99 protein-coding genes, 1 tRNA gene and 7 pseudogenes are annotated in these 108,570 nt (G+C 42.9%); 96 read left to right on the forward strand and 11 right to left on the reverse strand.

The window, feature by feature from the left end; all coding sequences use genetic code 11:
• Positions 1-46: 46 nt before the first annotated feature.
• Complete coding sequence (locus ROSEINA2194_RS00045) at positions 47-742, reverse strand: XRE family transcriptional regulator (RefSeq protein WP_007881885.1); 696 nt, start codon at positions 740-742, stop codon at positions 47-49.
• A gap of 211 nt (positions 743-953) precedes the next feature.
• Between ROSEINA2194_RS00045 and dinB the strand changes: the two genes are divergently transcribed.
• The 9 genes from dinB to ROSEINA2194_RS00085 all read left to right on the forward strand — a co-directional run bounded on the left by dinB (position 954) and on the right by ROSEINA2194_RS00085 (position 5,839).
• Positions 954-2,243 carry a DNA polymerase IV gene (dinB, locus tag ROSEINA2194_RS00050; RefSeq protein ID WP_007881888.1) on the forward strand — a complete coding sequence of 430 codons (1,290 nt, stop codon included), beginning with the start codon at positions 954-956 and terminating at the stop codon, positions 2,241-2,243.
• Positions 2,244-2,263: 20 nt separating this feature from the next.
• Complete coding sequence (locus ROSEINA2194_RS00055; RefSeq protein ID WP_005601638.1) at positions 2,264-2,506, forward strand: hypothetical protein; 243 nt, start codon at positions 2,264-2,266, stop codon at positions 2,504-2,506.
• Between the two features lie 352 nt (positions 2,507-2,858).
• Positions 2,859-3,203 (forward strand): helix-turn-helix domain-containing protein, encoded by a 345-nt coding sequence (locus ROSEINA2194_RS00060; protein ID WP_007881898.1) that lies wholly within the window; start codon positions 2,859-2,861, stop codon positions 3,201-3,203.
• A gap of 29 nt (positions 3,204-3,232) precedes the next feature.
• Entirely contained in the window at positions 3,233-3,433 is a 201-nt protein-coding gene (locus tag ROSEINA2194_RS00065) for a DUF7695 domain-containing protein (protein WP_007881900.1), read from the forward strand.
• On the forward strand, positions 3,417-3,581 hold the full coding sequence (locus ROSEINA2194_RS20760; RefSeq protein WP_172727026.1) for a hypothetical protein: 165 nt from the start codon (positions 3,417-3,419) through the stop codon (positions 3,579-3,581). Before ROSEINA2194_RS00065 ends, ROSEINA2194_RS20760 begins: the two co-directional genes overlap by 17 nt.
• A 17-nt stretch (positions 3,582-3,598) precedes the next feature.
• Positions 3,599-4,141, forward strand: a complete 543-nt coding sequence (locus ROSEINA2194_RS00070) for a metallophosphoesterase family protein (protein WP_007881902.1) — start codon at positions 3,599-3,601, stop codon at positions 4,139-4,141.
• Between the two features lie 23 nt (positions 4,142-4,164).
• Entirely contained in the window at positions 4,165-5,013 is an 849-nt protein-coding gene (locus tag ROSEINA2194_RS00075; protein ID WP_007881903.1) for a TIGR02452 family protein, read from the forward strand.
• Between the two features lie 267 nt (positions 5,014-5,280).
• Positions 5,281-5,544 (forward strand): type II toxin-antitoxin system prevent-host-death family antitoxin, encoded by a 264-nt coding sequence (locus ROSEINA2194_RS00080; RefSeq protein ID WP_007881905.1) that lies wholly within the window; start codon positions 5,281-5,283, stop codon positions 5,542-5,544.
• The gene (locus ROSEINA2194_RS00085; RefSeq protein ID WP_007881907.1) at positions 5,537-5,839 is read left to right on the forward strand and encodes a type II toxin-antitoxin system RelE/ParE family toxin; all 303 of its coding nucleotides are present in this window, start codon (positions 5,537-5,539) and stop codon (positions 5,837-5,839) included. Before ROSEINA2194_RS00080 ends, ROSEINA2194_RS00085 begins: the two co-directional genes overlap by 8 nt.
• A gap of 208 nt (positions 5,840-6,047) precedes the next feature.
• Here the strand turns inward: ROSEINA2194_RS00085 and ROSEINA2194_RS00090 are convergent.
• A tRNA-Leu gene (locus tag ROSEINA2194_RS00090) sits at positions 6,048-6,130 on the reverse strand.
• Positions 6,131-6,431: 301 nt separating this feature from the next.
• Between ROSEINA2194_RS00090 and ROSEINA2194_RS00095 the strand changes: the two genes are divergently transcribed.
• Both ROSEINA2194_RS00095 and ROSEINA2194_RS00100 read left to right on the forward strand, forming a co-directional pair.
• A complete protein-coding gene (locus tag ROSEINA2194_RS00095; protein WP_021924024.1) occupies positions 6,432-6,674 on the forward strand; it encodes a helix-turn-helix domain-containing protein in 243 nt (80 codons plus the stop codon).
• 17 nt (positions 6,675-6,691) lie between these two features.
• Positions 6,692-6,982 (forward strand): hypothetical protein, encoded by a 291-nt coding sequence (locus ROSEINA2194_RS00100; protein WP_044926642.1) that lies wholly within the window; start codon positions 6,692-6,694, stop codon positions 6,980-6,982.
• Positions 6,983-7,031: 49 nt separating this feature from the next.
• Here ROSEINA2194_RS00100 and ROSEINA2194_RS00105 read toward each other — a convergent pair whose 3' ends face one another.
• Positions 7,032-8,048 carry a hypothetical protein gene (locus ROSEINA2194_RS00105; RefSeq protein WP_007881913.1) on the reverse strand — a complete coding sequence of 339 codons (1,017 nt, stop codon included), beginning with the start codon at positions 8,046-8,048 and terminating at the stop codon, positions 7,032-7,034.
• 183 nt (positions 8,049-8,231) lie between these two features.
• On the opposite strand from ROSEINA2194_RS00105, the gene ROSEINA2194_RS00110 reads away from it, so the two are divergent.
• From ROSEINA2194_RS00110 to ROSEINA2194_RS00180, 15 genes and pseudogenes are all read left to right on the forward strand, one after another.
• Positions 8,232-8,960, forward strand: coding sequence for a DUF975 family protein (locus ROSEINA2194_RS00110; RefSeq protein WP_044926644.1), 729 nt, complete (start codon positions 8,232-8,234; stop codon positions 8,958-8,960).
• A 177-nt stretch (positions 8,961-9,137) separates the two neighbouring features.
• The gene (locus ROSEINA2194_RS00115) at positions 9,138-10,934 is read left to right on the forward strand and encodes an LTA synthase family protein (RefSeq protein ID WP_007881917.1); all 1,797 of its coding nucleotides are present in this window, start codon (positions 9,138-9,140) and stop codon (positions 10,932-10,934) included.
• 61 nt (positions 10,935-10,995) lie between these two features.
• Positions 10,996-13,521: a YfhO family protein gene (locus ROSEINA2194_RS00120; protein ID WP_044926673.1), complete on the forward strand. Its 2,526-nt coding sequence runs from the start codon at positions 10,996-10,998 to the stop codon at positions 13,519-13,521.
• Positions 13,522-13,586: 65 nt separating this feature from the next.
• Complete coding sequence (locus ROSEINA2194_RS00125; protein ID WP_007881927.1) at positions 13,587-13,967, forward strand: thioesterase family protein; 381 nt, start codon at positions 13,587-13,589, stop codon at positions 13,965-13,967.
• 283 nt (positions 13,968-14,250) lie between these two features.
• A complete protein-coding gene (locus ROSEINA2194_RS00130) occupies positions 14,251-14,718 on the forward strand; it encodes an acyl-CoA thioesterase (RefSeq protein ID WP_007881929.1) in 468 nt (155 codons plus the stop codon).
• Between the two features lie 92 nt (positions 14,719-14,810).
• A complete protein-coding gene (locus tag ROSEINA2194_RS00135) occupies positions 14,811-16,601 on the forward strand; it encodes an aminopeptidase P family protein (RefSeq protein WP_007881931.1) in 1,791 nt (596 codons plus the stop codon).
• Between the two features lie 88 nt (positions 16,602-16,689).
• The gene (gene polA, locus ROSEINA2194_RS00140; RefSeq protein WP_007881932.1) at positions 16,690-19,413 is read left to right on the forward strand and encodes a DNA polymerase I; all 2,724 of its coding nucleotides are present in this window, start codon (positions 16,690-16,692) and stop codon (positions 19,411-19,413) included.
• Positions 19,414-19,464: 51 nt separating this feature from the next.
• Positions 19,465-20,061, forward strand: a complete 597-nt coding sequence (coaE, locus tag ROSEINA2194_RS00145; protein ID WP_007881935.1) for a dephospho-CoA kinase — start codon at positions 19,465-19,467, stop codon at positions 20,059-20,061.
• A 68-nt stretch (positions 20,062-20,129) separates the two neighbouring features.
• Positions 20,130-22,334: a cell division FtsA domain-containing protein gene (locus ROSEINA2194_RS00150; protein ID WP_044926674.1), complete on the forward strand. Its 2,205-nt coding sequence runs from the start codon at positions 20,130-20,132 to the stop codon at positions 22,332-22,334.
• Between the two features lie 4 nt (positions 22,335-22,338).
• Positions 22,339-23,136: an MBL fold metallo-hydrolase gene (locus ROSEINA2194_RS00155; RefSeq protein WP_044926646.1), complete on the forward strand. Its 798-nt coding sequence runs from the start codon at positions 22,339-22,341 to the stop codon at positions 23,134-23,136.
• A gap of 153 nt (positions 23,137-23,289) precedes the next feature.
• Positions 23,290-23,574: an ACT domain-containing protein gene (locus ROSEINA2194_RS00160; RefSeq protein WP_007881941.1), complete on the forward strand. Its 285-nt coding sequence runs from the start codon at positions 23,290-23,292 to the stop codon at positions 23,572-23,574.
• A gap of 15 nt (positions 23,575-23,589) precedes the next feature.
• A complete protein-coding gene (locus tag ROSEINA2194_RS00165) occupies positions 23,590-24,954 on the forward strand; it encodes a PFL family protein (RefSeq protein WP_007881948.1) in 1,365 nt (454 codons plus the stop codon).
• Positions 24,955-25,199: 245 nt separating this feature from the next.
• Positions 25,200-25,913, forward strand: a complete 714-nt coding sequence (locus ROSEINA2194_RS00170; RefSeq protein WP_021924008.1) for an IMP cyclohydrolase — start codon at positions 25,200-25,202, stop codon at positions 25,911-25,913.
• Between the two features lie 50 nt (positions 25,914-25,963).
• Positions 25,964-27,141 (forward strand): annotated as a pseudogene (locus tag ROSEINA2194_RS23370) (phosphoribosylaminoimidazolecarboxamide formyltransferase).
• 72 nt (positions 27,142-27,213) lie between these two features.
• A complete protein-coding gene (locus ROSEINA2194_RS00180; RefSeq protein ID WP_007881955.1) occupies positions 27,214-28,035 on the forward strand; it encodes a purine-nucleoside phosphorylase in 822 nt (273 codons plus the stop codon).
• Between the two features lie 4 nt (positions 28,036-28,039).
• On the opposite strand, the gene ROSEINA2194_RS00185 is transcribed toward ROSEINA2194_RS00180, so the two are convergent.
• Entirely contained in the window at positions 28,040-29,329 is a 1,290-nt protein-coding gene (locus tag ROSEINA2194_RS00185; RefSeq protein WP_007881956.1) for a tRNA(Met) cytidine acetate ligase, read from the reverse strand.
• Positions 29,330-29,663: 334 nt separating this feature from the next.
• Here ROSEINA2194_RS00185 and ROSEINA2194_RS00190 point away from each other — a divergent pair, with 334 nt between their 5' ends.
• From ROSEINA2194_RS00190 to ROSEINA2194_RS00455, 55 genes and pseudogenes are all read left to right on the forward strand, one after another.
• The gene (locus ROSEINA2194_RS00190) at positions 29,664-30,857 is read left to right on the forward strand and encodes an acetate kinase (RefSeq protein WP_007881958.1); all 1,194 of its coding nucleotides are present in this window, start codon (positions 29,664-29,666) and stop codon (positions 30,855-30,857) included.
• Positions 30,858-31,056: 199 nt separating this feature from the next.
• Positions 31,057-31,581, forward strand: coding sequence for a YceD family protein (locus ROSEINA2194_RS00195; RefSeq protein ID WP_007881960.1), 525 nt, complete (start codon positions 31,057-31,059; stop codon positions 31,579-31,581).
• 4 nt (positions 31,582-31,585) lie between these two features.
• Positions 31,586-31,765 (forward strand): 50S ribosomal protein L32, encoded by a 180-nt coding sequence (rpmF, locus tag ROSEINA2194_RS00200; protein WP_006858546.1) that lies wholly within the window; start codon positions 31,586-31,588, stop codon positions 31,763-31,765.
• 157 nt (positions 31,766-31,922) lie between these two features.
• On the forward strand, positions 31,923-32,576 hold the full coding sequence (locus tag ROSEINA2194_RS00205; protein WP_007881972.1) for a YesL family protein: 654 nt from the start codon (positions 31,923-31,925) through the stop codon (positions 32,574-32,576).
• Positions 32,577-32,699: 123 nt separating this feature from the next.
• Positions 32,700-33,728 carry a phosphate acyltransferase PlsX gene (gene plsX, locus ROSEINA2194_RS00210; protein WP_021924002.1) on the forward strand — a complete coding sequence of 343 codons (1,029 nt, stop codon included), beginning with the start codon at positions 32,700-32,702 and terminating at the stop codon, positions 33,726-33,728.
• Positions 33,729-33,730: 2 nt separating this feature from the next.
• Complete coding sequence (acpP, locus tag ROSEINA2194_RS00215) at positions 33,731-33,964, forward strand: acyl carrier protein (RefSeq protein WP_007881977.1); 234 nt, start codon at positions 33,731-33,733, stop codon at positions 33,962-33,964.
• Between the two features lie 151 nt (positions 33,965-34,115).
• On the forward strand, positions 34,116-34,808 hold the full coding sequence (rnc, locus tag ROSEINA2194_RS00220; RefSeq protein ID WP_007881978.1) for a ribonuclease III: 693 nt from the start codon (positions 34,116-34,118) through the stop codon (positions 34,806-34,808).
• Positions 34,809-34,829: 21 nt separating this feature from the next.
• Positions 34,830-38,391, forward strand: a pseudogene (smc, locus tag ROSEINA2194_RS00225) (chromosome segregation protein SMC).
• Between the two features lie 47 nt (positions 38,392-38,438).
• Positions 38,439-39,377, forward strand: coding sequence for a signal recognition particle-docking protein FtsY (gene ftsY, locus ROSEINA2194_RS00230; RefSeq protein ID WP_007881983.1), 939 nt, complete (start codon positions 38,439-38,441; stop codon positions 39,375-39,377).
• A gap of 2 nt (positions 39,378-39,379) precedes the next feature.
• Positions 39,380-40,591, forward strand: a complete 1,212-nt coding sequence (gene ilvA, locus ROSEINA2194_RS00235) for a threonine ammonia-lyase (protein WP_007881984.1) — start codon at positions 39,380-39,382, stop codon at positions 40,589-40,591.
• A gap of 92 nt (positions 40,592-40,683) precedes the next feature.
• Positions 40,684-41,208: an adenine phosphoribosyltransferase gene (locus ROSEINA2194_RS00240; protein ID WP_007881985.1), complete on the forward strand. Its 525-nt coding sequence runs from the start codon at positions 40,684-40,686 to the stop codon at positions 41,206-41,208.
• An 85-nt stretch (positions 41,209-41,293) separates the two neighbouring features.
• Positions 41,294-42,652, forward strand: coding sequence for an NCS2 family permease (locus ROSEINA2194_RS00245; protein ID WP_007881986.1), 1,359 nt, complete (start codon positions 41,294-41,296; stop codon positions 42,650-42,652).
• 15 nt (positions 42,653-42,667) lie between these two features.
• Positions 42,668-42,820, forward strand: coding sequence for a hypothetical protein (locus tag ROSEINA2194_RS20765; RefSeq protein WP_007881987.1), 153 nt, complete (start codon positions 42,668-42,670; stop codon positions 42,818-42,820).
• Positions 42,821-42,953: 133 nt separating this feature from the next.
• A complete protein-coding gene (gene ylxM, locus ROSEINA2194_RS00250) occupies positions 42,954-43,298 on the forward strand; it encodes a YlxM family DNA-binding protein (protein WP_007881988.1) in 345 nt (114 codons plus the stop codon).
• Between the two features lies 1 nt (position 43,299).
• Entirely contained in the window at positions 43,300-44,652 is a 1,353-nt protein-coding gene (gene ffh, locus ROSEINA2194_RS00255) for a signal recognition particle protein (protein WP_007881989.1), read from the forward strand.
• Positions 44,653-44,687: 35 nt separating this feature from the next.
• Positions 44,688-44,933: a 30S ribosomal protein S16 gene (gene rpsP / locus ROSEINA2194_RS00260; protein ID WP_007881991.1), complete on the forward strand. Its 246-nt coding sequence runs from the start codon at positions 44,688-44,690 to the stop codon at positions 44,931-44,933.
• A gap of 18 nt (positions 44,934-44,951) precedes the next feature.
• A complete protein-coding gene (locus ROSEINA2194_RS00265) occupies positions 44,952-45,182 on the forward strand; it encodes a KH domain-containing protein (protein ID WP_007881993.1) in 231 nt (76 codons plus the stop codon).
• An 87-nt stretch (positions 45,183-45,269) separates the two neighbouring features.
• On the forward strand, positions 45,270-45,791 hold the full coding sequence (gene rimM / locus ROSEINA2194_RS00270; protein ID WP_007881995.1) for a ribosome maturation factor RimM: 522 nt from the start codon (positions 45,270-45,272) through the stop codon (positions 45,789-45,791).
• Positions 45,792-45,815: 24 nt separating this feature from the next.
• On the forward strand, positions 45,816-46,541 hold the full coding sequence (trmD, locus tag ROSEINA2194_RS00275; RefSeq protein ID WP_044926650.1) for a tRNA (guanosine(37)-N1)-methyltransferase TrmD: 726 nt from the start codon (positions 45,816-45,818) through the stop codon (positions 46,539-46,541).
• 73 nt (positions 46,542-46,614) lie between these two features.
• A complete protein-coding gene (locus tag ROSEINA2194_RS00280; RefSeq protein ID WP_172727027.1) occupies positions 46,615-46,848 on the forward strand; it encodes a hypothetical protein in 234 nt (77 codons plus the stop codon).
• A 123-nt stretch (positions 46,849-46,971) separates the two neighbouring features.
• The gene (gene rplS / locus ROSEINA2194_RS00285) at positions 46,972-47,325 is read left to right on the forward strand and encodes a 50S ribosomal protein L19 (RefSeq protein ID WP_007881999.1); all 354 of its coding nucleotides are present in this window, start codon (positions 46,972-46,974) and stop codon (positions 47,323-47,325) included.
• 215 nt (positions 47,326-47,540) lie between these two features.
• Positions 47,541-48,218 carry a hypothetical protein gene (locus ROSEINA2194_RS00290; RefSeq protein ID WP_007882002.1) on the forward strand — a complete coding sequence of 226 codons (678 nt, stop codon included), beginning with the start codon at positions 47,541-47,543 and terminating at the stop codon, positions 48,216-48,218.
• Positions 48,219-48,294: 76 nt separating this feature from the next.
• On the forward strand, positions 48,295-49,320 hold the full coding sequence (locus ROSEINA2194_RS00295) for an LCP family protein (RefSeq protein WP_007882004.1): 1,026 nt from the start codon (positions 48,295-48,297) through the stop codon (positions 49,318-49,320).
• Complete coding sequence (srtB, locus tag ROSEINA2194_RS00300; protein ID WP_007882006.1) at positions 49,317-50,165, forward strand: class B sortase; 849 nt, start codon at positions 49,317-49,319, stop codon at positions 50,163-50,165. The genes ROSEINA2194_RS00295 and srtB overlap by 4 nt, the downstream gene beginning before the upstream one ends.
• Before the next feature lie 122 nt (positions 50,166-50,287).
• The gene (gene lepB / locus ROSEINA2194_RS00305) at positions 50,288-50,869 is read left to right on the forward strand and encodes a signal peptidase I (RefSeq protein WP_021923990.1); all 582 of its coding nucleotides are present in this window, start codon (positions 50,288-50,290) and stop codon (positions 50,867-50,869) included.
• Positions 50,870-50,887: 18 nt separating this feature from the next.
• Complete coding sequence (gene ylqF / locus ROSEINA2194_RS00310) at positions 50,888-51,742, forward strand: ribosome biogenesis GTPase YlqF (protein WP_007882010.1); 855 nt, start codon at positions 50,888-50,890, stop codon at positions 51,740-51,742.
• Positions 51,743-51,805: 63 nt separating this feature from the next.
• Positions 51,806-52,567, forward strand: a complete 762-nt coding sequence (rnhB, locus tag ROSEINA2194_RS00315) for a ribonuclease HII (protein WP_007882017.1) — start codon at positions 51,806-51,808, stop codon at positions 52,565-52,567.
• An 86-nt stretch (positions 52,568-52,653) separates the two neighbouring features.
• Positions 52,654-54,549: a flagellar hook-length control protein FliK gene (locus tag ROSEINA2194_RS00320; protein ID WP_007882018.1), complete on the forward strand. Its 1,896-nt coding sequence runs from the start codon at positions 52,654-52,656 to the stop codon at positions 54,547-54,549.
• A gap of 54 nt (positions 54,550-54,603) precedes the next feature.
• Positions 54,604-54,888, forward strand: a pseudogene (locus ROSEINA2194_RS00325) (EscU/YscU/HrcU family type III secretion system export apparatus switch protein); the annotation flags it as partial.
• A gap of 115 nt (positions 54,889-55,003) precedes the next feature.
• The gene (locus tag ROSEINA2194_RS00330; protein WP_118125400.1) at positions 55,004-55,360 is read left to right on the forward strand and encodes a YraN family protein; all 357 of its coding nucleotides are present in this window, start codon (positions 55,004-55,006) and stop codon (positions 55,358-55,360) included.
• A 4-nt stretch (positions 55,361-55,364) separates the two neighbouring features.
• Positions 55,365-56,294 carry a peptidoglycan editing factor PgeF gene (gene pgeF, locus ROSEINA2194_RS00335; protein WP_007882021.1) on the forward strand — a complete coding sequence of 310 codons (930 nt, stop codon included), beginning with the start codon at positions 55,365-55,367 and terminating at the stop codon, positions 56,292-56,294.
• A 253-nt stretch (positions 56,295-56,547) separates the two neighbouring features.
• Positions 56,548-57,582 carry a M42 family metallopeptidase gene (locus tag ROSEINA2194_RS00340; RefSeq protein ID WP_007882030.1) on the forward strand — a complete coding sequence of 345 codons (1,035 nt, stop codon included), beginning with the start codon at positions 56,548-56,550 and terminating at the stop codon, positions 57,580-57,582.
• 159 nt (positions 57,583-57,741) lie between these two features.
• On the forward strand, positions 57,742-58,116 hold the full coding sequence (locus ROSEINA2194_RS00345) for a GntR family transcriptional regulator (RefSeq protein WP_007882032.1): 375 nt from the start codon (positions 57,742-57,744) through the stop codon (positions 58,114-58,116).
• The gene (locus tag ROSEINA2194_RS00350; RefSeq protein WP_007882034.1) at positions 58,113-59,012 is read left to right on the forward strand and encodes an ABC transporter ATP-binding protein; all 900 of its coding nucleotides are present in this window, start codon (positions 58,113-58,115) and stop codon (positions 59,010-59,012) included. The genes ROSEINA2194_RS00345 and ROSEINA2194_RS00350 overlap by 4 nt, the downstream gene beginning before the upstream one ends.
• Positions 58,987-60,966 (forward strand): ABC transporter permease, encoded by a 1,980-nt coding sequence (locus ROSEINA2194_RS00355; RefSeq protein ID WP_007882035.1) that lies wholly within the window; start codon positions 58,987-58,989, stop codon positions 60,964-60,966. The genes ROSEINA2194_RS00350 and ROSEINA2194_RS00355 overlap by 26 nt, the downstream gene beginning before the upstream one ends.
• 173 nt (positions 60,967-61,139) lie before the next feature.
• On the forward strand, positions 61,140-62,468 hold the full coding sequence (der, locus tag ROSEINA2194_RS00360; protein WP_021923229.1) for a ribosome biogenesis GTPase Der: 1,329 nt from the start codon (positions 61,140-61,142) through the stop codon (positions 62,466-62,468).
• Positions 62,465-63,118, forward strand: a complete 654-nt coding sequence (gene plsY, locus ROSEINA2194_RS00365; protein ID WP_007882037.1) for a glycerol-3-phosphate 1-O-acyltransferase PlsY — start codon at positions 62,465-62,467, stop codon at positions 63,116-63,118. Before der ends, plsY begins: the two co-directional genes overlap by 4 nt.
• Positions 63,119-63,142: 24 nt before the next feature.
• Positions 63,143-64,156: an NAD(P)H-dependent glycerol-3-phosphate dehydrogenase gene (locus tag ROSEINA2194_RS00370; protein ID WP_007882038.1), complete on the forward strand. Its 1,014-nt coding sequence runs from the start codon at positions 63,143-63,145 to the stop codon at positions 64,154-64,156.
• Between the two features lie 102 nt (positions 64,157-64,258).
• Positions 64,259-64,696: a dUTP diphosphatase gene (dut, locus tag ROSEINA2194_RS00375; RefSeq protein ID WP_007882039.1), complete on the forward strand. Its 438-nt coding sequence runs from the start codon at positions 64,259-64,261 to the stop codon at positions 64,694-64,696.
• A 45-nt stretch (positions 64,697-64,741) separates the two neighbouring features.
• Complete coding sequence (locus tag ROSEINA2194_RS00380; protein ID WP_007882040.1) at positions 64,742-65,392, forward strand: phosphoribosyltransferase; 651 nt, start codon at positions 64,742-64,744, stop codon at positions 65,390-65,392.
• A gap of 225 nt (positions 65,393-65,617) precedes the next feature.
• Positions 65,618-66,730, forward strand: a complete 1,113-nt coding sequence (locus ROSEINA2194_RS00385; RefSeq protein WP_021923234.1) for an ABC transporter ATP-binding protein — start codon at positions 65,618-65,620, stop codon at positions 66,728-66,730.
• A 171-nt stretch (positions 66,731-66,901) separates the two neighbouring features.
• Positions 66,902-67,984: a PucR family transcriptional regulator gene (locus ROSEINA2194_RS00390; RefSeq protein WP_044926664.1), complete on the forward strand. Its 1,083-nt coding sequence runs from the start codon at positions 66,902-66,904 to the stop codon at positions 67,982-67,984.
• 80 nt (positions 67,985-68,064) lie between these two features.
• Positions 68,065-69,981 carry a DNA gyrase/topoisomerase IV subunit B gene (locus tag ROSEINA2194_RS00395; protein WP_007882044.1) on the forward strand — a complete coding sequence of 639 codons (1,917 nt, stop codon included), beginning with the start codon at positions 68,065-68,067 and terminating at the stop codon, positions 69,979-69,981.
• Positions 69,982-70,077: 96 nt separating this feature from the next.
• Complete coding sequence (locus tag ROSEINA2194_RS00400) at positions 70,078-72,318, forward strand: DNA gyrase/topoisomerase IV subunit A (protein WP_007882049.1); 2,241 nt, start codon at positions 70,078-70,080, stop codon at positions 72,316-72,318.
• Between the two features lie 28 nt (positions 72,319-72,346).
• The gene (locus ROSEINA2194_RS00405) at positions 72,347-73,705 is read left to right on the forward strand and encodes a bifunctional folylpolyglutamate synthase/dihydrofolate synthase (RefSeq protein ID WP_007882052.1); all 1,359 of its coding nucleotides are present in this window, start codon (positions 72,347-72,349) and stop codon (positions 73,703-73,705) included.
• A 76-nt stretch (positions 73,706-73,781) separates the two neighbouring features.
• Positions 73,782-74,336 (forward strand): GTP cyclohydrolase I FolE, encoded by a 555-nt coding sequence (folE, locus tag ROSEINA2194_RS00410; RefSeq protein ID WP_007882056.1) that lies wholly within the window; start codon positions 73,782-73,784, stop codon positions 74,334-74,336.
• Positions 74,337-74,361: 25 nt separating this feature from the next.
• Positions 74,362-75,171, forward strand: a complete 810-nt coding sequence (folP, locus tag ROSEINA2194_RS00415; protein ID WP_007882058.1) for a dihydropteroate synthase — start codon at positions 74,362-74,364, stop codon at positions 75,169-75,171.
• A gap of 56 nt (positions 75,172-75,227) precedes the next feature.
• On the forward strand, positions 75,228-76,079 hold the full coding sequence (gene folK, locus ROSEINA2194_RS00420; RefSeq protein WP_007882059.1) for a 2-amino-4-hydroxy-6-hydroxymethyldihydropteridine diphosphokinase: 852 nt from the start codon (positions 75,228-75,230) through the stop codon (positions 76,077-76,079).
• 1 nt (position 76,080) lies between these two features.
• A complete protein-coding gene (locus ROSEINA2194_RS00425; protein ID WP_007882060.1) occupies positions 76,081-76,740 on the forward strand; it encodes an HAD hydrolase-like protein in 660 nt (219 codons plus the stop codon).
• A gap of 13 nt (positions 76,741-76,753) precedes the next feature.
• Positions 76,754-77,527, forward strand: a complete 774-nt coding sequence (locus ROSEINA2194_RS00430) for a CPBP family intramembrane glutamic endopeptidase (RefSeq protein ID WP_007882061.1) — start codon at positions 76,754-76,756, stop codon at positions 77,525-77,527.
• A gap of 96 nt (positions 77,528-77,623) precedes the next feature.
• The gene (locus ROSEINA2194_RS00435) at positions 77,624-78,343 is read left to right on the forward strand and encodes a LytR/AlgR family response regulator transcription factor (protein WP_007882062.1); all 720 of its coding nucleotides are present in this window, start codon (positions 77,624-77,626) and stop codon (positions 78,341-78,343) included.
• Positions 78,344-78,534: 191 nt separating this feature from the next.
• Positions 78,535-79,203: a hypothetical protein gene (locus tag ROSEINA2194_RS00440; protein ID WP_044926666.1), complete on the forward strand. Its 669-nt coding sequence runs from the start codon at positions 78,535-78,537 to the stop codon at positions 79,201-79,203.
• Positions 79,204-79,251: 48 nt separating this feature from the next.
• Positions 79,252-79,818 (forward strand): hypothetical protein, encoded by a 567-nt coding sequence (locus ROSEINA2194_RS00445; protein WP_007882064.1) that lies wholly within the window; start codon positions 79,252-79,254, stop codon positions 79,816-79,818.
• 537 nt (positions 79,819-80,355) lie between these two features.
• On the forward strand, positions 80,356-84,921 hold the full coding sequence (gltB, locus tag ROSEINA2194_RS00450; protein WP_044926685.1) for a glutamate synthase large subunit: 4,566 nt from the start codon (positions 80,356-80,358) through the stop codon (positions 84,919-84,921).
• 40 nt (positions 84,922-84,961) lie between these two features.
• The gene (locus ROSEINA2194_RS00455) at positions 84,962-86,455 is read left to right on the forward strand and encodes a glutamate synthase subunit beta (protein ID WP_007882070.1); all 1,494 of its coding nucleotides are present in this window, start codon (positions 84,962-84,964) and stop codon (positions 86,453-86,455) included.
• Positions 86,456-86,957: 502 nt separating this feature from the next.
• On the opposite strand, the gene ROSEINA2194_RS00465 is transcribed toward ROSEINA2194_RS00455, so the two are convergent.
• A complete protein-coding gene (locus ROSEINA2194_RS00465) occupies positions 86,958-88,058 on the reverse strand; it encodes an IS701 family transposase (protein ID WP_007882076.1) in 1,101 nt (366 codons plus the stop codon).
• A 349-nt stretch (positions 88,059-88,407) separates the two neighbouring features.
• Between ROSEINA2194_RS00465 and ROSEINA2194_RS00470 the strand changes: the two genes are divergently transcribed.
• The 6 genes and pseudogenes from ROSEINA2194_RS00470 (at position 88,408) to ROSEINA2194_RS00495 (ending at position 96,417) form a co-directional block, all read left to right on the forward strand.
• Complete coding sequence (locus ROSEINA2194_RS00470) at positions 88,408-89,865, forward strand: IS66 family transposase (protein WP_007882080.1); 1,458 nt, start codon at positions 88,408-88,410, stop codon at positions 89,863-89,865.
• 127 nt (positions 89,866-89,992) lie between these two features.
• Positions 89,993-90,412, forward strand: a complete 420-nt coding sequence (locus ROSEINA2194_RS00475; RefSeq protein WP_007882084.1) for an RrF2 family transcriptional regulator — start codon at positions 89,993-89,995, stop codon at positions 90,410-90,412.
• An 85-nt stretch (positions 90,413-90,497) separates the two neighbouring features.
• Positions 90,498-92,411 (forward strand): acyl-CoA dehydrogenase family protein, encoded by a 1,914-nt coding sequence (locus ROSEINA2194_RS19985; protein WP_007882085.1) that lies wholly within the window; start codon positions 90,498-90,500, stop codon positions 92,409-92,411.
• A gap of 99 nt (positions 92,412-92,510) precedes the next feature.
• Positions 92,511-93,740 carry an FprA family A-type flavoprotein gene (locus tag ROSEINA2194_RS00485; protein WP_007882086.1) on the forward strand — a complete coding sequence of 410 codons (1,230 nt, stop codon included), beginning with the start codon at positions 92,511-92,513 and terminating at the stop codon, positions 93,738-93,740.
• A gap of 657 nt (positions 93,741-94,397) precedes the next feature.
• Positions 94,398-95,239 (forward strand): annotated as a pseudogene (locus ROSEINA2194_RS00490) (tyrosine-type recombinase/integrase).
• Positions 95,240-95,241: 2 nt separating this feature from the next.
• Positions 95,242-96,417, forward strand: coding sequence for an IS91 family transposase (locus ROSEINA2194_RS00495; protein ID WP_044926692.1), 1,176 nt, complete (start codon positions 95,242-95,244; stop codon positions 96,415-96,417).
• Between the two features lie 472 nt (positions 96,418-96,889).
• Here the strand turns inward: ROSEINA2194_RS00495 and ROSEINA2194_RS00500 are convergent, their stop codons facing one another.
• Together ROSEINA2194_RS00500 and ROSEINA2194_RS00505 are read right to left on the reverse strand one after the other, a co-directional pair.
• Complete coding sequence (locus tag ROSEINA2194_RS00500; RefSeq protein ID WP_007882092.1) at positions 96,890-97,150, reverse strand: Txe/YoeB family addiction module toxin; 261 nt, start codon at positions 97,148-97,150, stop codon at positions 96,890-96,892.
• Positions 97,150-97,417 (reverse strand): annotated as a pseudogene (locus ROSEINA2194_RS00505) (type II toxin-antitoxin system RelB/DinJ family antitoxin). Before ROSEINA2194_RS00505 ends, ROSEINA2194_RS00500 begins: the two are co-directional and overlap by 1 nt.
• Positions 97,418-97,646: 229 nt before the next feature.
• Between ROSEINA2194_RS00505 and ROSEINA2194_RS00510 the strand changes: the two are divergent.
• The 4 genes from ROSEINA2194_RS00510 (at position 97,647) to ROSEINA2194_RS00525 (ending at position 99,531) form a co-directional block, all read left to right on the forward strand.
• Positions 97,647-97,937, forward strand: coding sequence for a hypothetical protein (locus ROSEINA2194_RS00510; protein WP_007882097.1), 291 nt, complete (start codon positions 97,647-97,649; stop codon positions 97,935-97,937).
• Positions 97,938-98,105: 168 nt separating this feature from the next.
• The gene (locus ROSEINA2194_RS00515; protein WP_044926668.1) at positions 98,106-98,438 is read left to right on the forward strand and encodes a nucleotidyltransferase domain-containing protein; all 333 of its coding nucleotides are present in this window, start codon (positions 98,106-98,108) and stop codon (positions 98,436-98,438) included.
• Positions 98,428-98,712: a HEPN domain-containing protein gene (locus tag ROSEINA2194_RS00520; RefSeq protein WP_049887963.1), complete on the forward strand. Its 285-nt coding sequence runs from the start codon at positions 98,428-98,430 to the stop codon at positions 98,710-98,712. The genes ROSEINA2194_RS00515 and ROSEINA2194_RS00520 overlap by 11 nt, the downstream gene beginning before the upstream one ends.
• A 483-nt stretch (positions 98,713-99,195) precedes the next feature.
• Complete coding sequence (locus ROSEINA2194_RS00525; RefSeq protein ID WP_044926670.1) at positions 99,196-99,531, forward strand: hypothetical protein; 336 nt, start codon at positions 99,196-99,198, stop codon at positions 99,529-99,531.
• 327 nt (positions 99,532-99,858) lie between these two features.
• Here the strand turns inward: ROSEINA2194_RS00525 and ROSEINA2194_RS00530 are convergent, their stop codons facing one another.
• The 4 genes from ROSEINA2194_RS00530 to ROSEINA2194_RS00545 form a co-directional block, all read right to left on the reverse strand.
• On the reverse strand, positions 99,859-100,473 hold the full coding sequence (locus tag ROSEINA2194_RS00530) for a flavin reductase family protein (RefSeq protein WP_007882105.1): 615 nt from the start codon (positions 100,471-100,473) through the stop codon (positions 99,859-99,861).
• A 72-nt stretch (positions 100,474-100,545) separates the two neighbouring features.
• On the reverse strand, positions 100,546-101,061 hold the full coding sequence (locus tag ROSEINA2194_RS00535; protein ID WP_007882107.1) for a DUF4364 family protein: 516 nt from the start codon (positions 101,059-101,061) through the stop codon (positions 100,546-100,548).
• Between the two features lie 287 nt (positions 101,062-101,348).
• On the reverse strand, positions 101,349-102,287 hold the full coding sequence (gene mnmL, locus ROSEINA2194_RS00540; RefSeq protein ID WP_007882113.1) for a tRNA modification radical SAM protein MnmL/YtqA: 939 nt from the start codon (positions 102,285-102,287) through the stop codon (positions 101,349-101,351).
• 2 nt (positions 102,288-102,289) lie between these two features.
• Positions 102,290-103,444, reverse strand: a complete 1,155-nt coding sequence (locus tag ROSEINA2194_RS00545) for an NAD(P)-dependent malic enzyme (RefSeq protein WP_007882116.1) — start codon at positions 103,442-103,444, stop codon at positions 102,290-102,292.
• A gap of 198 nt (positions 103,445-103,642) precedes the next feature.
• Between ROSEINA2194_RS00545 and rho the strand changes: the two genes are divergently transcribed.
• From rho to prfA, 5 genes and pseudogenes are all read left to right on the forward strand, one after another.
• Positions 103,643-105,064: a transcription termination factor Rho gene (gene rho / locus ROSEINA2194_RS00550; RefSeq protein WP_007882122.1), complete on the forward strand. Its 1,422-nt coding sequence runs from the start codon at positions 103,643-103,645 to the stop codon at positions 105,062-105,064.
• Between the two features lie 201 nt (positions 105,065-105,265).
• The gene (gene rpmE, locus ROSEINA2194_RS00555; protein WP_007882123.1) at positions 105,266-105,469 is read left to right on the forward strand and encodes a 50S ribosomal protein L31; all 204 of its coding nucleotides are present in this window, start codon (positions 105,266-105,268) and stop codon (positions 105,467-105,469) included.
• 89 nt (positions 105,470-105,558) lie between these two features.
• Positions 105,559-106,513 (forward strand): annotated as a pseudogene (locus ROSEINA2194_RS00560) (DUF1385 domain-containing protein).
• 17 nt (positions 106,514-106,530) lie between these two features.
• Positions 106,531-107,359, forward strand: a pseudogene (gene prmC, locus ROSEINA2194_RS23375) (peptide chain release factor N(5)-glutamine methyltransferase).
• Positions 107,360-107,464: 105 nt separating this feature from the next.
• Positions 107,465-108,541 carry a peptide chain release factor 1 gene (gene prfA, locus ROSEINA2194_RS00570; RefSeq protein WP_007882128.1) on the forward strand — a complete coding sequence of 359 codons (1,077 nt, stop codon included), beginning with the start codon at positions 107,465-107,467 and terminating at the stop codon, positions 108,539-108,541.
• The last annotated feature ends 29 nt before the right edge of the window (positions 108,542-108,570 follow it).

Genomic DNA, 108,570 nt, shown 5'->3' on the forward strand with positions numbered 1-108,570 from the left:
TTCCGCTATAATAATCCTACAGTTTTAAGTGTCCCAAAAAAAGGACTTATGAAAGAACACGGCCGAATATTTTGAAGGAACTGTTCTCTGTAACCGGGATTGGATCATATTTTTTATTCAGTGATATGAGGTAGGTTCCGAGTCTGTTATTCTGAAATTTCTTCACATATGCGTTTCCATCAAGATAGAAGATACCTATTTCGCCATTATCAAGGCATGCTGTCTGTTCAATCCAGATGAGATCCTTATTATGGTATTTAGGTTCCATACTGTCACCATCTACATATACGCCAAATGTGGCAGCCTCCGGAATGTCAGGAGAGGAGAATATCTCATATTCGTCACCATCAAGAAAAGAGCCGGTACCAGCGGAAACGGTATTGTAAAATACTTTTCTTTCCCTGATCACATGGATAGGAATGATCTCTGCCGGTTTATAGTTGCCGGTACTTTCCAGATCGCTGATATATTCAAGCACCTTGTTCATTCCATTTTCATTCAGGTTCCGGAATGGATTAAGAGGACTCTGACCGATAAAATCCGTATAGATATCATAAATTTCGAGTATTTCACATAAGGCAAGAAACTGTCTGGCATTTGGTGTTGCTGTGCCAAGTTCCCAGGCACTGATTGAATTCTGCTTTACATAGATATCATAGTTTTCCAGTTCTTTTGCAAGCTGGCTCTGGTTCAGCTTGTGTTCTTTTCTGTATTTAGCAATGGTCTTTCCTAAATCTTTCATAGTATTATGCCTTTCTAAGTAATCATATCAGGTATGATCTCCCTATGCGGGATATATCAACTTTAGCACAGGAATCCCTAAAAAGCAATTGAAATATCAATAATATTGATAATATATAATAAAGTACCATTGAATAGCAATATAAAAAGTATTATATTATGCCATGTAGACGGATGGCATATCATCCGGCAGCAGGAAAGAAGGTGATTCAGTGAACCGGACAATACTGCATAGTGATTGTAACTGTTTTTATGCATCAGTAGAGCTTCTGCATCATCCGGAGCTTCGGGGAAAGCCTGTAGCAGTAGGAGGTGATCCTGAGGCGAGACATGGAATTGTGCTGACCGCTGATTATACGGCCAAGAGATATGGTGTAAAAACCGGAATGGCATTATGGCAGGCAAAACAGGTATGCCCGGACATAACATTTCTTCCCCCAAGGATGGACCTGTATCTCAGATTTTCCAGAATGGCACAGGAAGTTTATGCTGACTATACAGATAAGAGGGAACCATACGGAATTGATGAGTCCTGGCTGGACGTGACAGACAGTGCAACTCTCAAGGGAGACGGATTTCACATTGCACAGGAAATAAGCAGCAGGATGAAAAAAGAACTTGGCATTACGGTGAGCGTGGGTGTGTCGTTCAACAAGATATTCGCCAAGCTTGGATCTGATTATAAGAAGCCGGATGCCATTACTACTATGTATGAGGATGAGTTTCAGAGAAAAGCTTGGTGTCTTCCAGTTTCTGATCTGTTATATGTGGGAAATGCAACGAATAAAAAGTTATATAGCATGGGAATCCGGACTATCGGAGATCTGGCAAAATCTGATGAAACCCTGCTGGTCAGAAAACTTGGCAAGATGGGAAGTATTCTGTGGGCTTTTGCTAATGGATATGATGAATCTCCGGTAAAGCTGGAAAACACATCAGCTCCGGTCAAGTCCGTAGGCAACAGTACAACAACGCCCAGGGGTATGGAAACAGATGAAGATGTCAAGATTGTGTTATACATTCTGGCAGAAAGTGTAGCGGCAAGACTCCGGGAGAATGGGTTCCGGTGCCGGACTGTTGAGATCAGTGTCCGTGACAAAGAACTGTTTCATTTTTCAAAACAGGTAAAGTTGCAGAATGCGAGCAATATTACCAAAGAGATTGCAGAGGCTGGATACAGGTTATACAAAGACAACTACAGACTATCGGCGGATGATAAGGAACTGAAAAGCAGCCGGCCAGAGTTTTTTCAAAAGCCACTGCGGAGCATAGGAATACGTGGAACGGATCTTGTGACAGATTATTTCTGGGAGCAGCTGGACATGTTCATGGATCCTCAGGCAAGAGAAAAACAGATGAAAATGGATGAGACGGTTGATATTATCCGCAAAAGATTTGGATTTTACAGTGTCCAGAGAGGGCTTATGTACCGTGACAGAATACTGTCAGCATGTGATACAAAGTCTGATCATACGGTACATCCGCATGGGTACTTTGGATAGACAGGAGGGATTGAACTATTATGGAAAGCAGCAAGGTATATGTAAATGTCATGGCTGAATTTACAAATGACGGAAGGCTTCTACCAAGGAGCTTTATCTGGAAGGATGGTCATGTATATGAGATTCAGAAAGTAACAGATGTAAGAAGAGCGGCAAGCCTGAAAGCAGGCGGAGCCGGAATACGTTATACCTGTATTGTTGACGGAAAAGAGAGCCATCTTTTCTATGAGGACAACAATATGTGGTTTATGGAGGAGAGATAGTTTATTTAATGGTGTTATACCAGTCGAAAAGATCAGCAAGAAGGTCACAGGATGAATGGTGCGGACTTTGGCACATCGGAACTCATTTATTCAGAGAATATAATCATCAATGGTTTTCATTTCCCTTATCCGTTGAATGGTAGTAATAACATACAGAACAGGTACAGAATATAGGAAAATATCCCCATAATCTGTCCTTGGTACAAATAATAAAAAAATACTGATATGTGTTGGGTGTCTGGTATTATCTGGGAAAAATCACGCTAATATGTCCAAAATCTTCCACATATTACTCGGTTCTGATCTATAGAAGAAAATAGTATTCTATTATGGATGAAATGGAAGGAGTAATATGTCGAACGATAACGATAAAGACCAGGAATATCAAAAGAATATGGGTAAACGTCTGAGAAAGATACGAAAAGAGAATGCACTGTCTCAGGATGATGTTGCGGATGCTCTTGGTATATGCACAAAGCAGTATCAGAGCATTAATACACAATGGATGCTGAATAGGATAAATTATGTTTTGGTGATCAAAATGGAATCCGCAATTATCGAATCAGATGTGCGTTTATCGACTGAGAGGGTGACAAAATTTAAAATATCGAAGGAAACGGTGACAAAATTGCAAATATCGAAGAAAACGGTGTCAAAATTTCATGTGGCGGCAGACAGGAAATCCAATTATAATTAACAATAAAGATAGAAAGCGAGGACAACATCATGAAAAAGATTATTAGAAACCGGATCAAGTGTAAAAAATGTGGTGAGATCATTGAAAGTACCAGCAGACATGACTTTAAATTCTGTAAATGCGGTGCGGTCGCTGTCGATGGCGGAAAAGATTACCTTCGAAGAGTCGGAAATAAAGACGATTATGAAGAACTGATCGAGTACGAAGGCAGAGATGATGACGAAGAGTGAGAATCTGAGGTTTGTTATGGATGAAACCGGGAGACCTTATGAACCAGTCGAGCCTGAGTATGAGAGAGCGGTACAGGAGACACCGGAATCGCTGGCATTTGAGGAAGAGTTGATTCAAAGGTTTAGATTACAAGACGGTAAGAAATAAATTGAGGGAGGCGCATCATGAATTTATATATTAGCGATCTGCATTTCGGACATAAAAATGTAATACTATTTGAGCACCGACCGTTTTCAGATGTCGACACGATGGATCACTGCCTGATTCAGCTGTGGAATTCAAGAGTGTCCGCAGATGATGATGTTTATATCGTGGGCGACTTCTGTTACCGGTCAGGACGGACACCGGACTGGTACTTAAGACAACTCAAGGGTCATAAGCATTTGATTATCGGAAACCATGACAAGGCGACACTGGATTGCGAAAACGCTGCAAAGTACCTTGAGAGCGTTGAAAAAATGCAGCATGTCACAGCCGAAGACAAGCAGATCTGCCTGTGTCATTATCCATTGGCAGAATGGTATAAGAGCCGTCATGGATCATGGCTGATTTATGGGCACATCCATGGGGCACGGGATGAGGTGTATGAGTTTATGAAAACGAGAGAGCGTGCCTTAAATGCCGGTGCCTGCATAAACAATTACACTCCGGTATCGTTCAATGAATTGGTGCGGAACAATAAAGCATTTCAGGAAAAGGATTCATAAAATCGTAGAAAGAAGGATTTACAATGGGAAGAACAGAGAATATCAATGTATTTCAGGACACAATGAACCTGTGCAAAAACAATGACAGAATCCGGGAATCTGTTCATAACTCTGCAGAAGGTCAGAAATTGATTTTGGAAGAGGATGCGATTGTAGAGTCAGACAAGAACCGATATAAAGAGAAAGCACGGATCACAGTATCGGCAAAGAGAACTTTTGAAGCAGCATCAAGATATAAGAATACGAAAACAGCAGTACACAATTTTGCATCGGCTTCGAATCCGGGTGGCGGAGTGGAGCGTGGTGCAAATGCTCAGGAAGAGTGCTTATGCAGATGTTCCGGGTTGTTTAAGTGCTTGAATGCTCCGGATGCGTGGAGTGGATTCTACATGGCACACCGGGCAGAACATAATCCAATCCACAATGATGATATCATTTACACGCCAGACGTTTTGGTTTTCAAGAGCGATACCGTAAAGCCGGAGCTGATGGATGAAGCGGACTGGTATACCGTTGATGTTATCACGTGTGCGGCTCCGAACTTAAGAGAGAAACCAAGCAATGCCTTTAATACAGGAGACGGAAAAGATGCGATCAAGATTACAGATAAAGAGCTGCTGGCGATTCATAAAAAACGGCTTCGGAGGATTCTGGATGTGGCTTTGAACAATAAAGTTGAAACGATTGTTCTCGGTGCGTTTGGATGCGGGGCTTTCATGAATAATCCAAATGTAGTCGCACAGGCATCCAAAAATGTTTTGAACGAATATTTGTATGCGTTTAAGAATATTGAGTTCGCAGTATACTGTAGTCCGAAGGATGACATAAATTATAGGATATTTGATGGGGTACTTAAACCATACACAAAATAAGAAAATAATCATTTGTAATAAAAACAGGTTCTTGATGTTTATGACAATAAGTATGGTGATGTCTACCTTGAAGTGCAGCATAATTCGTTTATGCTGGTGGAGAAATCATGAGTGGAGACGAAATAGGGCTATGTGAACATGATTAGTCTATTAAGTTGCTTATGATAAAATGGAAGGAAAAGCAAAATTTGTTAATATAGTGTATATTTTTATTGTATACAAAACATAATTATGCTATAATTGTGCCGAAGAAAGGAGCGAAAAATCATGCCAATTATTATGCCTATTAAAGATTTAAGAAATACAACTGAGATTTCCAATATTGCACACAAGGAGCAGGAGCCTATTTTTATTACCAAAAATGGATATAGTGATTTGGTTGTAATGAGCAGTGAACTTTATGATAAATTTGCAAGCACAAATCGCATTGACCAAGCAATTTTTGAATCTGAGCAGGAAATTGCTAACGGTGCAGAAGCAGCTGATGCAGAAGTAGTTTTTGCAGAATTGGAGAAAAAACATTTTGGATAAATACAAGGTAAAAGTTAACCCCAGAGCAATCAGTGAATTAGATCGGATTTACAAGTATATAGCAGATGATAAATTGTCTCCTCAAAATGCCAGAGGACAAGTTGACCGAATTAAGAAAGCTGTTTTGAACTTAGATACGTTTCCACAATCTCACCAAGAACGAAATGAAGGTAGATATGCCGGAAAAGGCTACCGACAGTTGTTGATTGATAATTATGTTGTCATTTTCCGCATTGATGAGTTACACAAAACTGTTTATGTGGTAACAATACAGTATCAAGGACGAAATTTATAGAATAAGCGCCAAATGACGTACAAGGCATTGAAGAAAAAGCTACAGAAAAATTCATTTTGAATATGCATAAAAAAGGTTATACATTAGATCAGATCGCAGACGTTGCAGAAACAAACGTGGCTGCTATGGAAGCAGTCATTAAGAAGAAAAAGCCGTAAACCTTTGATTTTTCAATGAAAATCGCATGTTTACGGCTCTTTTGTGTTAGTGCAGGAGATGGGACTTGAACCCACACACTGTTGCCAGCGTCAGATTTTGAGTCTGATGCGTCTGCCATTCCGCCACTCCTGCGTCTTATAAACTTCTTGAACAAAATCGCTCAAGCAAGAAATATCTTATCATACTCAAAGACAGATTGCAAGAAATTTTTTTGATTCCTGCAAGAATTATTTTATCCATTATTTTATCCGTATTTTAGAAATGAAAAACGTATTATGAAAAATAATGATTTTCAGGCTTTTTTGTTGACGAAAGTTATCATATATGATAACTTAATAACATGTGAAAAAAGAATTACAGTAAAAAAAGCAATGAACGAATAAGCAGAAAATCATTGCAGCAAAAGAAAGAGCGAATGCAGGAGGGCGTCAGTTTGGCTCAGGGAGAAAAGAAACATCTTGCAGGTCAACAGCTTACCCCCCGGTATGAAGTGGTCCAGCAGTTGAAGGATGCAAGAAAAGCGCAGGATATGACACAGGAAGTGTTGGCGGAGCGTGTGGGAACGAAAAAGTCTAATATTTCCAGATTTGAGAGCGGCAAATATAATCCAAGCCTTGATTTCCTGATCAAGGTGGCAGGAAGTCTTGGAAAACAGGTACAGATCAGGATTAAGTGAAGAAGGAGTTTTATGTTATGGGCAGAAGTGTGACATTAGGAAATGGCAGAGACATTGACAAAGATATCGAATTATGCAGAACAACGAATGAGAAGACCAGTGAGCAGACAATCCATGTTCTGATGGAGAATCATATTCCGTTTACCAAGAGCTGGATCAATATTCCTTTTTTTCTTCGCAGGAAATTTCATGGTGCAAGTCAGATCTGTGTGATCAACACCAATCGTAATCGTTACAGTCAGGCAAGAACCGCCATCGACCAGATGGATATCCACTTCAAAAAGCGTCTTGTCGTAAGCAATTATTAATGAAAAGTCCCTGGTTTCCAGAGTGATTCAGGAAACCGGGGACTTTCCATTAATAATTCAGCTCACGCAGGTTTTCCTCAAACTGTTTTTGGAGCAGCTTTCTGGAGTAGCACGCAGCTACAAAAGAGGAAAGGGCGAGATTGTATACATTGGTGTATTGTACATAATGCCATTTCAGGTTTTCTTTCCAGTTGGTGAGCGTGATCGTCTTGTCCTCATCGAGATGGTAATCGTAGAGGTTGTTGCGAAGCTCATAAGCGGCTGCATAGGAGAGGATATGCTTCATCAGAACAGCAGCGTCAGCCGGAACCGGGAGATCTTTCATATCGATCGCGCCACTGCGGTAAATGGCTGCAAAACGTCCGGCAGGGTGTTTTAACTGGAATAAACCATCTAACGTAAAGTTTTCAAGATCCGTATCAAAAGATTGCAGGGTTGCCAGCACCAGAGTATCGGTCATTTCCTGAAAAGCAGGGTTGGCAGAACAGTTCTTTGTTTCAAAATATTCATCCATAAAATCGTAGAGAATAAAATCTTCGCACGTAAAATGCAGATCTTCCATATAGGCGGCCGCAAATTTTGGAAGCAATGCGATCAGTGTACTATAGTGGATAGAACAGATGGCAAGGGCAGCATAAAACTGTACTTCTGTCTGCAATAAAAGTTCCAGATCCACATCCACATTTGAAAAATCCACGGAAGAAATCTCAGGGCATGCCTCTTTGAAAATGCGGTTTAAGATCGCAAGACCAAAACCGGATTTGTCGTCAATGATGGCGATGGCGTAGCATAAAAGAACCGGATCAAAAGAATTCTCGGAAAAAGAAGGAGAAAAATAAAAATCCTGATCCAGAAAACGGTAAATATCAGAGAGATTGTCCATAGAGAGCGGACACTCTAACGTATCCCTTAATTCTGTTATAACAGCTGGATTTTCCTTTGCCGCAAAAGTGAGGAAACGATACACAACATAAGTCTGAAAACGATCCATGTTTTCTTCGGGACCGTTTTCTAAATATTCTATCAAAAATTCAGTAGGAAAAAACTGATCAAAAAATTCATCCATAACAATACCTTACCTTTCTCTGTTTCCGTTCGCATGCCCATGAGGTATAAGCAGCGAAGCATGTTTAAGTGATGAAAACACAATATAATATTTTTATAAATAAAGCAATAGGGCTTTTATTTTTGGAGAAAAAGACTTATTATGGATAATGAACTGATTTTTAGGAGAAAAAGGAGAGAGATTATGTTGAGAGCAGCAGATTACCGTGAGCGTGCAAGAGCATCTTTGAGTGGAAACTGGGGAATGGCAGTTCTTGTTTGTTTTGTAGGAGCATTGCTTGGAGGAATCCAGTCCGTTATACCTGTTACCGCAAATTATCAATATGGGGAGGGAATGAGCGTACAGATTTTTGGGATAAATATGAGCCTGAATCAGCTTCCGGCAGAAATGCTCGGAATCCTGGCTGTCATGATGAGCATTTTAAGCATTTATGCACTGGCACAGTTTGTGATCGGTGGTGTAGTGGAACTTGGTATGTGTGCTTATTTTTCCAAACGTGCATTGGGCGAGAATGCGGACATTAAGGATGAGTTTGCTTATTTCCAGTATTTCGGAAAGGCACTCGGGCTTCGTATTGTAACTTCTATTTTTATTTTCTTATGGACGATGTTATTTATCATACCGGGATTCATCGCTACCTATCGTTATGCGATGGCACCATACATCATGGCAGAACATCCGGAAATGGGGATCATGGAGGCGATTGAGGCATCCAAACAGATGATGGATGGAAATAAATGGTCGCTGTTTTGTCTGGATTTCAGTTTTATCGGCTGGATGATTTTAAGTGCATGTACATTTGGAATCGGAGATCTATTCTTAAATCCATATACCCATATGGCAACGGCTCATTTTTATCTGAATTTAAGCAGAGGTTCTTCCGGAAACTTCAATTCGGATGGAATGATGTAAAAGGGAAAAATCTGTCACTGAATTCTTATAAAAATGTGAAAAATCTGCGAATGGATTTCAATTGAAAAAGAGATGTGCTAAAATGTACCGTGTTGTGGTCACGGAAAAACATTTTGGCACATTTTTTTTGCAGAATTTCGTGGCAGAAGATGAATTAGAAAAGTTGGAAGTAATAAAATGAAACAGATGAAATATAAAAAACAGATACAGCTCATTGCAGCAATCGTTACACTGATCGTATTCCCGGTGATCACGTTTTATCTCATGGAAGCCTACACACACAATCCATTCGAAGAGGTAAGACCGTGGGCGCAGTTTTTCAATATTTTGCTCTTTGAGCTTTTGGCGTGGATCTTTGTCAGTGTGACCGGAAAGATACAAAGCGGGCTTCGGATCGAGCTGGTAACCGCGATGATTTATGGAATCGCAAATGCTTATGTGGTCCGTTTCCGGACCAATCCGATCGTGCCGTGGGATATTTTTTCCTGGAAGACGGCGGCAAGTGTGGCATCTAATTATGATTTTAAACCGGATATTCGAATGATCGTGGTGACGCTTGCGTTTCTTGGAATGATCGTTTTACTGCAGTTTGTAAAAACCGGAATACCGAAGTTTCAATTATGGAAGCGTCTGATCCCGGCGGGCGTATGCTGTATCGTGCTGGTCTTGTTTGTCAATCTGCTGCAGGATGAAGATTTTCAGACCGGACACAGATTGTATCCATTTTTATTTACCCCGGCATTTATGACGCAGGTAAATGGAATGGCAGTGACTTTTGCAATGGATCTCGCATATATGACTGTAGAAAAACCGGCAGGTTATGACGCTGCAAAAGAGCAGGCAGTGCTGGAAAGCTATACAGAGCAGGAAGATGACGCAGACAGCAGTGATAAGAAAGAGGAACTGCCAAATATCATCGTCGTGATGAATGAGTCTTTTTCTGACCTGAAAGTGTTGGGAGATTTTACAACAAATGAAGATTATATGCCGTATCTGCACAGTTTACAGAACGGGGCGGAAAATACGGTGACAGGTTATCTGAATGTGTCTGTGTGCGGAGGAAATACCGCAAATACAGAGTTTGAGTTCCTGACGGGAAACAGTATGGCGTTTCTGCCACAGGGAAGTATTCCGTATCAGCAGTACATCACGAAAGAACTTCCGGCGCTCCCGGCGTATCTGGCATCTTTGGGCTATGAGACGGTGGCAACCCATCCTTATTATGCGGATGGCTGGGACAGGGATAAGGTATATCCATTGCTTGGCTTTTCAGAGAGTATTTTTAAAGATCAGTACTGGGGAGCAGGTTATGTGCGCAAGTACGTCAGTGATAATAGCTGTGTGGATAAGATCATTGAATTATATGAGAAAAAAGAAGAGGGAACACCTTTATTCGTTTTCAATGTGACGATGCAAAATCACGGTGGATACTCGGATACTTATGATAATTTTACCCCGGATATCACAGTGGAGGGTGTGGAAAGTACACCTTTGAGCCAGTATTTATCGCTTGTCAGACTTTCGGATCAGGCACTGGAAAAACTGATTTCCTATTTTGAGGAGGCAGACGAAAAGACAATTGTAGTATTCTTTGGGGATCATCAGCCAAATGACACGGTGGCAGCGCCGATTTTGAATCTGAATGGTATGACGACAAAGACACTGACAGAGGATCAGTTGAAACTGCGGTATGAAGTGCCATATGTGATCTGGGCGAATTATGACATTGATGCAGAGAGCGGAAAAGATACAAGTGCAAATTATCTTGCGGCGGACGTATTACACTATGCAGGAATTTCTGAGAATGCATATGGTTCTTATCTGTTGGAATTACAACGGAATTATCCAGTTATCTCTGCAATGCGTGTGCTCACGAAAGATGGTCTGGATACAAATTCATCCAGCTTAAAACAGGAATTGAAAGATTACCAGAGTCTGCAGTATTATCAGCTATTTGACTGGAAAAAAGAGTGAGTGTGCAGACAGATCGCTCATCAGGAAAGAAATGAAGGAAAGAAAACAGGAGTTTGTAAGAATGAATCAGACACAAATCAATGAGACAAAATCGAAAAAGTGGTGTAAACGGCTGCCACTGCTTGCCGCCTTTCTGATACCACTTCTGATCTCGGTGATCATTTGTATCGATCATGAAGTGTATCCATTTGGGGAGCGTTGTCTGTTACAGGTGGATATGTATCATCAATATTGTCCTTTTTTTACAGAGTTTGTGGATAAATTAAGAAGCGGCGAAAGCCTCATGTACTCGTGGACGATCGGGCTTGGTGCGGATTTTGTGTCACTGTTTGCCTATTATCTGGCAAGCCCTTTGAACTGGTTTATTTTGCTGTGCCCGAAGGGATACGTGATTGAATTCATGTCAATCCTTATGATTCTTCGTATCTCGCTCTGTGGACTGACATTTGCATATTATCTGAAAAAGCACTTTCACACAAATCACCCGGCAATCGCGGTATTTGGAACGGCGTATGCACTGTCTGCGTTTATGGCAGCTTATGCCTGGAATGTGATGTGGACAGATTGTCTGGTGCTTGCGCCGCTCATTATCCTCGGTGTGGAACAGCTTGTAAAAGAGAAAAAGGCTGCATTGTATTATGTGACACTGGCCACAGCCATTTTGTCCAATTATTACATTTCGATTATGATCTGCATTTTTCTTGTGCTCTATTTTCTGATCCTTTTATTGGAGCAGAGGGAAGGAAAAATCGGGGCATGTGTACGGTTTGCATGGTATTCCCTTCTGGCGGGTGGAACAGGTGCAGTGTTGCTGATCCCGGAAGCGATTATTTTAGGGGAGAGCGGCTCGCAGGGGATTTCTTTTCCAAGTGCGGTGGAATGGTATTTTAATCTGATCGCAGAACTGGGAAGGCAATGTATTTTTGTAGAAACGTATACAGGACGTGACCACTGGCCAAACATTTATACTGGCGTGTTTACATTGTTTTTGATCCTGTTATATCTGACGAACCGCGGGATCAGCTGGAAAAAGAAACTGCCGCGCGTATTACTGCTTGCGTTTATGGCATTAAGCTTTGCCAATAATATGCTGGATTTTATCTGGCATGGATTACATTTCCCGGATTCGCTGCCGGGCAGACAGAGCTTTTTATACAGTTTTTTATTGTTAGTATTGTGTTTTGAGACATTTTTGCATCTGAAAGAAAACCGCTGGTATCACGTGCTTGTGGCACTGGTCTTGGATGGGGCATTCCTGTATGCAGCGTACCGCTGGTCTGACAGCGAACTGACCGGAAGCGACAGTTTCTTTACGACGGCAGTGTTTATCGTTGTGTACGCGGTGCTGCTTCTGGTGTGGTATGGAGGAACTGCAAAAGTCAGAGATTATGTTTTTTTGATTACGTCAATTGTAGTGATTACAGAGTTGACGATCAACTTTGATATGACAGGTCTGGATACGGTGAGCAGAACTTCTTATGTGAAAGACTGGAAGGATTATGAAAACGTTTTAGAGCAGGCGAAGAAAAAGGAAAGTGAAAACAGCGCGGTGTATTTTTACCGGACGGAGGAGATGGAGCGGAAAACGAAAAATGATGCGGCGTTGTCCGGCTATTACTCTGCAACACAGTTTTCTTCGCTGATGAACATCAATGTCAGTCATATTTATCAGGATCTTGGAATGGAAGGTGGAAAGAATTTTTATTGTATCAACGGCGCGTCGCCTTTGATCTCTTCCATGCTTTCCTTAAAATATGTGATCGCGGACAATGCAATGGAGGAAAGCCCGCTGCGTACCCTTGTGGCGTCATCCGGGAACACGTATTTATATGAAAATAAATATTCCCTTCCACTGGGATTTATGGTAGACGATGAGGTGGCAGAACGCTGGGACTATAAAAATGGCGGCGGTGTCTCCAACCAGAATGAACTTGCGGAACTGTTGGGGGCACAGGAAGAGATGCTCTCAGTAGTTCCAGCGGAATCGGAAGTCGGCGTGTCTACGATTCAGGTGACGGAGGACGGATATTATTTTGCAGCATACAGTTCTGTGACATCCGACACCCTTGAGGAAGAGGTCAGTGATGGAAGAACGAAGTCCTTTACGAAGGCGTCCCACGGATATATTTTAGATCTCGGGTATGTAAAAGCCGGGGAAGTGATCCGAATCAAAAATTCCAATAACGAGCGTGTGGATATCACTGCGTATAAGCTGAATATGGGTGCACTGGATACCGCATATGAGACGTTAAACAGCCAGACAATGGAACTCACCTCATTTTCAGACCGGAAGATCACAGGTACGATCGATGTGGAAAAAGCGGGAGATCTCGTATTTTCGATTGCAAGGGAAGATGGCTGGACGGTGTATGTGGATGGAAAAGAGATAGAGCCTGAAACATTTGCTGAGGCGTTTATCAGTGTGACGTTGACGGAAGGAAAACATGACATAGAACTTATTTATACAACGCCCGGACTGAAGACTGGCGCCATGATCAGTCTTGGCTGTCTGATCCTTTTCCTGCTTTCTGCCTTTTGGAGGGGAAAACAGGAAAAGAATATTGTTGTATCGGAAAGCGTGTGTTAAAATAAGTTTATCTTTACAGAACTAATATAGAAGAAAGTGATTAAGAGACAGGAAAGAGGTAACAGATGTTAGAGACAGGTATCAAAGGAGAAGCAAAAGAGGTAGTATCAGAGAGCAATTCAGCACAGGCAATGAAAAGCGGTGAACTGAAGGTATATGCAACACCTTCCATGATCGCATTGATGGAGCAGGCTGCCTACAAGAGTGTTGCAGCAGAGCTGGAGGATGGAAAAGGAACAGTCGGAACGTTGATGAACGTATCCCATATCTCAGCAACACCGCTTGGAATGGAAGTGACTGCCAAGAGTGAACTGGTAGAGATCGACCGCAAGAGACTGGTGTTTAAAGTGGAAGCGTTTGACGAGCGCGGCAGGATCGGTGAGGGAACGCATGAACGATTCGTGATCGACAATGAAAAATTTCAGGAAAAAGCCAATAACAAATAAAATTTTTTCTAAGACACCATAAAAGTACGGTTTATTGGACAGCAAATAAGATACACTCTTTTCAACTTGAGAGAACGTAAAAAGGTTGAAAGGAGTGTTTTTTTATGAAGGGATATGTGATCGAAGCAGGCTATATGGGATATGTGGACGGAGCGTACATGCTTTTTGCAGATGAAGAAGATTATCAGGAATATTTTAGAGAGTGGCATTGAAATAAAACTACCGCAGTGATAAGATAGTCACAGGCAGCTATTGAAGATAAATAGAAAGGTAGTGACAGATCATGGCTGGAAAAGAGATACGGATTTATGGGGAAGATGAGAGCGCGATCAAGATCCGCCCTTATGAGCATCACGCAAAGTATTATGAGACAGACCAGATGGGAATTATCCATCATTCCAACTACATCAAATGGATGGAAGAGGCAAGGATGGATCTGATGGAACAGATCGGGCTTAGTTATAAGCAGATGGAAGAGATGGAGATCATCAGTCCGGTATTGTCGGTGTCCTGCGAGTACCACAGTATGGTTCATTTTGATGACACGGTGGTGATCGAGACGAAGATCACAAAGTATAACGGAATCAAGATGGATGTGGAATACCAGATGACAGACAAAGAGACTGGGGAGCTGCGCACAACGGCAAAGAGTTCACATTGCTTTTTGAACCGTTCCGGCAGACCGATTTCCTTAAAAAGGTCTTATCCGGAGATCGACACGAAGTTTTTTGAGTTCACGGATGAGAATTAAGAGTGATAATCGTTACTGGAACGAGATACGAGTGAACAGTAACTGATAATATGCCATACAGGCATAAATGAGACATAGAGAGAGGAAGAAAAATGATACCAGAGAGATTAACTGCGCTTCGCGAAGAGATGAAACGCAGAAGTATTGATATTTATGTAGTACCAACCGCTGATTTTCATGAGTCAGAGTATGTTGGGGAGCATTTTAAGGCGAGAAAGTTTATTACAGGATTTACCGGTTCCGCAGGAACGGCAGTCATCACGTTAAAGGAAGCAGGACTCTGGACAGACGGACGCTATTTTGTGCAGGCTGAGAAACAGTTAGAGGGAAGCACTGTCACGTTATATCGTATGGCAGAGGAAGGTGTACCTACCGTAGAAGAATTTGTAAAAGACAAACTGCCACAGGGCGGCTGCATCGGTTTTGACGGAAGAACCGTAAACGGTGCCTGGGGTGAAAAGTTTGTGGCAATCGCAGAGGAAAAGAAAGGTTCTCTTTTTGTAGGGGAAGATCTGATCAATCTGATCTGGACAGACAGACCGGAGTTATCCAAAGCTCCATTATTTATACTGGAAGAAAAATATTCCGGAAAGAGCACTGCAGAGAAGATCAAAGATGTGCGTGCAAAGATGGCAGAGGAAGGTGCAGATGTCCACATTCTTACGAGCCTTTGCGATATAGCATGGCTTTTGAATATCCGTGGCGGTGATATCCAGAGCGTTCCGGTAGTATTGTCCTATCTTGTTCTGACCAGGGATCAGTGTATCTGGTTTTTACAGGAAGAAGTGGTGGATGATACTATCCGCGCTTATCTGAAGGAAAATCATATCGAGACAAGACCATACGATGATATTTACACTTATGTTCCGACCATTCCGGAGAGTGCCGTGGTTCTGATGAACAAGAGCAGTGTCAATTATCGTATCTGCAGTGAATTAAATAAGAACATTCAGGTTATAAATAAACCAAACCCTACCGAGCTGATGAAGGCAGTCAAGAATCCGGTTGAGGTGGATAACACCCGCCTTGCACATGTCAAAGACGGTGTGGCAGTGACAAAGTTCATGTACTGGCTGAAAACAAATATCGGCAAAATCCCAATGACAGAGATTTCTGCGTCCGATTATCTGGAGGCAAGAAGAAGAGAGCAGGAGAACTTTATTGATTTAAGCTTTACGACCATCAGTGCCTACGGTGCAAATGCAGCGATGATGCACTATTCTGCAACACCGGAATCCAATACCGAATTAAAACCGGAAGGCTTTTTACTGGTAGATTCAGGCGGACATTATTATGAGGGAACAACCGATATCACGAGAACTTTTGTGTTAGGTCCGATCAGCGATGAGATGAAACAGCATTTCACAGCAGTATGCCGTTCCAATATGAAGCTTGCCAATGCGAAGTTTTTATATGGTGCATGCGGTCTGAATCTGGATATTCTCGCACGAGGTCCATTGTGGGACATGGGAATTGACTACAAATGTGGTACAGGACACGGTGTCGGTTATATCTTAAATGTACATGAAGGACCAAACGGTTTCCGCTGGAAGATCGTGCCGGAACGCCATGACAGCGGTGTGCTGGAAGAGGGTATGATCACAACCGATGAACCGGGTGTATATCTGGAAGGAAAGTATGGTATCCGCACGGAGAATGAACTGGTCTGCCGCAAAGCAGAGAAGAATGAATATGGTCAGTTTATGGAATTTGAGAACATCACTTACGCACCGATCGATCTGGATGGAATCGATCCGGAGCAGATGAGCCCACGTGAGAAGCAGATGTTAAATGATTATCATAAGAAGGTATATGAAGTGCTCTCTCCTTACATGACAGAGGAAGAGAACGAGTGGCTGAAGAAGTATACCCGCGCAATTTAATTTGTCACAGGATGGGACTGCCGCATGCGGCAGCCCCTTTACTGCTTTTTTATGAGCAGTGAAAAAATAAGAAGGAGACACAAAGTTTATGAGTGAAAAGCTGGTACTGATCGATGGACACAGCATTTTAAACCGGGCATTTTTCGGAATCCCGGATCTGACGAATTCCGAGGGACTTCATACCAATGCGGTCTATGGATTTTTAAATATTTTATTTAAGATTTTAGAGGAGGAACAGCCAAACTATCTGACGGTTGCCTTTGATGTATCACAGCCAACTTTTCGTCATAAGATGTATGCAGAATACAAGGGAACCAGAAAGCCGATGGCGGAGGAACTTCGCGAACAGGTGCCTCTGATGAAGGAAATGTTAAAAGCCATGGGTGTGACTATCGTGGAAAAAGGTGGTTATGAGGCGGATGATATTTTGGGGACCATTGCAAAACGCAGCGAAGCAGAGGGACTTGAAGTATCCGTTGTGTCAGGAGACAGGGATTTATTGCAGCTTGCTACCGACCATATTAAAATCCGTATTCCGAAAACAAAGCGCACCGGAACCGAGATCGAGGATTATAATACGAAGGAAGTTTTGGACAAATATCATGTGACGCCGATCGAGTTTATCGATGTGAAAGCATTGATGGGCGATACTTCGGATAATATCCCGGGTGTTCCGGGAATCGGAGAAAAGACAGCAACAGCTCTCATTGCGCAGTACGGCAGCATTGAAAACTGTTATGCGCATGTGGATGAGATCAAACCACCGCGGGCAAGCAAGAATTTAAAGGAAAATTATGAGCTTGCACAGATGAGTAAGACATTAGCGACAATCGAGATCCATGCAGATATTGACTATGATCTGCAGAGTGCAAGATTAGAGCAGATCAAAGATCTGTATACAGAGGAAGCATATCTTTTGTGCAAACGTCTGGAGTTTAAGAATATGCTTGGCAGATTTGAGGTGGATGCACCAAAGAATCAGGCGGAAGAACATTTTAAGCTTGTGACAGAGAAGAAGGAAGCCGAAAAGATTTTTGCAAAGATCAAAGGCATAGAATGTGCATTTCAGATCATTCCGATGGAGGAAAAAAAGGATGCGAACATGGATGCGGGGGGGCAGATGAATCTTTTTGCAGCACCGCAGACGAATGAATTTCTTGGAATGGCAGTCTGCTTTGGGGAGAAAGACACCTACTTTTTCAAGGCTGGGGAAGAACTGACAAGCAGCGTGTTGTCAGACCTCCTCACACACTCTGAGGCGGCAGGATACATGACACTGGATTTAAAACCGCAGCTTGGACTGCTCCATATGATCGAGCAGAGAGAGAACGGATGTCTGAACCAGAAAAACATTTTTGACAACGTCATCGCAGCATATCTGCTGAATCCGTTAAAAAATGAATATCCGTATGAAGACATCGCAAAGGATTACTGCAGCCTGATGATCCCATCGAGAGTGGATCTGCTTGGAAAGTCAGGCTATGATCTGGCAATGGATGAGAAACCGGAAGGATTTTTAAAGACAGTCTGCTTTATGGCGTACACTGCATTTTCCAGCAAAAAAGCAATGATGGAAGAGCTGAAGGCAACCGGAATGGAACAGCTCTATGAAACTATTGAGATGCCGTTAGTGTTTACGCTTGCAGACATGGAACACACAGGAATTGCCATTGATGCAGCCAATCTGAAAGAGTACGGGGAGAAACTTGCAGTCCGCATCAAAGAGTTAGAAACCCGGATTTATCAGGAAGCAGGGGAAGAGTTTAATATCAATTCTCCAAAACAGTTAGGTGTGATCCTGTTTGAAAAACTCGAAATGCCTTACGGAAAGAAGACAAAGACCGGATATTCGACAGCCGCAGATGTGTTAGACAAACTTGCACCAGAGTATCCAATTGTTGCAGATATTTTGGAATACCGCCAGCTTACCAAGTTAAAATCCACTTATGCAGATGGACTTGCCAATTATATTAAGGAGGATGGAAGAATCCATACTTCCTTTAACCAGACGATCACGGTTACCGGAAGGCTGAGCAGTACAGAGCCGAATCTCCAGAATATCCCGATGAGGATTGAACTTGGCAGATTGATACGAAAAGCATTTTTACCGGCAAAGGGATGTGTGTTCATGGACGCCGATTATTCGCAGATCGAGCTTCGTGTGTTAGCGCACATGTCCGGGGATGAAAAACTGATCGAGGCGTACAGAGAGGCACAGGATATCCACAGAATCACTGCATCACAGGTATTCCACATTCCATTTGATGAGGTGACAGATTTACAGCGAAGAAATGCCAAAGCGGTAAACTTTGGAATCGTATATGGAATCAGTTCCTTTGGATTAAGCCAGGATTTAAGTATCAGTAAAAAAGAGGCAGCAGAGTATATCGAACGGTATTTTGAAACATATCCAAAGATCAAGACATTTTTAGACGGACTTGTGGAGGATGCCAAAAAGAACGGATACGTGACAACCATGTTTGGAAGAAGGCGTCCGGTTCCGGAACTTTCCAGCAGTAACTTTATGCAGCGTTCTTTTGGAGAGCGTGTGGCAATGAATGCGCCAATTCAGGGAACAGCCGCAGACATTATCAAGATTGCTATGATACGTGTGCATGACAGGCTGTTGGAGGAACATTTGAAATCAAGACTGATCATCACGGTGCATGATGAACTTTTAATTGAGACAGCAGAGGATGAGATTGATAGAGTAAAAGAAATCCTGACGGAAGGTATGCAGCAGGCAGCAGATCTGAAGGTGGCTCTGGCAATTGACCTTCACACCGGAAAGAACTGGTACGAGGCAAAATAGCTTTGCATCAGAAACGGACAGCACGAAAGAAGATAAGGGTGGACGGAAAATATGAAATTTATAGGGATCACAGGTGGTGTAGGAGCCGGAAAATCAGCAGTTTTAGATTATATGGCAACCAAACCGGGCGTGCGTGTCATGCTGGCGGATGAGATTGCACATGAACTTATGGAACCGGGAACGGACTGTTATGAGCAGATCAGACAGGCTTTTCCGGAGCATGATATTTATAAGGAAGATGGACATTTTGACCGGATAAAACTGGCGAAGGTGATCTTTTCAGACGAGAACAAGCGTGCCGGGATGAATGGAATCGTACATCCGGCAGTGAAAGCATATGTGATAGCAGAAGCGAAAAGAGAGAGACAGGAAGGAACGCTTGCACTGCTTGTTTTGGAAGCGGCACTTTTAATTGAAGAACATTATGATGAAATTTGTGATGAACTCTGGTATATTTATACCAGAGAGGAAATCCGCGAGGCAAGACTGATGGAATCCCGTGGGTATTCCAGAGAGAAGGTACAGCAGATTTTTTCGAGTCAGTTGAAGGAAGCAGAGTACCGGAAACATTGCAGTGTTGTGATCGACAACAATGAAGGGTTAGAGGAAATGCAGAGACAGATTGATGCGGCAGTGTGCGCTATCTGATGGATTTTGCAGACAATTGGAACGGATCAGGGAATTACAAAGAAAAGGTAAGTGAGAGGACACTACAGATGAATGAAACACAGACATTCGAACAGCCATATGTATTTGGACTGGACATTGGAACACGAAATGTAGTAGGTACGGTTGGATATAAGGAAGGAAATGAATTTATCGTTGTGGCACAGTATGTCATGCAGCATGAGACAAGGGCGATGATCGATGGACAGATTCATGACATTGGCCGTGTGGGCAAAGTGATCCAGACGGTAAAAGAGGAATTGGAGAAACAGATTGAATGTCCGCTGACAGAAGTATGTATCGCAGCAGCCGGTCGTGTGTTAAAAACAGTAACGACAAATGTAGAATATGAATATCCGGAAGAGACCGTTGTTACGAAGGAAGATATCCATACACTGGATCTGCTTGGAATTGAAAAGGCACAGTCCCTATTAAAAGAGAAAAATGACACAAGATACAAGTTTTACTGCGTGGGATATTCTGTTGTGAAATACTATCTGAATGAGGAGGTTTATTCCAACATCGAAGGACATAAGGCAGAGGTCATCAGTGAGGATATCATCGTGACATTTTTGCCGGAGGATGTTGTGGACGGACTGTATTCTGCAGTGGCGCAGGCAGGTCTTGAAGTTGCCAATATGACATTGGAGCCTATTGCAGCGATTGACGTTGCCATCCCGGAATCGTTCCGTATGCTGAATATCGCGTTAGTCGATGTCGGAGCCGGAACATCGGATATTTCCGTCACGAAAGATGGAAGTATCATTGCCTATGGCATGATTCCACTCGCCGGAGATGAACTGACAGAACTGATCGTACAGCATTATCTGGTCGATTTCCAGACCGCAGAGCGTATCAAGCTTGCAAGTACGACCGGGGAAATGATCACATACAAAGATATCATGATGATCGAGCACTCCATTCCTGCGAAGGAAGTATGGGAACTCATAGAGCCTGTAACAGATAAAATGACGACCGCAGTGGCGGAGAAAATCAAAGAGTTAAATGGCGGACAGACTGTCAGTGCTACATTTGTCGTTGGTGGAGGCGGAAAAATCCACGGTTACACCGAGATGCTGGCAGATAAACTTGGACTTCCACAGGAGCGTGTTGCTCTCCGCGGTGAGGAAGTACTGCAGGAAGTAACCTTTGAACAGCCGGATATCGAAAAAGATCCGCTCATCGTAACTCCGATCGGTATCTGTCTGAATTATTATGACCAGAAAAACAGTTTTATCATGGTACATTTGAACGGCGAACGGATTAAGATGTATGACAACAATAAGCTTCTGATCATGGATGCCGCATTACAGGCGGGAGTAGCCAATGAAGATCTGTTTCCAAAACGTGGAAAAGAAGTGAACTATACCGTCAATGGTGTGGCAAAAGTGGAGAGGGGTCTGCCAGGGGAATCTGCTGTGATCACTATGAATGGAAAACCGGCAGGCATCAATACTAAGTTAGAACCGAATTCAGAGATCGAGATCTGCCCATCCACTGCGGGAGCGGATGCCATGATCACCATCGAGCAGTTAGAGGAGTACCATACATCCACCATAACATTTATTGTCAACGGCAGGAAAATCGTATGCCCGCGTTTTGTTGAGGTAAATGGTAAATTAGAACCAGCCTCTTACCTGATCAAAGAGGGAGACGAAATTGAGACGAGGGCTTATTATACCGTCGAGCAGATCGCAGAATTTATGGATGTGGAGATCGACACGGAAAAAGAGATCATTGTGAATAACCGGGTGGTCGACCTGAATTATTTTGTCTATGAGAACTTTAATATTGAGTGGACGATCCTGTCCTTCCGCACACATGTGTCTGATACAATAGAGGAGATGGCCGCTGAAGGCATTGAAGAAACAGCAGATACGGCAGAGGCACCGGAGGAGAATGTTTCAGACAGCGGAACGGCAGGTGAGACAGAAGACAGCGTACCAGCGGATGATGCATCTGTGACAACGGATGAAGAAACGCAGACGGCGGAGGAAAGTCCGGCAGATAACGAAACTTCGGAGGAAGCCAAAGAGAAGGAAACGCATTCTGTGGAAGTTATCATCAATGGCACACCGGTCACGCTGACAGGAAGAGAGTCCTATATGTTTGTGGATCTCTTTGAATTTTACGAATTTGACCTTTCTGCCTCTGCAGGAAGAGCGATCATTACAAAATTAAATGGCCAGAATGCACAGTACACCGCAGAATTAAAAGATGGTGATGTGATCGAACTGGCTTGGAAAGAGAAATAGATTTATGGAATTATGCAGTATTGCAAGCGGAAGCAGCGGAAATTGTATCTGTGTCGGCTCAGATGACTGTCATGTGCTGATCGATGCGGGAATCAGTGGAAAAAGGATTGAGAACGGTTTAAACAGTATTGATCTAAAGACTGCAGATATGCAGGGAATCCTCATCACACATGAGCATATCGACCATATCGCAGGACTCGGAGTGATTGCAAGAAGATATGGCATTCCGATGTATGCAACAGGGGAAACCGTTGATGCTATTTTACATACAAAAACCGTTGGAAAAATAGACGAGGCACTTTTTCAGGTGATCGAGTCGGAAAGGGAGTTTACAATCGGTGATCTTACGATTGAACCGGTGTCCATCTCCCATGATGCGGCAGATCCGGTTGCCTACAAGATCAGACAGCAGGAAAAGAACGTGGCAGTCATGACAGACCTTGGAACCTATGACGACCATATTGTGGAGAAGCTGCAGAATGTGGACGTGCTGCTCTTAGAAGCCAACCATGACGTGCGCATGCTTCAGGCAGGAGCATATCCATATCCTCTGAAACAGCGTATCCTTGGGGATAAAGGACATTTGTCGAACGAGCGGAGTGGACAATTGTTAGGAAAAGTGCTCCACGATCATTTGAAACATATCGTGTTAGGACATCTGAGCAAAGAAAATAATTATCCGGAGCTTGCCTATGAGACGGTGCGTCTGGAAGTGGAGCTGGGAGATAACCCTTATAAGGGCGATGATTTCCCAATGTTTGTGGCGAAGCGTGACGAAGTATCGCAAAAAATAGTATTCTAATAACATTTATTAGATGATTTAATAAATAAAAAGAGCTTAAGTAGTGGAAATAATAAAAAGAGTATGCTAATATGGAACATAATTAAAATTTATCTTGGTAACGTGAGAAAAATCTGACGGAACCGGGCAGAATACAGTGAGGAGGCATGAACCATGGAACATAATGCAAATAAAACCATTATTACAGTAGTAGGAAAAGATACAGTAGGTATCATTGCAAAAGTCTGTACTTATCTGTCAGAAAATGGAGTAAATGTTTTAGATATTTCCCAGACCATCGTATCTGGATACTTCAATATGATGATGATCGTTGACATGACAAAGGCTGCAAAAGCTTTTGCAGACTGCCAGAAAGATCTGGACGTATTGGGCGAGGAGATCGGCGTATCGATCAAGTGCCAGAAAGCAGAGATCTTCGATATGATGCACAGAATCTAGGGAGGAAAGCAGTAAATGATTAATTTCTTTGAGGTAAATGAGACAAATAAAATGGTCGAACAGGAAAATCTTGATGTCCGTACCATTACCATTGGTATCAGTCTCTTAGAGTGTATTGATTCCAATCTGGATAAATTAAATGAAAATATTTATAACCGCATCACAACTGTTGCAAAAGATCTTGCCGCAGTGGGCGAGAAAATCGAGCATGAATTTGGAATTCCGATCGTGAACAAACGGATTTCCGTGACACCGATCGCATTGGTAGGTGGTTCTGCATGTAAGACACCGGAAGATTTTGCAACGATCGCCGACACTTTAGACCGCGCCGCTGAAAAAGTGGGAGCAAACCTGATCGGCGGATATTCTGCACTGGTTTCCAAGGGAATGACAACAGCAGACGAGATGCTGATCCGGTCTATTCCGATAGCACTTGGCAGAACGAACCGTGTGTGCAGTTCGGTCAATCTTGCGTCTACAAAGACAGGTATCAACATGGACGCAGTCAAATTAATGGGTGAGATTTTATTAGAGGTGGCGGAACAGTCGAAAGACCGTGATTCCGTGGACTGTATGAAGCTTGTAGTGTTCTGCAATGCGCCGGATGATAATCCGTTTATGGCAGGAGCTTTCCATGGCGTGACAGAGGCGGATGCGATCATCAATGTCGGAGTCAGTGGACCAGGTGTTGTTAAGACAGCTCTTGAAAAAGTGCGTGGCGAGAATTTTGAAGTGCTCTGCGAGACGATAAAAAAGACAGCGTTTAAAGTAACACGTGTCGGACAGCTTGTCGCACAGGAGGCATCAAGACTTTTAAATATTCCATTTGGTATCGTCGATCTGTCTCTGGCACCAACACCGGCAATCGGAGACAGTGTGGCAGACATTCTCTGCGAGATCGGCTTAGAGTATGCAGGAGCACCGGGAACGACAGCAGCTTTGGCACTGTTAAATGATCAGGTGAAAAAAGGTGGCGTCATGGCATCTTCTTATGTCGGCGGTCTGAGTGGCGCATTCATTCCGGTCAGTGAAGACCAGGGAATGATCAATGCAGTTCAGGCTGGTGCCATCACTCTGGAAAAATTAGAGGCGATGACCTGCGTATGCTCCGTTGGTCTTGACATGATCGCAATTCCGGGTGATACAAAGGCAACTACGATCTCCGGTATGATCGCAGATGAGATGGCGCTCGGTATGATCAATCAGAAAACAACAGCCTGCCGTCTGATCCCGGTCATTGGAAAAGGCGTTGGCGAACAGGTGGAATTCGGTGGACTGTTCGGTTATGCACCGATCATGCCGGTAAATCAGTTTTCATGTGATGACTTTATCAACCGTGGCGGAAGAATTCCGGCACCAATCCACAGCTTTAAAAACTAGAATTCAGGACTGCTCACTTTTGTGGGCAGTTTTTTCGTTATGGTTTATCCGTCAGCAACGGTTATCTGAGAAAAGAGAGAGTTTTATTATATATTAATACAACTTATATAACTTAGTAAATAAATTCATGACACTAATAAGAGCCAATCCATTGTAAAAATAAAACTGCAATGCTAATATAAAAAGGTATTGAATCATTACACAGATAAATGAACTTTGTAGAACAAAGGAGAGTAGGAGGATTTATGAAATCAATCTCATTAGCAAATGAACTTGCAGGAAATTCATATCCAGGACGTGGAATCGTCATCGGAAAATCCGCAGATGGTAAATATGCAGTAACTGCTTACTTTATTATGGGTAGAAGTGAGAACAGCCGCAACCGTGTGTTTGTGGAGGATGGGGAAGGAATCCGTACACAGGCATTTGATCCTTCGAAATTAAGTGATCCAAGCCTGATCATTTATGCTCCGGTTCGTGTACTTGGCAATAAAACAATTGTTACCAATGGGGATCAGACAGACACGATTTATGAGTTGATGGATAAACAGCAGACGTTTGAGCAGGCATTAAGAACCAGAGAGTTTGAGCCGGATGCTCCAAACTATACACCAAGAATTTCCGGAATTATGCACATTGACAATGGAACTTACAATTATGCAATGTCTATTTTAAAGAGCAATAATGGAAATCCGGATGCATGTAACCGTTACACATTTGCATATCAGAATCCGGTTGCCGGAGAAGCACATTTTATCCACACTTATATGGGAGACGGAAACCCGCTTCCAAGTTTTGAGGGAGAACCAAAGCTTGTTGGTCTGGAAGGAGACATTGATACCTTTACCAGTCTGGTATGGGAAAATCTTAATGAGGAGAACAAAGTTTCCTTATTTGTACGTTACATTGACATTGAAACCGGAAAATACGAGACAAGAATTGTAAATAAAAATAAGTAAAGACCATAAATTTTTTAGAAAATCAAAGATAAGCAGGAGCGGAGATTAAGATGAAAGAATTAGAGTTAAAATACGGATGTAATCCAAACCAGAAACCATCCAGAATTTATATGGAAAACGGCGAGCTTCCAATCAAAGTGTTAAACGGAAAACCGGGTTATATCAACTTTTTAGATGCATTTAACGGCTGGCAGCTGGTAAGTGAATTAAAGAAAGCAACCGGACTTCCGGCAGCAACCTCTTTTAAACATGTATCTCCGGCTGGAGCAGCAGTTGGACTTCCATTGTCTGAGGTAGAGCGCAAAATCTATTGGGTAGACGATATGGACGTAGAGTTCACACCGCTTGCAAACGCCTATATCAGAGCCAGAGGCGCGGACAGAATGTCTTCTTTCGGCGATTTCATTTCCTTATCCGATGTCTGTGACAAAGAGACAGCACTTGTAATCAAACGAGAGGTGTCTGATGGTGTGATCGCACCGGGCTATACAGATGAGGCACTTGAGATTTTAAAGGCAAAGAAAAAGGAAACTACAATGTGATCGAGATCGATCCGAATTATGTGCCGGCACCAATCGAACATAAAGAAGTGTTTGGAATCACATTTGAACAGGGAAGAAATGAGCTTGTGATCGATGAGCATTTCTTTGACAACATCGTGACAGAGAATAAGGAAATCCCGGATTCTGCGAAAATGGATCTTGCAATTTCCATGATTACATTAAAATACACACAGTCCAATTCCGTATGCTATGTCAAAGGTGGACAGGCAATCGGTATCGGTGCCGGACAGCAGTCCAGAATTCACTGTACCAGACTGGCCGGCTCTAAGGCAGATAACTGGTGGTTACGCCAGTCTCCACAGGTGCTCGGACTTCAGTTTTTAGATAAGATTGGACGTGCAGACAGAGATAATGCGATTGATCTCTACATCGGTGAGGACTATATGGATGTGCTTGCAGATGGCGCATGGGAGAATATTTTTAAAGTAAAACCGGAAGTGTTTACAAGGGAGGAAAAACGCGCATGGTTAGATAAAAACACTGACGTTGCGCTTGGTTCCGATGCATTCTTCCCATTTGGAGATAATGTGGAACGTGCTCATAAGAGCGGAGTGAAATACATCGCCCAGCCAGGTGGTTCTATCCGTGATGATCATGTCATTGCAACCTGTAACAAATACGGCATTGCCATGGCATTCACCGGAATTCGCTTATTCCATCATTAATAAGATCATATAATTGATAGAAAAACTTTAGTGAGAGTTTCGCCACTATGATTGCAAAAGGGGGAACATTCCATGAGCGAAGTATATGAAAAATTAATGAAATGCTATAAAAGTGTCCGGGAGAAAACGGATTTCGTCCCGGAGGCGGCACTTATTTTAGGTTCCGGTCTTGGTGATTACGCAGATGATCTGAAAATCGAGGCATCGGTCAACTATGCGGATATCGAAGGTTTTCCGGTATCCACAGTGAAAGGACATAAGGGAAGATTTGTGTTCGCACATGTAGAGGGTGTGCCCATGGTGATCATGCAGGGACGTGTGCACTATTATGAGGGATATCCGATGTCGGATGTAGTGCTTCCAACACGTCTTATGGGACTTCTCGGAGCAAAAAAGATCATTCTGACCAACGCGGCAGGCGGTGTGAATTATAACTTCAAACCGGGAGATTTTATGCTCATCACAGATCACATCACAACTGCGGTCCCGAATCCCCTGATCGGAGAAAATATTGACGAACTCGGAACGAGATTTCCGGATATGAGTGAGGTGTATGCACCGGAATTACAGGAAAAAGTGAGAAAGGCGGCAGAAAAACTTCAGATACCACTGCAGGAGGGCGTTTACATGCAGTTTACCGGACCAAGCTATGAGACACCGGCAGAGATCCGCATGTGCAGGACATGGGGAGGCGATGCAGCAGGAATGAGCACCGCATGTGAGGCGGTGGCAGCCAATCATATGGGAATGAAAGTCTGTGGTATTTCCTGTATTACCAACCTTGCCGCCGGCATGTCAAAACAAAAGCTGGATCACAAAGAAGTGCAGGAGACAGCAGACCGAGTATCCAGACAATTCAAACAACTGGTCACAGAAGTGATAAAAACAATCTGAATCATTACAGTAGAACAATTTCACGGGTGTATTCATTTCGTGGGATTGTTCTGTTTTTTTGCGCAAGTACCTGTTCATAGAGATCAGCCGCAAAAATATCTTTTTCAAGAAGCCAGAAGGCATCGTCAGAAAGCGTCTGTCTGGCATTTGCAAGCTTCCCTATCAGTGGAATATCCGTGTGTTTTTTGATCTCGCCAAGTACGTCAGAAGACGATTTTTTGAATCCAAGCGGGCGCAGGTAAGGGACATAACCAAGCTGTTTTGCCTGCTTATAATCTTCGGCTGTCATATGCAGCAGAATATGCGTAAAAATACGGCTCATGCGTGCGTAAGTAATGTCGCGGCTCTGATTTAAGGCAGCAAACTGCGTGAAAGAGGAAAATGCACTGCGGTTCTTTTTCAGACGGTTCGCAATTTCAATATTACAGTCGGCAAAGCAGGCAAGTGCTTCTGCCGGATAAAAAAGCAGCAGATAATTTAAAATACCGGAAAAATCATCCGATTCCAGATAAGTGGAGGAGGCGAGATATTCTGAAAAAATCCGGAAAGCTTCCTGTGGCATGGCAGCAGAAAAAGATGCAAAATCCGGGGCAGAGCCGGAAGAACTGCCGGAAGAGCCAGCCTGTTTTAAAGTCTGCCGGATGGCAGAAGCAGAGGCATTTTTTAAGAGAATATCGGTGTCATGATATCCGGCACCTTCCCGCAGAATCGGATAAGGTGTAATCTGTGATCCGCAGGTTTTTAATGCTTTCAGGTATTCGATGCCAAGAATATTATTTGGTGTGGATAAGAGGCTGGTAAGCTGCTCTGTCTGCAAGGCAGCGTCGGAAGATTCAGCACTGAGATAAGATTTTAATGCCAGAATCCTGGCGGCAGGAAAATTTTTCCCTTCTTTTAAATAAATATTCAGGGCATCCTGATAGGAACGGGGCTCATCGACAAGAATGCCTGCGATTTTATTTAACTGGGAAAGGTCTGCATTTTCAGCTCCAAAACACAGGTAGTCGACACAGCCCATCCGTGTAAAGAGCGCGACACCTGCTCTGGCAAAATATTCTGCAGAAGCGCAGGCAAAAAGAGCAGGGAGTTCCAGCACAAGATCCGCACCGCAGGAGAGTGCCATTCTGGCGCGTTCGTATTTGTCTGTGATGGCAGGTTCTCCCCGCTGCACAAAATCTCCGCTCATGGCGACAATGACATAATCGCTGTCTGTTTCCTCTTTTATTTTTGCTATCTGATAAGCATGTCCATTGTGAAATGGATTGTATTCTGCAATAATGCCTGTAATTTTCATGGGATGATCCTTTCCTGGCTGTCTCAAAATGACTTAGTAGTAACATAACCATTTTTATAAGAAAAATCAAGTGACTGTTGAACCGTGTTTCGTGATTGTAATGCGGATGATAAGAAATTGGCCGTGACAGCGTAGTTTTCTATTATGAAACGGTAAGTAGAATCGTTAAAAAATTGACAAGATGTTTCGTATTAAATACACGAAATATGGCAAAAAGTGGCTTGTCGCACAGAAAAGAAAGGCGTATACTAAAAGCATATGTGGTCTGTCTGAGAAGACCCGAAAAAGTAGAAAATGCCATAAGGCACAATATAGTTGATAGAGGAGAAAAATCATGAACGTATTAGTAATTAACTGTGGTAGTTCATCACTGAAATACCAGCTCATTGATTCAGAAACAGAAGCAGTACTGGCAAAAGGTCTCTGCGAGAGAATCGGAATCGACGGAAGATTAGTTTACCAGAAAACAGGTCTCGACAAAGAGATTACAGAAGCAGCTATGCCAACACACAAACAGGCGATCCAGATGGTACTGGATGCTATCGTAAATCCTAAGACAGGTGCTTTAAAGAGCCTTGCAGAGGTAGATGCTGTCGGACACCGTGTCGTACATGGCGGAGAGAAATTTGCAAGTTCTGTTGTTCTGACAGAGGAAGTTCTGGCTCAGATCGAAGAGTGTAACGATCTTGCACCACTTCACAATCCTGCAAACCTGATCGGAATCCGTGCCTGCCAGGAATTAATGCCAAACGTGCCTATGGTTGGTGTATTTGATACTGCTTTCCATCAGACAATGCCTAAGAAAGCATACCTTTACGGTCTGCCTCATGAATATTATGAGAAATACAAAGTAAGAAGATACGGCTTCCACGGAACAAGCCACAGATTTGTATCCAAACGTCTGGTAGAGTACCTTGGAATGGATTTAAATAACTCCAAAGTGATCGTAGCACATCTTGGAAACGGAGCTTCTGTCAGCGCAGTTGTCAATGGAAAATGTGTTGATACTTCCATGGGACTTACTCCATTAGAAGGTCTTGTCATGGGAACCCGTTCCGGTGATATCGATCCTGCAATCATGGAGTTCATTGCAAAGAAAGAGAACCTTGATATTGAAGGTGTTATGAATGTTTTAAATAAGAAGTCCGGTGTACAGGGAATGACAGGCATTTCTTCTGATTTCCGTGACCTTGAGGCAGCCTATAACGAGGGAAATGAATATGCGATCAATGCGATCGAAGTATTCTGCTACCGTGTTGCAAAATACATCGGTTCCTATGTGGCAGCCATGAACGGAGTAGATGCAATCGCATTTACCGCAGGAATTGGTGAGAATACCAATCTGGTCCGCAGAAAGATCGCTGCTTACCTTGGCTATCTTGGAATTACTATTGATAACGAAGTCAATGATGCAACTCACGGTGATGAGGCAGTGATCTCCACACCGGATTCCAAAGTGAAGGTCTGCGTGATCCCTACAAACGAGGAGCTTGCAATTGCAAGAGAGACAGTTGCGCTTGTAAAATAATGAGAGACCAGACAGGATCTGCTGCGCAAAAGATGGAAAATGAATGGCAGATCCGGTCATAAAAACACTGTCAAGGGAAAAAACTTGACAATATGTGAAAAAAGTGGTTGACAAAAGAAAGACACCTATGTATAATCATTTAGGTGTGAAAAACCTCAGCTTAGGAGTTTGGGCTTAAGCGAGTTTTGGGGAGAACGCTGTGATTATAGATATTTCAAGTGTTGTAACTTGTGAGAACAAGTCCTTAACAGAAAAAGTTCAGATCGAGTTAGAATCCTTTGTATCGAGATTAGGCGAGTTCCCGATCATTGAAAAGGCACCGATTGATTTACAGATCGCAAACATTGATGGCGGCAAGCTGCGTATCAGTGGCACTGTGGATCTGGCAGCATCAATACCGTGTAGCCGTTGTCTGGAAGAAGTTCCGACAAGAATCCATTTCGACATTGACAAGGAGTTCCGTCTGGAAAATTCTGCGATCAATGATGAAGAGATGGAGGATATAGACTACCTGATTGGATTTGATCTGGATGTAGATAAACTTATCTATGGAGAGATTTTGGTAAACTGGCCGATGAAAGTTCTGTGCAAAGAGGATTGCAAAGGAATTTGCAAAGTGTGCGGAATGAACCTGAATAAGGGTGACTGCAATTGCCAGAGAACAGAACTGGATCCAAGAATGGCAGCAATCCAAGATGTCTTTAACAAATTTAAGGAGGTGTAAGTAAATGTCAATTTGTCCAAAAAATAAATCTTCCAAAGGAAGAAGAGATAAAAGAAGAGCAAACTGGAAAATGACTGCTCCTGCATTAGTAAAATGCAGCAAATGTGGTGAATTAATGATGCCTCATAGAGTATGCAAGAACTGTGGCTCATATAACAAAAAAGAGATTATTCCTCAGGACTAATTTTTAAGAAGATCAGAGGACTTTCAAGAGATTGAAAGTCCTTTTTCTTTACCGATTTTTAACAAATACAGTCATTGTAGACTGTCTCGGGCTATGCTATAATGAATGTTACCAATGGGCAGTATTGCTCTATCACGAATCAAAGAAGGAAGTAAATATGGGCGATTTTTTTAATGTTGACAACAAGTTTTTTCAGGGATTGGGGAAGATCATTGATGTGATCTGTCTGAGTGCGTTCTGGTTTTTTTTATGTATCCCGATCGTGACAGCCGGGGCGGCAACCACAGCATTGTATTATACGGTGAATAAAGTGATCCGGAACAACCGCAGTTACATAGGCAGGGAGTTCTGGCATGCATTTAAGACGAATTTCAGGCAGTCAACGATCGTATGGCTGATCCTCCTCTTATTATATGCGATCATGGGATTCGACTGTTATGTGATGTATCAGTATGCAAAAGCAGGTGTTGCGTTAGGAAAAATATATATTGTATTTGCAGTGCTGATGATGTTTGCAACGATGTGGGCAATTTACCTATTTCCTTATATTGCGCGATTTGAGAATCAGACAAAGATGATCTTAAAAAATGCAGCGCTGATCGCACTGGGAAATCTGTGGAAGACACTGCTTCTCTTTGCCCTGCTCCTTGCAGCAGCATTTGCAGTTTATATATTCCCACCGGCAGTATTTATAATTCCATGTGTATATATGCTGCTTGCTAATTTCATTCTGGAAAAGATTTTTCAGAAATATATGTCTCCGGAAGACTTAGAAGCAGAGAAGGAACGGAACATGGAATATTTCAACTGAGAACTGTGATCACACAAATGTGATTATATATTGATTTATAGAAAAAGTTATAGTATATTTTCTTATAGACGTGTAAGGAGCACTTTTCGTAAGGCAGTTGACACGCAGGAAATGGAGAAGTGTATGCAACAGGAAATCACGAGAGTTGCACTGGATGCAATGGGTGGAGATAATGCACCGGGAGAGTTAGTCAAGGGTGCAGTCGATGCTGTGAATGGCAGATCGGACATCAAGGTGCTGTTGGTAGGACAGCAGGATGTGGTTGAGAAAGAACTGAAACAGTATTCTTACCCAAAAGAACAGATTGAAGTGGTACATGCTGAGGAAGTGATCGAGACAGCAGAACCGCCAGTGAATGCAATTCGAAAAAAGAAACAGTCATCAATTGTTGTTGGAATGAATATGGTAAAGCAGAAAGAAGCAGATGCTTTTGTTTCCGCCGGAAGTTCAGGCGCTATCCTTGTCGGAGGACAGGTTATCGTTGGAAGAATCCGCGGAATTGAGAGACCGCCTTTGGCACCATTGATTCCTACGGAAAAGGGAGTCTCTTTATTGATCGACTGTGGTGCGAACGTAGATGCGAGGGCATCACATCTGGTTCAGTTTGCAAAGATGGGATCCATTTATATGGAAAATGTTCTTGGAATTAAGAATCCAAGAGTTGCAATTGTAAATATTGGAGCAGAAGAGGAAAAGGGGAATGCGCTTGTAAAAGAGACATTTCCATTATTAAAAGAGTGTACAGACATTAATTTTGTAGGCAGTATTGAGGCAAGGGAGATTCCACATGGCGAGGCAGATGTCATTGTCTGTGAAGCGTTTGTGGGAAATGTCATTTTAAAACTGTACGAAGGACTGGCGGGTACACTGGTTGGCGCAATCAAGAAGGGTATGATGAGTACTCTGCGAAGCAAAATTGGCGCTGCGCTTGCATTGCCGGCTTTAAAATCTACACTGAAAACATTTGACGCCTCCCAGTATGGTGGTGCACCGCTTTTAGGATTGAATGGTCTTGTGGTGAAGACGCATGGAAGTGCCAAGGCAAAGGAAGTTACCAATTCAATTTATCAGTGTGTTACTTTTAAAGAACAGGATATTAATGGTAAGATCAAGAAAAATATTTTAGGTTCTGCAGAACAGGAAGGAATGTAATTATGGAATTCGAAAAACTGAAAAAAATTATCGCTGAAGTATTAAATGTGGATGAAGGGGAAATCACAATGGAAACCACTTTTGTGGATGATCTTGGAGCAGATTCATTGGATGTTTTCCAGATTATTATGGGCTTAGAGGAAGAATTTGATATTGAGATTCCAAATGAAGAAGCTGAGAAAATCGTAACAGTTGGAGACGCAGTGGAACAAATCAAAAATGCTTTAAACTCATAAATATAACTTTTAAGCATACAGGCTGTCGCAACGAAATCTTTTCTATGTGCGACAGCCTCTTTACGTTACTGATAAGAAAAGAGGAGAGGTTTTTTGGTAATGGCTCAGGTGGCTGAGGTATTACGAAAAATCCTCTGTGAGAGGAGAAAATATGGCAAATTTTTTAGAATTACAGGATAAAATTGGATATGAATTCAAACAGGAGAAACTGCTGCGTCAGGCATTGACACACAGCTCTTTTGCGAACGAGAAACATTTGAGAAAACATTCTGATAATGAAAGACTGGAGTTTTTGGGAGATGCGGTGTTGGAAATCGTTTCCAGTGACTTTTTGTATAAGGCATATCCGGACAAGTCGGAAGGAGATCTGACAAAGCTGCGTGCGAGTCTGGTCTGCGAACCGACGCTGGCAATCTGTACCAGAGAGATGGAACTTGGCAAATATCTGTTCCTTGGAAAGGGCGAAAATCTGACAGGTGGAAGAAACCGCAATTCGATTCTCTCGGATGCATTAGAGGCAGTGATCGGAGCAATTTATCTGGATGGTGGATTTGAACATGCAAAAACGTTTATCCATAAATTTATTTTAACAGATATTGAACATAAAAAGCTTTTCTATGACTGCAAGACAAGTTTACAGGAAGTCGTGCAGGGACATTATGAGGAAGAACTGAATTACAGATTAATTTCAGAGGAAGGACCAGACCATGACAAACGCTTCTCAGTAGAGGCAAGGATTGGCGAGCGGGTGATCGGAACAGGAATCGGTCATACAAAGAAGGCTGCCGAGCAGGAAGCTGCCTATCAGGCACTGCTGCTTTTAAAACCGGTCCAGAAAAAATAATGCAGGAAACGGAGTTATGAAATGTATCTGAAAAGTATAGAAGTTCAGGGATTCAAGTCATTTGCAAATAAGATCGTATTCGATTTTCACAATGGGATCACCGGGATCGTTGGACCAAATGGTAGTGGTAAGAGTAATGTCGCAGATGCAGTGCGCTGGGTATTGGGAGAACAGAGTGCAAAACAGCTTCGCGGTGCAAGCATGCAGGATGTTATTTTTGCCGGTACAGAAAACAGAAAACCTTTAAGTTATGCATATGTTGCAATCACTATGGACAACTCAGATCATCAGCTTGCCATTGATTTCGAGGAAGTTACGGTGTCAAGACGTGTTTACCGTTCCGGCGAGAGTGAGTATCTGATTAATGGAAGTCCGTGTCGTCTGAAAGATGTCACAGAACTTTTCTATGATACCGGTATCGGTAAAGAGGGATATTCTATTATCGGTCAGGGACAGATCGAGCGTATCTTAAATGGTAAACCGGAAGAGCGAAGAGAACTTTTTGACGAGGCGGCAGGAATCGTAAAGTATAAAAAGCGAAAAGCAGCTGCCCAGAAAAAGTTAGAGAACGAGCGGGAAAATCTGGTGCGTGTCAATGATATTCTGGCAGAGTTAGAGCGTCAGGTCGGTCCGTTGGAGCGCCAGGCGGAAAAAGCCCGTATTTATTTAAAGAAAAAAGAAGAGTTAAAAACGTTTGATGTCAATATGTTCTTATTGGAAATGGAGCGTATTGACAGACAGTTACAGGAAGTCAAAGAAAACTATTCGATTGCGGATCGTGATTATCAGGAAGCAAAAGAAAGTTATGAGCAGATAAAAACAGAATATGAAAAGCTTGAACAGGATATGGCGGCAGAGGACGAAAAGATTAATGCAATCCGTGACGAGATGAGTCAGTCCGCTGTGACAAAGAACAGGCTGGAGAGCCAGATTGAAATCTTAAACGAGCAGATCCGTTCGGCAGAGCATACGGATGAACATATGCAGAGCCGTCTGGATGCCATCGACCATGAGAAAGAAGAACGTATTTCTTCCGGAAAGACTTATGAGGAAGAAAAGGTTACTCTGGACGCACAGATCTCTGAGATTGAGGAAAAGAAAAAAGCAGCGGAAGAAGCACTTCAGACATTGCAGACAGAGATCGCGAGATGTACGGAAGGCATGGAAAAAGGCAAAAGTGAATTGATTGAACTGTTGAACAGCAAGGCTTCCATTAAGGCAAGACAACAGCGGTTTGACACGATGGAAGAACAGGTCAACATCCGAAAAGCCCAGTTAAACCAGAGACTGCTAGCAAGAAAAACAGAGGAAGCAGATTTAGATTCTGTTTTAGCAGAGTATCAGAAAGATTTAGATTCCGTCAATCAGAAAATAAAAGAGCTGAAACAGGCCGGACTTTCCATGGAGGAGAAAAGCCGCGACTGGAAGAAAAAATCCATTGAGACAACGCATACATTAGAGGAGACACTTGCAAGATATAACAAGCAGCAGTCCAAATTAGAATCTCTGAAAAATATTGCAGAGCGCTATGATGGATATGGTAACAGTATCCGCAAAGTGATGGAACAGAAGGAGCAGAATAAGGGACTTCTTGGAGTTGTTTCTGATCTGATCCAGGTGGAGAAGAAGTATGAAGTTGCCATCGAGACGGCATTGGGTGGAAATATCCAGAATATCGTCACCGAGGATGAAGAGACTGCGAAGAAGATGATCTCTTTCTTAAAAGAGAACCGTCTGGGACGTGCAACTTTTTTACCTCTTACAAGTGTAGATGGAAAAGGCAACTTTAAAAATATGGATGCCCTAAAAGAACCGGGCGTCATTGGACTTGCCAATACGTTAGTTAAAACAGAGGCAAAATACGAGGGCGTGACTGCCTACCTGTTAGGAAGAGTGATCGTCACAGAGAATATTGATTTTGCAATCAAACTGGCAAAGAAGAATCATTATTCCCTTCATATCGTAACGTTAGAGGGAGAGTATTTAAGCCCGGGTGGCTCCATGACAGGTGGTGCATTCCGCAATAACAGTAATCTTCTCGGAAGAAACCGTGAGATCGAAGAATTAGAGGAACTGATCAGCAAGTCGGAACAGAAGATAAAGGAAAGCCGCAGCCGTCTGGAGGATATCAAGACAGCACAGAGTCTGCTCGTGGATGATATCGAAGCCAATAAGGCAGAACTACAGGAGCAGCTGATTTTACAGAATACGGCAAAAATGAATGTGGATCGTGCAGCGGCGCAGAAGAACGAAAGTGAAAATGTGTATGCAGGACTGATCGCAGAAAACCATGAGATAGAGAAACAGCTTCAGGAAATCAACGATAATAAAGCAAAGATATCAGAAGAAATTGAATATGTGAAAAACCGTGAGAGCCAGATTGAGGAAGAAAATAAGAACTTCCAGCAAATTCTGGATGAGAAAAGTGCAGACGTGGAATCTGCCACAAATGCGGTATCACAGGTGACATTAGAACTTGCGGGAATCCGTCAGAAGGCAGAATTCGTAATGGAAAATCTCACACGTATCCAGAGCGAGATCAGGCGTTTTGACGACGAGCGCGAAGGCGTGTTAAACGAAGCGAAGAATGCGAAAGCAGATGTGGAGAAGAAACGTCAGGATATCGAGGAGATTAAAAAGACAATTTTAAACTCTGCAGATTATCAAAAAGAGCAGGAGAATGCTTTAAAAGAGCATACCCGGAAGAAAGAGGAGATGTCTGCTTCCTACAAGGGATTTTTCCAAAAAACAGGAGGATGTTTCCAAAAAAATCGCAGACCTGGATAAAGAGATTTACCGTTTGAACAGTCAGAGAGAAAAACTTGAAGAAGCCGGAAACTACCAGACGAATTATATGTGGGAGGAGTACGAGCTGACACTGCATGCGGCGATGGAACTGAGGGATGAGGCATTTTCGGATCTTACGGATCTGAAAAAACAGATTGCAGGCATCAAAGATGACATTCGAAAACTGGGAGATGTCAATGTCAATGCCATTGAAGATTACAAAGAAATCTCGGAGCGTTACGGTTTCTTAAAGGGACAGCATGATGATCTGATTGAGGCAGAAAAGACTCTGGTTGGAATTATTGAAGAACTGGATACCGGAATGCGCAAACAGTTTATGGAAAAATTTGCAGAAATTCAGCGCGAGTTTGATAAAGTGTTTAAGGAGCTTTTCGGTGGTGGAAAAGGAACGCTTGAACTTGTGGAAGATGAGGATATCTTAGAGTGCGGCATCCGCATCATCGCACAGCCGCCAGGAAAGAAATTACAGAACATGATGCAGATGTCCGGTGGAGAAAAATCACTCACAGCAATCTCACTGCTTTTTGCAATCCAGAATTTAAAACCTTCTCCATTCTGTCTGTTAGACGAGATCGAGGCGGCTCTGGATGATTCCAACGTCAGCCGTTTTGCAAAATATTTACATAAGCTGACTAAGAGCACGCAGTTTATTGTCATTACCCACAGACGTGGCACCATGGCTGCAGCGGATCGTCTGTACGGTATCACCATGCAGGAAAAAGGTGTTTCCACATTAGTTTCGGTCAATCTGATCGATGATGATCTGAGCAACTAATTCAGAGGACACAATGGGACAAATCATATAGAAACGAGGAAAAAGGGATGAGCGAAGAAAAAAAAGGCTTCTGGAGCCGTCTGGTTTCCGGGCTGAGCAAGACGAGGGATAATATTGTTTCCGGTATTGATGCGGTATTCAATGGATTTTCAAATATTGATGACGATTTCTATGAAGAGATCGAAGAGATTCTCATTATGGGTGATATCGGTGTCAATGCAACGGAAGCTATCATTGAGAACCTGAAGAAAAAAGTAAAGGAAAATCATATCAAAGATCCGGCAGAGTGCAAGGAACTTCTGATCAACAGTATCAAAGAGCAGATGGATGTCGGAGAGACAGCCTATCGTTTTGAAAACGAGAAATCTGTGGTGCTGGTGATCGGTGTCAACGGTGTTGGAAAGACGACATCCGTTGGAAAGCTCGCAGGAAAATTAAAAGATCAGGGAAAAAAGGTTGTCCTTGCGGCAGCAGACACATTCCGCGCCGCAGCCGGAACGCAGCTTCAGGAGTGGGCAAACCGCGCCGGAGTGGAGATGATCGGCGGACAGGAAGGCGCTGATCCGGGAGCTATCGTATATGATGCGGTGGCAGCAGCAAAAGCGCGAAATGCAGATGTACTTTTATGTGATACCGCAGGCAGACTTCATAATAAAAAGAATTTGATGGAAGAACTTCGCAAGATTAACCGTATTCTGGAAAAAGAATATCCGGATGCGTTCCGCGAGACACTGGTTGTTCTGGATGCAACGACCGGACAGAATGCGCTTGCGCAGGCAAGAGAGTTTGCAGATGTGGCAGATATCACCGGAATTATCCTGACAAAAATGGATGGAACAGCAAAGGGTGGAATCGCCGTTGCGATCCATTCAGAACTTGGCATTCCGGTAAAATATATCGGAGTCGGGGAGACAATCGAGGACTTGCAGAAATTCGATTCCAATCAGTTTGTGAATGCATTATTTGATGTACAGGAGGACAAATAGATATGTTAACATTAGACAAGTTTGAGGAGGCTTCCGAAAAGGTAAAGGAAGTCACGACAGAGACAAAACTGGTTTACAGTGATTATTTCAGCCAGCAGACAGGAAACAAGGTTTATTTAAAACCGGAGAATATGCAGTTTACAGGCGCATATAAAGTGCGTGGTGCATATTATAAGATCAGCACACTGACTGAGGAGGAAAGAGCGAAGGGACTTATCACTGCCTCCGCAGGAAATCATGCGCAGGGTGTTGCCTACGCTGCAAAATGTTATGGATGCAAGGCAGTCATTGTCATGCCTACCACGACACCGCTCATCAAAGTAAACCGTACCAAGAGCTACGGCGCAGAGGTTGTGCTTTACGGAGATGTGTATGATGAGGCATGCCAGAAGGCTTACGAACTTGCAGAGAAAGAGGGATACACATTTATTCATCCATTTGATGATCTCGCAGTTGCAACCGGCCAGGGTACGATCGCAATGGAAATTTTCAAAGAGCTTCCGCTGGTAGAATATATTCTTGTACCGATCGGAGGAGGCGGACTTGCAACAGGTGTTTCCACTCTTGCAAAATTATTAAATCCAAAGATCAAAGTGATCGGTGTAGAACCGGCAGGTGCAAACTGTATGCAGGCGTCTTTTGCAGCAGGAAAAGTGACAACCCTTCCGACTGTCAGCACAATTGCAGACGGTACAGCCGTTAAGACACCGGGCAGCAAGATTTTCCCTTATATCCGGCAAAATCTGGATGATATCATCACAGTTGAGGATGATGAGCTGGTAGCAGCTTTCCTTGACATGGTGGAAAACCATAAGATGATCGTGGAAAATTCAGGACTTTTAACTGTAGCGGCATTAAAACATCTGGATGTGTCCGACAAACGGATCGTATCCATTTTAAGTGGCGGTAATATGGATGTCATCACCATGTCATCTGTCGTACAGCAGGGACTGATCTTAAGAGACAGAATCTTCACTGTGTCTGTTTTGCTTCCGGATAAGCCGGGCGAACTCTGCAAAGTGTCCGGTATTATTGCGGCACAGCAGGGAAATGTCATCAAATTGGAACACAATCAGTTTGTTACAACAAACCGAAGCGCAGCCGTGGAACTCCGCATTACATTAGAGTGTTTTGGCACAGATCACAAGAAACAGATCATCAAAGCACTGGAAAAAGAAGGGTACAAACCAAAGGTTGTCCGCACCAGCTTATAAGATTTATAAGTATTACTAAATTGAATCTTGACAGACAATCGTATATGATGGTTGTGGATTTGTCACATTTTTAAGTGAAAGGGGTATTATCAATGAAAAAAATAGAAGAGTATGTAAGAACCATACCGGATTTTCCGGAACCGGGCATTATGTTCCGTGATGTAACAAGTGTATTACAGGATCCGGATGGATTAAAGCTGGCAATCGATTCCATGATCAAATTGTTAGATGGAGTAGATTTTGACATTATTGCAGGTGCGGAGTCCAGAGGATTTATTTTTGGAATGCCAATTGCCTATGCACTTGGAAAAGCTTTTATTCCGGTTCGTAAAAAAGGAAAACTTCCTTGTGAGACAGTCTCAGCAGAATATGATCTTGAATATGGAAAAGCAGAGATCGAGATCCATAAGGATGCGGTCAGACCGGGACAGAAGGTTGTATTAGTGGATGACCTGATCGCAACCGGAGGAACTATGGAGGCAAGCTGTAAATTAGTAGAGCAGCTTGGCGGCGAAGTTGTAAAAATCCTTTTCTTAATGGAGTTGGCAGGGTTAAAAGGACGTGAAAAACTGGCAAAATATGATGTGGCCTCTGTGATCACATACGAAGGAAAATAACCTTATAAAATATGAAGATGTTATGCAGTCACGTCAGGAGAGACCGTGACTGTAAAATGATGTAAGACAAAGTTGGAGATTAGAAATGTTAGAGAAAATGTTTAAATTAAAAGAGAACAACACGACTGTGAAAACAGAAGTGTTAGCGGGTATCACCACATTTATGACAATGGCGTATATCCTTGCAGTCAATCCATCCATGCTCGCAGCAGCAGGAATGGATAAGACGGCAGTTTTGATGGCGACCTGTATCGCTTCCTTTATTGGAACACTGGCAATGGCAATGCTTGCAAATTATCCATTTGCACTTGCCCCGGGTATGGGATTAAATGCTTATTTTGCATACACGGTATGTGGCGCAATGGGATACGACTGGAAAATCGCCCTGATGGCAGTTTTTGCAGAAGGTCTGATTTTTATCGTGCTCTCCCTTACCAATGTGCGTGAGGCGATCTTCAATGCAATTCCTACCACTCTGAAAAAAGGTGTGAGTGTCGGTATCGGTTTCTTCATCGCATTTTTAGGTTTACAGGATGGCCACATTGTTGTAAATAACGATTCCACACTTGTTACGATCGTTGACTTTACAGGAGATTTCCATACACTTGGAATCGGAGCGATCCTTGCACTGATCGGTCTTTTTATCATCTCTATTTTATATATCAGAGGTGTAAAAGGAGCAATCCTCATCGGTATTGCTGCCACATGGATTTTAGGAATGATCGCTCAGGCAATCGGACTTTATATTCCGGATGCAGAAGCTGGATTTTATTCTTTGTATCCGGTCTGGGGACTGACAGATTTCACTTCTTTAGGAGAGACATTTGGACAGTGCTTTAAAGCAGATTTTTCTACGGTAAGAGTATTTGATTTTGTAGTGATTATTTTATCTTTCTTATTCGTTGATATGTTCGATACATTAGGAACTTTGATCGGTGTGGCAAACAAAGCACAGATGTTAGATGAGAATGATAAACTTCCAAGGATCAAACAGGCACTGCTCGCAGATGCGATTGCAACAAGTGCAGGTGCAGTTCTCGGTACTTCCACAACCACTACGTTTGTTGAGAGTTCTTCCGGTGTGGCAGAAGGTGCAAGAACAGGTCTTGCTTCTGTAGTGACAGGTTTCTTATTCCTGCTTGCTATTTTCTTCTCACCAATTTTCTGCGCAATCCCGGGATTCGCAACAGCTCCGGCATTGATCTTCGTAGGATTTTTAATGGTAACAACGGTGATCTCGATTGACTTTACGGATATGACAGAGGCAATTCCAGCTTACTTATGTATGCTCGCAATGCCACTGATGTACAGCATTTCAGAAGGTATCGCAATCGGTGTTATCTCTTACGTTGTGATTAATGTGATCTGCGGTAAGGCAAAGAAAATCACACCGTTAATGTATGTACTTGCTGTATTGTTTGTATGTAAGTATATCTTCTTATAAAAGAGCGTGAACCAGATGAAATATGTTCCATTTATGATCTGCGTGATTGTGTTTATTTTCACAAGTGCAGGGTATTTTATCACAGATAAGAAAACAGAAAAAATATATGGAGCACTTTCGATAGTAAGCATCGCGTGTGCGATTGTGCAGGCGGCGATCGTGTTTTAGAATGTGTTAAAAGACAGGTGTCAAGCAAAATCCCTTTACTGTAAAGAAAAAATGCTTGACACCTGTTTTGTTTTATGTTATCTTAGCAAAGGTGCCGATGTATGGATAGTAAAATAAAGGCATGGTGTGAAGAATGGAAGAGAAAATCGAACAGGCTTATCTCTATGACTTCTACGGAGAACTGCTGAACGAACACCAGAGAAGAATTTATGAGGACTTCGTGTTCAATGACCTTTCTCTTGGAGAGATTGCAAACGAAGAGGGAATCAGCCGCCAGGGGGTACATGATATGATCAAGCGGTGTACCAAGTCTCTGGAAGGATATGAAGAAAAACTTCATCTGATTGCAAAGTTTCAGTCAGCAAAGCAGAAAGTAGCACAGATTGATGCACTGGCGAAGGAGTTTCATTCCAGTCACAATGAAGCGATTATGGAGGAGATCGGGCAGATTTCCAATCAGATTTTAGAGGAGCTATAAGATGGCATTTGACAGTTTATCTGAAAAACTTCAAAATGTATTCAAAAACCTGCGAAGCAAAGGTCGTTTGACAGAGGATGATGTCAAGGCAGCTTTGAAGGAAGTTAAGATGGCTCTTTTAGAAGCGGATGTTAACTTCAAAGTCGTAAAGCAGTTTGTAAAAGATGTGCAGGAACGCGCAATCGGACAGGATGTGATGAACGGACTGAATCCTGGGCAGATGGTCATTAAGATTGTAAATGAAGAGATGGTGAAGCTGATGGGCTCTGAGACAACAGAGATCAAGCTTCAGCCGGGAAAAGCATTGACAGTCATTATGATGGAAGGTTTACAGGGTGCAGGTAAAACAACCACCGCAGCAAAGCTTGCAGGAAAGTTTAAGCTGAAAGGAAAGAAAGTTTTACTGACTGCCTGTGATATTTACCGTCCGGGTGCGATTGAACAGTTACAGATCAATGGTGAGAAGCAGGGTGTGGAAGTATTTTCCATGGGAGATAAGATCAAACCTGTGAACATTGCCAAAGCAGCAATCGAGCATGCGGCAAAGAATGAATTTAATATTGTAATCCTGGATACAGCAGGACGTCTTCATATTGATGATGACATGATGGCTGAGTTGCAGGAAATCAAAGAGAATGTTACCGTTCATCAGACCGTTTTAGTTGTGGATGCCATGACTGGACAGGATGCAGTGAATGTAGCCAAGATGTTTGATGAAAAGGTAGGCATAGATGGTGTGATCTTAACGAAGTTAGACGGTGACACCAGAGGTGGTGCGGCACTTTCAATCCGTGCTGTTACCGGAAAACCTATTTTATATGTAGGTATGGGAGAAAAACTTTCTGATCTGGAGCAGTTTTATCCTGACAGAATGGCTTCAAGAATCCTTGGTATGGGTGATGTGCTGACATTGATTGAAAAAGCACAGGCTGATATCGATGAGGAGCAGGCAAAGCGTATTGAGCAGAAGATGCGCAAAAATGAATTTGACTTTGAGATGTATTTGGAATCTATGAGTCAAATGAAGAAAATGGGCGGATTATCCAGCATCCTTGGAATGATGCCAGGTCTTGGAATGGGCAAAGGAAAGATGCCTGAGATCGATCAGGAGGCAGCCGAGAAGAACATGGCGCGCACAGAGGCGATCATTTATTCCATGACACCGGAAGAGAGACGTAATCCGTCGCTCATGAATCCAAGCCGCAAGAACCGCATTGCAAAAGGTGCAGGAGTTGATATTGCGGAAGTAAATCGTCTGGTAAAACAGTTTGAACAGATGAAAAAGATGATGAAACAGATGCCAGGCATGATGAAAAAAGGTAAAAGAGGAATGTTCAAAGGGCTTCCTTTTTAATAAATTTTTAGCAATCACGTAGGAGGTGAAATGACATGGCAGTAAAGATCAGATTAAGAAGAATGGGACAGAAGAAAGCTCCTTTCTATAGAATCGTAGTTGCAGATTCCAGATCCCCAAGAGACGGAAGATGTATCGAAGAGATCGGAACTTATGATCCAACAAAAGATCCAAGCGAATATCATGTAAATGAAGAGTTAGCAAAGAAATGGTTAGCTAACGGAGCTCAGCCAACAGATACAGTAGCTAGAATCTTCAAAAATGCTGGAATCGAAAAATAAGATTAGTGAGGTGGTCTAATGAAAGAATTAGTTGAAGTAATTGCCAAATCACTAGTTGATTACCCGGACGAAGTTGTTGTGACAGAGACCGAGAATGAGAAAGCCATCGTGTTGGAGCTGCGCGTTGCACAGTCTGACATGGGTAAGGTAATCGGCAAACAGGGTAGAATTGCAAAAGCGATCCGAGCCGTTGTGAAGGCAGCAGCCTCAAAAGAAGAAAAAAAAGTTATTGTTGAGATTATGCAGTAACATGATGGGCTATCCCAGTTGTCTGGGATAGCTTTTTCCTTACCATGCTAATTTGGATAGCAGAAGAAAGTTGATAAAGGAGATTACATGGAAGATTTATTACAGGTAGGTGTAATAACAACCACACATGGTGTCAGGGGAGAAGTGAAAGTATTTCCTACGACGGATGATCCGGCAAGATTTAAAAAACTGAAAAACGTTGTTTTGGATACCGGAAAAGAGTTAGTCGACCTTGAAGTTGCCGGTGTGAAATTTTTCAAAAATATGGTTATTGTCAAGTTCAAGGGAATTGACAATATCAATGACGTGGAAAAATATCGCAAAAAGAGTTTGTATGTCACCCGTGAAAATGCGGTAAAATTAAAGAAAAACGAGTACTTTATCGCAGATCTGATCGGTTTGCAGGCAGAGTCGGACGAGGGGGAAGATTTAGGCGAATTGAGCGATGTTCTCCAGACAGGTGCGAATGATGTATATGTTTTAAGCAAAGAGGGAACGGATGATATTTTGCTTCCGGCAATCAAAGAGTGCGTCAAAGAAGTTGATCTGGAAAATGGAAAAATCATCGTGCATTTACTTCCGGGACTTCGTGAGCTGAACGAGAAATAAATTGAATGAATGAAAGAGAGAAGAATGAATTTTCATATATTAACATTATTTCCGGATATGGTCATGCAGGGATTGTCTACTAGCATTATCGGAAGAGCAAAAGACAAAGGACTGCTTTCCATTGAGGCAGTGAATATCAGGGATTATACGCTGGAACGTCATAAAAAAGTGGATGATTATCCTTACGGAGGCGGCGCAGGCATGCTCATGCAGGCACAGCCGGTATATGATGCGTGGAAGTCTGTTGTGGATCGTATTGGATACAAGCCAAGGACGGTTTATCTGACACCGCAGGGACCGACATTCACACAACCGATGGCAAAAGACCTGGCTCAGGCAAAAGATCTGATTTTATTATGCGGTCATTATGAAGGAATCGATGAGCGTGTGTTAGAAGAGATTGTGACAGATTATGTTTCAATTGGTGATTATGTGCTGACAGGAGGGGAACTTCCTGCGATGGTCATGGTGGATGCAATCTCGCGTATGGTACCCGGGGTTCTTACAAATGATGAATCGGGTTCCACGGAATCATTTGAAGGTAATCTGCTGGAATATCCACAGTACAGCCGCCCGGAAGAGTGGATGGGGAAAAAAGTTCCTTCCATCCTGTTGTCCGGTGATCATAAAAAAGTAGATGAATGGCGGAGAGAACAGGCAATCTTGCGGACAATCAAGCGAAGACCGGATCTGCTGAAAAAAGCGGAACTCACGAAAAAAGAGCAGATGAAATATCAGGAATATCTGTAACTATTTTATGAGGTCTGCATATATGCCATGCAGATCCTGTGAAAATGTTACGAGAGAAGGAGCGGGTTTTGATATGAATAACTATACAAGATCAATATGGGTATTAACGCTTGGCATGGCAGCACTGGTCATTGCTTTTCTTTCTCCGCTTTTTGGAATTCTCTTTGGAATTGCAGCGATTATTCTGGGGAAGAAGACCATGTCGGAGGCAAAATCTAAAATGGCATATGCCGGATTCTGGATAGGCATTGCTGCGGTTGCAGTTGGAATAGCACTCTGGATCATCAGTGTTATTTATTTGTTGTAAAATGTGAAAAGCGCTTGACTTTTCCGTGAAAGCATGGTAATGTTAACGAGTTGTGAATAAAGGAGATGGTCCTCTGTTACGAATAGGCGTATTAAGAACATCCAAATAATAGGAGGTCACAAAATGAACGCAAGTGAAATTATTAAAAGCATTGAAGCAGAACAGTTAAAAGCTGAAGTACCTGAATTCCGTGTTGGTGATACTGTAAAAGTTTACGGTAAAATCAAAGAAGGAAACCGTGAAAGAATCCAGGTTTTCGAAGGTGTTGTAATTAAGAGACAGGGTGGAAGCAACCGTGAAACATTCACAGTTAGAAAGATTTCTAACGGATGTGGCGTTGAGAAAACCTGGCCTTTACATTCTCCAAACGTTGAAAAAGTAGAAGTTGTTCGTGCTGGTAAAGTAAGAAGAGCTAAATTATTCTACTTAAGAGACCGTGTTGGTAAGAAAGCTAAAGTGAAAGAATTAGTAAAATAGTTCAATGCATGCGTGAGCCATAGAGAGAGCAGCCGCTTTTTCTATGGCTTTTTTTATATTTATGTGTCCGCAAAAAAATATACAAAAATCTATGATGTAAGCTATGAAAAATTGGCAATGTTTTACATTGACAAATTTTTCAAGGGGGGGGTAGAATGGGTTTAGTGTTTAAGGGATGAAAAATCCTAATCATTAAATTTTGGAGGACAAAAGATATGAAAAAGAAATTAGCAGCAGTAGTATTATCTATGGTACTTTGTTTAGGAGCAAGCGTAACAACATTAGCAGCGGGAAGCCCTTCTGCAAATAATTCCAGTACAACAACATCACAGACAACTACAGCAGCAACAGAAGTAAAAGTAGAGCAGAAAGCAATCACACAGGATGCATTGAACGATGTTCAGAAAGAAAAATTAAGTGGATATTTCACAGATATGGCAGCAATTGACAATGACACAACATTGACAGCTGAACAGAAAGTTGAGAAAAAAGCAGCAGCTGTTCAGACAATGATCAACAGTGTTTTAGGTTTAAACTATTCTTATAAGAGTGGTGTATACGGAACTTATGAACTGACAGCTACAGATTTATCCAATCCAATTGCAATTTCTGTTGCAGGAATTAAAGCTGGCGATACTGTAGTCGTTGCCCATCTTACCTCTGCTGGTGTATGGGAAAATGTACCTGTAACAAATGTTGCAGACGGTGTTGTATATGCAAAATTTACATCCCTTTCTCCTGTATTTGTTGCTTCTGTAGCAGATACAAATGCAGCAGCAACTTCACCAAAAACTGCTGATGCAGGAATGAATATGGCAATGATTCTTGTAGTTGTAATCGCAGCAACAGGTGCTGTTGTATATGCAAGACGTAGAATGAACTATACAAAATAAGATCGTATTTGATAAGTCATAAAAGTAAGGCTATATGTCATAGTGGCATATAGCTTTTCTTTTTTTAGGTGAAATTATGAAAAAGCTGATAAAAAAGTATTGGAAAATTATGGTTGTAATTGTTATATTAGGTATATTCGTGTTACTATTTTTTCTGGTAAGATATAAAGGAAAAAAGAATCTGGAAGCAAATATTGCGGCAGAACAGCAGGATGTCTTTGAGGAGATGGCGTCTTTTCAGAATACGATTGATTATCATGGAACAACATACCAATACAGAAAAGATATCGTAAATATTTTATGCATTGGCGTGGACAAAGAAGAGGCAATGTGGGAACGTGATGATGATGGTGGAAGTGTCGGGCAGGCGGATGCAGTCTTTCTGGTTTCCCTTGATTTTGAACATTCCAATATACGCATTCTGGCAATACCGAGAGATACAATGGTGAGCATTGTGGCGTGTGATGAAAATGGAAATGAAATGGGTGCGTTTACCGGGCAACTGGCATTGCAGTATGCGTATGCCGATGGGCAGGAAAAAAGCTGTTCACTGGTTATTGGGCAGGTTGCAGATATTTTAAAAAATGAAGTGCCGATCAATGGATATGTCGCAATGAATTTAAGCTGTATAGGAACTGTGAATGATGCAGTCGGCGGTGTTACGGTTGAGATGGATGATGATTATACCTTATATAATGCAAAGTTCAAAAAGGGTGCGACGGTACATTTGCAGGGAGAAGAGGCGCAGGAGTTTGTGCAGGGAAGAGATATTATGGTAAGCGGCAGTGCATATAGCAGGATTGGACGACAGAAAAGATATTTAAAAGCATTTATCAGTCAGGCTAAGAAAACGTTAGCACAGAACCCAGCGTTGGCAGTAAACCTGATGAGCCAGTTGTCAGACTATATGTTGACAGATATTTCAACGGACGAGGTGCTATATTTATCGACAGAACTTTCAGGCTGTAATTTTGATGAGGAAAATATGCAGATTTTACAGGGAAATATCCAGATGGGAGAACAATATGAAGAGTATTATTTAGATGACGAGGCAGTACAGCAGACGATCATTGATTTATTTTACGAGGAGCAGAAAAAATGAGTACATTGCGGGAAAAGAGGAAAAAAGAACGGAGAGCATTAAGGCGGAGAAAAACAGCCGATTGGACAGTTGTGCTGATACTCTGTGCCATTGCCGTATGCTGTGGAGGCTATCTGATCTATCATCACTGGAGTGTGAAACAGCGGGAGCTGGAGTACGAAAAACTCCGGCAGGAAGAGACGTTAAGTGCTGCAACAGAGACGGTTATCGCAGAGCCGGAGACAGAGGAGAGCACAGAAGAAACAGTGATCTACTGTGATCCGGTCTATGATTTCGGACAGTTGCATGAACAGAATGAAGATATTTACGCATGGATCGTTGTGCCGGGAACGCAGGTAGACTATCCGCTGTTACAGTCTGAGACAGACAATTATTATCTGGATTATAACTTAGACCACAGCAAGGGATATCCGGGCTGCATTTACACCAATCAATGTAACCGGAAAAATTTCTCGGATTATAATACGGTACTATATGGACATAACATGAAAAATGGTTCCATGTTTGGAAGTATTCACAGCTTTGAGGATGAAACGTTTTTTGACGGGCATCCGTATATTTATGTGTATACGGAAAATGAACGTCTGACTTATGAAATCTACGAGGCAGCGAAGTTTACAGATGTGTACATTCCGTCAGAGTATGTGATCAGCAGTAAGGACGACAGAGATCAGTTTTTGGCGGATGTCAGAGAAAAAGTTTCTGACAATAAATTACACGTCCGGGAGGATATGGAAATCGGAGAGGATAACAGACTTATCACACTTTCCACCTGTGTAAGCGGTGAGCGAAATCATCGTTATCTGGTGATCGGTGTACTTGTTGAGACGGCGCTTTACCGGTAAAGGGGCGGAATAATATATTTATAAAATCTGGAAAATCCGATTCTCGAATTGCACACAAACGTGCTTTGTGGTAATCTATAACGTGTATTTGTATACAGACGATAGAGCAGAGGAAAGCAAAAGTGAGAAGAAGACGGAGTGGACTAAATTTCGGAAGAAGAAAGAAAAAAGTAAACATGACCATTGTAAAGGAAATCTTAAGCTGGACAGTTGAGATTTTGATTACTCTGGTCATTGCTTTTACATTTGTATATTTTATCGGTTTGCGAACCAGCGTGGTGGGGCAGTCCATGTCAGAAACATTGGAAAGTGGAGACGAAATTCTGGTAAATCGGTTCATTTATAAGGTGTCCGATCCAAAGCCGAATGACATTATTGTGTTTCTTCCAAACGGGAATGAAAAATCACATTACTATGTAAAGCGCGTGATTGCAGTGCCGGGAGACACGGTATTGATTCAAAATGGTGCTGTTTATGTGAATGGGGAACTTTTTGATGAGAAAGTAGATGTGTCTGCCATCGAGGAGGCAGGGCTTGCATCGGAGGAACTAAAACTTGAGGATGATGAATATTTTGTCCTTGGAGATAACCGCAATAACAGTGAGGACAGCCGCTATGCCAATATTGGAAATGTGAAAAAAGATTACATTATTGGAAAAGCATGGTTCCGTGTATCTCCGTGGAAAAAATTTGGATTTATATAAGAAAAGTGAGGAAAAAGTATGCAGTTTCAGTGGTATCCGGGACATATGACGAAAGCAAAACGTCAGATGCAGGAAGACATAAAATTAATTGATCTGGTGATCGAGCTTGTGGATGCGAGAATCCCGTTAAGCAGTCGGAACCCGGATATTGATGAGTTGGGAAAAAATAAAGCGCGACTGATCATCATGAACAAATCAGATTTGTCTGATGAGAATCAGAACAAAGAATGGGCAGCCTATTTTAAAAAGATGGGCTGCTATGTTGTCGGTCTGGATGCGAGAACCAAGGCAGGCATGAAAACAGTTACAAATGTAGTAATGGAAGCCTGTAAGGAAAAGATTGAGCGTGACAGAAGAAGAGGAATCTTAAATCGTCCTGTCCGTGCGATGGTAGTCGGAATTCCAAATGTTGGAAAATCGACGTTTATCAATTCCTATGCGGGAAAGGCATGTGCCAAAACTGGAAATAAACCGGGTGTGACAAAAGGAAAACAGTGGATCAGACTGAACAAAAATCTGGAATTACTGGATACACCGGGAATTTTGTGGCCGAAATTTGAAGATCAGATGGTTGGACTGCGTCTTGCACTGATCGGGGCAATCAAAGATGAAATTTTGAATATTGATGAATTGTCACTGGAGCTGATCAAAGTTCTGACAAGAGATTATGCCGGAATTTTAACAGACCGCTATGGTGTAGATGAGACACAAACTCCGGTGAAGATTTTAGAGCAGATTGCAGAGAACCGCAAATGCATTTCCAAAGGAAACGAATTGGATTACAGCAAAGCGGCAGCACTTCTGATTGATGAATTCCGAGGCGGAAAGCTTGGAAAGATTACTTTGGAGTGGCCACAGGTGCAGGCTGAATAAAGCCGGTGATGAACCTATTTTATACAGAAAGCGTCAAAAGTTGACAAAGGATAAGTGGACAGAATGGCAGAGAAAAAAATCGGTGAGATCAAAGAAGAACTTAAGGCAGTGGACGATGAGAAACTGCCTTCTTTTATAGAAACATATGAAAAAGACGAGCGTTCCGGTGTTGTGAAAATCGTAGAGCAGGCAAAGAAACGGTTTGAAAAATTAGAGGCAGAGAAGCTGCGCATTGAAAATCTGAAAAAATATGAGCGGGAATATGCAGATTATGGCTATATCTGCGGTATTGACGAAGTCGGAAGAGGACCGCTTGCCGGTCCGGTGGTAGCTGGCGCAGTTATTTTGCCAAAAGACTGCGATATTTTGTATATCAACGATTCTAAGAAGCTTTCTGCTGCAAAGCGGGAAGAATTGTATGATGTGATCATGGAAAAGGCAGTTGCGGTAGGTATTGGAATGGCAAGCTCACAGAGGATTGATGAAATCAATATTTTGCAGGCAACTTATGAGGCAATGCGTGAGGCTATAAGCAAATTAAGCGTAAAACCCGATATATTATTAAATGATGCGGTCACGATTCCCGGAGTTTCCATCAGACAGGTGCCAATTATCAAAGGAGATGCAAAAAGTATTTCCATTGGGGCAGCGAGCATTGTTGCGAAGGTTACAAGGGACCGCCTGATGGTAGAGTATGACAAGATTCTGCCACAGTATGGATTCGCATCCAATAAAGGCTATGGTTCAGCGGAACATATCAGGGCATTGCAGGAAGCCGGACCATCTCCGATACATCGTGTCAGCTTTATCAAAAATTTTGTTTAAGAGATACGGACTGTCATATTAGAAAATGCTTCTGATCGCAGGAAAAATTTGCTATAGAGGAAGTTTGTATCAAGTGAGGCGGGATCATGCACATATCCGATTTGTTAGGACAATACAACAGAAATATTTCAAGCGGAACAGAAGAATTAAAAGCAGCTTCCGGTATGCAGAAAGTAGTATCTACGCTGGAAGAATTATCTTCCGGAAGTGTTTTTGAAGGAACGGTCAGTTCTGTGAAGAATGGAAAAGTGACGCTGGCGCTTAGCGATGGACAGACCATCACAGCAAGATTGTCCGGAAAAGTGCCGCTCTCACAGGGGACTCCGATGTTTTTTCAGGTAAAAAGCAACGATGGTGTGACGATTGAGATCAAACCATACACAGGTGCTGGCAGTGGAGGAAATCCAATTCTTACCAATGCGCTGACGGAAGGAACCGTACCTGTGACAGAGCGGAATCTTGCAATGGTAGATGCTATGATGAAAGAGCAGATGCCAATTGATAAGCAAAGCCTTTTAAATATGGCAAGGATCGCAAATATGAATCCGGGTGTAAATATTACTACGGTTGTAAGTATGACAAAACTCGGAATCCCGGTTTCGCCGGAGATGGCAGCACAGTTCGAAAACTACATGACAGATGAGCATGCCATTTTACAGGAGATGGATCAGGCGATGAACGAACTGGCTGACCTTGCGGGCTCAAAAAATCTGACACCAGATCAGGCGGTACAGATGAATCAGAAAATTGTCACGATCCTTCTTCCAGAGCAGACTGTTACCGGAGCACAGGTCAATGCAGAGGGGCAGATAGAAACCGGTGGACAGACAACGGCAGAAGGGCAGATTGTGACTGGCGGACAGATAACGGCAGAAGGACAGATTGTGACCGGCGGACAGACAACGGCGGAAGGACAGATTGTGACCGGCGGACAGACGACGGCGGAAGGACAGATTTTGACTGACGGACGGCTAGGCGCAGAGGAACAGACTGTAAACGGAGAGCAGACCACAACAGCAGGACAAGCCATACAGGAAGGAACAGGTGGTCAGGCACTTGGTGACGTTTTATCAGAGCAGCAGTTTTCAAGTCTTGGCAGGTTATTGCAGAATATTCCTTCACTGGTAGAAAGTACAAAACTTTTCCCGGAAGCGATGGAGCAGGATATTTTTATCGACACGTTGGAGGATGAGAGCGTAGCACAGAATCTGATGACAGAGGACGCTGCATGGAAAGCTGCGGACGGCAAAACGGCATTGGACAAAAATCTGACCGTCTCTGATTTTCTGCGCACAGTGTCACAGATTTTATCTGAAAACAATGGAATGGCATCGCAGAGTATCCAAAAATTATTCGGAAGTGATGCATATAAAAGTCTGCTTCGGAATGTGATGGAACAGCAGTGGCTGATACAGCCGGAAGCGTTGAAACAGGAGAAAAAGATCAGCCAGCTTTACGAAAAATTAGAACAGCAGATGAGACAGGTGGAAGATGCGCTGAAAGAGGCAGGCGTTACGAAAACCAGATTTCCGGAAACTGCGGCAGAGGTGCGCGGTAATATTGAATTTATGAATCAGCTCAATCAGGCATATACTTATGTACAGGTGCCATTGAAGCTGTCCGGTCAGAATGCAAACGGAGAACTTTATGTATACACGAATAAAAAGAATCTGAGAGATCCGGATGCGGAGCTGAGTGCTTTTTTACATCTGGATATGGAACATCTTGGTTCTACCGATGTCTCAGTGAAAATGCAGCATCGGAATGTCAAAACAAATTTTTATATGGCTGACGATGCGTCTTATGATCTTGTGGAAAAGTATCTGCCCATTCTGGAACAAAAGCTGAAAGACAAAGGTTATCAGTGTACCATAACGATGACAAAGGAAGAAAAGAAGGTCAGCTTTGGGGATGATTTCCTGCGAAAAGATATGCCACAGACGGGAACACTGCATCGGTATTCGTTTGATGTGAGAGCCTAGTATATCAGATACAAAACAGAGGTGGTGAGCGGATATGGCATGGGATAATGAAAAGAAAAAGTAAAAACAGCGGTAGCAGTAGCATATGAGCCGGGAGATAAAGCACCGAAGATCCTTGCCAGCGGCAGGGGCGAAGTGGCAGAAAAGATCATCGCAAAGGCAAAAGAAAATGATGTCCCTTTCTATAAAGATAATAAGCTGGCGGAGACGCTGTCGAAATTAGAGATCGGGGATGCGATTCCACCGGAACTTTATGAAGTAGTCGCTGAGATTCTTGTGTTTGTGGATGATATGGATAAGATGAAGGCAAAATTGCAGCAGGCAGATATGTTATCATAAATGAAGTGAAATTGCAGCAGATGAATGGCATAATCAAATAGTGTGCTGCAGGAAGTGAATAGAATGAGGGACAGCAGGCACAAAAGAAAGATGCTGCTGTAGAAAAGAGGGTTTTATCAATAAGAGAAGTGTGGGAACTGCCTATGAAAAACTGGCAGGTGCGTATTTGGAGCAGCAGGGGTATGAGATTTTAGAATATAATTACAGATGCCGCATGGGAGAGATCGATATCGTGGCAAGGCATGACGGATATCTTGTGTTTGTGGAAGTGAAATACCGTGCGGATAGTACAGTGGGAAACCCGTTTGAGGCGGTGACTTCTGCAAAGCAGAGAACGATTTCAAAAGTGGCTTCGTATTACTGCCTGACACATGGTTATGGAACATTTACACCTTGCAGGTTTGATGTGGCGGCAGTTTTGGGAGAGCAGATAAAAGTCATTCAGAATGCATTTGACTATCAGGGGTTCTGAGAGGATGAGAGAATGCATTTTCATGGCTGCTTTTTCGCAGGACAAAATCAGGAGAATTGTAAGTGATATGGAACATAAAAGCTGGAAGCGGAAAAACAATACAGGAGTGCCGGAAGAGGTGATACATCATCCAGGGGCTGGCGTGGAAGTGCCGCTTTTACATTTTCCGTTATTGGAGAAAACAGGAATTGTAAAAGAGGGTTTTACTACAAGACTTGGCGGCGTGAGTGAGGGTATTTTTTCCACCATGAATCTGAGTTTTACAAGAGGAGATGAAGAGGAGGCAGTCCGGGAAAATTACAGAAGACTTGCATCAGCGCTTGATGTGGATTATGATAAATTTGTTTTTACGGATCAGACACATACGACAAATGTAAGAAAAGTGACGGCGGAGGATGCAGGAAATGGACTTACGAGAGAACGGGAATTTCATGATACAGATGGACTGATCACGGATGTGCCGGGCTTAGTATTATCAACGTTCTATGCGGACTGTGTTCCGCTGTATTTTGTCGATCCGGTGCATTGCGCCATCGGGTTAAGCCATTCCGGCTGGCGTGGAACAGTAAACCGCATGGGAAAAGCGACTATCGAGGCGATGCGGAGGGAATACGGAAGCAGACCGGAGGAACTGCGCTGTGCGATCGGACCGTCCATCTGTCAGGACTGCTACGAGGTGAGCGGGGATGTTGCGGTGGAGTTTGAGCGGGCATTTGCAGGACATGAGCATGAGATTCTTATCGCAAAAGAAAATGGAAAATATCAGCTCGACCTCTGGAAAGCAAACGAAATTGTACTGCTTGATGCAGGTGTCCTGCCAGAACATATAGAGATCACGGACATTTGCACGTGCTGCAATCCTGACTTACTTTTTTCCCACCGCGCAAGCCATGGTAAGCGTGGAAACCTCGGGGCATTTTTATGTTTAAAATAAGATAATTGCGAAACTCATGAAAACCTAAATTGAATTGTGAAAAATTAACAAAAGACATGAAAGACATTGGGGAACCGCCGGTTCTTAGAAGGCAGGTGCAACTGTAAGTTGTACCTGGCTTCTTAGTACCGTTGCGAGTGACACATAGCGAGAGCGTGTCTTGAATGTTTTTGTTGATTTTGAACAATTGAAAGAAGAGTAGGAGGAGTTTCGCAAACGCCTAAAATATTTGAAATAAAAAGGAGCAGAAGATATGAGTAAAAATTATGTAGATTATATGGTAGAAGAGACCAAAAATATTCTTGCGATCGACAGTCCATCCGGCTTCACAAAAGAGGTGGCAGACTATGTCATGGGAGAATACAAAAAGCTTGGATATGAGCCAAAGCTTACGGTAAAAGGCGGTGTGCTCGTACCGATCGGCGGCAGGGACAAAGGGAACGCCGTTCTTTTAGAGGCACATATTGATACGTTAGGAGCCATGGTGGCAGAGATCAAAGCCAACGGAAGACTCCGTGTCACAGCGGTTGGTGGTATGAATGCAAACAATGCAGAGGGAGAAAACTGTAAAGTTGTCACCAGATTTAACGGAAAATATGACGGAACATTACAGCTGATCAACGCTTCCATTCATGTAAACGGCGAATATAATGACACAAAGAGAAGCTATGATTCCGTGGAAGTTGTTCTGGATGAAAAAGTAAAATCAAAAGAGGATGTGGAGAAGCTCGGCATTATGACAGGTGATTTTGTCTGCTTTGATCCGAGAACTACGGTGACAGCATCCGGTTACATTAAGAGCCGTTTCTTAGATGACAAATTAAGTGTTGGAATTTTATTGGGCTATGCAAAATATCTGAAAGAGGAAAATGTGACACCGGAGCGTATGATCTACCAGCACATCACTGTATTTGAGGAAGTAGGACACGGTGGTGCTGCCTCTGTCCCGGAAGGCGTGACAGAAGTGATCTCTGTGGATATGGGATGTGTTGGTGACGGACTTGCCTGTGATGAGACACAGGTATCGATCTGTGCGAAGGACAGCCATGGTCCATATCATTATGATGTGGTAAACGGTCTTGTGAAGGCAGCGAAAGAGAATGGCATTGATTTTACAGTGGATGTCTATCCATACTATGGTTCAGATGCAGATGTTGCGCTGACCGCCGGATATGATGTGCGCCACGGACTGATCGGTTCGGGTGTATATGCATCACACGGTTATGAGAGAAGCCATGTGGATGGAGTAAAGAATACGTTTGAACTTCTGAAGGCTTATCTCGGATAGCAGAAACGATGCTGCCTTTGAAAAGAATGGCATATTAAAGATTTCTTAATAATATCCTAGGATTATCTTCATTGTAATAAAAGACCTCCCGTGTTATATTAACTGTATGAAGAATGATAGTACACATCATACAGCTAATACAGATGGGAGGTTTGTTATTTGATTCAGTTAAATTACAGGGATGCAAAACCAATTTATGAACAGATCAAAGATGGTCTGAGAAAGCTGGTTATCACGAATTCCCTTATTGCAAATGAAAAGCTGCCCTCCGTGCGGGAAATGGCTTCGAAGCTTGCCATCAATCCAAATACCATCCAGAAGGCATACCGGGAACTTGAGGCAGAGGGATATGTCTATACCGTTGCCGGAAAGGGAACATTCGTTGCCGAGCGGAAGGAAGTGCTGGGAGTCAGAAATGAAGAGCTGATGAAGGAATTTGATGAAGTGGTGACGGAACTGTTGTTTTTGGCGACGGATGAGGACAGTTTGAAAACACGTATTGAACAATTGGCTAAAGGGGGAGAGGCACAATGATCCAGGTTCATAATTTAAAGAAAAAGTTTGATGATTTTCAGGCGTTGAACGGCGTGGATATGCATGTAGGAAAAGGTGATATTTATGGACTGGTCGGACCAAACGGAGCAGGAAAGTCTACATTGATCCGCCATCTTACCGGAGTATATAAGGCAGATGAGGGAGAGATCCTGATCGACGGTGAACCGGTATTTGAAAACCGGAATATCAAGCAGAAGATGGCTTATATCCCGGATGAACTGTTTTATTTTATGCAGGCAGATACGATGGAGATGAAACGCTTTTATGAAGGCATCTATCCACAGTTTGACAGTAAGCTTTTTTATAAAATGCAGGAATTTTTCCCGACGATCGATGTGAAACGCACTATCAGACGGCTGTCGAAAGGCATGCAGAAACAGGTAGCGTTCTGGCTTGCAATCTGCTGTAAACCGGATCTGCTGATCTTAGACGAACCGGTGGACGGACTTGATCCTGTGATGCGCAGACAGATCTGGAGTATCTTAATGGCGGAAGTGGCAGAGCGGAAAATGACAGTTTTAGTGTCGTCCCATAACCTGAGGGAACTTGAGGATACCTGTGACCATGTGGGCATCATGCACCATGGAAAAATTATGATCGAACGGTCTTTGAGCAATCTTCAGGGAAATATTTCCAAGATACAGGTGGCATGTCAGAATGGTGTGCCAAAATTGCCGGATGATTTTGAGGTGCTGCATATGGCAAACACAGGGCGTGTCTATACCCTGATCGTAAAAGGGGATCCGAAAGAGGCAGAGAAAGTTCTTCTGACAGAAAATCCTACCATTGTTGATGTACTTCCATTGACACTGGAGGAAATCTTTATTTATGAATTGGGAGGTGTGGATTATGAAGTCAAAGACATGCTGCTTTAACAAAACAATTTTCAAAAAAAATATGACACATTTCTGGCCTTTGTGGGCATTGTATAGCTGTTATCTGATCGTTTCGCTTCCGGTCGGACTGTGGTTTAACATGCGGTATTATCTGCAGGATGACAGTTACAGCCAGCTCCAGAGACAGGTCTATGCGATCAGTGGCGCTATGCGGGCAGCCATGAATCCGGTGATCACATTTGCATTTGCAGCAGTGATGATCATGGCAGTGTTTTCCTATCTGTATTCTGCAAAGAATACAAATATGATCCATTCACTTCCGGTGGACAGACGGGAGTTGTTTGTGACGAATATCATATCTGCGTCTGCATTTATGATTGTTCCGCAGATCCTGACCTTTATTATCACGGTGTTCGTCTGCATTGGTGCACATATCACCAATATCCAGTACATTTTATACTGGTTTGGTGCAGAAGCCGCAATGACGTTTTTTGCACTGGCGCTCGGCGCATTTGTGGCGATGTTTACCGGACAGCTCATGGCATTTCCGGTGTATTATGTCGTAGTCAATTATCTGTATGTAGGATGCTGGTATCTGATCAACATGGTGATAGAGAGTGTCTGCTTTGGGGTGTCAAACAATTGGAATCCGGGGAAATCCTGTATTTTGTCTCCAATTTATTATCTGACAAACAATCTGCGGATACAGTCAGTAGAAAACAGTGAGTATGTGACGGTTGGAATCGAGTTTAAGGGTGCATATCTGCTCGGGATTTATGCAGTGGCAGGTGTGGTATTCCTGATCGCAGCCTATCAGTTGTATAAATGGAGAAAATTGGAGACTGCAGGTGACCTTATCAGCATGCGGGGAATCAAGCCGGTGTTCCGCTGGGGCGTGGCTGTCTGCGCCGGTCTGCTTGGAGGAACTGCCGTTGCTGACACGATCGGAAACAGTTTTTCTTCGGCAAAGGTACATTTTTGGATACTTGCAGCAGGCACCCTGATCTTTGGTGCGATCGGCTTTTTTGTGGCGGAGATGCTTATTGAGAAGAATTTCCGTGTGTTCCACAAAAAGAGAGTTGGGGAATGGGCAGTCTTAACGGTTGTTCTGGCAGCATTTCTGGGTGCACTGAAACTGGATCTATTCCGGATCGAAGGAAAAATACCGGATGTTTCAGAGGTTAAGGTGGTATCGCTCAATCTGGACTATACGCTCCGCTATACCGAACCGGATGATATTCAGAAGATCATAGATCTCCAGAAAGAGATCCTGGCACAGAAAGAAGAGTGCCTGAGCGCAGAGAACCAATATTATCTCTCAATCACATATACCCTGAAGGATGGTAAGAAGCTGCGGAGAAGTTATACAGTTCCGGTTGGGCAGGCTGCGGCTGCGGACAAAGATTCTGTCGTCGCAAAAGTGACTGCGTTAGAGAGTGATCCGAATAAGATGATGCAGAACATGTTTGGCAATTACTATAAGACGAATGAGTATTATGCCGGCAGCATCTCATTTGTAGATGAGAACGGCAGAACAGAGGATTACCGTTTTACACAGGAAGAACTTGACGCTGTCATGGAGGCGGTGCAGAAAGATGTGGAAGCGGGAAACATGACGTACTATCAACTTTATTCGCTCCGTGCCGGTGATGAGGATAACACGTACAGGGATCGTTATTTTAACAATCTGGATATCAGTTTTTATAATCCGGACGGTATCATCTGGAATTACAGTTCTTACAGTGTGGATGGGGTTGATGTGACAGAAGCGGTGCTGACAGGGGAGAAGACTGCAGAAGAGGCAGAAGCTTATTTCCCAAACAGTGACAGCGCCTATGTTGAGTTCGGAAGCAAATGCACAAACATTATTGAGACATTGAAAAAACTTGGGATTTTGAACAGTGAGCGAAAACTTATGACTTATGATGAGTATGACGCACTGATGAATCCGGTTACGGCAGTAAGGGAAAAAGGAATACCGCACATTTCCTAGACAAAACGCATAGTTCAGAAAAAAGATGGAATAAATATTGTTATTCCATCTTTTTTATTGTAAACTGTTATTGTTATTTTTAGCGTAACGGTAGAAAGCCATTTAAGGTTATAACAGGAAAGTAGTGGAGATCCCAGTTCTTTCCGTGATACATGAGAAAAGGAGTTTTATCAATGAGTAAACCAGTCGTAGCGATTGTTGGACGCCCGAATGTAGGAAAGTCTACGTTATTTAATGCACTTGCAGGTGAGCGTATTTCAATTGTACAAGATACACCGGGCGTTACAAGAGACCGTATTTATGCGGAGGTGTCATGGTTGGATCACAATTTTACCATGATCGATACCGGAGGTATTGAACCGGACAGTAACGATATTATTTTATCACAGATGAGAGAGCAGGCAGAGATCGCGATCGCAACTGCAGACGTGATCATGTTTATTGTCGATGTCAGACAGGGCTTGCAGGATTCGGATTCCAAAGTTGCAGATATGTTGCGCCGTTCCGGCAAACCGGTCGTGCTGGTCGTCAATAAAGTGGACAGCTTTGAAAAGTATATGGCAGATGTCTATGAGTTCTATAATCTTGGAATCGGAGATCCGTTCCCGGTTTCTGCCGCTTCCATGTTGGGACTTGGAGATATGTTAGATGAAGTGGTGAAATATTTCCCGGAATATAAGAAAGATGACGAGGAGGACGACCGTCCGAAGATCGCCATTATCGGAAAACCGAATGTTGGAAAATCATCCCTCATCAACAAACTGGCACAGGAGGATCGTGTCATTGTATCGGATATCGCAGGCACGACCAGAGATGCGATCGATACCGACATTAAGTACAATGGAAAAGAATATGTGTTTATCGATACCGCAGGATTGAGACGTAAGAATAAGATCAAGGAAGAGATCGAGCGCTATAGTATTATCCGTGCAGTCACGGCTGTGGAGCGTGCAGATGTCTGCATTATCGTGATCGATGCTACTGAGGGCGTGACCGAGCAGGATGCCAAGATCGCAGGGATCGCACATGACCGTGGAAAGGGAATTATCATCGCCGTGAACAAATGGGATGCGATCGAAAAAGATGATAAGACCATCTACCGCCATACCGAGAAAATCCGTGACATCTTAAGCTTTATGCCGTATGCGGAGATTATTTTCATCTCTGCAAAATCAGGACAGCGTCTCAATAAGATTTTTGAGACGATCGATGTCGTAATTGAGAATAATAGCATGCGTGTGGCAACCGGTGTATTGAATGAAATCGTTACCGAGGCAGTTGCGATGCAGCAGCCGCCATCGGATAAGGGAAAGAGACTACGTATTTATTACACGACGCAGGTTTCAGTAAAACCGCCAACCTTTGTGATCTTTGTAAATGATAAACAGCTGATGCATTTCTCCTACACAAGATATCTGGAGAACCGCATCCGTGATACGTTTGGATTCCGGGGAACGGCCCTTCGTTTTATCATCAGAGAGAGAAAGGAAAATGAAAAATGATCATCGCCAGGATAATTGCAGTAGCGATCGGCTACGCCTGCGGATTATTTGAAACAGGTTATTTTTATGGGAAAAAGAAAGGTGTGGATATCCGCACAAAAGGAAGCGGCAATTCCGGTGCGACAAACACCTTAAGAACCTTTGGCTGGAAGGCAGGACTTGTGACCTGCCTTGGTGATATTTTAAAAACAGTAGCGGCAGTGTTAGCCGTTAAACTGATCTTTGGAAGAACATATACAGAAGACATCATTCTTCTGGAGCTGTACGCAGGTTTTGGAGCGGTGCTCGGACACAATTTTCCGTTTTATCTGAAGTTCAAAGGCGGAAAAGGAGTTGCATGTACCGGTGGAATGGTGCTTGCAGTATTTCCAATCGTTGCACCGGTCAGTATGGGACTTTTTCTGGTGATCAGCGCAGTGACAAAGTATGTATCTCTCGGCTCGATCATCGGACTGATCAGTGTTTTCGTCCAGGTGGTCATTTACGGACAGCTTGGGATTATCACAGTTCCAATGGGAATCCGTGCGGAATTTTACATAGTGACAGCCTGTTTTACCATTTTAGGGGTATGGCAGCACCGTGCAAATATCAGACGTCTTGCAAATGGCACAGAGAATAAGATCGGTGCGAAAAAGAAAGAGCAGAAATAATTTTTTGATTTGGAGTGAGAAAAAATGGCAGATGTTGCGATCATAGGAGCAGGAAGCTGGGGGATCGCCCTTGCAAAAGTACTGCATACCAATGGAAATAAAGTGACAGTGTGGTCGATCGTGGAAGATGAGATTACCATGCTGAAAGAAAAACATGAGCATGTGCAGAAACTTCCGGGGGTAAAACTGCCGGAAGATATGGAATTTACGACAGATCTGGAATCTGCGGTTTCAGGTAAAGCATACCTGATCCTTGCAGTGCCGTCTGTATTCACAAGAAGCACAGCGAAGAGCATGGCGCCTTTTGTGAAAGAGGGACAGATCATCGTGTGCGTGGCTAAGGGAATTGAGGAAGAGACACTGATGCCGCTTACTGACATTGTGGAGCAGGAGATCCCGCAGGCAGAGGTTGCAGTGATGTGTGGACCAAGCCATGCGGAAGAAGTTGGAATCGGACTTCCAACTACGGTTGTAGCAGGAGCAAAAAAACGTGCTGTTGCAGAGGGAATCCAGGACATTTTCATGAACAACGTTTTCCGTGTGTATACAAGCCCGGATGTGCTTGGCATGGAACTTGGCGGTTCGTTAAAGAACGTGATCGCGCTTGCAGCCGGAATGGCAGACGGTCTGGGATATGGGGATAACACGAAAGCGGCACTCATCACCAGAGGAATGTTTGAGATGAACAAGCTTGCTGTGACGATGGGCGCAAAACAGGAGACGTTAAACGGACTCACCGGAATCGGTGATCTGATCGTGACCTGTGAGAGTAAACACAGCCGTAACCGCAAGGCCGGAATGCTGATCGGACAGGGTTACACCATGCAGCAGGCGATGGACGAAGTGAAAATGGTCGTAGAAGGTGTCTACTCTGCGAAAGCAGCGATCGCCCTTGCAAAAAAATACGGTGTGGATATGCCGATCATTGAGGAAGTCAACAAAGTATTATTTGAGGACAAACCGGCAAAAGAGGCGGTCAATGACCTGATGCTCCGCGATAAGAAAATGGAACATGGCAATCTTGGCTGGGAAGATTAAGAATGCAGGAGTTCCTTATAATTTGCAGGGAAAAACGTACGGAAGAATTAAGATTTAATTAAAAAATATATCTGACAGATTGTGCTAGAATGGAGAATATAAATGAAGATCAATATAAAAAAACTTGATGCGGATGCAGTACTCCCGACAAGGGGAAGCAGTCAGGCGGCAGGCTATGATCTGTATGCAAAAAGTTCTGAGGATACTGTGATTCCACCACACAAAACAGTGATGGTCGGCACAGGACTTGCGATGGAAATACCGGAAGGATATTTCGGTGCGATTTTTGCAAGAAGCGGTCTTGCCTCCAAGCAGGGACTGCGCCCGGCAAATTGTGTCGGAGTAGTGGATTCTGACTACCGGGGAGAATTTATGATCGCCTTACATAATGATACGGATGAGGAGCGTGTGATCGCCGGAAAAGAGCGCATTGCACAGATGGTCGTAATGCCGTATCTTTCTGTTGAGTTTGAGGAAGTAGAAGAATTGAATGAGACGGAGCGCGGGGAAGGCGGATTTGGTTCTACCGGAAGAAAGTAATATCCGGAAAATGCCGGAATAGTGGGGTTAAGGAGGTATTTTATTATGGAAAGCAGAATGGTAAAGTTTTATTCAAAAGAGAGCAACATGGTTGCAATTCATGCAATTCCGGGACATTTTGCAACCAGTCATTCCCATATCAATTACTATATTGATATCACAAGCTTGAAGACAAGAATTCAGGAGGCGAAAGAGGTTGCCCGTGTGCTGCATCAGAAGATCGGAAGAGTTTCCTATGTGGATACGATTGTATGTATGGACGGCACGGAGGTGATCGGAGCGTTTTTGGCAGAGGAATTTGAAAAAGAGGATATGGCATCTACGAACCGCCATGAGACAATTTATGTGGTTTCGCCGGAGATGAACAGCAATAACCAGCTCTTATTCCGTGATAATATCAAACCAAGTATCGCAGGAAAACATGTGATCTTATTATCTGCATCTACCACAACCGGAAAGACAATCCACAGAAGTCTTGAGGGAATCCGTTACTATGGCGGCGTGATCGAGGCAGTGGCCTCTGTGTTCAGCACGGTATCTGAGATGGATGGATTTGCGGTACACTCGGTGTTCCATGCAGAGGATCTTCCGGGATATGCGGCTTATTCCGCAGATGACTGTCCATTCTGTAAAAAAGGATCAAGCTGGATGCCGTGGTCAATGGATTCGGTTATTCTAAGTTATGATCAGAAATGAATGTATGGAATAAAAGATACAGGCAGGTTGCTTCGTCAATTTGACGGAAAAAGATGAAATATCAGTGCAATCTGACGAAGAAATCAAAAAACAGTCAAAATCACTGTGAGTTCCTACAAGAAATCGACAGATTCTTTGTGTAGGTAACATATGGCGTTTTTGGCTGTTTTTTTGTATAGTAAATATATCAAGAAACGAACAATTTATCAGGAGGTATTTACACCAATGGCAAGTTTATCATTAACAAATGTATGTAAAGTTTATCCTAACGGTTTTGAAGCTGTTAAGGATTTCAGCCTTGAAGTAGAAGATCAGGAGTTCATCATCTTCGTAGGACCATCCGGATGTGGTAAATCTACTACACTTCGTATGATCGCAGGTCTTGAAGAGATTTCTTCCGGTGAATTAAAAATCGATGGAAGAGTTGTAAACGACGTAGAGCCAAAAGACAGAGATATCGCAATGGTATTCCAGAACTACGCATTATATCCACATATGACCGTATTTGACAATATGGCATTCGGATTAAAATTAAGAAAAGTTCCTAAGGATGAGATCAAGAAAAAAGTAGAAGAAGCTGCTAAGATCCTTGATCTTGAGAAATTATTAGACCGTAAACCAAAGGCTTTATCCGGTGGACAGAGACAGCGTGTTGCTATGGGACGTGCTATCGTTCGTAATCCTAAGGTATTCCTTATGGACGAACCTCTTTCCAACCTGGATGCAAAATTACGTGTTCAGATGCGTTCTGAGATCGCTTCCTTACATAACAGATTAAAAGCTACTATCATCTATGTAACACATGATCAGACAGAAGCTATGACATTAGGAACCAGAATCGTTGTATTAAAAGATGGTGTTATCATGCAGGTTGATTCTCCACAGAAATTATACAATGAGCCTAACAACTTATTCGTAGCTGGATTCATCGGATCTCCACAGATGAACTTCATCGACGCTGTATGTAAAGTAGAAGGCGAGAGAGTAACTCTTAACTTCGAGAAGACATCTGTTGTCCTTCCTCCGGCAAAAGCTAAGAAATTGATCGATGGCGGATACAACGGAAAGACAGTTGTTATGGGTATCAGACCAGAAGATATCGGAGATTCCCAGATTGAGATCGAAGCTCACAAAGATGCAGTATTCGAGACAGACGTAACAGGATACGAGTTATTAGGTTCTGAAGTATTGTTATACTTCAATGTAGCAGGAACAGCCATGACAGCAAAAGTTGATTCTAGAACAACAGCTCGTATGGGTGATCATATCACATTAGCAATCGATCCAGAGAAGATTCACTGCTTCGACAAAGAAACAGAATTGACAATTACCAACTAATTCGGTAAAATTATATAAACTCAGTAGAACCGGGTGCAGCATTTGTACCCGGTTTTTCTTTGCAGACAATCATAAATCTGACTGTCGCAGTATCAGTGCGTCCAATGGAAAAATAATGATTGCAAAACAAACATGTGTTCTATATAATAAATAACGAAAGGAATGGAGCGTATGATATCAAACCATAAGATACAGACTGCTTTAGACGAGATCAAGGAGATTTCCAAGATTGATCTGGCATTATATTCAGAGAAAGGAAAACAGGTTGCGGCTACTTTTGAACCGGAAGGAGATATGGAAGAAGCGGTAACTTCATTTGCAACATCGATGGCAGAGAGCCAGATGTTGTCCGGTTGTCATTTCTTTAAAGTAATGGTAGAGGGTGAAGTGGAATATATTCTTTTGACAAAGTCATCCGCAGAAGATGCTTATATGGTAGGACGGTTGGCAGTCTGCCAGATAAGGAATCTTGCAGCCGCTTATATGGAGCAGTTTGACCGTAATAATTTTATGCAGAATATCCTGCTTGGAAATATGCTCGTGGTGGACATGTACAATAAGGCCCAGAAGCTGCATATTGAACAGGCAGAACGTGTTGTTTTCGTGATTGAGATTGACGGCAAGAAAGATGCAACCGCGATGGAGACAGTCAAGAATCTGTTCGTGACCAAGACCAGAGACTATGTGACAGAAGTGGACGAGCAGAGCATTGTCCTGATCAAAGATACCAGAGACATGAAAGAAGATGAAGAACTGCAGACATTGGCAAGAATGATCGTGGATAATATGCACACTGAGGCGATGGTGAAAGTGCGCGTGGGCTATGGAAACCATGTGCATAATCTGCAAGATATTGCCAAATCCTATCAGGAAGCCAAGATGGCGTTAGAAGTCGGAAGAATTTTTTATGCAGAGCGTGAGACGATTGCATACAGCCTGCTTGGAATTGGGCGTCTGATCTATCAGCTTCCGATGAGCTTATGTGAGATGTTTATTCATGAAGTGTTCGGGGATGAAGTGCCGGATATATTTAATGAAGAGATCAATACAACCATCCAGAAGTTTTTTGAAAATAATCTGAATATCTCAGAGACCGCCAGACAGTTATATGTGCACCGGAATACATTAGTATATCGTCTGGAACGTTTAGAGAAGGCAATCGGATTAGATATCCGTAAGTTTGATGATGCAATGACCTTTAAGATTGCGATGATGGTCATTGCACATATGAACCAGCAGAAGGTAGAAGAGTAGGGCAGATTTGAAAGAATATTATGAAATGAATCTGCAAGTTTGTGACAGAGCGCAGGAAAATGAATGAAGTGAGGTAAGAAATGGCAGGTTATGATGAGCACAGCATATCGGTTTTAGAAGGGTTAGAGGCTGTTCGGAAAAGACCGGGAATGTATATCGGAAGTGTTTCCAGAAAGGGATTGAACCACCTGATCTATGAGATCGTAGACAACTCTGTGGATGAGCATCTGGCAGGGGCATGTGATACGATCCATGTCACATTGGAGAAGAATGGTTCCTGTACGGTAGAAGATAATGGACGAGGCGTTCCGGTCGGAATGCACGCCAAAGGTGTTTCGGCAGCACGTCTTGTATACACAACCTTACACGCCGGCGGTAAGTTTGATGATTCCGCATATAAGACGAGTGGAGGGCTTCACGGAGTAGGTTCTTCCGTTGTCAATGCATTGTCTGTTTATATGGATGTGGAGATCAGCAGAGAGGGGTATATTCATCACGACCGCTATGAGAGAGGCGTTCCGGTTGTGGAATTGGAGAATGGATTGCTTCCTAAGATTGGCAAGACAAAAAAGACCGGAACCAAAGTAAACTTTCTTCCAGATCCGGAAATTTTTGAAAAGACGAGATTCAAAGAGGATGAGATCAAAAGCCGTATGCATGAGACGGCATATCTGAATCCGAAACTTACGATCATTTATGAGGACCGCCGTGGCGAGGAAGTCGAACATATCGTATATCATGAGGAAGATGGAATCCGTGGTTTTGTAAAGGATTTGAATAAAAATACGGAAGTGCTTCATGATGTCGTCTACTTTAAAGGGGAATCTGAAGGCATTACCGTGGAAGCTGCATTCCAGTACACGAATGAATTTCATGAGAATATCCTGGGATTCTGTAATAATATTTTTAATGCCGAGGGTGGTACACATATCACGGGATTTAAAACCGTATTTACAACCGTCATTAATTCTTATGCGAGAGAACTTGGTATTTTAAAAGAAAAAGATGTGAACTTCACCGGAGCGGATGTCCGAAACGGAATGACGGCAGTTGTTTCCATCAAACATCCTGATCCGAGATTTGAGGGACAGACAAAGACGAAATTAGATAATCAGGATGCGGCGAAAGCCACTGCAAAAGTGACCGGCGACGAGATTCAGTTATTTTTTGATAAAAACTTAGAGACATTGAAAACGGTCATCTCCTGCGCGGAAAAAGCGGCAAAGATCCGTAAGACCGAGGAGCGCGCCAAGACCAATCTGCTCACCAAGCAGAAGTTTTCGTTTGATTCCAATGGAAAGCTTGCAAATTGTGAGAGCAGGGACGCTTCCATCTGTGAAATCTTCATCGTCGAGGGAGATTCCGCCGGAGGTTCCGCAAAGACAGCGAGAGACAGAAATTATCAGGCAATCCTGCCAATCAGGGGTAAAATCTTAAATGTGGAAAAAGCAAGTATTGACAAGGTGTTAGCCAATGCAGAGATCAAGACCATGATCAATGCGTTTGGATGTGGTTTTTCCGAGGGATATGGAAACGATTTTGATATCACAAAACTTCGTTATGACAAGATCATCATCATGGCGGATGCCGATGTGGACGGAGCACATATCTCAACACTGCTTCTGACATTGTTTTACCGTTTTATGCCGGAACTTATCTATGAAGGACATGTCTATGTGGCAATGCCACCGCTTTACAAAGTCATTCCGGGCAAGGGCGAGGAAGAGTATCTTTACGATGATGCGGCTCTGGAAAAATACAGAAAAGCACATAAGGGAAGTAACTTTACCTTACAGCGTTACAAAGGTCTTGGTGAGATGGATGCCGAGCAGTTGTGGGAGACTACATTGAATCCGGCTACCAGAATGTTAAAGCGGATTGAGATCGAGGACGGCCGCATGGCTTCTGATATCACAGAGCTTCTGATGGGAAATGATGTTCCACCGAGAAAGACATTTATTTATGAACATGCGCATGACGCAGAACTCGACGTATAGTGCAGACGGTAAAAATGGCAGTAGATCATTGAAAAATCGTAAAGCAGATGACAAACATTTTGCAATGGTCTGTAGAATAACAGATAGAGAGGTTATATGATGCAGCAGGAAGAACAGATTATCCGTACCGAGTATTCGGAACTGATGCAGAAATCTTATATAGATTATGCGATGAGTGTTATTATCGCAAGAGCTTTGCCGGATGTCCGCGATGGCTTAAAACCGGTGCAGCGAAGAACTTTATATGATATGTACGAACTGGGAATCCGGTATGACAAGCCGTACCGTAAATGTGCGCGTATTGTCGGCGATACCATGGGTAAATATCATCCACATGGCGACAGTTCTATTTATGACGCACTTGTTGTCATGGCACAGGAATTTAAGAAAGGGTTGCCGCTTGTAGATGGACATGGTAACTTTGGTTCCATCGAGGGCGATGGCGCGGCTGCGATGCGTTACACGGAGGCGCGGCTGCAGAAAATCACACAGGAGGCATTTTTATCGGATCTGGATAAGGATGTCGTGGATTTTGTGCCAAACTTTGATGAGACAGAGAAAGAGCCGGAAGTTTTGCCGGTCAAGATCCCGAATCTCTTGGTGAACGGTTCCGATGGTATTGCGGTCGGTATGGTGACAAGCACACCACCGCACAATCTGGGTGAAGTGATCGACGGTGTGATCGCATACATTAAGAATCCGGATATCAATACCGAGCAGATGATGGAATATATTCCGGGGCCTGATTTCCCGACAGGAGGAATTATTGCCAATAAGGACGATCTGATCCAGATCTATTCCACCGGTATGGGTAAGATCAAAATCCGTGGAAAAGTGGAAGTGGAGCAGGTCAAAGGTGGAAAAGAGCGCATTGTTATCACTGAGATCCCATATACGATGATCGGTGCGAACATCGGAAAATTTTTGAATGATGTATACAGTCTCGTGGAGACCAAGAAAACAAATGATATCGTGGATATCACAAACCAGTCCTCCAAAGAGGGAATCCGTATTGTGTTAGAGCTTCGAAAAGGAGCCGATACGCAGAATCTCATCAATCTGCTGTATAAAAAGACAAAGTTAGAGGACACATTTGGTGTGAATATGCTGGCAGTTGCGGAGGGACGGCCTGAGACGCTGGGACTTGTGCCAATCATCCGTCATCATGTGAAGTTCCAGTATGAGCTTGCCACAAGAAAATATCAGACATTACTGAAAAAAGAATTAGACAAAAAAGAAATACAGGAAGGATTGATCAAGGCGTGTGATGTCATTGACCTTATTATTGAAATCCTTCGCGGAAGTAAGAATGTAAAAGATGCAAGAGCATGTCTGACCGATGGTGTGACGGACAATATCACCTTTAAATCGGCACAGTCAGAAAAAATGGCATCAGAGCTCCGTTTTACAGAGCGTCAGACCACGGCAATCCTGGAGATGCGTTTACAGAAGCTGATCGGTTTAGAAATCGAGGCATTGATGAAAGACCATGAGGATACGTTAAAGCATATCGCCGAGTATGAGGACATTTTGGAAAACCGTGCCACCATGGCGAAAGTGCTGATCAAAGAACTTCAGTCTTATAAGAAACAGTATGCGGTTCCGAGAAAAACTCTGATCGACAATCTTGAGGAAGCGGTTGTGGAAGAGAAGAAGATTGAGGAGATGGATGTGGTGTTCCTCATGGATCGCTTTGGCTATGCAAAAACGGTGGATGTCAGTGTCTATGAGAGAAATAAAGAGGCAGCGGATACGGAAAACCGTTACATCTTAACCTGTAAGAACACGGATAAAATCTGTATTTTTACAAACAAAGGACAGATGCATCTGTTGAAAGTGCTTGATCTTCCATATGGAAAGTTCCGAGATAAGGGAATTCCAATCGACAATCTAAGTAACTACGATAGTAGTGAGGAAAACTTTATATACATTATCAACCTCGGTGCGATCATTCACTCCAGATTATTATTTGGAACCAAAACAGCCATGCTTAAGATGGTTGACGGAAGTGAATTTGACGTGGCAAAGAGAACGACAGCCTCAACGAAGTTAAATGAGGATGATGAACTTCTGATCGTGCACGCAATGACAGGTGAGGAGACGGTTGTCATGCAGTCTGAGAAAGAAATGTTTTTGCGTATTGAGGCTTCCACAATCCCGGAAAAGAAAAAGGGAGCAGTCGGCGTGCGTGGCATGAAACTGAATGCAGGAGATGCATTGAGTAACATTTATGTGTTAGACGGCGAGAACGAGCAGACCGTTGAAGTAAAGGGAAAAGAGGTTGTCTTAAACAGACTTCGTGTTGGAAATCGTGACACCAAGGGAACGAAGCGTTAAATAAAACCAAAAGAAGTAAGGTGGGAAAATGAATTACGAGCAGGCAAGAGCGTATGCCGTAAATGTCAGCAGATCGGGAAGCATATTAGGACTTGATAGTATTGAAAATTTAATGCACGAGCTTGGGGATATACAGGAGCGGCTTAAGATCATCCACATTGCGGGAACGAATGGAAAAGGTTCTACCGGGGCTTATTTAGAGCGGGTACTCATAGAAGCCGGATACCGGGTAGGCAGATATAGTTCCCCGGCGGTGTTTGATCCGATGGAAGTGTGGCGGATCAATCTTCAGTCCATGAGCCACGAGGAGTATGCGGATATCATGGAACAGGTGAAGTGTGCCTGTGACCGCATGGTGGAAAAAGGTATGGAACATCCGACGATTTTTGAAGTGGAAACAGCGATGGCATTTTTGTATTTTTATCAGAAAAAATGTGATTATGTACTGTTGGAAGTTGGAATGGGCGGCAGAACAGACGCAACGAATCTGATCAAAAAGCCAGTGTGCTCCGTTATTACATCAGTCAGTATGGATCATATGCAATTTCTTGGAAATACACTGACCGAGATTGCACAGGCAAAAGCCGGCATTATCAAAAAAGATTGTCCGGTCGTGACCATCCTGCAAAAAGCAGAGGCAATGGAGGCGATAGAAGCAGAGGCAGAAAAACAGCATGCAAGGCTTTATACCGCCGATGTTTCCAAGGTAACGGTGGAAACCGAAACGTTAAAAGAGATCAGATTCGATCATCCGGGACTTGGAACGGTGACAACCCAGCTTACAGGGACATATCAGGTGGAAAACTGCTGTCTGGCGGTCACAGTGTTAAAGGAGGTTCTTGGAATTGCAGACCGGATCATTATAGACGGGATCAGAAATACCGTGTGGCCGGGCAGGTTTGAGATCATAGGAGAACAGCCGCTGTTTATCATAGACGGTGCGCACAATGAGGATGCGGCACTTCAATTAAGTGCGTCTGTGGAAAAATATTTTACAAACATTCCAATAACTTATATAATAGGTGTACTTGCAGATAAGGAACACAAAAAAGTGCTGGAGGCAATGCTGCCTTATGCGGGAGCTGTCTTTACGGTCACACCGGATAATCCGAGGGCGATGAGAGCGGAAGAACTTGCGTCCGAGGCAGAAGCAATCGTGGCTCGTCTGTGGAAAAAGAGAGCCGGAAAGCCGGAAAAAGTACAGGGCACAGAAAATAGTCCACAGGGAGCAGGAGGTATGGAACCGCTTCCGAAGGTCAGTGCATGCAGTTCCATGAAGGAAGCAGTGCAGCTGGCACTGGAACACACGAAAAAAGACGGCGTGATCCTTGCATTTGGCTCCTTATCTTATCTCAAAGAGATCAGGCAGATCATGCAGTCGGATTGATCGATAAAAGCGTACATAGGAATGCAGTATCGTACGTGGACCATATCATTTCAGTATCGGTAAAGAAGGAAAAAAGATGGATAAAAAGAAAATACAAGAGGGCGTAAAATTAATATTGGAAGGAATCGGGGAAAACCCGGACAGAGAAGGGCTTCTCGATACCCCTGACCGCATTGCCAGAATGTATGAAGAGATATTTGGTGGACTGACGCAGACCGCTGAAGAACCGCTGTCAAAGACATTTCATGTGAAAGACAATGCGATGGTTCTCGAAAAAGATATTACATTTTACTCGACATGTGAGCATCATTTTATGCCTTTTTACGGAAAAGCGCATATTGCGTATATCCCGGATGGAAAAGTCGTAGGTCTCAGCAAACTGGCAAGAACCGTGGAAGTGTATGCAAAGCGTCCGCAGATCCAGGAACAGTTGACGGCACAGATCGCAGATGCATTAATGGAATATTTAAAGCCACAGGGCGCAATGGTCATGCTGGAAGCAGAGCATATGTGCATGACGATGCGTGGTGTGAAAAAGCCGGGAAGCAAGACGGTAACATTTGTGACGCGCGGTGTTTTTGAACAGGATGAGAGGCTTCAAAGACAGTTTTTTGATCTGGTAAGAGCGTAAGATAAAGTCAGGAAAGGTTAAAAAAATGAGAATAGGCAGCAGGGATTTTGCAACAACAGGACATACTTATATTATGGGAATTTTAAATGTGACACCGGACTCTTTTTCCGATGGTGGAAAGTTCAATCAGATTGATGCGGCATTAAAGCACGTGGAAGAGATGATAGGAGACGGCGCAGATGTGATCGACATCGGCGGGGAATCCACAAGACCGGGATATACAAAGATTTCCGATGAGGAGGAGACAGACAGGGTGGTTCCGGTCATTGAGGCGGTGAAAAAAGAGTTTGAGATACCGATTTCTGTGGATACTTATAAAAGTGGCGTTGCAGAGGCCGCAGCGCAGGCAGGAGCCGATCTGATCAATGATATCTGGGGACTGAAATATGACGCGCGCATGGCAGAGGTCATTGCTAAATCAGGACTGGCGTGCTGTCTCATGCATAACCGGGACAATACTGAGTACCGGAATTTTATGGAGGACATGAAACAGGATCTTCGGGAGACGATCGCACTTGCCAAAGCAGCTGGAATTGCGGACGATAAGATCATCTTAGACCCGGGTGTTGGATTCGCAAAAAGTTATGAGAACAATCTGGAAGTGATCCGCCGCCTGAAAGAGTTCAATGAATTAAAATATCCGGTGCTGCTTGGCACCTCAAGGAAGTCTGTGATCGGATTGACACTCGACCTTCCGGCAGCAGAGCGTGTGGAGGGAACGATTGTCACAACGGTCATGGCGGTGGAAGCAGGCTGTATGTTTGTCCGTGTGCATGATGTAAAAGAAAATCACCGGGCAATTCAGATGGCAGAGGCAATCCTGGACAGGAAATAAGCAATTGCGGAATACCTGCTTTTTCAGGAGTTTTGCAGGCTTTAGATAACAGGAAGATGGAAGTGCTGAAAGGAAGTATCGGGATGACAGGAGATTTTATTAAAATAACGAATTTAAAAGTATTTGCACATCATGGGGTTTTTCCGGAGGAAACAAGGGATGGACAGGACTTTTACGTGAATGCAAAACTTTTTTTGGACTGCAGAAAAGCTGGAAAGACAGACAATCTGTCGGATTCTTTGAATTATGGCGAAGTCAGCCATTTTATCACAGATTTTCTACAGGATCATACATACAAATTAATTGAGAGCGTCGCAGAGCAGTTAGCGGAAGCGATGCTTCTTTCTATGCCGGTGTTAAAAGGAGTAGAGATTGAATTATGTAAACCGCATGCTCCGATCGGGCTTCCATTTGAAAATGTGTCGGTGACGATGAAACGGCAGTGGCATGAGGTGTATCTTGCGGTCGGTTCCAATCTTGGGGACAAGAATGCCTATATTGGGAATGGAATCGAGGAACTGCGCCGGATCAAAGAGATCAAAGAGGTCAGAGTGTCAGAACTTCTGGTGACAAAGCCTTACGGCGGAGTGGAGCAGGACGATTTTGTTAACGGGGCGATCGCATTAAAGACGCTGTTATCACCGCAGGAGCTGTTGGAGAAACTGCATGAGATCGAGCAGCACGCTAACCGGGAGCGTATCATTCACTGGGGACCTAGAACATTGGATCTTGACATTATTTTTTATGATAAGCTTGTGTACGAGGATGTGAATCTTATCATACCGCATATTGATATGCAGAATCGTGACTTTGTGTTAAAACCGCTGGCAGAACTTTGCCCGAATTACCGCCATCCGGTTTTTGGAAAAACAGTGTCGCAGTTACTTGGAGAACTGAAAGAGAGGTAATATGATAAAAGCAGTCTTATTTGATCTGGATGGTACGATCATTAACTCAGAAGAGGGAATTACAAAGTGTGTACAATATGCATTAAGCAGTTTTGGAATTGAGGAACCGGACCGGAAAAAGCTGTTGTGTTTTATCGGACCGCCGCTTGATCCTGTTTTCCGTGAAAAATACGGTTTTGATGCAGACAAGGCATGGCAGGCGGTATTAAAATACCGGGAGAGGTTTGATAAGACCGGTATTTTCGAGTGTGAATTATATGAGGGTGTCGCAGATACGATCCGCAAGTTAAAAGAAGCAGGCTGCGTCATCGCACTTGCTTCCTCCAAGCCGGAGACAGCGTGCAGACGTATTCTGGAACATTTTTCCCTGACACCGTATTTTGATGAGATTGTCGGTTCCACTTTAGATGGAAATATCAGCACCAAACAGCAGGTATTAGAGGAGCTTGGCAGACGGATGGAGCATATGCAGATCACAAAAGACCAGATGTGCCTGATCGGAGACACTGAGTATGACGTGATTGGAGCGGATCAGTTTGGAATCCGCTGTGTCGGCGTATCCTATGGATTTGGAAAAAGAGAACTGTTAGAGCGTGCAGGGGCATACTGTGTCTGCGACAACATGGCAGAGGTTGTGGAAGCACTGCAGCAGATGCGATAGAAAGGAAGATATCATGAAAACGACAGGCGGTTTTAAACTCTGGCAGATCATTTATCCGATTGGCATTTATTATGTTGTGTCGAGCCTTATGTACTTCGTGCTGGGACTTTTTCTGGGGGATGGGCAACAGACCTATATGCTGCGCCAGCTTATCTGCTCGGCTGCAACGATCCCGGCGACGATGAGTTTTTATAAGCAGGATAAAATTGCAGAGCAGGTTGTCTATGGAACTGAAAAAGAAAAATTGGATACAAAATGGCTCACAGACGCAGCTTTGGCTGTTGTGGGTGCAGCAACACTTGGCATTGCCGTGAATAACATCATTGCAATGACGCCGTTAGTGCAGATGTCGGAGGGGTTTCAGGAGGCAAACCAGTCCTTTTTTGCGGGAACGGTTGTGTTTGAACTGCTCGGTTCCTGCCTTGTGATTCCAATCGCAGAAGAATTGCTGTTCCGCGGTGTGGTGTACAAGCGTCTGAAGCTTTATTTTGGCGTGACACCGGCATTGATCGGTTCAGCACTTATCTTTGGTATCATGCATGTCAATCTGGTGCAGTTTTTGTATGCGGCGGTGATCGGATTGCTTCTTGCGTTTGTGTTGGAAAAAACAGGGAAGCTTTCCATGGCAGTTTTTGGGCATATTGCGGCAAATCTTGTGGCGGTGCTGCGGACGGAGACAGGATGGCTGGAGTTCAGTTTTTATCCGACGGTAAACGGCATTTTGTTTACGGTTGTGATGGCAGTGGCAGGAATAGCCGTTGTCAGCCTTTTTTACCGGAGAAAATAATTCGTTACATAAAAACGACATTTCATTACATATTCCATAAGAAAAGCTTATGAGCTGGTCGATATAAGATAAAGTACAGAGTATGGAGTGAAGAAAATGCCGAAAATTGCGATATGTGATGATGAACAGCCTATAAGAGAGTATTTAAAAAGTCTGACCGAAAAATGTATCCCGGATTCACAGGTTCGCCTGTTTGGCAGCGGAGAGGCACTGTTACGAGATCAGACATCCTTTGATGTGATCCTGCTGGATGTTTCCCTGCGTGGAGAAGATGGAAATCAGACGTTAAACGGCATGGAGACAGCCCGGAAAATCCGGGAGACATCCAATGCGATGATCATTTTTGTGACAGCGTTCAAAGAATATGTGTTTGAAGGTTATGATGTCGGGGCGTTTCACTATCTGTTAAAGCCGGTGGACGAGCACAAGTTTGCGGAAGTGATGCAGCGCGCCATGTGGCAGCTTGAGCGGGAAAAAGAGGAAATGTCCCTGTTGATAAAAGCAGATGGCAGTTATATGGAAGTTCTGGCAAAAAATATTTTGTATGCGGAGAACGAGGCGCGCAAGATTGTGCTGCACACGAAAAATATGCCGGAGAGCAGTTATACTTTTTATGAGAAAATGGAAGTGTTGGAGAAGCGGCTGGGAGAGGGTTTTTTCCGTTCGCACCGGGGATTTCTGGTAAATCTGCGGGAAGTGTACAAGTATGATGCGACCACGATACAGATGAAAAATGGTGACAAAGTTTATCTGGCAAAACAAAAGTATAACGATTTTGTCACGGCTTATATGAAATATCTGAGAAGCGCAGGATGAAAAGGACTGCAAAATAGCGGAAAAAAGCAAAAATCAGCGGAACATAGATCTGCTGATTTTTCATTACATAAAAGAGCCTGTTCGTTACAATTCGCTAAAATCAGAAAATGCCCGACCGATATACGGAGTAAAGAAAGGCAAAATGCATCGTTATGGTGCAGTTTTGGCAAGACATACAGGGAGGCAATAATATGCGAATTACAACACAAATGCTTGCACACTCAGCCGCAAAAAGCGGAATTCCATTTCAGCAGACAACACTGTTAGATATCCTGAACAAAAAGTCATCTTTTTCCGGTCTGCTGAACGGAGTGAATGCCAGTGCGGATGCAACGGCGATCGCAAAGAAAAAGAATTATTCGAAGCTGGAAGATATTTCGGGGAACCTGAACGGATATGCTTCTAGTCTTGTGGCAACAGATAAGAACTCCATTTATGACAGGGCAAAGGAAAGCGGCAGTACAAAGGATATTGTTTCCTCGGCAAAAAAAATGGTCGAGAGCTACAACGCAACGTTAAAACAGCTCAGGGAAACCGGGGATACTTTAAATGAGTTTTACAGACAGCAGTTAAAGGATATTCCTGCCGGGGACAAAGAGGCATTGAAGCGCATTGGTATCACACAGGCAAAAGACGGCAGTCTTTCCATTGACGAGAAAGTGTTACAGAGTGCAGATGCAGACACGTTAAAGAAAGTGTTGGATGGAGATACCGGGCTTGCTTCCAAGATCAGTTTTGTGAGCGGAAGAATCAGCCAGAACGCAGCGTCCAATGTTGTGAGCACATCGAGCCAGTATACATCGAACGGCTCTTCATTGCTGAGTGCACTTGAGACGAGTAAATACGATTTCTGGGGATAAAAAAGAAAATTGACAAATTTGCAGAGGAGATAAGACAGGAGAACTATTATGAGTGTTACGATCAACTTTTCCAAAAACACGTCCGCACCCTGGCAGTCAAATGCAAACATGTTAAAAAGCACGAGGGAAAAAATACAGAGACAGGAAGAGCGGGACGGAAAAATTGCTTTTTTTGAGACACAGAAGCAGAATCTCAAAAATCAGAAAGCGGATACAATCGAAGAAATTGCAAAAAAGCTGGAGAAGTTTCATACTTACGAGGATGAGATTGCGGCAGCAAAACAGGAGTACAACAGCTCACAGATGTTCCACATCTTAGATGAGGCAGAAGAGCGCGGAGAGCAGATGGCGAAAGCGGCTGAGAAATATAAGCCAAAGACCGAGGAAGAGCAGAAAAAGGAGGCTCAAGGCGAGGCAGCAGGAACAGACGGCAAAACCGATGATAAGGGTGTTTTATCCGAAATTATGGATGATATGTCGGAATCAATCGATGCGCAGGAAGGAAATCTGGAAACTACCGGACAGCTTTCAGAAGCAGAGTTACAGCAGAAATTGTCCGACGAGGAATTGCAGAAAAAACAACAGAGATATCAGCCGTTTGACGTGCGGGCATAATAAAAGCCGATATTTCACTGATGCCTGTCTTGGTTAGTGATCAGATAATCTACCATGTATCACAACTTTTTATTACAGAAAACAGAATATTAAAATCTGCCGTAACAAATAGTAATATTCTATACTCCGACAATTCAAACACAATTCCAGAAAAACACCTGAAGTGATATTTTATCACTTGAAAATCAAAAATTTTTTTATTATAAAACAAGGAAAGAATTGTTTGTATCCATATATTACAGTAAGAATATAACTATAATAGTATAAACAATACTGCTATAAATAATAAATATTCAAATTATCAGACAATATTGCAAAAAAATAGATAGACAGAAGTATCAAAAAGTTGTATATTAGAAAACAAGAAAAATAAAATAATTCATGAAGCAAAGGCGCTTAGATACCCAATCGATCATTGGGTTATTTGAGCGCCTCTTTTTATTACAACAATGAGATTGTCTGCAAAGCGGCAGTTTCAATCTGGATTAAGAAAGGAATTTGCGTATGAAAGAGCAACAGAAAGAAACATCTGCAAAAATGGTCACTCTGAACAAATTTGCACCAAAGGATTCCCAGACAAAAACAGACGGAATGTACGATCCGGCATTTGAACATGACAACTGCGGTATCGGTTCGGTTGTCAATATCAAAGGTATCAAGACACATGAAACCGTGGAGAATGCTTTGAAAATTGTTGAAAACTTAAAGCACAGAGCAGGAAAAGATGCAGAAGGAAAGACCGGTGATGGTGTTGGTATCCTTTTACAGATTTCTCATAAATTTTTTACGAAAGCCGTAAAACCGCTTGGTATTGAACTTGGTGGTGAGAGAGATTATGGTATCGGTATGTTTTTCTTCCCGCAGGATGAGTTGAAACGCAATCAGGCAAAGAAAATGTTCGAAGTCATTGTCCGGAAAGAGGGCATGGAATTTTTAGGATGGAGAGAAGTACCGATCGATCCGACAAAGCTTGGACAGAAAGCAATCGACTGTATGCCTTGCATTATGCAGGGGTTTGTAAAGCGCCCGAAGAATGTGGAAAAGGGACTTCCGTTCGACCGCAAACTGTATGTGGCAAGACGTGTGTTTGAACAGTCGAATGATGATACCTATGTTGTCTCTTTATCCAGCAGAACGATTGTATACAAGGGAATGTTCTTAGTAGAGCAGCTCCGCCTGTTCTTTGCAGATCTTCAGGACAAAGATTATGAATCTGCGATCGCAACCGTACACTCCCGTTTCTCTACGAACACAAACCCAAGCTGGGAGAGAGCACATCCAAACCGTTTTATCGTACATAACGGTGAGATCAACACGATCAAAGGAAATGCAGATAAGATGCTTGCCCGTGAGGAGACCATGGAGTCCGAATTTTTAAAGGGCGAATTACAGAAAGTGCTTCCGGTCGTCAACACCGAGGGTTCCGACTCTGCAATGCTTGACAATACGCTGGAATTCCTTGTAATGAGCGGCATGGATCTTCCGCTCGCTGTCATGATCTTAATTCCGGAGCCGTGGGCGAACAACAGCCTCATGTCCCAGAAGAAAAAAGATTTTTACCAGTATTACGCAACGATGATGGAGCCGTGGGATGGACCTGCATCCATTCTTTTCTCCGATGGCGATATTATGGGAGCGGTGCTTGACCGTAACGGACTCCGTCCTTCCCGCTATTACATTACAGATGACGATTACCTCATTCTTTCCTCTGAGGTCGGTGTACTTGACATTGATCCGACGAAAATCGTGGTAAAAGAGAGACTTCGTCCGGGAAAAATGCTTCTGGTAGATACCGTAAAGGGAAGAGTGATCGATGATGATGAGTTAAAAGAGACTTATGCAGGCAAACAGCCTTACGGTGAATGGATCGACCGCAACCTGTTAAATTTAAAAGATTTGAAAATTCCAAACCAGCGTGTGCCGGAATACACCAAGGAAGAGCGTCAGAGAATGCAGAAGGCATTTGGTTATACCTATGAATCTTTGAGGGATGCCATTTTACCGATGGCAAAAAATGGTGGTGAGGGAACGTCCGCCATGGGCATTGATACGCCACTTGCTGCACTGGCAACCGATCATCAGCCATTGTTTAATTACTTCAAGCAGTTATTTGCACAGGTTACCAACCCGCCGATCGACTCTATCCGTGAAAAAGTGGTGACTTCCACAACCGTATACATCGGAGAGGATGGCAACCTTCTGGAAGAAAAAGCCATTAACTGTCAGGTGTTAAAGGTCAATAATCCGATCCTTACGAATACCGATCTGATGAAAATTAAAAATATGAAAGTGGACGGATTTAAGGTAGAAGTAATCCCGACTACCTATTATAAGAGCACAAGCCTCGAAAAAGCCATTGAGCGTCTCTTCGTGGAAGCAGACCGGGCATACAGGGAGGGCGCAAACATTTTGATCCTGTCTGACCGTGGTGTCGACGAATACCATGTGCCGATCCCATCACTGCTTGCAGTGTCCGCCCTGCAGCAGCATCTGGTCAAGACAAAAAAGAGAACGGCAGTCGCCATGATCTTAGAGTCCGGCGAGCCGAGAGAGGTACATCATTTTGCAACACTGTTAGGTTATGGTGCCTGTGCGATCAACCCATATCTGGCACAGGATACCGTAAAACAGTTAGTGGATGAGCATATGTTAGACAAAGATTACTATGCGGCAGTGGATGATTACAATGCAGCGATCTTAAATGGTATTGTAAAGATTGCTTCCAAAATGGGTATTTCCACGATCCAGTCTTACGAAGGTTCCAAAATCTTCGAGGCGATCGGTATCGACTCTGACGTGATCGATAAGTATTTCACAAATACCGTGAGCCGCATTGGTGGTATTACATTAAAAGACATTGAAAATGATGTGAACGAATTACATTCTGCGGCATACGATCCGCTTGGTTTAGAGACTGACTTAACCTTAGACAGCAGGGGACGCCACAAAATGAGAAGTGGTGCAGACCAGCACCTTTACAATCCGGCAACCATCCATCTGTTACAGGAATCCACGAAACGTGGGGATTACAACCTGTTCAAACAGTACACGGAGCTTGTGGACAGTGAGGAAAAAGACGGCTGCATCCGTGGACTGATGGATTTCAATTATCCGAAAAAAGGTGTGCCGGTCGAGGAAGTGGAAAGCGTTGACTCTATCGTGACAAGATTTAAGACCGGTGCGATGTCCTATGGTTCTATCTCACAGGAAGCACATGAGACGCTTGCTATTGCGATGAACCGGCTTCACGGCAAATCAAACACCGGTGAAGGTGGTGAGGATTACGAGCGTATCGCAAGTAAAAATACCGCAGTGGACAGATGCTCCAAGATCAAGCAGGTCGCATCCGGACGATTTGGTGTCACAAGCCAGTACTTAGTCAGTGCGGAAGAGATCCAGATCAAGATGGCACAGGGAGCAAAACCGGGCGAAGGTGGACATCTTCCGGGCAAAAAAGTTTATCCATGGATTGCAAAGACAAGACTTTCCACACCGGGGGTATCCTTAATTTCTCCGCCACCACACCATGATATTTACTCCATCGAGGATTTAGAGCAGCTGATCTTTGATTTGAAAAACTCTAACAGAGCGGCAAGAATTTCCGTAAAACTTGTTTCAGAGGCAGGTGTCGGAACCGTTGCAGCGGGTGTTGCAAAAGCTGGCGCACAGGTTGTGCTGATCTCCGGTTACGATGGCGGTACAGGTGCTGCTCCGGCAAGTTCCATCCACAATGCAGGACTTCCTTGGGAGCTTGGACTTGCAGAGACACACCAGACTTTGATCATGAACGGACTCCGCAATAAAGTAAGGATTGAGACAGACGGAAAATTAATGAGCGGCCGTGATGTTGCGATCGCAGCGCTTCTCGGAGCAGAGGAATACGGATTTGCAACGGCTCCGCTTGTAACCATGGGATGTGTCATGATGCGTGTCTGTAACTTAGATACCTGTCCGGCAGGTATCGCAACACAGAATCCGGAATTAAGAAAACGTTTTGCAGGAAAACCGGAATATGTGGAAAACTTTATGAAGTTTATCGCAGAGGAACTCCGTGAATACATGGCAAAACTCGGCTGCAGAACCGTGGATGAGATGGTTGGACGAAGCGACCTCTTAAAAGTCCGGGAAGATCTGACCGGACGTGAGAAAGAGATCGATCTTTCCAGAATTTTAAACAACCCATATGCAGGACCGAAGGAGAAAGTAACCTTTGATCCAAAACATGTATATGATTTTGAACTGGAAAAATCAAAAGACGAGACGGTACTTTTAAAACAGCTTGGCTCTGCACTTGCAAACAAACAGCGCAGAAGCATTGATGTGGAAGTGACGAACACAGACCGTTCCTTCGGTACGATTTTTGGTTCCGAGATAACAAAAAAATATGGAACCGGCTTAGAGGAAGATACATTTGTAGTTAAATGTACCGGTGCAGGTGGACAGAGTTTTGGTGCGTTCATTCCAAAAGGACTGACCTTAGAGCTTGTAGGCGATTCCAACGACTACTTTGGCAAGGGACTTTCCGGTGGTAAATTAGTGGTTTATGCCCCGGCAGGTGTAAAATACAAAAAAGACGAGAATATCATCATTGGTAACGTAGCCCTTTATGGTGCAACGAGCGGAAAAGCATTCATCAGCGGTGTGGCAGGCGAGCGTTTCTGCGTGCGTAACTCAGGCGCTTCCGCAGTTGTAGAAGGTGTCGGCGACCATGGCTGTGAGTATATGACAGGCGGACGTGTCGTAGTTTTAGGTAAAACTGGCAAAAATTTTGCGGCTGGTATGAGCGGCGGTATCGCTTATGTGTTGGATGAGGATAACGACCTTTACACCCGCATGAACAAAGAGATGGTATTTTCTGAGGAAGTATCCAATAAATACGATGTTATGGAATTAAAAGACATGATCAAAGAGCATGTGGCATTTACCAATTCCGAAAAAGGTAAGGAAATTCTGGATAACTTCAGTGAGTATCTGCCGAAATTTAAGAAAGTAATCCCGTATGATTACAACCGTATGCTGATGGCTATCGTTCAGATGGAGGAGAAAGGTCTCTCATCCGAACAGGCACAGATCGAAGCATTCTATGCGAATACGAGAGGTTGATCGTCAGTAGGGAATACGAAAAGAAAATGGAGGAAATATCATGGGAAAACCAACCGGATTTATGGATTATAAAAGAGAGACATCGGTGAGTGAAGCACCATTGGAGCGTATCAGAAATTTTAACGAATTCCACACACCACTGTCAAAGGAAGAACAGCAGATACAGGGCGCACGCTGCATGAACTGTGGCGTTCCCTTCTGTCAGGCGGGAATGAATATCATGGGAATGACGAGCGGATGCCCGTTACATAACCTTGTCCCGGAGTGGAACGATCTTGTATACACAGGGAACTGGGAGCAGGCATACAACCGTCTGAAAAAGACGAACAACTTCCCGGAGTTCACATCAAGGGTATGTCCTGCACTATGCGAAGCAGCATGTACCTGCGGACACTGGGGGGATGCCGTTACCTGTAAGGAAAACGAACATGGCATTATCGAGAACGCTTATGAACAGGGCTATGCGAAAGCAAAACCACCGAGAGTCCGCACAGGAAAGAAAGTCGCAGTCATTGGTTCCGGTCCTGCCGGACTTGCAGTGGCAGACCAGCTGAATAAGCGCGGACACCTTGTAACCGTATACGAGCGCGATGACAGGGTGGGTGGACTGTTGATGTACGGAATCCCGAATATGAAACTGGAAAAATGGGTGATCGACCGCAAGGTTTCCATTATGAAGGAGGAAGGCATTACATTTGTCACAAATACGAATGTCGGCAAAGATGTCAAAGCTGCAAAATTGTTAAAAGAATATGACAGGGTCGTTCTGGCATGTGGAGCCAAAAATCCAAGAGATATCAAGGCGCCGGGCAGAGATGCGAAAGGTATTTATTTTGCAGTGGATTTCTTGAAAGCTACCACAAAAAGCCTTTTGGATTCTGAATTGAAAGACAATCAGTACATTTCTGCAAAAGGAAAAAGAGTGGTCATCATCGGTGGCGGTGACACCGGAAATGACTGTGTGGGCACATCCATCCGTCACGGCGCAGCCAGTGTGACACAGCTTGAGATGATGCCGAAAGCGCCGGATACGAGAGCGGAGAACAATCCGTGGCCGGAGTGGCCAAAAGTCTGCAAGACAGATTATGGTCAGGAGGAGGCGATCGCAGTATTCGGACATGACCCACGTATCTATCAGACCACGGTAAAAGAATTTCTGAAAGATAAAAATGGAAATCTCTGTGGACTTGTCACGGTGAAATTAGAGAGCAAAAAAGACGAGAAAACAGGCCGTATGATGATGGCAGAAGTACCGGGTTCCGAACAGAAAATGGATGCAGACCTTGTACTGATCGCAGCCGGATTCTTAGGAACAGAAAACTATATCGTAAGCGCATTCGGTGTGGACTTAAATGCCAAAACAAACGTCGCAACCGCTGAGGGAGCTTATGCAACCAATGTGAAAAACGTCTTCACCGCAGGAGATATGCACAGAGGACAGTCACTTGTCGTATGGGCAATCCGCGAAGGACGTGAAGCAGCAAGAGAAGTGGATGAAAGTCTGATGGGATATTCATATTTGTCGGTGCAGTAAAACTAAATTATCATTTGTATGTCATTGTCTCAATTTTTTTAGATTATGTAAATTGCATATGATGACAATTTCATATAGTAAAATAGAACTGTTAGTTTTCAGAATTGACTTCTTTATAATTTTGAAAACATAGCAGTTCTTTTTTGTTCTGTTTTCTGCTGTTGAGGGGAGTTGCATTGGGAAAATATTTTTGTTAAAATTAATCCATTAATGAGAAAGGTGAATGTGAAAATATGGAAATACAAATCATTGTTATGAGCATTTTATCATATTTGATTTTATTTAATTGTAGTTTAACATTTCGACTTAATCTTAAAAATAATATAGTGATTACAGCTATGCTTGTGTTTAATATAGTGCTTATTAGGGAATATATAGGTAGTCTATTTGTAATACCAATGTTTACTGTTATAATTTTGTATGTTTGTTATCTGAAAAGACAAGATTGGTTATGGAATGTTTTTTTAACTATAAATGAGCAAATTTGAAAAATTGCACAAAACTACACCACGACCTTTACAAAGGAGTCAAAATCATTGCATTCCCTTGCACATTGATAGAGGGTCAGATATTTTTCCATCTGGATTATGTCACTGATCTTGTGATACCCTGTTTCAAAAGGACAGACTTCGCCAGTTCCAACAACACACATATAGTGTGCAAATGACATAATCAACCAGTATCTTCGGATTCCCTGCGCAGAACGGATTTGATAGCTGTCCAACGCCAGTTTATCCTTACATTGGCGGAAAAACACCTCAATTGACCACCTGCATACGTAATTGTCCAGGATTTCATTTGTGGATAAAGACACATCCATGCAAAGGAAAGCCCTTAGTGCTTTCGGTTTTCCAAATGCTTTTTCAGGATAGCTGAGAAGAACAAGCGCGTTTTCTATACCATTGAGATTTCCTTCATATCGGTACACATAATAGTTTCTGCCTTTGACTGTCACAAGGTCAAAGTTTTTATGTGTTATGGATAGTTCGGCAGCCAGTTCACTTAGCTTCTTTTTCATTCCTGACGGGTACAGCAAACGATTTGTTTTCAAAGCACCAATTGTATGAAATCCTTGTATGGCAAAGGTGTTGATTATTTTTTCAGAAACGTACCAACAGTCACAAAGAAAATAAGACTTTACCGGAGGAGTTGGCAGTTCCCTTGCGATATCCTGAACAATGTCAATTTTAGAAATTGCCTTGTTATACAGCACAAAAGCATAATTCAAAACAATGCCGTTACAGGAAAGCATAACCGAAACTGCCTGATGCCCATAGTCCTGTTTCCCTTTCAAATGAGATTGATGAAAATACGCATCTTCAATCGGATGCAGAGCCTGTGACGAAGGCTTTGTCTTTGAAGCTATCGTATCGTCAACAATACAGAAAACAGGTTTTCTAGTGCGGGCTGCTTCTGAATAAATAATCTCAATGACAGACCTTTTTAATGTATCTGAAAGCAATGATTCATCCCACTTTCCAGAGTTGAGGAAATGGGCAATTGTAGTTCTGTGGCAAGAACTGTTTTTAGCAAAATCCGTGGTTTTTCCATGGTATCCAGAAAGAAAGATGCTAATCAGGATACTCATAAGATGATTGATCATTCGATTGGAATACGATTTGCATGTAACAGTTCAGCCCTCCGGCTGAACTGCATAAAAAATCATTGTAAAAAACGCTGAATTTTTCCTTTTTTATAGGGACTTTTCCACAGTAAACATATTTTTTTGCACAGTTGGAGGATTATAAGAAAGTTCCTACAAAATATGTGCATAACTTTTGGAGATATTCTTGTTTTTTAGCGTTTTAAGCTTTGTTGATCCACATTTTTTCATGATCAGCCTGTGTTATCCACTGTCATTTTGACGAATAGCAGAAACGTCCGGATTCGCTTTTTTCTTCTGTTTCTGATAAAATCATACTATCAGAAACAGAGAAGGGAGGCGGTCATGAATGGGCGGAAATTATGAAAAAGGTTTATACAACCAGCTTATGGAAGTCATGGCACGCCTTGACGCAGTGGAAGAAGATCTTCATGTAGAGAAGATCGAACATAAAAATGATGTTGACCGTCTGAATGCCAAAATAGACTGCCTTACAGAGGAAAACCGGCTTCTCAAAGACGATAATGCCCGCCTGAAAAGCATTATCAATAATGACAGCTCCAACACTTCCCTTCCACCTTTCACCGACCAGAAAGGCGGAAAACCTGCCAACACCTATAACAGCTGCCAGCATACGGGGCGCAAAGCAGGAGGGCAGAAAGGACATAAGGGTACAACCCTTACAAAAGAAGAAGTAGAAGAAAAAATCCGGTCAGGGAAATGCAGACATGAAGTCAGGGAGATCGGAGATCCTTCCAGCCAGAAATATGTTACCAAATATGTAGTAGACCTTGATGTCACACCAATGGTAACAGAAATACGTATTTATCCGGATAAAAATGGGAAATTCAATATTCCCGATGAATACCGGAGTGATGTGGTTTACGGAACAACTGTAAAAGCACTTTCAACCGTCCTGTACAGTGAAGGTGTCATGTCAAATGACAGGATAGCTGCATTCTTAAATGCTGCCGGAAATGGCGAACTCGGTCTTTCAGCCGGGAGCGTCTATGGATTCTGCAGAAAATTTGCCAGTAATGCCGAAGGAAGTATACAGAATTTAGAAACAGAACTGCTTAATCAGGAAGTGGTATTGACAGATGCCACCACAGTAACGGTCAATGGAGAACAAAATTATGTCCGGAATTTCAGTATAGGAAAGACGGTTATCTATCGTGCCATGAAAAGTAAGGCAATTGATGCCCTGAAAAAAATAGATTTCCTCAAAAAACTTTCAGGAATCCTGGTACACGACCATGAAACGGCATTGTATCATTTTGGAACAGACCACGGTGAATGCAATGTCCATATCATCCGTTATCTGCGTAAGAATACGGAAGAAACCGGGCATGGCTGGTCAGTGCAGATGAAAGACCTGCTCTGTGAGATGAACCGTGAGCGGAAAAAACTCGCAGACATGGGCGAAGTCTCTTTTCCGGAAGAGACCCTGCATGATTATGAGAAAAGATACATGGATCTTATTGCTTCAGGACGCAGGGAAAATAAGCAGCCCGGACGCAGATTTGCCAAGAAGGATGAAAAAGCCCTGTTGAACCGCCTGGAGAAATATATGCACAACCACCTTTTGTTCCTGCATGACTTCCGTGTTCCGTTTGATGATAACATGAGTGAACGTGACCTGAGAAAAGTCAAGAACCGGCAAAAGATGGCAGGAGGGTTTCGCAAAGACAGCGGACATGAAATGTATTGTGCGATCCTGACAATCATAGAAACCCTGAAAAGAAGAAATATGGGGTTAGTAGAAAATGCAAAAAAATTATTTATGGGTGCACCGGCTATATTTTAGCCGGTGCTAAGACTGGTTGTGCAGCCGGAAGGCTGAGCTGTTACAATCAGGATTTTTTATAATATAATTCTTGACAAATTTTGTCAAGAATTATATTATAAAAACAAATATATAGAGGCTGGTTGTTATGATTATCACACGAGAGACAGATTATGCGCTGCGGATTCTGCGCGCTTTGTCGGATGGACACCGACACACAATGAAAAATATCTGTGAGGAGGCAGTCGTACCACAGCAGTTTGCGTATAAGATTATTGCAAAGCTGGCAAAGGGAGGCGTGGTAGATAGTGTCAGGGGAAGCGGTGGAGGCTGTCTGCTGGATTGCGATCTGAGAGAGCTTAGCTTGTACCGGTTGTTGGAAATCATGGGGGATGATGACCGGATCAATGCGTGTATGGCATCGGAGTATGAATGCAGCTGGGAGAAAAAATGCAGGAAGCATTGTGAGATCCGGCGAAAGCTATGCAGAATCCAGATGCAATTACAGAAAGAATTAGACCAGCACAGCGTATATTTTTTGATCCACGGAGATGGATCAGGTAGTTAAAGGTCAAACTAATATCACAAGGTACGTTTGGAATCATCTGAATGGAGAATTTCGAGCGTACATCAAAGAGAAAAGGAGGCACACTATGGGATTTAAAACAACACAGGAACATGAGCTGCTTCGGCAGCAGATTCGCGAATTTGCCGAGACTGAAGTGAAACCCTATGCATTCCAGTGGGACAAGGAAAATTATTTTCCGGCCGAGCAGGTAAAGATGATGGCGCAAAAGGGATGGCTTGGTATTCCTTTTCCCAAGGAGTATGGTGGAATGGGGCTGGATGCACTCAGCTATGCGATTGCAGTAGAGGAACTGTCGCGAACAGATGGCGGATTTGGTGTCATTTTATCGGCGCATGTATCACTTGGCTCATGGCCGATCTATGCGTTTGGCAGTGAGGAGCAGAAACAAAAGTATCTGGTGCCTTGTGCAAAGGGTGAGAAGCTGGCGGCTTTCGGACTTACCGAACCAAATGCCGGATCCGATGCGGGTGGTACGGAGACAACTGCTGTGTTGGAAGGCGATCACTATCTGTTAAACGGAGAGAAAATATTTATTACCAATGGTGGGGAGGCGGATACTTACGTTGTCTTTGCAGTGACGACACCGGATATCGGAACCAGAGGAATCAGTGCCTTTATCGTAGAAAAGGGCTGGAAGGGCTTTGAGTTTGGCGATCACTATGACAAGCTGGGTATCCGGTCTTCTGCGACCAGACAGCTGATCTTTAATGATGTGAAGGTGCCAAAGGAGAATCTGCTCGGAAAAGAAGGACAGGGCTTTAAAATCGCAATGGCAACGCTGGATGGCGGACGCATCGGAATCGCATCTCAGGCGCTGGGTATTGCGCAGGGTGCGTACGAGAGTGCTGTTGAATATGCAAAGGATCGCATTCAGTTTGATAAGCCGGTAGCATTCCAGCAGGGCATTTCCTTCAAGATCGCAGATATGGCGACTAAGATCCGCTGCGCAAGATTTTTGGTTTATTCAGCCGCAGAGCGAAAGGAGGAACATGAGCCTTATGGAATGGAGGCAGCTATGGCGAAAATGTATGCCTCTGACATCGCTTTGGAGGTATGTAATGATGCCGTACAGATTTATGGAGGCGCCGGATATCTGAAGGGTACAGATGTAGAACGCATGTACCGCGATGCCAAGATTACGACGATTTATGAGGGAACGAATGAGATACAGCGTGTTGTGATCGCAGCAAATATTCTGGGCAAGGAGCCAAAATCAGCAGCAGCTTATGGTATGCCTAAGAAAAAACAGCCGGTCACAGGTGCGAGAAAACGGATGATCCTCAAGGAAGGCACAGCGGCGGAGAAGGTCGCACAGCTGGTGGAGAATCTGAAGAACGACGGACATGATTTCAGCGTTGGTATTGATATAGATACACCGATCATACGTGCGGAACGTGTCGTCAGCGTCGGAAAGGGAATCGGAGACAAGAAGAACATGAAGCTGGCAGAGAAGCTGGCAAAGGCTGCCGGGGCGGCACTCGGATCTTCGCGGCCGGTGGCTGAAACCTTGCGTTATGTACCGTTAAACCGCTATGTCGGCATGTCGGGACAGAAGTTTGTTGGAAATCTCTATATTGCATGTGGAATCTCCGGTGCAGTCCAGCATCTGAAGGGAATCAAGGAGGCATCTACGATCGTTGCGATCAATAAAAACGGCAATGCGCCGATTTTTAAAAATTGCGATTATGGAATCGTGGGTGATCTGAATGAGATCCTACCGCTTCTGGCAGAGGCACTGGGAACCGGCGAGAAGCAGCCGGCACCTCCGATGGTCAAGATGAAACGGCCGACACCGAAGAAGGAGAAGCCTTCCTACAGCACCTATGTATGTCTGGGCTGTGGTTACGAGTACGATCCGGCGATCGGAGATGAGGACGCAGAGATATTACCGGGCACGCTGTTTGAAAAACTTCCGGAGGATTGGGTATGTCCTGAGTGTGCAGAGAAGAAGACAGGCTTTATCGAAGTAAAGCCTTGACAGTGAGAACCGATAAGATGAACGATTGTAACTGTGCAGAAGGAAACTGTGAGGATACCAAACAGTTACGAATGGTTATAAAGGATAGGAGGGTTTATTATGCATAGTGTAAGAAAAGTGACAGATGATCTGTACTGGGTAGGAGCCAACGACCACCGGCTGACGTTGTTTGAAAATATACATCCGATTCCGCAGGGTGTGTCCTACAATGCCTATTTGCTGAAGGATGAGCAGACAGTATTGTTTGATACGGTAGACTGGTCGGCATGCCGCCAGCTGCTGGAAAATCTGGACTATTTACTGGGGGACAGGCAGCTGGATGTATTGCTGATCAATCATATGGAGCCTGACCACGGCGCCTCGATTGAGGAGATTCTACTGCGCTATCCGAAGTGTAAGGTGATCAGCACAGAAAAGGCATTCATGTTCATGCGTCAGTTTGGATTTGATATTGATGAACATGAGCTGATTGAGGTCTCAGAGGGAGACACTTATTGCTTTGGAGCACATACCGTGACCTTTGTGTCAGCACCTATGGTACATTGGCCGGAAGCGATGGTGACACTTGATGTGACAAACGGTGTATTGTTCTCAGCAGATGCGTTTGGTTCTTTTATCGCTTTGGACGGCAAGCTGTTTAATGACGAGGTGAACTTTGACCGGGACTGGCTGGATGAGGCGCGAAGGTATTATACCAATATTGTCGGAAAATATGGTCCACAGGTACAGTTATTGCTTGGAAAAGCGGCGGCTGTACTCGACAAAATTAAAATCATATGTCCGTTGCACGGTCCCGTATGGCATACGGAGCTTGGTTATATCATTGATAAATACCAGCATTGGAGTACCTATACACCGGAGGATAGCGACGGTGTCATGGTCGTGTACGCATCCATGTATGGGAATACAGAATCAGCGGCACAGGCATTGGCAGCAAAGCTGGTGGAGCGAGGCGTGAACAATGTCAGGGTATATGATGTGTCGAATACGCATGTGTCTTATCTGATTTCCGAGACATTCCGCTGCAGTCATATTGTGCTGGCTTCCGTGACGTATAATCTTGGCATTTATCCGGTGATCAAGAACTATCTGGAGGATATGAAGGCGCTGAATCTTCAGAACCGTACATTTGCGATTGTTGAAAATGGCTCATGGGCATGCAAGTCCGGTGACCTGATGCAGAAGTTTTTAGATGAAGAAATGAAGAATATGACCGTGCTGAATGAGCGCGTCAGCCTGTCATCCGCACTGTCTTCTGAAAAAGAGGCAGAGCTTGACTTCATGGCTGATGCGATTGCAGACAGTGTGAAGTCTGCTAGTGAAACATAACCGGAAGGCGTATCCAAGAATGGCGTGGACTGAATTGTTGGCGAAAAACGTAACAGTTCAGTTCGCGCCTTTTGAAAATCTGACTGACGGCGTTTTCCACTGCTGCGCATTTAGCTTTGCTCATAATCGGATGCCCACCTCATCATCTGAGAAATGTGCTCATTCATACAAGGCAGATGCATTCGTTTTTTAAGCCATGGCTGAACTGTTACATTTGCATAAATCTAATTTTTTAAACTGGTTGTATATGAATGTTGAATGATGTATAGTATTTGCAGGAGACACCTTCTTTCGTGAATGCTGTAAATGTTAGTTTTGGCACTTCCATTATACAACACAATCGAACTCAAGGTGTCTTTCTTTTATGCAAAATCACGAACTTGCTCATTTATAGTTGAACAAAATCGCTGCGCGATGGCCTGCCAAGGCTGTGGCGCAGCTTTCTTTTTCTCAATAATAAAATAGGCAATGGCAATTCTTACCAGTATTTGATATTGTAAAGTTACCACACAAAACAATTCAATACAGAAAGACACCACTGCCTATGAAAAGAATACCATTTGACCGCTTTTCTGACAAGCGGTTTTATTATGCTAATGCACCTCCATGTAAGCAGGGTTTTTCATTAACTACTGATTTTACATGGAGGATTTTATTATGTACGAAGAAATTTTTAATCAGATTCAATCTGCTGCGAATAAACGGAATCTCAAGGATTCCACGATTCATGCATACTGTACCAGTGTTGCTCATTTTTTGAACCACACAGCCAAGGATATAGATGCATTAACAACTGACGATGTTGATATATTCCTAACTGAAAAGAAACTTTCCGGGATTTCACCAGAAACATACAATCACTACCATTCAGGAATCCGCTTCTTTTACAAAAAAATATTGAAGAAGAATTGGGATGATGATGACATACCTCGTATGAAAAGGGACAGGAAGTTACCAACGGTGCTTACAAAAACAGAAATATCAGCTATTCTTGATGCTACGCCAAATCTGAAGCACAAAGCTATGATTGCTACTATGTATTCAGGCGGACTTCGTGTTTCAGAAGTCACACATCTTCATTATGATGATATTTCACGCACGAAAAAAACATACACATCCGTGATGGGAAAAGTCGCTCTGATCGTTATACTTTGCTTGCAGACCGGACGCTCGAAATATTGACAGAATACTGGTTTCAATGTGGCAGACCAAGAGGGATTTTGTTCCCAAGTTCATGGACAGGGGATTATCTTACAAAAGATAGTGTCATTCAGTTTTTTCGTGAAAGTGCCAAAAGAGCAGGCATTCAGAAACACGTCTCCACGCATTGTTTACGTCACAGCTTTGCAAGTCATCTGTTTGAATCCGGCTGTGATGTAAAATATATTCAAGCGCTTCTGGGACATCGTGATCCAAAATCAACAGAGGTTTATCTGCATGTAAGCAATAAAACTCTGCTTGGAATTAGGAGTCCATTTGATGAGATGGGCGGTGAATGATTATGGAGAAATCATGTACGATACAAGATGTATTTGAACGGTTTTATCCTTCTTATGAAAAGAGGAATAGCCCTCCTGCTCATCATAGAAAAACAGCTTATCATATCATGAACTGTAAAACAGGCGCTTTTGGTGTAAACATCAGTGTTTGTGAGGACTGCGGATGTATCAGCATTCATAATAACTCCTGCAGAAGCAGATGCTGTCCCATGTGCCAGGAGTTTCCGAAAGAGAAATGGATTGATGCACAAAAAGAGAACGTACTTGATGCACCCTATTATCATGTAGTATTCACAGTTCCTGAGGAATTGAATCCTATCATTTATAGCAATCAGAAACTTTTGTATGATGCACTGTATCATGCTGCATCATCCACTCTGGACGAGCTGGCGAAAGATTCAAAGTATCTGGGAGCTGACATCGGATATATCTGTATTCTTCATACATGGGGTTCTGCAATGAATTATCATCCTCATATCCATACAATTGTTCTTGGTGGCGGACTTGATAAGGACAGCAAATGGAAAGATACCGGTGGGAAGTTTTTTCTCCCGTATGGGGTCATTGCAAAAGTGTTCCGTGGGAAATATTTGTGCGAATTAAAAAGCCTGTGGAATGATTCAAGGCTTGAGTTTCATGGTACAGCGGAGAAATATCAAAACCACTATTGCTTCAAAGGACTTCTCGATGAGTGCTATAAAAAAGACTGGGTTGCTTATTGTAAGGAAACATTTAATCGAGCACAGTCAGTCATAAATTATCTTGGAAAATATACTCACAGGATAGCAATCAGTAATCATCGGATCAAGTCCATGACGGAAGCAACTGTTACATATGCTGTAAAAGACTATAAAAACAAAGGTCAGTGGAAAGAGAAAACAGTTCCGGGCGAGGAATTCATCCGTCGATTTTTAATGCATGTTCCTCCCAAACGATTTGTCAGAATCCGGCACTATGGTCTGCTATCATGTAGAAACAAGAGAAAAAAGATAACTCACTGCAGAAACCTGCTTGGATGTAAGAAATACATTTCTACATTAAAAAATCTAAATGCAGTAGAAATGATAAGGGTTTTATATCACATCGATGTATGCAAATGTTCTTCTTGTGGAGGGAATATGGTATCACCCCGCAAAGATAAATACAGTTCTTCTTTTCGTGCACATATGAGATGTTAAGATCTACAATTGCATAGAATAAATGACTTCCTCATAGGAGGTTTGTTTGTCATGCCTGAAATTGATTTCTTGAATAAAAAAACTTTTACCAAAACATCCGGTATGATAAACTTAAGGAAAAGAGCAACGATTGAATCCCCATAGCTATCGGCTAAAGGGACGCGACTTTGTTCACCAAGGTAAAATCGAAATTGATGTAAACGAAAGGGCAGTTTTTATCAGAACTCAAGGCTGCTTTTTCGTTTACACCAACTCCGATTGTTTCCTTAACAGTTTATAAGGTATTAGAATGGAATATGGAGTCATATATGAAAAATTAGAAAAGGTTTATTTAAATATTTAAAAGGATATTTTTCTGTAATAAAGTGGTCGATTCCTTTTTCATGGAAAACATCTCCGTGTTATACTATGATTCGGATAGGAGGTGCAATATGTGTTCCGGTTACGTTATATGTTTGGAGTCTTGATTTGTTTAATCATCATAATGACCTTTGCATGAAACAATATAGATGATATCGTCTTTTTCGTAGTAAACAATTCTGTTCGTATCATCAATTCGTCTGCTCCATAGACCACTTAAATTTTCCTTTAGAGGTTCAGGCTTTCCAATGCCTTCAAAGGAATTTCGCTGGATATCTTTGATAAGTCCATTAATTCTTTTTAGAGTTTTCTTATCCTGTGTTTGCCAGTACAAATAATCGCTCCATGCTCTATCTTCCCATAACAACCGCATTATTCTACCTCTATCAATTCATGCTCTGCAAAATTGGCTCTACCGTTTTTTATGTCGTGTACAATATTTTCCAGATAACGGATATTGCTCTCGGAATAAAATGGATCTACCGATACCTCAAAAGGAATACGTTTTTCTCTGCCTACCTTTTTTGCAAATATAGTAAATGCTGCACTCATGGAAAGACCTAGTTCAGAACATACTTGCTCCATGCTTTTTTTTAACATCTGCATCCAATTTAAAATTAACATTAACTGCTTGTGCCATATACAACACTCCTTTCTACTTGTTTACAAATTGTAATTTCGTCTTGCAAATTAGCTTTTATATTTATAGTATATGCATATTTAAAGAAAATATCAAGTAAAATTCTTTAAAATTACTTTGTGCTAAGTATGGGAGTTGCATTGGGAAAATACTTTTGTTAGAATAAATCTATTGAAAAGAAAATACAAAGATGGTATTTGAATGATTTCGGAAAGAGGGGGATTTAGAAATGGTTAAATACTTAGAAGCAGCAGAATGTATTTGCCTGGCAATATCTGTTTGCAATCTTATTGCAGTAGGTTTTACAATGAAAAAACAGAAATCTATTAATAAAATAATGTATTTTGTTAATAATCTTGGTATTGTTGTGTTATCAAATCTTATTGTTTGGACGGAAGGCTGTTATGTGGATGAAAATAATTTAAGTGGCAGCGCAATTACGTTTATTTTGAACATTTGCAACATCGTATTTTTTATTGCGAGTAGTATGATGGGATTTAAATGCGAGAAGGAAGAATAAATCTAAAGAGCAGTTCGGATAGTACTATAAGCTTTTTTCATTTCTTTAGTTAATAGTTAAAATAGCAATTGTCATGCATACAATAGTTGAAATAGACGATTTTAAGTTGAGAAAAAGAAGGAAATGGATATAATACAGAATAATAATTTGAGGAGAAGTGTATTGCGTATGGAGGAAAAAAGAAATATTTTAAAGAATTTCGTCGATAAAATGGAAAAACTCTTTGGAAAATCATTAAAAAAACTAATTTTATATGGCTCGTATGCAAGGGGAGACTATAAAGAAAATTCTGATATAGATATTATGATTTTAACTTCTATGTCAGATGATGAAATACGCGATATTGAAAATCAAGTATATGATATTGCCTATGATTATCAGTTATCGGATAATGTTATGATAAGTGTTAATATAAAAAATGCAGATCATTATAATTATTGGCTTGGAGCACTTCCTTATTATGATAATGTAGAAAAGGAGGGGGTCGTACTTGTCGGATAACAGACGTGAGAGTTTATGTAATTACCGGATGGCAGCAGCACGGGAAACTTTACAGGTGGCACAGGAATGTTTTGAAGGAAATCATTATAAAGATGCTATTAATAGATCTTATTATGCAGCATTTTATGCTGTGAAAGCAGTGCTGGCACTGGAGGAGAGAGATTTTAAAAGGCATAAAGATGTGATGGCATACTTTAATCAAAAGTATGTGGCGGCAGATGTTTTTCCAAGAGATATTGGACGTAAACTTGCCAGATTGCAGCAGAACAGATAGGATATACACAGGAAGTCGTTGCTTTAATAGCAGATTATTTGGAAAAGAATTTATAAAAAAAAAGAAGAGAATGGATATAATAGATACAATAGTTATGGATTGAAAAATTTCTGAAAGAAGGTACTTTAAAAATGGTTAGATATTTAGAAATGATAGTGTATATTTGTCTGGCAATATCTATTTGTAATTTTATTGCGATAGGCGTTGCATTGAAGAAAAAAGACCAATTTTTAAAATAATGTATTTTATTAATAGTCTGGGAGTTGTTGCTATATCAAATCTTCTTGTCTGGATGGAAGGAGTGTATGTGGATCAAAATAATTTGAGCGGTAGTGCAATTACCTTTGTGTTAAATATTTGTAATATCATATTTTTTATTGCGAGTAGTATGATGGTGTTTAAATGCCGGAAGGCAGACTGAAAAGCTGATAATATGTGTTTTGAAATTTGATAGATATGCCTCAATTGGGCAGGAGACAGTTTATGAAGAATAAATTATGTATGTTATTTGCAATTGTTTTATTGATCGTTGGTGGATGCAATGAAAAGTCACAAAATTATTTTATAGGGACAATTTTGAAAATAACAGATAATTATTTTATTGTAAGTCCGGATGATTCGGAACCAATTAGGGAGATTGGTGATATGATATTAGTTCCGAAAGAAGTGGTATCAGCGAATGGAGTCCTAGAGCTGGCAGTTGGTGAGCGTATTCAGGTGGTTTATAATGAAATGGAACTAACGGATGAAGGGGTAATCGTAGACATTGTTTATGCAATATACAAAGAAAATGATTTAGAAGGTACTCAGGAAAAATGAAATTGTAAAGAATAAGTGAAAAAAATGATCATAGAGAAAAAGCCAAAGTCTAACGACTTCTCTTTTTCTCTTTTTTTATGAGCTTTAGCTTGTTTTGTTATACAAAAAATCACCTTTTCGCTAACATAGAATTGTTCAGGATACTATTTAACGAAAGGAAGAATTAGATCGAGAATCAACTAGTTCCAAAATGGAACCAGTTCTTATGAGCATGCAGGATTGGGTAGATCAGACCAATCAGTTTTTGAGCAACAACAGACGTAAGGTTCTGGAGGGTAAGGGAAAGATATATTTTAAAGGCGAATAGCAAACAGCCAATGAGGTAAACTAGCGACGCTGCTTTTTCTCTTTTTTTACACTGTATCCAAAAGTTCCAAGCTTCCTGCCGAGCAGGAAGTATTCGCCGTGGGAGTAAGTGACAAGTCCGCTTTTGTTTAATTCGAATTTTCCCTTCTCGTCGAGCAGGGTATCGTCGATGGTCACACCAACAACATCCGCAAGGATCATGGAGTGACTGCCGAGAGGTTTGATCTCACGGACTTTACATTCGATATTCACAGGGCTTTCCGCAATTCCGGGTGCATGGATGTGTTTTGAAGCGAGGGGCGTCAAATGCATTTCTTTAAATTTGTCGACATCACGGCCGGAGCGGACTCCACAGTAGTCCGTAGCTTTCACCAGTTTTTCGGTTGTTAAATTGATCACAAACTCGCCGGACTCCTCGATCAGGTGATAAGAGTAGCGCTCTGGGCGGACGGAGATCGAGACCATCGGCGGATTGGTGCAGACCGTCCCTGCCCATGCGACAGTAATAATATTCGGTTTTCCATCTAATTCCGGTCTCTCACACAGAGGATCGTGCGCTGTGGAACTCTGGCAGCTCACCATGACCGCAGGGAGCGGATAGAGCATATTTCCCGGTTTCCAGTTCTGTTTTGCCATATTTTATAATTCCTTTATCTAAAAATAAATGGATGTAATATCCATAACGGATTTGCGATATATAGCCGGATATTACTTCAAAAGCATATCCATCAGATACGCATATACATCTTCGTTCAGATTTTTCCAGTTGTTGCAGATTGCTTCTGCCTGTGCACGGTTTTTGACGCTTAACGTCAGATCAATGATGTTTGTGTTGTGTTCTCGGTACTGGCAGCGCACGGCGTAGTCCTGATTTGGCGTTTTATAATAATCTGCCAGAATGGAATTGTCATTTCGAAGCTGAAGCTTGTTTTTTTCCAGAAAAGCCATCGTGTCGTGTTCGATCGCATCGGAAATCTTGTCTTTGAAAAACTCCAGCGTCTCTTTTCCGGCAGCAGTGATGGTGTACTGGGTGTTACTGTGCGTGGATTCTGTACGGATCAGATCGGCGTCGACCAGATCGCTGATGACCTGCTGGACACGGAAATAATCAGTGTAGTCCTGTTCGAGAAAAAAGTTCGAAATCTGTGTATTGGTCAAAGGAAAATCAACTTTATCCAACATGTTTAAAATTGTTAATTTATATATGGTAAATGGTTCGGCCATTTATATACACCTCTTTCTTTTATGTGGGTATTAGACGATTGCAAAACTCTGATTCAAGTTGAGAATATTGTGAAGAATTAACAAAATTTTCGAAGACACGCTTTCGCTATGTGTCGCTCGCAACAGTACTAAGAACTCATATCCTGTATTTCATTCCTGATAAATCAGAATGAAATACAGAATATGATTTCTAAGGACTGGCGGCTCCCCAATGTCTTCTCAAGCTTTTGTCAATTCTTCACAATTGGCGCTACTTTAATTATGAGTTTTGCAATCGCCCATATCCGTTATTGATATAGCTTTCCCTGCCATGTATCACGCTCCCGGAAGCGCTTGTATATCGTATTTAAGACACGCTTTTTATCCGTGCTCCACAGCGGCGCGATCAGAAGGGAACGTGGACCGTCACCTGTGAGGCGGTGAATCACCATTTCCGGTGGAAGGTGTTCGATACAGGTCACAACAAAATCGCAGTATTCCTCAAGGGAAAAGACTGGAAAAGGCGCTTTTTTATAGAGCAGAGCCAGATCGGTATTTTTCAGTACATGGAGAAGCTGCAGTTTTACGCCGTCTACCGGAAGATGTGCAACAGCGTCTACCGATGCAAGCATCATTTCTTCCGTCTCACCGGGCAATCCGAGGATCAAATGCGTGATAACGGAAAGACCACGATCTTTCAGGGCATCCACCGCAGACAAATACTGCTCATAAGTGAAACCGCTCCGGATCTGCCGCAGCGTATCGTTGTGAATGGATTGCAGACCAAGTTCTATCCAGACAGGTTTTTGACAGTTCAGTTCGGAGAGCAGATCGAGCACTTCGGGTGGGAGACAGTCACAGCGTGTTGCGATGGAGAGTGCAGCAATATCCGGCTGTGCGATCGCCTCCGTAAAAAGTTCTCTTAAATAGGAAACGGGAGCGTAGGTATTCGTGTATGCCTGAAAATAGGCGATAAACTTTTTACAGTTACTTTTCCTGCGGATACGTTCTTTCGCCTGCGTGATCTGTTCTGTGACAGAGAGGGAAGGGGCAGTGGCAAAATCGCCGCTTCCACCGGCGCTGCAAAAAATACAGCCGCGCGAATCCAGTGTCCCGTCACGGTTTGGACAGGTCATCCCGCCGTTTAAGGACAGGCGGTAGACTTTTTCGCCAAACGTCTGTTTTAGATAATGGTCAAGGGAAAAATATGGTTTGTCTCCCCAGAATTTTTTATCTGACATATCCATGTTTATTTTACGATGTGGGATTTTACTGCCTGGCTTACCACCTCTGCAACACGCGGGTCGAAAGCTTCCGGCATGATAAATTCATCGTTTAATTCCTCGTCGGAAACAAGATGTGCCAGAGCTTCGGCAGCGGCAAGCTTCATTTCCTCAGTGATCTGTGTGGCGCGTCCCTCCAGGGCACCTTTGAAAATGCCAGGGAATGCGATCACATTGTTGACCTGGTTCGGGAAATCACTTCTTCCGGTTCCGACAACTCTTGCGCCGGCTGCCTTTGCAACGTCCGGCATGATTTCCGGTACCGGATTTGCCATTGCAAAAAGGATGGAGTCCTTATTCATGGAGGCAACCATTTCAGGAGTTACGATATTTGGAGCAGAAACTCCGACAAAAATATCAGCACCCTTTAATGCATCTGCGAGTGTGCCGGAAGCATTTTCTAAATTTGTCACTTCGGTCATCTTTTTCTGCATCCAGTTTAAATCCGGGTAATCTTTTCCGATGATACCCTGGCGGTCGCACATGGTCACATGTCTGAAACCGTAAGTGAGGAGCAGTTTTGTGATGGCAATACCCGCAGAACCGGCACCGTTGACAACAACTTTACAGTCTTCTTTGTTCTTGCCTGTGACACGCAGACCGTTGATGATCCCGGCAAGGACAACGATGGCGGTGCCGTGCTGGTCATCATGGAATACCGGGATATCGAGCATTTCCTTTAAGCGTTCCTCAATCTCAAAACAGCGTGGAGCGGAGATGTCCTCCAGATTGATTCCGCCGAATGCCGGAGCGATATTTTTGATGGTTGCAATAATCTCTTCGGTGTCCTGGGTGTCTAAACAGATCGGGACAGCGTTCACATCGCCGAACTCTTTGAAAAGCACACATTTTCCCTCCATGACAGGCATAGCGGCATATGGTCCGATATTGCCAAGTCCTAAGACGGCACTTCCATCGGAAATGACGGCAACGGTGTTTGCTTTCATTGTATAAGTGTAGGCAGCCTCTTTATCTTCTGCAATGACTTTGCATGGCTCGGCGACTCCCGGCGTATATGCAATCGCAAGGTCTTCTCTGGAATTGACCTTTGATTTTGCGATAGTTTCTAATTTACCATTCCACTCTTTATGCATGGCTAATGCTTTGTCTTTTAAATCCATGATATGAACTGTCTCCTTTATGTAAATGTTTGTTTTAAAACTCTGAAAGTAATGATAACATTTCCTTTTTTATTAATCAAGAAAATTAGGACTTCCTATTTCGTAAAAAGTGTTGTATAATAAATCGCAGTTATAGATTCATTTAGTCGATTCAGACGTTGTTCCCAAATGATACAATTATGATTAAGGAGTCATTGAATGAGAGAAAAATATGAAAGCTTATCAGCAACGGTTTTGCGTGATTTAGCAAAATCAAGAGGAATTAAAAGCACTTCTACAATGAAGAAAGCGGATCTTGTAGAAGCGATGCTTGCAGAGGATGCAAAGAAAGAAAAAGAAAAAGCGGCAAAAGGATCAGAGAAAAAAACGGAACAGCCGGCTGCTTCCGAGAAACCGGAGAGAAAAAGAGCAGATTCAGCAGAATCAGCCAAAGAGGGATCAAAAGAGGGAGAGCGTGAGGAAGCAAGCCAGGATGATACGATCAAGAATCTTGACAGCGGAATCACTGTGAATGGAATTCTTGAGGTTATGCAGGATGGATTCGGATTTATCCGTTCCGACAATTATCTGCCGGGGGAGAATGACGTTTATGTGTCTCCATCCCAGATCCGTAAGTTCAATCTGAAAACAGGTGATATTATCTGTGGTAACACAAGAATCAAAACACAGCAGGAGAAGTTCTCTGCATTATTATATATTACAACGATCAACGGTTATCATCCAAGCGTGATCCAGCAGAGAAAGAATTTTGAAGATCTTACACCGATTTTCCCAAATCAGAGAATCCGTTTGGAGAGACCGGGCAGCAGTGTTGCGATGAGAATCGTGGATCTGATCTCGCCAATTGGTAAAGGACAGCGTGGTATGATCGTTTCCCAGCCGAAAGCAGGTAAGACAACTCTGTTAAAAGAGATTGCAAAATCGGTTACAGCATCTAATCCGGACATGCATCTGATCATTTTACTGATCGATGAAAGACCGGAGGAAGTTACCGATATCAAGGAAGCGATTGAAGGGGATAATGTAGAAGTTATTTATTCTACATTTGACGAATTACCGGAACATCATAAGAGAGTATCTGAGATGGTCATTGAGCGTGCAAAACGTCTCGTGGAGCATCATAAAGATGTCATGATCCTGCTCGACAGTATCACACGTCTTGCAAGGGCATACAACCTCACAGTTCCACCAAGTGGACGTACGTTATCCGGTGGTCTTGATCCGGCAGCCCTTCATATGCCAAAACGTTTCTTTGGTGCAGCCAGAAATATGAGAGAGGGCGGAAGCCTTACCGTTCTTGCAACAGCACTGGTAGATACCGGAAGTAAGATGGACGACGTTGTGTTCGAGGAGTTTAAGGGAACTGGTAACATGGAACTTGTACTCGACCGCAAGCTTTCCGAAAAACGTGTATTCCCGGCAATCGATATTGTAAAGTCAGGAACCAGAAGAGAAGACCTGCTGCTTGACCCGGATGAGTTAGAGGCAGTGGAGATCATGCGCAAGGCTTACAATGGTATGCGTGCAGATGAGGCAGTGGAGAATATTTTAAATATGTTCGCCCGCACAAAGAATAATAAAGAATATATCGCAATGGTAAAGAAAAATAGAATTATTTAAAAAAATATCTTGATTTACTATGATGCGTATGCTATACTTTAAAAGCTGTTTATCGGGATAAAGAATCTTTTACAGATTCTGGACAGTTTTTATATCGTGTATATTCTTGCAGTAAGTGCCATATGCGAATCGGGTATACGGGCATAAAGAATATAGAACAAGCGCAACAAATCAACGATAAGAATAGAAGAGGTGAAAATCATGAGAGAAGGAATCCATCCAGATTATTATCAGGCAACTGTTACATGTAACTGTGGAAATACATTTGTTACAGGATCAACAAAGGAAGACATCCACGTTGAGATCTGTTCTAAATGCCATCCATTCTACACAGGTCAGCAGAAAGCTAACAGAGCTGATGGTCGTATTGATAAGTTCAACAAGAAATACGGTATCAACAAATAGAAAAAAGTGGTTACAGATAAGGTTGAGGTTATTAAATCTCAACCTTTTTTAGAACATGGAAACTCTATGAGAAAGACATGGTTATTTAAATGAAATATTCAGGAATTGGCGGACAGGCTGTCATGGAAGGCGTGATGATGAAGAATCAGGAAAAGTACGCTGTTGCAGTGAGAAAGCCTGACCATGAGATTGAAGTGAAGGTTTCAGAATATACTGGGATCATCAGAAATAAGAAAATAAGAAATATGCCGATTTTAAGAGGTGTATTCAGTTTTATAGAGTCGCTTGTACTCGGAATGCAGACATTGACCTATTCCGCTTCTTTTTTTGTAGGATGAGGAAGTGGATGAGAAGAAAAAAGAGCCGATGACGGAAGAAGAGCGCAGGAGACAGGAGCAGAAAGAGAAGAAACAGGAAAATGCCATGATGGGCGGAACCGTTGTATTATCGATCGTTCTTGCTGTGGCAGTATTTATGATGCTTCCATATTATTTATCGACTCTGTTTCAGAAAGTAATTACATCCCAGTGGGTGATCGCATTGTTAGAGGGAGTGATCCGTCTGGTGATTTTCATCGGATATGTAGCACTTATCTCTCTGATGAAGGATATCCGGCGTGTTTATATGTACCATGGTGCAGAACATAAATGTATTAACTGCATTGAACATGGCATGGATCTTACCGTGGATAATGTGAGAAAAAGTTCCAGATTTCATAAACGCTGTGGAACAAGTTTTCTTTTGATCGTAATGTTAGTCAGCATTTTGTTTTTTATGTTTATCCGCGTGGATTCTCCAATCCTCCGTGTGGTTTTGCGTCTGCTTCTGATCCCGGTGATCGCAGGTGTATCCTATGAATTTATCCGGCTGGCGGGAAGAAGCGATAATGCAGTTGTGAATCTTTTGAGCAAGCCGGGATTATGGCTGCAGGGTTTGACAACAAAAGAACCGGATGATGAGATGATCGAGGTTGGAATTGCCTCTGTGGAGGCCGTTTTTGACTGGAAACCTTATGTGGAAGAAATCCGCCGGGAAATGAAGTAGAAGGGCGTGAGATAAGAATGACATATCGGGAAGCTGTTGCCCATGGAGAAAAAGTGCTGGAGCTGTCGCATATTGCAGATGCGAAAACAGATGCATGGCTGCTGCTGGAAATGGGCTGTAAGATAGACCGTAAATTTTATTATATGCATATGGAAGATGATCTTCCGGATGATCTGCTGAAGGAATATGAACTAGCCGTCAAAAAGCGTGCAGAGCATATCCCGCTGCAGTATATTGTGGGCGAGACGGAATTTATGGGGCTGAAGTTCAAGGTAAATTCCAATGTCCTGATTCCGAGACAGGACACAGAGACACTTGTGGAGGAAGCATTAAAAAAAGGTAAAGCCGGGAATGAAAGTACTTGATATGTGTACCGGTTCCGGTTGTATTATTATCAGTATCTTGCATAACGTTGAGGGCGTGAAAGGATATGCAGTTGATATCTCCAAGCAGGCGGTCAACGTTGCAAAAGAGAATGCAAAACTAAATGAAGTTCCGGTTCTTTTTGAGCGGAGTGATCTTTTTGAGATGGTCACGGAGAAGTTTGACGTGATCGTGTCAAATCCGCCTTATATCCCAACAGATGTGATCCCGCAGCTCATGCCGGAGGTGCAGGTGTTTGAACCGGTTGAGGCGTTAGACGGAAAAGAGGATGGACTTTACTTTTACCGGAAAATCGTGGAACAGAGCAGGGATTATCTGAATCCCGGCGGTTATCTGATGTTTGAGATTGGTTACGATCAGGGAAAAGATGTGTCTGAAATGATGACAGATGCAGGATTTTCCGATGTCTGTGTGAAAAAAGACCTTGCAGGAAATGACAGGGTTGTGACCGGGATGTTGTAGCGGTGTCAGGGCATAGAGATATAAAGAGCGAAACAGAGGAAAATGCAGATTTAGCTGCATTTGACGAACAACAAATGTTGATCAGATTAGAAATGAGGGAGAAATATGTTTGATAAATTAGAGGACTTACTTATCCGTTATGAAGAGTTGATGAGTGAATTAAGTGAGCCGGATGTGGCAAATAATCCGGAACGTTTCCGTAAGCTGATGAAAGAGCAGAGCGATATTTTACCGATCGTGGAGGCTTACAAAGAATACAAACAGTGCAAGCAGAACATCGAGGATTCGCTTGCCATGTTGGAGGAAGAATCTGACGAAGAGATGCGCGAACTCGCAAAAGAAGAGTTAAACGATGCAAAGAACCGTGTCGCAGAATTAGAGAATGAATTAAAAATCCTTCTTTTACCAAAAGACCCGAACGATGACAAAAACGTTATCGTGGAGATCCGTGCAGGTGCCGGTGGAGATGAGGCGGCATTATTTGCGGCAGAGATTTACCGTATGTATCAGCATTATGCAGAGACAAAGAACTGGAAAACAGAGATCATGGAATGTGACGACACCGGAATCGGCGGCATGAAGAGTGTGACATTCATGATCACAGGAGCAGGAGCTTACTCTGTTATGAAATACGAATCCGGTGTACACCGTGTACAGCGTGTGCCTGAGACGGAATCCGGCGGACGTATCCATACCTCTACCATCACAGTAGCTGTGATGCCGGAGGCGGAAGATGTTGACGTACAGATTGATGAGAAAGATATCCGTATCGATGTCTGCCGTGCGTCAGGAGCAGGTGGACAGTGTGTCAACACCACAGACTCTGCGGTTCGTTTAACACATATTCCAACTGGAATCGTGATCTACAGCCAGACTGAAAAATCGCAGATCCAGAACAAGGCAAAAGCGTTTGCGTTGCTCCGTACAAAGTTATTTGACTTAGAGCAGCAGAAAGCACATGATGCAGAAGCTGAACTTCGTAAGAGCCAGATCGGTACCGGTGACCGTTCTGAAAAGATCAGAACCTACAACTTCCCACAGGGACGTGTGACAGACCACCGTATCAACCTGACACTTTACAAATTAGATAAGATCATGAATGGTGATATTCAGGAGATCATCGATGCATGTATCGCAGCCGACCAGGCTGCGAAGCTGGCGAATATGAATCAGGAAGCGTAAAATGCCGGTTCATGAAGAATATCCTATAA

It is taken from the genome of Roseburia inulinivorans DSM 16841 (assembly GCF_000174195.1).
In the GTDB taxonomy this organism is placed as follows: domain Bacteria; phylum Bacillota; class Clostridia; order Lachnospirales; family Lachnospiraceae; genus Roseburia; species Roseburia inulinivorans.

Bases quoted from the DNA above. Each gene is read 5' to 3' on its own strand.
- ROSEINA2194_RS00045 (WP_007881885.1), bottom strand. From the start codon at position 742: ATGAAAGATTTAGGAAAGACCATTGCTAAATACAGAAAAGAACACAAG.
- ROSEINA2194_RS00055 (WP_005601638.1), top strand. From the start codon at position 2,264: ATGGAAAGCAGCAAGGTATATGTAAATGTCATGGCTGAATTTACAAAT.
- ROSEINA2194_RS00060 (WP_007881898.1), top strand. From the start codon at position 2,859: ATGTCGAACGATAACGATAAAGACCAGGAATATCAAAAGAATATGGGT.
- ROSEINA2194_RS00065 (WP_007881900.1), top strand. From the start codon at position 3,233: ATGAAAAAGATTATTAGAAACCGGATCAAGTGTAAAAAATGTGGTGAG.
- ROSEINA2194_RS20760 (WP_172727026.1), top strand. From the start codon at position 3,417: ATGATGACGAAGAGTGAGAATCTGAGGTTTGTTATGGATGAAACCGGG.
- ROSEINA2194_RS00070 (WP_007881902.1), top strand. From the start codon at position 3,599: ATGAATTTATATATTAGCGATCTGCATTTCGGACATAAAAATGTAATA.
- ROSEINA2194_RS00075 (WP_007881903.1), top strand. From the start codon at position 4,165: ATGGGAAGAACAGAGAATATCAATGTATTTCAGGACACAATGAACCTG.
- ROSEINA2194_RS00080 (WP_007881905.1), top strand. From the start codon at position 5,281: ATGCCAATTATTATGCCTATTAAAGATTTAAGAAATACAACTGAGATT.
- ROSEINA2194_RS00100 (WP_044926642.1), top strand. From the start codon at position 6,692: ATGGGCAGAAGTGTGACATTAGGAAATGGCAGAGACATTGACAAAGAT.
- ROSEINA2194_RS00105 (WP_007881913.1), bottom strand. From the start codon at position 8,048: ATGGATGAATTTTTTGATCAGTTTTTTCCTACTGAATTTTTGATAGAA.
- ROSEINA2194_RS00110 (WP_044926644.1), top strand. From the start codon at position 8,232: ATGTTGAGAGCAGCAGATTACCGTGAGCGTGCAAGAGCATCTTTGAGT.
- ROSEINA2194_RS00115 (WP_007881917.1), top strand. From the start codon at position 9,138: ATGAAACAGATGAAATATAAAAAACAGATACAGCTCATTGCAGCAATC.
- ROSEINA2194_RS00120 (WP_044926673.1), top strand. From the start codon at position 10,996: ATGAATCAGACACAAATCAATGAGACAAAATCGAAAAAGTGGTGTAAA.
- ROSEINA2194_RS00125 (WP_007881927.1), top strand. From the start codon at position 13,587: ATGTTAGAGACAGGTATCAAAGGAGAAGCAAAAGAGGTAGTATCAGAG.
- ROSEINA2194_RS00130 (WP_007881929.1), top strand. From the start codon at position 14,251: ATGGCTGGAAAAGAGATACGGATTTATGGGGAAGATGAGAGCGCGATC.
- ROSEINA2194_RS00135 (WP_007881931.1), top strand. From the start codon at position 14,811: ATGATACCAGAGAGATTAACTGCGCTTCGCGAAGAGATGAAACGCAGA.
- polA (WP_007881932.1), top strand. From the start codon at position 16,690: ATGAGTGAAAAGCTGGTACTGATCGATGGACACAGCATTTTAAACCGG.
- coaE (WP_007881935.1), top strand. From the start codon at position 19,465: ATGAAATTTATAGGGATCACAGGTGGTGTAGGAGCCGGAAAATCAGCA.
- ROSEINA2194_RS00150 (WP_044926674.1), top strand. From the start codon at position 20,130: ATGAATGAAACACAGACATTCGAACAGCCATATGTATTTGGACTGGAC.
- ROSEINA2194_RS00155 (WP_044926646.1), top strand. From the start codon at position 22,339: ATGGAATTATGCAGTATTGCAAGCGGAAGCAGCGGAAATTGTATCTGT.
- ROSEINA2194_RS00160 (WP_007881941.1), top strand. From the start codon at position 23,290: ATGGAACATAATGCAAATAAAACCATTATTACAGTAGTAGGAAAAGAT.
- ROSEINA2194_RS00165 (WP_007881948.1), top strand. From the start codon at position 23,590: ATGATTAATTTCTTTGAGGTAAATGAGACAAATAAAATGGTCGAACAG.
- ROSEINA2194_RS00170 (WP_021924008.1), top strand. From the start codon at position 25,200: ATGAAATCAATCTCATTAGCAAATGAACTTGCAGGAAATTCATATCCA.
- ROSEINA2194_RS00180 (WP_007881955.1), top strand. From the start codon at position 27,214: ATGAGCGAAGTATATGAAAAATTAATGAAATGCTATAAAAGTGTCCGG.
- ROSEINA2194_RS00185 (WP_007881956.1), bottom strand. From the start codon at position 29,329: ATGAAAATTACAGGCATTATTGCAGAATACAATCCATTTCACAATGGA.
- ROSEINA2194_RS00190 (WP_007881958.1), top strand. From the start codon at position 29,664: ATGAACGTATTAGTAATTAACTGTGGTAGTTCATCACTGAAATACCAG.
- rpmF (WP_006858546.1), top strand. From the start codon at position 31,586: ATGTCAATTTGTCCAAAAAATAAATCTTCCAAAGGAAGAAGAGATAAA.
- ROSEINA2194_RS00205 (WP_007881972.1), top strand. From the start codon at position 31,923: ATGGGCGATTTTTTTAATGTTGACAACAAGTTTTTTCAGGGATTGGGG.
- plsX (WP_021924002.1), top strand. From the start codon at position 32,700: ATGCAACAGGAAATCACGAGAGTTGCACTGGATGCAATGGGTGGAGAT.
- acpP (WP_007881977.1), top strand. From the start codon at position 33,731: ATGGAATTCGAAAAACTGAAAAAAATTATCGCTGAAGTATTAAATGTG.
- rnc (WP_007881978.1), top strand. From the start codon at position 34,116: ATGGCAAATTTTTTAGAATTACAGGATAAAATTGGATATGAATTCAAA.
- ftsY (WP_007881983.1), top strand. From the start codon at position 38,439: ATGAGCGAAGAAAAAAAAGGCTTCTGGAGCCGTCTGGTTTCCGGGCTG.
- ilvA (WP_007881984.1), top strand. From the start codon at position 39,380: ATGTTAACATTAGACAAGTTTGAGGAGGCTTCCGAAAAGGTAAAGGAA.
- ROSEINA2194_RS00240 (WP_007881985.1), top strand. From the start codon at position 40,684: ATGAAAAAAATAGAAGAGTATGTAAGAACCATACCGGATTTTCCGGAA.
- ROSEINA2194_RS00245 (WP_007881986.1), top strand. From the start codon at position 41,294: ATGTTAGAGAAAATGTTTAAATTAAAAGAGAACAACACGACTGTGAAA.
- ROSEINA2194_RS20765 (WP_007881987.1), top strand. From the start codon at position 42,668: ATGAAATATGTTCCATTTATGATCTGCGTGATTGTGTTTATTTTCACA.
- ylxM (WP_007881988.1), top strand. From the start codon at position 42,954: ATGGAAGAGAAAATCGAACAGGCTTATCTCTATGACTTCTACGGAGAA.
- ffh (WP_007881989.1), top strand. From the start codon at position 43,300: ATGGCATTTGACAGTTTATCTGAAAAACTTCAAAATGTATTCAAAAAC.
- rpsP (WP_007881991.1), top strand. From the start codon at position 44,688: ATGGCAGTAAAGATCAGATTAAGAAGAATGGGACAGAAGAAAGCTCCT.
- ROSEINA2194_RS00265 (WP_007881993.1), top strand. From the start codon at position 44,952: ATGAAAGAATTAGTTGAAGTAATTGCCAAATCACTAGTTGATTACCCG.
- rimM (WP_007881995.1), top strand. From the start codon at position 45,270: ATGGAAGATTTATTACAGGTAGGTGTAATAACAACCACACATGGTGTC.
- trmD (WP_044926650.1), top strand. From the start codon at position 45,816: ATGAATTTTCATATATTAACATTATTTCCGGATATGGTCATGCAGGGA.
- ROSEINA2194_RS00280 (WP_172727027.1), top strand. From the start codon at position 46,615: ATGAATAACTATACAAGATCAATATGGGTATTAACGCTTGGCATGGCA.
- rplS (WP_007881999.1), top strand. From the start codon at position 46,972: ATGAACGCAAGTGAAATTATTAAAAGCATTGAAGCAGAACAGTTAAAA.
- ROSEINA2194_RS00290 (WP_007882002.1), top strand. From the start codon at position 47,541: ATGAAAAAGAAATTAGCAGCAGTAGTATTATCTATGGTACTTTGTTTA.
- ROSEINA2194_RS00295 (WP_007882004.1), top strand. From the start codon at position 48,295: ATGAAAAAGCTGATAAAAAAGTATTGGAAAATTATGGTTGTAATTGTT.
- srtB (WP_007882006.1), top strand. From the start codon at position 49,317: ATGAGTACATTGCGGGAAAAGAGGAAAAAAGAACGGAGAGCATTAAGG.
- ylqF (WP_007882010.1), top strand. From the start codon at position 50,888: ATGCAGTTTCAGTGGTATCCGGGACATATGACGAAAGCAAAACGTCAG.
- rnhB (WP_007882017.1), top strand. From the start codon at position 51,806: ATGGCAGAGAAAAAAATCGGTGAGATCAAAGAAGAACTTAAGGCAGTG.
- ROSEINA2194_RS00320 (WP_007882018.1), top strand. From the start codon at position 52,654: ATGCACATATCCGATTTGTTAGGACAATACAACAGAAATATTTCAAGC.
- pgeF (WP_007882021.1), top strand. From the start codon at position 55,365: ATGAGAGAATGCATTTTCATGGCTGCTTTTTCGCAGGACAAAATCAGG.
- ROSEINA2194_RS00340 (WP_007882030.1), top strand. From the start codon at position 56,548: ATGAGTAAAAATTATGTAGATTATATGGTAGAAGAGACCAAAAATATT.
- ROSEINA2194_RS00350 (WP_007882034.1), top strand. From the start codon at position 58,113: ATGATCCAGGTTCATAATTTAAAGAAAAAGTTTGATGATTTTCAGGCG.
- ROSEINA2194_RS00355 (WP_007882035.1), top strand. From the start codon at position 58,987: ATGAAGTCAAAGACATGCTGCTTTAACAAAACAATTTTCAAAAAAAAT.
- der (WP_021923229.1), top strand. From the start codon at position 61,140: ATGAGTAAACCAGTCGTAGCGATTGTTGGACGCCCGAATGTAGGAAAG.
- plsY (WP_007882037.1), top strand. From the start codon at position 62,465: ATGATCATCGCCAGGATAATTGCAGTAGCGATCGGCTACGCCTGCGGA.
- ROSEINA2194_RS00370 (WP_007882038.1), top strand. From the start codon at position 63,143: ATGGCAGATGTTGCGATCATAGGAGCAGGAAGCTGGGGGATCGCCCTT.
- dut (WP_007882039.1), top strand. From the start codon at position 64,259: ATGAAGATCAATATAAAAAAACTTGATGCGGATGCAGTACTCCCGACA.
- ROSEINA2194_RS00380 (WP_007882040.1), top strand. From the start codon at position 64,742: ATGGAAAGCAGAATGGTAAAGTTTTATTCAAAAGAGAGCAACATGGTT.
- ROSEINA2194_RS00385 (WP_021923234.1), top strand. From the start codon at position 65,618: ATGGCAAGTTTATCATTAACAAATGTATGTAAAGTTTATCCTAACGGT.
- ROSEINA2194_RS00390 (WP_044926664.1), top strand. From the start codon at position 66,902: ATGATATCAAACCATAAGATACAGACTGCTTTAGACGAGATCAAGGAG.
- ROSEINA2194_RS00395 (WP_007882044.1), top strand. From the start codon at position 68,065: ATGGCAGGTTATGATGAGCACAGCATATCGGTTTTAGAAGGGTTAGAG.
- ROSEINA2194_RS00400 (WP_007882049.1), top strand. From the start codon at position 70,078: ATGATGCAGCAGGAAGAACAGATTATCCGTACCGAGTATTCGGAACTG.
- ROSEINA2194_RS00405 (WP_007882052.1), top strand. From the start codon at position 72,347: ATGAATTACGAGCAGGCAAGAGCGTATGCCGTAAATGTCAGCAGATCG.
- folE (WP_007882056.1), top strand. From the start codon at position 73,782: ATGGATAAAAAGAAAATACAAGAGGGCGTAAAATTAATATTGGAAGGA.
- folP (WP_007882058.1), top strand. From the start codon at position 74,362: ATGAGAATAGGCAGCAGGGATTTTGCAACAACAGGACATACTTATATT.
- folK (WP_007882059.1), top strand. From the start codon at position 75,228: ATGGAAGTGCTGAAAGGAAGTATCGGGATGACAGGAGATTTTATTAAA.
- ROSEINA2194_RS00425 (WP_007882060.1), top strand. From the start codon at position 76,081: ATGATAAAAGCAGTCTTATTTGATCTGGATGGTACGATCATTAACTCA.
- ROSEINA2194_RS00430 (WP_007882061.1), top strand. From the start codon at position 76,754: ATGAAAACGACAGGCGGTTTTAAACTCTGGCAGATCATTTATCCGATT.
- ROSEINA2194_RS00435 (WP_007882062.1), top strand. From the start codon at position 77,624: ATGCCGAAAATTGCGATATGTGATGATGAACAGCCTATAAGAGAGTAT.
- ROSEINA2194_RS00440 (WP_044926666.1), top strand. From the start codon at position 78,535: ATGCGAATTACAACACAAATGCTTGCACACTCAGCCGCAAAAAGCGGA.
- ROSEINA2194_RS00445 (WP_007882064.1), top strand. From the start codon at position 79,252: ATGAGTGTTACGATCAACTTTTCCAAAAACACGTCCGCACCCTGGCAG.
- gltB (WP_044926685.1), top strand. From the start codon at position 80,356: ATGGTCACTCTGAACAAATTTGCACCAAAGGATTCCCAGACAAAAACA.
- ROSEINA2194_RS00455 (WP_007882070.1), top strand. From the start codon at position 84,962: ATGGGAAAACCAACCGGATTTATGGATTATAAAAGAGAGACATCGGTG.
- ROSEINA2194_RS00465 (WP_007882076.1), bottom strand. From the start codon at position 88,058: ATGATCAATCATCTTATGAGTATCCTGATTAGCATCTTTCTTTCTGGA.
- ROSEINA2194_RS00470 (WP_007882080.1), top strand. From the start codon at position 88,408: ATGGGCGGAAATTATGAAAAAGGTTTATACAACCAGCTTATGGAAGTC.
- ROSEINA2194_RS00475 (WP_007882084.1), top strand. From the start codon at position 89,993: ATGATTATCACACGAGAGACAGATTATGCGCTGCGGATTCTGCGCGCT.
- ROSEINA2194_RS19985 (WP_007882085.1), top strand. From the start codon at position 90,498: ATGGGATTTAAAACAACACAGGAACATGAGCTGCTTCGGCAGCAGATT.
- ROSEINA2194_RS00485 (WP_007882086.1), top strand. From the start codon at position 92,511: ATGCATAGTGTAAGAAAAGTGACAGATGATCTGTACTGGGTAGGAGCC.
- ROSEINA2194_RS00495 (WP_044926692.1), top strand. From the start codon at position 95,242: ATGGAGAAATCATGTACGATACAAGATGTATTTGAACGGTTTTATCCT.
- ROSEINA2194_RS00500 (WP_007882092.1), bottom strand. From the start codon at position 97,150: ATGCGGTTGTTATGGGAAGATAGAGCATGGAGCGATTATTTGTACTGG.
- ROSEINA2194_RS00510 (WP_007882097.1), top strand. From the start codon at position 97,647: ATGGTTAAATACTTAGAAGCAGCAGAATGTATTTGCCTGGCAATATCT.
- ROSEINA2194_RS00515 (WP_044926668.1), top strand. From the start codon at position 98,106: ATGGAGGAAAAAAGAAATATTTTAAAGAATTTCGTCGATAAAATGGAA.
- ROSEINA2194_RS00525 (WP_044926670.1), top strand. From the start codon at position 99,196: ATGAAGAATAAATTATGTATGTTATTTGCAATTGTTTTATTGATCGTT.
- ROSEINA2194_RS00530 (WP_007882105.1), bottom strand. From the start codon at position 100,473: ATGGCAAAACAGAACTGGAAACCGGGAAATATGCTCTATCCGCTCCCT.
- ROSEINA2194_RS00535 (WP_007882107.1), bottom strand. From the start codon at position 101,061: ATGGCCGAACCATTTACCATATATAAATTAACAATTTTAAACATGTTG.
- mnmL (WP_007882113.1), bottom strand. From the start codon at position 102,287: ATGGATATGTCAGATAAAAAATTCTGGGGAGACAAACCATATTTTTCC.
- ROSEINA2194_RS00545 (WP_007882116.1), bottom strand. From the start codon at position 103,444: ATGGATTTAAAAGACAAAGCATTAGCCATGCATAAAGAGTGGAATGGT.
- rho (WP_007882122.1), top strand. From the start codon at position 103,643: ATGAGAGAAAAATATGAAAGCTTATCAGCAACGGTTTTGCGTGATTTA.
- rpmE (WP_007882123.1), top strand. From the start codon at position 105,266: ATGAGAGAAGGAATCCATCCAGATTATTATCAGGCAACTGTTACATGT.
- prfA (WP_007882128.1), top strand. From the start codon at position 107,465: ATGTTTGATAAATTAGAGGACTTACTTATCCGTTATGAAGAGTTGATG.